Origin of the sequence: Stenotrophomonas sp. B2, from assembly GCF_014947095.1 — a bacterium.
In the GTDB taxonomy this organism is placed as follows: Bacteria; Pseudomonadota; Gammaproteobacteria; order Xanthomonadales; family Xanthomonadaceae; genus Stenotrophomonas; species Stenotrophomonas maltophilia_P.
The window spans coordinates 56,937-168,581 of the sequence record NZ_JADCQA010000009.1; the positions used below are offsets into that span (position 1 = coordinate 56,937).

Below are 111,645 nucleotides of genomic sequence, written 5' to 3' on the forward strand. Positions count from 1 at the left end.
GGCCGACGGTGAGCGCGGTTTCAACGAGCTGGCCGGCCGTCTGGTCGATGCCATCAACAAGAGCCCGAGCGACCTGGCTGCCGCAGCCAAGGAAGTGGGGCTGCCGCTGCAGACCCTGGGACCGATCACCCGCGCTACCGCCAGCGGCATCGCCAGCGACCCGGCCGTGCTGCGCGCCGCGTTCTCGGACGTGCTGGTGCAGGACGGGACCGCCAGCGATCCGATCGCGCTGGGCGGCGCCACCAACCACAGCGTCGTGATCCGCGTCGCGGCCCACACGCCGGAGCAGGCGCTGCCGCTGGAGAAGGCCCGCGAGCAGGTGATCGCCGCGATCCGTGCCGACCGCCAGCGCCTGGCCAGCGACAAGGCGGCCGAAGCGCTGCTGGCCAAGTTGAAGGGCGGTGCCACCCTGCAGTCGCTGGCTGCCAGCGAAAAGCTGCAGCTGAGCCCGATGCCGGGCCTGCCGCGTGGCCAGCCGGTGCCGACCCCGGAAATCAACAGCGCGATCTTCAGCGCGCCGGTACCCACCGCAGGCAAGCCGACCTACGGCAAGGTCGACGTCAACGGCCGTGCGCTGGTGTTCGCGGTGAACAAGGTCAATCCGGGCGACATCAAGGACGTGACCGCCGAGCAGCAGAAGCAGCTGAAGGAACAGCTGAGCCAGATCGACGGCATGGCCGCAGCCAAGGCCTACATCGACGCGATGCGCAAGAAGTTCGTGGTGCAGACCACCGAAGCGAATCTGTAAGCCCACGGCGGGCAGAACGTAAAGGCCCGGCATTGCCGGGCCTTTTTCGTGGGCGGGTGCCCGGTAGCAGGAGGATCGCGCGGTGCTGCTGTGCGCCGGTCAGTCTTCCAGGCGAAGCACCGCGCCCGGCTTGAGCACGCTGCTGCCACTCAGGCCATTCATCGACAGCAGCGCCTTGACCGGCATGCCGTAGCGACGGGCAATGGTCCAGGCCGACTCGCCGTTGCGCACCGTATGCCGACGGCTGCGCGGACGGTCGACGGCGGCGGCGACGGTGCGGGCAACCTGCGGCGCTGGCGAGGCAGCGGGGGCAGAGGTGGGCGAAACCGAGGCCGCCAGCGCCGTCGTGCTGTCCACCACGTCGGCGGTCGCTGCTGCGACAGGGGCCAGCACCCGGGTGGTGCCCGTGGGGCGGCCACCGGCGGCCAGGGCGGGATTCAGGCGGGCGATGCGTGCCGGGTCCAGTGAGCGCTGGGCGGCCCACTGCTGGACGCTGGTGCCGGCCGGCAGGGCATGATCCTTCAGCACCGGCACGGTGCGGTCCAGCGAGGCCATGACGCCCGGCTGTTCTTCCACGTCTTCCAGCACGCAGGCCAGGGCGTGAAGCTTCTCGACGTAGGCATAGGTGACCGGCGACAGGCCGGGCAGGGCTGAGGGCGTGGCGTTCTGCGCATTCATGCCCGCCTTGCGCAGCGCCTGCAGCACGCGATATTCGCCAGCGTTGTAGGCCATGGTGGCCAGCCGCCAGTCGCCGCCGAACATGCCGTGCAGGGTTTTCAGGTAGCGCACCGCAGCCTGGGTCGAATCCACCGCCGACAGGCGGCCGTCGTAGCCGTTGGCCATCGGCACGCGATGGTTGCGGGCGGTGGTGGCGATGAACTGCCACAACCCGGTCGGTCCGCTGCCATTGCGGGCATTGGGCCGGTAGCCGCTTTCCACGAAGGGAATCAGCGCGAATTCGGTCGGCAGGTTGGCCTTGCGCAGTTCTTCGACCACATAGCCGAACAGGACCAGTGCATCGTCATCCTGGTTGGCCAGGCGCGAAGGGGCGTGCGCGAACTGCTTCTGCCAGCGCGGGCTGGTGGCCTCGGCGTCGCAGGTGGGTTCAGCCAGGCCATCGCGGAAGCTGGAGAAGATCTCCTGGCCATTGCGCACCGATGCAGGTGGCAGCGAAGAGGCGTCCAGGGGCAACGCAGCAGCGGCGGTGAGATTCTGGCCGATGCCAGCGCCCAGCGACTGCGCGCCTGCGGTTCCAGCCAGCCCCAGAGCGATGCCCAGGGCCAGCGGCAGACTTCGGCGCATCATGCGCGGAAGCCGTCTTTCCAATGCCGGAGACCGGCCATGACATCGACATCGTCAACGACGTCGCGCCCCAGGTGCGCCGACACCGCCGCGCGGATCGGCGCGGTGTGCACACGCAGGAACGGATTGCAGTCCAGTTCGTTGGCCAGGGTTACCGGCAGGGTGGAACGGTCATCGCGGCGCATGGCCAAAGCCTCCTCTTGGCGCTGCCGCAGGGCAGCGTTGGCGGGGTCGACATGCCGCGCGAAGACGGCATTTGACACGGTGTACTCATGGGCACAACAAAGCAGCAGTCGTGCAGGCAAGGTACCCAGCGTGCGCATCGATGCCAGCAGCTGGGACGGCGTACCTTCGAACAGGCGTCCACAGCCCAGGCTGAACAACGAATCTCCGCTGAAAAGATGTTCAGCAGTGTGAAACGCGATGTGGCTGCGGGTATGCCCGGGCACGGATAGTACGTGGAACGTCCGGCCCAGTGCCTGAACGCGTTCACCTTCGCCGACGCGTTCGGTGGCGGTGGTGATGCGTTCCTCCACCGGTGCGACCACCCGCGCGCCGGGAAAACGGGCACGCAGGGCCGGCACGCCACCGATGTGGTCGTCGTGATGGTGGGTCAGCAGGATGGTATCCACGCGCAGGCCCTGTTCGGCCAGCGCGAGCACCGGCGCGGCATCACCGGGATCGACGACGATGGCAGCGCCTTCATCATCGATCAGCACCCAGATGTAATTGTCCGCAAATGCGGGCAGGGCAGTCAGTCGCATAGAATTGGACCATGCCCGCGCTGCAGAGCACCCGTCAAGCGAGCCTGGCCCCGTGGTTCGACAGCGAGCCGGCGGCGGCCCTGCGCGTGCTGGAGCGGCAACTGCTGTTGCCACAGCTGTCGGTGCTGCCCGCACAGCCCTGGATGTGGATCGCGCCGAGCGCTGCCTGGCTGGATGATGCGCAGCCGGGCGGGCGCGGCCTGCGCCTGTACCGCAATGGCGGCCGCTATGCCGGCGATGCGTGCTGCGGTCTGCCGCTGCCGCTGGCCACCGAAAGCGTCAATGCCATCGTGCTGCAGCACGTGACGGCCGCTGATGCCGACCAGCTGCTTGACGAGTGCGAGCGGGTGCTGATGCCCGGCGGCCATCTGTGGTTGAGCAGCCTTAATCCGTTCAGTCCGTTCCGCACCCACTGGCGCCAGCATGGCCTGACGGTGCGTACGCCGCAGCGGATCCGCCAGCTGCTGGGTCGTCACGGGCTGGACTGCGACGACATGCGCTACCTGGGCCCGCTCTGGCAGGGCGCCGGCAGTCGTGGCCGCGGGGGTTGGGCCCCGCTGCGCGCGGCCTGCCTGTTCCATGCCGAAAAACGTACGTTGGCCCTGCCCGGGCCGACACCGCTGCCGGTGCGCTGGCATGGCACCGTTGCTACCTGATTCTGGAGCTGTATTGAAAACCATCGAAATCCATACCGACGGATCCTGCCTCGGCAATCCCGGTCCCGGCGGCTGGGCCGCGTTGCTGCGCTACAAGGACCACGAGCGTGAACTGAGCGGCGGCGAAGCGCATACCACCAACAACCGGATGGAACTGATGGCGGCCATTTCCGGCCTGGAGGCGCTGACCGAGCCCTGCAACATCGTGCTGTTCACCGACTCCCAGTATGTGCGGCAGGGCCTGACCCAATGGATGCCGGGCTGGATCCGCAAGAACTGGAAGACCGCCGGCGGTGATCCGGTGAAGAACCGCGAGCTGTGGGAGCGGCTGCATGCGGCCACGCTGCGGCACCAGATCGACTGGCGCTGGGTGAAGGGGCATTCCGGCGATCCGGACAATGAACGCGTCGATACGCTGGCGCGCAATGCCGCCATCCAGATCCGCGATGCCAGCCCGGTAAACTGAGCCCATGCGTCAGATCATCCTCGATACCGAAACCACCGGCCTGGAGTGGAAGAAGGGCAACCGCATCGTCGAAATCGGCTGCGTGGAGCTGTTCAAGCGTCGCCCCACCGGCAACAACTATCACCAGTACATCAAGCCGGACTGTGAGTTCGAACAGGGCGCGCAGGAAGTCACCGGCCTGACCCTGGACTTCCTGGCCGACAAGCCCGAGTTCGCGCAGATCGCCGACGAGTTCCTGGCGTTCATCGACGGCGCCGAGCTGATCATCCACAACGCGGCATTCGACCTGGGCTTCCTCGACAACGAGTTGTCCCTGCTGGGGCCGCAGTACGGGAAGATCACCGATCGCTGCACCGTGATCGACACCCTGGCGATGGCGCGCGAGCGTTTCCCGGGCCAGCGCAACTCGCTGGATGCGCTGTGCAAGCGGCTGGGCGTGGACAATTCGCACCGTGCACTGCACGGCGGCCTGCTCGATGCGCAGATCCTGGGCGATGTCTACATCGCGCTGACGTCAGGGCAGGAAGAGATCGGCTTCGGTCTGGGCGAGGACGAGGCCGGCGCGGGTGGCGCGGTGCTGCAGGCGTTCGATGCTGCCAAGCTGCTGCCGCGTCCGCGCGTGGTCGCCACCGCATCGGAACGTGAAGCGCACGCCGCGCGACTGGAACGCCTGCGCAAGAAGGCCGGTCATGCGCTGTGGGACGGCCCGAAGGTGGAAGAGCCCGCCAGCGCGTAGACCCTCGGCGCAGAGCGCGCCTGCGGTCCGCTGGCTCAGTGGCAGCGGACCAGGATCACGCTGATGTTGTCGCGGCCGCCGCCATCAAGCGCGGCGGCGACGAGCGTATCCACGCATTCCTGTGCGCTGGCGTCGTCGAAGGCCAGCGTGCGGGCGATGCCACGATCATCGACTTCCTCGGTCAGGCCATCGCTGCACAGCAGCAGCTGCATGCCGGGACGAAGTTCGCCACGGGTGGTGGCCACGTTCAGGTGCGCCGGATCGGTCACGCCCAGCGCCTGGGTGACCACATTGCGGTGCGGATGCGCGCGCGCCTGCTCCGCGGTCAGGTTGCCCTGCGTGACCAGTTCCTGCACCACGCTGTGATCCTGGCTGAGCTGGGCCAGCTGGCCGTCGCGCCACAGGTAGGCCCGGCTGTCACCGACCCAGGCCACTTCGTAGCGATTGCCCTGCACGCGCGCGGCGACCACGGTGGTGCCCATCGGCAGCGTATCGTTGCGTCGCCGCGAAGCGCGGATGATCTCTTCGTCGGCCGTGCGGATGGCCTGCTCCAGCGACGCGCCGCGGCGGATCTCGCGGACGATGGCTTCGCGCGCCAGCGCGCTGGCGACCTCGCCGCAGGCGTGCCCGCCCATGCCATCGGCCACCAGCCACACGCCCAGCTCGCTGTCACCGTAATAGGTGTCCTCGTTGAGCTCGCGGCGCAGGCCGGGATGGGTGAGATGTCCGAATTCGATCATGGTGTGCGGGGCGGAGTAGCGCGGGGGAGAGGGCATCATCACGGCGTGACCGGCATCCGGCAAGGCATGGCGGCAGGAAAATTGCGCCGCAGGGCCCCGGAGACTTGTCGGCAGCCTCACTTCCTCGTATGATGCGCGTCCCCGGTTCGCCGGGGACCACCCGGAGAGGTGGCAGAGTGGTTGAATGTACCTGACTCGAAATCAGGCAGGCGTTTATAGCGCCTCGGGGGTTCGAATCCCCCCCTCTCCGCCAGATGAAGAAGAAGGCCGCCCCCCCGGGCGGCTTTTTTCGTTGTCCGGCTGGCCGCGCGCGTTGCGGGGCGGCAATGGATCTCCCCTCGGGGTGCTGCGGGTTAACATGTACGCATCACCTGCTGGAGCTCCCCCATGACTGCTGAAATCCTCGTTCCCGTGTCCTTTGGCGAACTGCTCGACAAGATTTCGATCCTGCAGATCAAGTCCGAGCGGATCAGCGACGAGGGCAAGCTGGCCAACGTGCGCAAGGAGCTGTCGGCGCTGGAGCAGACCTGGATGGCGCACCCGGCCGCGGTCAAGGACATCGCCAAGCTGCGCGGTGAACTCAAGGCCGTCAACGAGCAGTTGTGGGACATCGAGGACGACATCCGCCTGAAGGAGAAGGCGCAGGCGTTCGACCAGGGCTTCATCGACCTTGCACGCAGTGTGTATCTGCGCAACGACGAGCGTGCGCGCATCAAGAAGGCGATCAACCTGGCACTGGGCTCTGCCTACGTGGAAGAGAAGTCGTACCAGGATTACGCACAGCGCGGGTGAGGTGGATCCGCCGGGCGTGGCCCGGCGCTACCGATGATCCATCGACTCAGGTGAGGTGGTCGGTCACGTAACGTTCGAAGGCGGCGATGCCGTCCTCGACCGTGATCAGTTCCATCACATCATCGAACTCGATCTTGGTGCCCCACTTGAGGTCGGCGGCCTGCTTGCCGAGATACTTGCGTGCGGCGTCGTCATAGCGGTCCACGCAATAGCGGCGATCCGAATACGGGCCGCTGCGGTGCGGGTTGCTGGCCGCGTGCAGGCCCAGCACCTTCGCTCCCATGGCATTGGCGATATGCATCGGTCCCGAATCGGGTGTCATTACCAGATTGGCGCGTGCCAGCAGCGCAGGCAGCTGCTTGAGCGTGTCCTTGCCGACCAGGTCCAGTGCCGGCGTGTGCAGCTGGGCCTGGATCGCGTCGGCCATGCTGCGTTCCAGTTCACTGCGCCCACCGCACAGCACCACCTGCCAGCCGCGCTGCGTGGCATGGTTGGCGACGGCCGCGTAACGGTCGGCGTACCAGTTGCGGCGGACGTGGCTGGAGCAGGGCGAAATCATCAGTACCGGCCGGCCATCGTCCTGCCACTGCGCCGCAGCCCACTCGAAGGCGGACGGCGGCACGGCCAGGTCCCAGCTCACCTCTGTCTGGCGCAGGCCCAGCGGCTCGCAGAAGCTGCCGATCGCATCCAGCACGTGGATGCCGGGGCGGTCCGGAATGCGTTCGTTGATGAACAACCCATGCAGGTCCTTCGAGCGGCTGCGGTCGTATCCGATGCGGCGTTCGGCCGGGATGAACGCCGACAGCAGGTTCGCGCGGAAGGCCACCTGCATCTGCAGCAGCGCCTCGAAGCGCCCCGGTGGCAGCTGCTTGCGCAGCTCCTTGACGCCGGCCATGCCGCTCTTCTTGTCGTAGGCATGGAAGGTCACGCCCGGCAGACCCTCGAGCAGCTTCTGCCCGGCCTTGTCGATGATCCAGTGGATCGGCGTGTCCGGGCGTGCGGCCTGCAGCGTACGCACCAGGGGCACCACGTGGGTGACATCGCCAAGTGCGGACAGGCGCAGAAGGCACAAGGATGAGGACGCTGATGCCATGTGTTGTTAGACTCAAAGAAATGGTCGCATTCGACGCCAATGAAGCGCTGACGCCATGCCGCGAGGGTCGCGGCATCGGGGCCATTCTGTTCGACCGCGAGCGCCTGCGGCAAGCCGACATCGGCCTGTTCTCTCCCCAGCACTGGGGCAGCCGGGCCCGGCCGGTGGGCGAAGGGGGACGTGGCAGCGCCTGGTTCGTCGACGCGCCGTTCGGCCCCAGCGTGCTGCGCCACTATCTGCGCGGTGGCCTGGTGGCCAGGATCAGCCACGACCAGTACCTGTGGCGGGGCGCCGACCGGACCCGCAGTTTTGCCGAGTTCCGGCTGATGCGGGCCCTGCGCGCGCTGAAGCTGCCGGTTCCCCGGCCGGTGGCGGCTTTCTACATGCGGCAGGGCATGCGCTACCGGGCGGCGATCCTGATGGAACGGATCGAAGGGGTGCGTTCGCTGGCCGACCGCGCGCTGGTTGCCGGACGTGGCGCGCCGTGGGAAGAGACCGGTCGGCTGATCGCCCGCTTCCACCGTGCCGGCCTGGACCATGCCGACCTCAACGCGCACAACATCCTGTTCGACAGCAACGGCCATGGCTGGCTGATCGACTTCGATCGTGGCGTCATCCGCATTCCGGCCACCGCCTGGCGGGAGCGCAACCTCAAGCGCCTGCTGCGCTCGTTGATCAAGCTGCGCGGCGAGCGCAGCGTAGAGGACGTGCAGAAGGACTACGCGCGGCTGCGCCGCGCCTATGACATGGCCTGGAACCGGGGCACCTGATGGACTGGTCGTTGCGTTTCCTCGGCGTCGGCAATGCGTCGGCGGTCGAGTTGGGATCACCGATGTCGGTGATCGAGCGCGAAGGTCGGCCGTGGTTGACGATCGACTGTGGCGGGGAAGGCCTGACCGCCTTCAAGGCGCACTACGGCCACATGCCGCAGGCGCTGTTCATCACGCATGTCCACCTGGACCATGTGGCCGGTTTCGAGCGGCTGTTCGTGGATACCTACTTCAACGCGCAGCGGCGTGGGAAGGTGCGCCTGTATGTGCCGGCCACCGTGGTGCCGCTGCTGCACAGGCGCATCGGCGATTACCCCAATGTGCTGGCCGAGGGCGGTGCCAATTTCTGGGATGCGTTCCAGTTGGTCGTGGTCGGCGACGCGTTCTGGCATGAAGGCGTGCGCCTGGAAGTATTCCCGGCACGCCACCACTGGCCGGAGACCGCCTATGGGTTGCGCCTGCAGGGCGCGCTGACCTGGAGCGGTGATACCCGGCCGATCCCGGAGATGCTGGCGCGGTACGCCAGTGACAACGAGCTGATCGCCCACGACTGCGGCCTGCACGGCAATCCATCGCATACCGGGGTCGATGATCTGGAGCGCGAGTACAGCGCTGAGCTGCAGGCGCGGATGATGCTGTACCACTACGCCAGCGTGGCCGATGGTGCTGCGCTGGCCGCGCGCGGACACCGCGTGGCACAGCCGGGCCAGTGCGTGCCGCTGGCGACCCCGACCGCGCCGCACGTGCTGGCGCAGGATCCGCCGTGAATACCTCTGGCCAGCCTGCCGACGCGGCGCTGGCGGCCGAGCTGGAACATCTGGAACGCGCGCTGCACACCCCGCAGGTGCGCGGTGATCGCGCGCGGCTGTCGGAACTGCTGGATGAGGATTTCAGCGAGATCGGCAGCTCCGGCCAGTGCTATGGCCGTGCGGCTGCGCTGGCGGAGATTCCGCTGGAGCGGGCGCAGGTGCAGATCGAATCGGAGCAGTACGCGGTCTCGTTGCTGGCACCAGACCTGGCCCAGGTGCGTTATCGCAGCCGCTACCACCTGGATGGCCAGCCGCAACGCTGGGTGCTGCGCAGTTCGTTGTGGCGCAGGCATGGGCAGGGATGGCGGGTGGTATTCCATCAAGGGACGCCCGAAGCACGGTAGCGCCGGGCCACGCCCGGCGAGGGGGCCAACCAGGGTTGACCTCTTACCAGAGCGCGGCACTGCCAGAAAGGCGATGGCCCCGCCGGCTGACCTCGGCGCCCGCGTCGATCGATACCGTTGCTGCCTTCCGGCCCTGGCGGGGTTTTCGACCTAGCGTCGCGAGGGGCCGACGGGGCCACCATAGAGACGTTGGCCGCCCGGAGGCGGCCTGTTCACGGATCAGGGGAAGCAGCGCAGGGTGCGCCGGAGACCACAGCCGGACTGCACATCGGCTGGCCGATGGCAGGCGCGCATTCTAGCGCAGGCATGCGTATCGACGCCAGCGCCATGCGCTGAATCTGCTGTAACCCGCGGCGCGTATTCGCGGCCGGGCGGCGCGGGCGTTGCTAGAATCCCGGGCCAGGAGGAACGACCTCCCCCGCATCGGGAATCAATGACCAGGACGGCCTGGCCCTGCCAAGAGGAGGGCCGTTATGGCCTGGATCTATCTGTTGTTCGCTGGCCTGCTGGAAATCGTCTGGGCCGTGTCGATGAAGCAATCGGAAGGCTTCACCAGGCTCACTCCCACCCTGGTTACTCTCGCCGGCATGATCGCCAGTTTCTGGCTGCTGGCCGTGGCCATGCGCAGCTTGCCGCTGGGAACGGCTTACACGATCTGGACCGGCATCGGCGCGGTCGGTGCCTTCGTGGTCGGCATCGTGTTCCTGGGTGAACAGGTCAGCCCGATGCGGATCGGCGCGGCGGTGTTGATCGTGTCGGGGCTGGTGCTGATGAAGCTGTCCAGCAGTTGAGGCTGGGCGGAGTTTGCTGGACAACCGACTCTGGCTGCCAGACAAATAAAAAAGCCGCCCGATGGGCGGCTTTTTTATTCATCTGGCGGAGAGAGGGGGATTGTCGGGTGCATCCCTGCACCCGATCCCTGCGCGCGCTGCGGTTCGGGACCCGCCTTCGGCGGTCCGGATCTGCTCCTGCAGATCCGTCGAACCCCGGCGAGGCTTCTCACCCCGATGCTCTCCACCAGACAAATAAAAAAGCCGCCCGTTGGGCGGCTTTTTCATTCATCTGGCGGAGAGAGGGGGATTCGAACCCCCGAAGCGCGGTTTAGACGCTTACACACTTTCCAGGCGTGCTCCTTCAACCACTCGGACACCTCTCCGGATCCCTGCCATCGGCAAACGCCTCAGCAGGGGCGCAGATTCTAGCGGGCGGCGCGGCAGGACACAAGCACCCATTCAGGGCGCGTCGCAGGCGGAGGGGGATGGACAGGCGTGGCACAATGGAGCATCCGATGGAAGACGGTGGCCTGATGTCCTATCTCGTCCTTGCGCGCAAGTGGCGTCCGAAGCGTTTTGCAGAGCTGGTGGGCCAGGAACACGTGGTCCGTGCGCTCAGCAACGCGCTGGACAGTGGCCGGGTCCACCACGCGTTCCTGTTCACCGGTACCCGCGGTGTGGGCAAGACCACCATCGCGCGCATCTTCGCCAAGTCGCTGAACTGCGAGCAGGGCACCAGTGCCGATCCGTGCGGCCAGTGCCCGGCCTGCCTGGACATCGATGCCGGTCGTTACATCGACCTGCTGGAGATCGACGCCGCGTCCAACACCGGCGTGGATGACGTCCGCGAGGTGATCGAGAACGCGCAGTACATGCCCTCGCGCGGCAAGTACAAGGTCTACCTGATCGACGAAGTGCACATGCTCTCGAAGGCGGCGTTCAACGCGCTGCTGAAGACGCTGGAAGAGCCGCCGGAGCACGTCAAGTTCCTGCTGGCCACCACCGATCCGCAGAAGCTGCCGGTCACCGTGCTCAGCCGCTGCCTGCAGTTCAACCTCAAGCGCCTGGATGAGGACCAGATCCAGGGCCAGATGACCCGCATCCTGGCGGCCGAGGAAATCGAAGCCGACGGCAGTGCCATCGTGCAGCTGGCCAAGGCCGCCGACGGCAGTTTGCGCGACGGTCTGTCGCTGCTGGACCAGGCCATCGCCTACGCCGGTGGTGCGCTGCGCGACGATGTGGTGCGCACCATGCTGGGGACCGTCGATCGCACCCAGGTGGCAGCGATGCTCGATGCCCTCGCCGAAGGTGACGGGTCGCGCCTGTTGCAGGTGGTGGCGGCACTGGCGGAATTCTCGCCCGACTGGAGTGGCGTGCTGGAGGCCTTGGCCGAAGGCCTGCATCGCATCCAGGTGCAGCAGCTGGTACCGGGTGTTGCCGCCGCGGCTGAAGGCCTGGACGCGGCAGCGTTCGCCGGGCGGCTGCGTCCGGAGGTGGTGCAGCTCTGGTATCAGATGGCCCTGAACGGCCGTCGCGACCTGTCGCTGGCGCCGAGCCCGCGCGCGGGCTTTGAAATGGCCGTGCTGCGCATGCTGGCGTTCCGCCCGGCAGCGTCGGTGCCGCCGGTGCCGCGTTCGGTGGATGCCGCCGGCGGTGCCGCCGGGGGGGCGATGCCCGGTGGTGGGGCGGGTGCTGGCAGCCAGGAAACGGCCCCGGTGGCCGCCGCTGCCGCGATCCCGGCCCGCGTGCCTGCGCAGGCCGCCCCCCGCGAACCCGACCCGGAGCCAGAGCCGGCGCCCGAACCCGAACCTGATCCGGCGCCTGAGCCGAAGCCGGTTCCGGTCGAAGAACCGGTGTCGCCGCCGCCGGTCAAGGCCGACGGCATCCCGGTGCCGGTGGCCGTCGATGATCTTCCGCCGTGGGCCACGGATGAGGCCGAGGCCCGCGACCAGGCACTGGCTGCGGATGTCGCCACGCCGGACGCGGCCATGGTCGCGCCCTGGCATGAGCCGTCGCCTCCGGTCGCTGCATCAGCCGCGCCCGAGCGTCCGTTCCGTTCCGAGGGCATCGTCATCGCTCCACCTGCGCCCGTCGCGTCGGCGGAGACGGGCGCGCGGGCTGACATCGGCGAGCTGGCGACAGCGGAAGACTGGCTGGACCTGGTCGCCAACAGCGGCCTGAGCGGGCCTTCACGGCAGCTTGCGGCCAATGCCGCCTTCATCTCCTGCCGGCAGGGGACCTTGAAACTGGGGCTTTCGCCCGGATTTGAATACCTGCGCTCGGAACGCGCGCTGGCCGCTCTTGGCGAAATGCTGGAAAAGGCCTTGGGGCACGCGCTGAAGATCGTGGTCGAGACCGTGGAAACCGAACACGTTCCGGCCGAGACCCTGCACCAGCGCGCCGATCGCCAGCGCGGCGAGCGGCAACAGGTGGCAGAGGCTGTTTTCATGGACGATCCGGAAGTGCAGGTGCTGATCCAGCAACACGGCGCCCGGGTCGTTTCCGATTCCATCCGTTCTTTTGACGAGTAAGACACTATGCGCGGCAACATCGCCCAACTGATGCAGCAGGCCCAGAAGATGCAGGAGAACCTGCAGAAGGCCCAGGAAGAAATCGCCAGGATCGAAGTGACCGGCAGTGCCGGCGGTGGCATGGTCAGCGTGACGCTGACCGGTGCCAAGGAGTGCCGCAAGGTGCGCATCGACCCGTCTCTGGCCAGTGACCCGGAGATGCTGGAAGACCTGATCGCCGCGGCGTTCAACGATGCCTCCAACAAGATCGATGCCGAATCGAAGTCGAAGATGGGCTCGGCTACCGCCGGCATGCAGCTTCCGCCGGGCATGAAGCTGCCGTTCTGATCGTCAGCGCGGTGCCCGCGTTGACGGGTGCCGCGCACACCCATAAAGCCAGAAGCTGCCGTGTCCGCACCCCTGCTTGAACAATTGATCGATGCGCTGCGGGTGCTGCCTGGCGTGGGCCAGAAGACCGCGCAGCGCATGGCCTACCACCTGCTGGAACGCGAACGCGACGGCGGCCAGCGCCTGGCCGAGGTGTTGGCGCTGGCCGTAGAGCGCATCGGCCACTGCGCGCAGTGCCGCGATTTCAGTGAAACCGAACTGTGCCCGACCTGCGCCAACGGCAGCCGCGAGCGCAGCCAGCTGTGCGTGGTGGAATCGCCCGCCGACCGCCTTGCCATCGAGAATGCCACCGGCTTCCGGGGTGTCTACTTCGTGCTGCAGGGGCGTCTGTCGCCGCTCGACGGCATCGGTCCGCGCGACCTGGGCCTGGAGCAGCTGGAGCAGCGCCTTGGCGAAGGCGAAGTGCAGGAGCTGATCATCGCCACCAGCGCCACCGTCGAGGGAGAGGCCACCGCGCATTATCTGGCGCAGCTGGCGCGGGCCCGCCAGGTCCGGCCGAGCCGGTTGGCGCAGGGGCTGCCGCTGGGGGGCGAACTGGAATACGTGGATCGCGGCACGCTGTCGCACGCGTTCGGCACCCGCAGCGAATTCCGCGATTGACGGCCTGGCCCTTTGAAGGGCGGGGGTTGCCTACAATGCAGGCGACATTTCACCGAGGCCGACCATGAGCAACGAAACCCTTTTCAGCAGGATCATCCGTCGCGAGATTCCGGCCACCATCGTCTATGAAGACGAAGACGTGCTGGGCTTCAAGGACATCGCGCCGCAGGCGCCGGTGCACGTGCTGTTCATTCCGAAGAATGAAATCATTCCGACCCTGGACGACCTGCAGCCTTCGCAGGCGCACCTGATCGGCAAGCTGGCCCTGGCGGCGGCCGACTATGCGCGCCGCGAGGGCTTTGCCGAGCAGGGCTACCGCATCGTGATGAACTGCCGTGAGGATGCGGGGCAGACCGTGTTCCACATCCACATGCATCTGCTGGCCGGCGCGCCGCTGGGCCATTTCGGCGCGCCCGGGAAGTAAGCGCCCGCCGGCGCGATGCCGTGCAAGCAGAAGGCCGCCCGGTGGGCGGCCTTCTGCGTCATGCGTACCGGAGGGGGGTTACCACCAGCCCCAGCGGCCGTAGCCCCAGTACGGGCCATACGGGCCCGGGCCCCAGGGGCCATAGGGGTAGGGCACGACGTCGACCTGTCGCTGCTCCGGCCACAGGTAGATCACATCGGCCGACAGCTTCGGCAGGCGATAGTCGTACTCGCCGATGCGGGTGTTCTGGTAGCCATCGATCTTGCCGATGAAGGTCACGTCACGGCCGGGCTCAAACACCGCCGGATCGTAGAAGCCGGAGCGGCAGGCGATGAAGCGGCCGTCGCTGGCATCGGACGAGGTGGTGTTCGGGCGGCCGGAGGCGTTGAGCGGGCGCGAGATCATCTGGAAGCAGGTCTCGCCCTGGCCGGGCTTGGTTTCGATGATGCGGCCGCCCCAGCGCACGGGCGTGCCGACCTGCTGGGTGGCGACTGAATCGCGCGGGGAGACCATGCTGAACTGTCCCTGCAGCGGCTTTGGGGCCGTGGCGCAGGCCGACAGGGCCAGCGTGGCCACAGCGGTGAGAAGGAACTTGGTGTTCATGGGGAGGCTCCGGAAGTCGGGCGATGCCTGCGCAGGTCCCGCAATAATGAAGCGAGGTCGGTGCAAGTTCCAGCGTAGCGCGCGTCGGCGAAACGCTGGCTGAGTGCCAGCAGGGCCGGATCGGGCCGGCATGCATGGACGCGACGGGCCCAGAGCAGTGCCGGCTCGTGCGGTTCGCGGGCCAGGCCGAGCCGGGCGTAGCGCCGGCCCAGGCGGTGCCAGGCGCGCAGCAGCGGGTCGCGTTCGCGCTCGCCCCGGGCCAGCAGCCATGCCATCCACAGCACGGCTGCCAACGCGGCCATCACGAAGCCTGACAGCAACTGTCCCGGCTTGATGTCGTCCAGGCCCAGGGGCTTGAACAGCTGCTGCTGGCGGCGCGCATCGAAGGACAGCACCAGGTCGTTCCAGCCACGGCGCAGCCAGTCGCCCATCTGACCCAGCTGCAGCCAGCGCTGCTGCAGCGGATTGCCGGCGTCTGCCAGCAGGCGATCGTCGAGGGTATCCAGGATGCGTTCTGGGGCGACGGCCGCCGTTGGATCGACCCGCACCCAGCCCCGTTGCGGCAGCCAGACCTCGGCCCAGGCGTGGGCATCCATCCGCCGCACAACCCAGTAGTCGCCCACCCGGTTGCGCGTGCCGCCGGCGAAGCCGGTCACCACGCGGGCCGGAATGCCTGCGTTGCGCATCAGCACCACGAAGGCCGAGCTGAAGTGCTCGCAGAAGCCTGCCTTGTAGCCGAACAGGAATTCATCGATGGGGTCGCGGCCGGCCACGGGCGTGTCCAGCGTGTAGGAGAAATCGGTGGTGATCCACTGCAGGGCGCGACGTACCACGGCCTCATCGTTGCTGCCCGCCTCCTGCCGCCACTGCCGGGCGAGGGTGGCGGTGCGTGGATTGAAGCCGGCCGGCAACTGCAGCGCTGCGCGTCGCAGGTAGGGGGGGAGCGCGCTGTCGAAGTGCTGCGGCGGCGCCGAGTGCAGGCGCCACCGGCTCAGCGCCGACAGCGTGCGGTCGCTGAGCAGGCTCATGTCCGCATCCAGCGTGCTGCCTTCCGGCGCACGGGTGGGCAGATCCAGTGCCACCAGCTGGCGGCGGTCGGTCGGCTCGTAGTCGATCTGGTAGTCCCAGCCGCGCGCACCGGCATCGACGATCGCGGGTGGGCGCTGCGTGCGGGCACGGTCACGGGTCCAGCGTCGGCCATCGAAGTCGGTCAACACCGGTCCTCGCCAGTAGCGCTGGTCCGGATCGGGTACGGCGCCGAAGAACTGCACCCGCAGCGCAGGTGTGTCGTCGGCCATCAGGTCCAGCCACTGCCCCGGCTCCATGCTGTCGGACAGGCCCGGCGTACTGACCGCGCGTTCGGGTACGCCCCACAGCGGCGTGGACAGACGCGGAAACAGCCAGAACGACGCCAGCGCCAGTGGCAGGCCCAGCGCCAGCAGCCGGCCGACGCCCTTCAGCTGGCCGCGCAACGGCAAGGCGTCGGCGTGGCCCTCGCCCTGTGCCAGGCGCTGCAGGGCCAGCAGTGCACAAAGGCCGGCCAGCGCCGCCAGCAGCGTGGTCAGCGGGCCCTGGTCCAGCAGGAAGGCGGCGAATGGCGAGAACAGCGCAAAGCCCAGCAGGCTGCGTGCATCGCGCAGGCTGCGCAGCTCGCTGGACTTGATTGCAAGCATCGCGGCGAGCAGTGCGCAGCCGGTATCGCGTCCGGGACGGACCAGGCCCATCTGCCAGACGATGGCGGCCAGCATGCCCAGCACGAGCAGCAGGCGCACCGGCATCGGCAACACGCGTCGCCACGACAGCGCGGCCGTCAGCAGCGCAGCCAGCGCGATCACCGTGGCCAGCATCGGCGGCAACTGCAGCAGCAACGGCAGCAGCGCAAGCGCAGCGCTGGCCAGGGTCCAGGTGAGGGCGTTGCGGTCGAGCGTGGGCGCGGCGTCAGTCATGCGGCATCAGCGCCAGCGCGCGCAGGCAGAGATGGTGATGGCTGGCGCCCTGTCCCGGCCCCAGTGGCGGATGCGAGGGCAGCAGCAGGGTGTAGCGGCGACCTCCGCGTTCGGCCATGTCGATCCAGCGCGCCAGGCGTGCGATGCGCGCTTCGGTCGGCAGTGGCGCCAGCGTGTGCCAGTCCAGCACGACCTCGATGCCGACCGGCTTTTCGTACTCACGGACCAGCAGGCTGTCGCGGCGCGCGGAGTGCTTCCAGGCAATGCTGCGTGGCGCGTCTCCGGCGCGGTAGGGGCGCAGCTGGTGCAGCTCTTCGCCGCTGGCGTGGGCGCGGGTGTGCAATGGATCGTTGCCGCGCTCCGGCAGCGCGGGGGCCAACGCTTCGGCCAGGGGATACACCAGCAATGGCTGTTCCGGCCACACCCACGACCACGCACGGACCAGGCCCAACGGTTGCGTGGTGGACAGGCGGATGCGCGACAGCTCCCGCCAGCCGCGACGTTCGCTGGGGACGTCCAGCTCCACTTCGCCGCGCCCCTGTGCCGGCAGCGAGGTCCAGGCCTGGCTGTCGCCCAGTTGCAGGTGCAGCCCCTGTCGTGGCCGCGGATCACGCAGCGACAGGTCCACGCGCAGCCGCAGCGGCTGGCCGGCAGGCACCGGCTCGGCGGAGATCGCATCGATCTGCACGCCCGACAACTGCAGGTGCGCGGCAATGGCGCTGGCGATTGCCGCCGCCGCCAGCAGCAACGCCAGCAGCAACGCGGGGTTGTTGTTGTAGTTCAGCGCACCCAGCAGCATCGCCGACAGCAGCGTGGCGACGAACAGGCCGAAGCGCGTCGGCAGCACGTAGATGCGGTGGCGGTTCAACCGCTGCGGCAGCGCTTCCGGCGCGCGCGGGCGCGCCAGCAGCTGCAGCCGCGCCCAACGCGAGGCCACGCTCAGTCCACCGTGACGGTCTGCAGGATCGCGCGTGCCAGCGCAGGCCCGGAGCTGGACTCGGCTTCGGCCACCAGTCGATGCCCCGCCACCGCCACGAACAGCGTCTGCACGTCTTCGGGAATGACATGGCTGCGGCCGAGCAGCAGCGCATGCGCCCGGGCTGCACGCAGCAGCGCCAGGCCGGCACGAGGCGACAGCCCTACGCGCACGCCTGCATGCTGGCGGCTGCGTGTCAGCAGGGCCTGCACGTAGTCGACCAGCGCGTCGCTGGCGTGGATCTGGCCTACGGCCTCACGCAATGCCCGCACCTGCACTTCGTCCAGTTTCGGCATCGCACGTGCGATCAGGTCGCGGCGATCGGTGCCGCGCAGCAGCTCGCGCTCGGCCTGCGGGCTGGGATAGCCCATCGCCAGCCGCAGCAGGAAACGGTCCAGCTGCGAGTCGGGCAAGGGGAACGTGCCCGACAGGTCCACCGGATTCTGGGTGGCGATCACGAAGAAGGGGTCCGGCAGCGCATGCGTCTGTCCATCCAGTGTCACCTGCTGTTCGGCCATGGCCTCCAGCAGCGCGCTCTGCGTGCGTGGTGGCGCGCGGTTGATTTCATCGGCCAGCAGCACATGGGTGAACACCGGGCCGGGATGGAACTGGAACTGGCGGCTGCCTGCCTCATACACCGATACGCCAAGCACATCGGCCGGCAACAGGTCCGAGGTGAACTGCACGCGCTGGAAGCCCAGGCCCAGACTGCTGGCCAGCGCGTGGGCCAGCGTGGTCTTGCCGAGGCCGGGCAGGTCCTCGATCAGCAGATGTCCACCGGACAGCAGAGCGACGAAGGCGAGCCGCACTTCCGGAACCTTGCCCAGCACCAGCGCGTTGACCTGATCCTGGGCCTCCCGCAGGGACTGGCGCAGTTGATCGGTTAGCATGCTGGGACTGGGGGACGAAGCTGGCATGATCGTCTCTGATCTGGAATCTCCTCGATTATCCATAGAGCAATGCAGGGCGAACAGCGCGCACGGACGATTTTTCTCTGGTTATGGACGCTGGTCACAGCGGCCAAGCTGGTGGTGGCCGCGCGCCTGCCACTGTTCGTCGATGAAGCGTTCTACTGGCAGGAAGGCCAGCACCTGGCGGCGGCCTATTCCGATCTGCCGGGCCTGACCGCGTGGATGGCCCGGCTGGGCGTGGAGATCGGCGGTCATCACGTGCTGGCCCTGCGCCTGCCGTTCCTGGCGATCGGTGCGTTGCTGCCGTGGCTGGTTTCGCGCATCGCCACGCGCTGGTTCGGTGCCGTGGCCGGTTGGCAGGCAGGCAGCCTTACTCTGCTGATGCCACTGTCGGCCACGCTGGGGCTGCTGGCGGTGCCGGACGTGCCCATGGCGCTGGCGGCCGTGCTGTGCCTGCACGCGGGTGCGCGCCTGCTGCACAACGTGGACGCATCATCGGCGATGAAGCTGGCGTTGGGCCTGCTGATCGGTGCGCTCAGCCACTATCGCTTCATCGGCGTGATCGGCGTCGGCTTCATCGCGTTGCTGGCGTTGCCGCAGGGCCGGCGCATGCTGGCCGATCCGCGGGTCTGGGTCGCGCTGGCCATCGGTGTACTGGCCTGGTTGCCGTTGCTGGCGTGGAATGCGGACAACCACGATGCCGGGCTGAAGTTCCAGGTGGTCGAGCGCCATCCCTGGGCGTTCGAGTGGGGTGGGCTGTGGTTCCTGGTGATCCAGCCGATGCTGGTCACCCCCATCCTGTGCATCGCGATGTGGAAGGTGGCGCTGGCCGGCACGCGCAGCGGTGGTGGTGCGCGCGTGCAGTGGCGCTACTTCGGGCTGGTGGGCGGCGTATCGACGCTGGGCATCTTCCTGCTGGGGTTCTTCACCGATGTCGAGCGCATCAGTTTCCACTGGCCGCTGCCGGGCTACCTGGCGCTGCTGGTCGCGGTACCGGTGGTGCTCAATGGATGGCCGCGCTGGCTGCGCAGGACAGGGTGGTGGCTGGCAGGGCTGGGCATGGTGCTGGCGTTCGGCTACTACCTGATGGCATCCACGCCGGCACTGCGCGAGCAGATGGCCGGCAGCAAGTACTACCCGCGCAATTTCGCCGGCTGGGAGCCGTTGGCCGCGGCGGTCCGCGAGGAACTGCAGCAGATGCCGGAAGGCACGCGTGTCCTGGCCGGCAACTTCAAGGTGGGGGCCGAGCTGGGCTTCCAGCTGGGCGATGGCGATATCGAAGTGTTGCCGCACCCGCTCAACGACAAGCATGGCCGCACGGCGCAGCTGGCGCAGTGGAACCTGGTGCATGCCGGTGAGCGCACCGCGCCCATGCTGCTGGTGCTGTCACCCAGCGACCAGCGGTACCGCGAGCTGCTGGACCGCTATCACGCGGTCTGCGAACAGGTGGGGCCGCTGCCGGCACCACGGATTGTCAGCAGTGACCACGGCTTCCAGCGCTTCCTGCTGTTCCGCCTGCCGGCGCAGCGCGCGCCGGGGCCCTGCGTGACGCCGGCGATGGCGTGGCTGGATGCGCCGTCCAATGGCGAGAAGGTGTCCGGCACGCTGGCGATCCGGGGCTGGGCCTTCAAGGACGGCGTCGGCCTAGCGCGCGTGGAGGTGCTGGTCGATGGCCGTTCGATCGGCGATGCACGCTACGGTCGCGAGTTCGACCTGCGCCCGGCCTGGCCGGACAGCACCGATCCGCAGCATCCGGCCGTGGGCTTCGATGCCAGCCTCGATACCTCCGTGCTGGCACCGGGCAAGCACTGGCTGGGCCTGCGCCTGTACGGCCACGACGGCAGCGTGGAAGCATGGCAGGAGCAGCCGTTCGTGGTGGAGAAGCGCTGAAGGCGCTACCCCGGGGCTCAGGGCACCCGGAATCCGGCCCTGCGCAGCAGGCCGCACAGAGCGATCAGGGGCAGGCCGACCAGCGCAGTGGGATCGCGGCTGTCGATGGCTTCGAACAGGCTGATGCCCAGTCCTTCGCATTTGAAGCTGCCGGCACAGTCAAGGGGCTGCTCGGCAGCGACATAACGGGCGATTTCCGCGGCATCAAGATGACGGAAGCGCACTTCGGTCAGATCCAGCGCTGCGAAAGATTCTCCGTTCCGCGTGAGATTGAGGGCGGTGTGGAAGCGTACGGTGCGTCCGGCCATGGCCGCCAACTGCGCACAGGCGGCATCGACCGTGCCTGGCTTGCCCAGCGGCCGCCCCTCCAGATCGGCGACCTGGTCCGAGCCGATCACCCAGGCGCCCGGGTGGCGGGCGGCCACATCGGCCGCCTTGGCCGCGGCCAGGCGTACCGCCAGATCCAGCGGGGCTTCACCGCTCAACGGCGTTTCATCCACCTCCGGGCGCGCGCACTCGAACGGCAGGGCCAGCCGCTGCAGCAGTTCGCGGCGGTAACGGGAGGTGGAGGCCAGGACCAGGGGCATGCAACAATACCGGGGCAGGGTGCGGCAGTCTGGCCCGGGCTGACTGCCAGCGGCAAGCCTCATGTGGCGGGCATTTGACAGCCGCCGCCCGGATCCTTAGTATTCAGCGGCTTATGTCCGCGAACGTGCCCGAAACGCTGGATGCCTGGCGGATGGTTGTAGCGCGAAGGCGCTTCGACGGTCAGGTGTCCCTGGCTGAATTGACCCGCCTGCAGGGGTTGGTCGCAGATACCGACGGCGAGTGCGTGTACTCGCTTGAGTTCGGTCGCGACGACGTCTTGCGGGTATCCTATGTGGAACTGACCATCGACACCGCGCTGCCGCTGACCTGTCAGCGCAGCATGCAGCGATTCCTGTTGCCGGTGAAGGTGACCCAGAGGCTTGGCCTGATCCGCGACGAGGACGAGGAATCGTCCCTGCCGGAGGAATACGAGGCGTTGCTGGTGCCGGAAGATGGCCAGCTGCGTCCGCTGGACCTGGTCGAGGACGAGCTGGTGCTGGCGGTGCCGGTGGTGCCGCTGTCACCCGACGGTGAAGCAGTCGACAAGGACTGGGCACCGAGCGAAGAAGAAACGAAGAAGGCCAACCCGTTCGCGGCGTTGGCGGCGTTGAAGAAACAATAGCAGCCGGTTGTCGTCGGCGGCTGCGGCGAAAGCGAAAAGTGTGCTGGGCGCTGGCGTCCTGTGCGACGAAACGACGAAGCAAAACGAACCGAGTTTGGAGCAATCCCATGGCTGTCCAGAAATCCCGTGTTACCCCGTCCCGTCGCGGCCAGCGTCGTTCGCATGACGCCCTGAGCGCCAAGCAGCTGTCGACCGACCCGACCACCGGTGAAGTGCATCTGCGTCACCACATCACTGCCGACGGTTTCTACCGTGGCAAGAAGGTCATCCAGACCAAGACCTCGGCCGTCGAAGAAGATTGATGTGCCGGGAAGGCCGCTGCCCGACGGGCAGCGGCCTTTGCCTTCTTTCCCCGGGCGTGCCGGTGATCGGCGGCCCGCGCAACAGGAAACATGATGAGCAAGCGGATCTACTCGAGGATCGCGGGCACCGGCAGCTATTTGCCGGAAAAGGTCCTGACCAACGCCGACCTGGAAAAAATGGTCGAAACCTCGGACGAGTGGATCCAGACGCGCACCGGTATTCGTGAGCGGCACATTGCGGCCGAAGGCGAGACCACCAGCGATCTCGGCTACCAGGCTGCGCTGCGTGCGCTTGAAGCGGCGGGCATCGACGCTTCCCAGCTCGACATGATCGTGGTCGGCACGACCACGCCTGATCTGATTTTCCCGTCCACCGCGTGCCTCATCCAGGCCAAGCTCGGTGTGGCCGGTTGCCCCGCCTTCGACGTCAACGCGGCCTGCTCGGGCTTCGTGTTCGCGCTGAGCGTGGCCGACAAGTTCATCCGTTCCGGCGACTGCAGGCACGTGCTGGTGATCGGCGCGGAAACCCTGACCCGCATCGTCGACTGGAACGACCGCACCACCTGCGTGCTGTTCGGTGATGGTGCTGGCGCCGTCGTGCTCAAGGCCGACGAGGAAACTGGCATCCTCAGCACGCATCTGCACTCTGATGGCAGCAAGAAGGAACTGCTGTGGAATCCGGTTGGCGTTTCGGCCGGTTTCAAGGACGGCGCCAATGGCGGCGGCACCATCAACATGAAGGGCAACGACGTGTTCAAGTACGCCGTCAAGGCGCTGGACTCGGTCGTGGACGAGACCCTGGCTGCCAATGGCCTGGACAAGTCGGACCTGGACTGGCTGATCCCGCACCAGGCCAACCTGCGCATCATCGAAGCCACCGCCAAGCGGCTGGAAATGTCGATGGACCAGGTCGTGGTCACCGTCGACCAGCATGGCAACACCTCGTCCGGCTCGGTGCCGCTGGCGCTGGACGCTGCGGTCCGCTCGGGCCGCGTCGAGCGCGGTCAGCTGCTGCTGCTGGAAGCCTTTGGTGGCGGCTTCACGTGGGGTTCGGCCCTGTTGCGCTATTGATAGTGCAAGTTACGACAACGTGAAGTCTGTCGTTGCGGCCCTCCGGGGCCGTAACGCGTTTAAGGAGGTCCTGTCATGGTTGAGCCCATCGTCATCGACGGGCAGCGCGCCTGGCTGAAGCAGTACGGCAAGGGAAGCCGAGCCATGGCCCTGGGCCTGCTCAATTTCGTCGCCCGCCGGTTCCAGCTGGACGCGCTGCGCCCGCCGCCGCACCGGGGCGGAGACGCCGCACGCGAGGTCGAGGCCCGCCGCCTGGGCGAACTGCAGGCACAAGGGGTGAACGTGCCCGACGTGATCGGCAGCGGCCATGCCGCGCTGGTGATCGGGGACAACGGCAGCTCGTTCAACACCTGCCTGCGCGAGGCCGACGACGCCGGGCGGGACCGGCTGGTGATGGCCGCAATGCGGGCACTTGCCGAAGCACACAGCCGTGGCGCCTATTTCGGCCAGCCGCTGCCGCGCAACCTCACCTGGGATGGTGAGCGGGTCGGTTTCATCGACTTCGAGGAAGATCCGCTGGAAGTGATGGATCTGGCCGAAGCCCAGGCGCGCGACTGGCTGATGTTCGGCTATGGCGTGGCCAAGTACTACGCCGACCGGCCCGACTGCCTACAGGCGATGATGGCCGAGGCGATCGGCACCGTGCAGGCGCCGGTACGCGAGCACGTGCACGCTGTGAGCGGCCGCCTGCAGCGCCTGGCCCGGGTCTGCATGAAGCTCGGACGCTCGGCGCGCACGCTGGCCCATTCGATCTTCATCGCGCACGGCGCCACCACCATGGGGGTGCTGATGGTGGTCGGGCTGTGCATGGACTTCTTTGCCGATGGCGAACTGGACATTCTGCAGTTGTTCTGCTGATTGCATCCGCCGGGCATGGCCCGGCGCTACCGGAGCCGTTCACCGGGCATGGCTTGGCGCTGCCGCAACCGTTCGCCGGCCCGGCATTGCTGGCGCGCTCCATACGCCCTGCATACGCGCACGTACAGACGACACGGCGGATTCACCCTTATCATGGCCCGCTTCGATTGCAACAAGCGGATGACCGCGTGACCGTATCCACCCTCGCTTTTGTCTTCCCCGGCCAGGGCTCGCAGTCTGTGGGCATGGTGGCCGAGCTGGCCGAGCTGCACCCGCAGGTGCGTGAGGCCTTCACCGAGGCATCCGATGGTGCCGGCGTCGACCTGTGGGCGCTGTCCCAGGGTGGCCCGGAGGAAATGCTCAACCGTACCGAATACACGCAGCCGGCCCTGCTGGCGGCGAGCATCGGCGTGTGGCGCGCCTGGAACGCCGTGGGTGGTCCGCGCCCGTCGGTGCTGGCCGGCCACAGCCTGGGCGAGTACACGGCGCTGGTCGCCGCTGGCGCGCTGAGCCTGCATGACGGTGCGCACCTGGTGCGCCTGCGCGGCCAGCTGATGCAGGACGCGGCTCCGGCCGGCGTGGGCGCCATGGCCGCCGTGCTCGGCGCCGAAGACCAGCTGGTGCTGGACGTCTGCGCCGAAGCAGCGGGCAGCCAGGTGGTGGTACCGGCCAACTTCAACTCGCCCGGCCAGATCGTGATCGGTGGCGATGCGGCAGCAGTCGACCGCGCGCTGGCGTTGCTGGCCGAAAAGGGCGTGCGCAAGGCAGTGAAGCTGGCCGTCAGCGTGCCCTCGCATACCCCGTTGATGCGCGAGGCCGCCAACCGTCTGGCCGAAGTGATGGCCGGGCTGTCCTGGCAGGCTCCGCAGCTGCCGGTGGTACAGAACGTCGATGCCCAGGTGCACGACGGCGTGGATGCCATCCGCACCGCGCTGGTCCAGCAGCTGTACCAGCCGGTGCAGTGGACCGGTTGCGTGCAGGCCCTGGCCGCCCGTGGCATCACCCAGGTTGCCGAATGTGGCCCGGGCAAGGTGCTGACCGGCCTGGTCAAGCGCATCGACAAGGCCATCGACGGCCGTTCGCTGGCCACCCCGGGCGACTTTGAAAGCGCCCGCGAGGCATGGTCGGCCTGATCGCCCCTGTTCCTGCCGACCCTGCCAGTGGCCGCTGCACGCGGCGCGGGTGGGGCGGCTGCCCCCGTCTGAGGAAACCATCATGAGCAAGCCCCTGCAGGGTGAAATCGCACTGGTCACCGGCGCCAGCCGTGGCATCGGTGCCGCCATTGCCGATCTGCTGGCCGCCCAGGGCGCCACCGTCATCGGCACCGCCACCACCGAGTCCGGCGCTGCGGCGATCGGCGAGCGCCTGGCGGCCCACGGTGGTCACGGCCGCGCGCTGAACGTCACCGATGCCGCCGCACTGGACAGCGTGCTGGATGGCATCGCCAAGGAATTCGGCCCGATCTCGATCCTGGTCAACAACGCCGGCATCACCCGCGACAATCTGCTGATGCGCATGAAGGACGATGACTGGGCCTCGATCATCGACACCAACCTGACCAGCGTGTTCCGCACCAGCAAGGCGGTCATGCGCGGCATGATGAAGGCACGCAAGGGCCGCATCATCAACATCGCCTCGGTGGTGGGCGTGACCGGCAATGCCGGCCAGGCCAACTACGCGGCCGCCAAGGCCGGCATCATCGGCTTCAGCAAGTCGCTGGCCAAGGAGATCGGCTCGCGTGGCGTCACCGTCAACGTGGTCGCGCCGGGCTTCATCGACACCGACATGACCAAGGCACTGCCGGAAGAAGCGCGCACCGCGCTGATCAACGACATCGCCCTCGAACGCCTGGGTTCACCGGAAGACATCGCCCATGCGGTGGCCTTCCTGGCCAGCCCGGCTGCCGGCTACATCACCGGCGAAACCCTCCATGTGAACGGCGGCATGTACATGCCGTAAGCAAGGGGCGCACGGATTGCGCCGCAAGTGGTTGATCTGCGTGGATTTTTGCTGCAATGCAAGGGCGCGCCGGTTTCCACTACACTATCCCACGGCCATCGCCCTTGATGGCGACCACTTTTGAACCACAACTCCATCTGGAGCGAGATCCCATGAGCACCATCGAAGAACGCGTCAAGAAAATCGTCGTCGAACAGCTTGGCGTCAAGGAAGAAGAAGTCACCACCAGCGCATCGTTCGTCGATGACCTGGGCGCTGACTCGCTGGACACCGTCGAGCTGGTGATGGCGCTGGAAGAAGAATTCGAGTGCGAAATCCCGGACGAAGAAGCCGAGAAGATCAGCACCGTGCAGGCCGCCATCGACTACATCAAGGCCCACGTCAAGGCCTGATGTCAGACGGCAGTGCGCGTGCGGGCATCCGCCCGGCGCGCACCGCACCCCATGGGGCCGCTGTTGCGGCCCCGTGTGTTTGCGCATCACACCGAAGCAAACCGCGTTGCCCGAAAGCATCTTCGGGTCAGGAGAATCAGCAATGAAGCGTCGCGTCGTCGTAACCGGCCTGGGTATCGTCTCGCCGTTGGGCAATGATCTGGCCAGCAGCTGGGAAGGCATCACCCATGGTCGTTCGGGCATCGGTCCGCTGACCAACGTCGCCGATTCCTACCTGGAACGGTTCACCACCAAGATTGCAGGTGAGGTCAAGGGCTTCGACATCACCGCCGACAATGCACTGTTCGGCAAGTACCGGGTCAGCGGCAAGGATGCCAAGAAGATGGACCCGTTCATCCATTACGGCCTCGGTGCCTCGTTCATGGCCCTGCATGATTCGGGCCTGGAGATCACCGACGCCAATGCCGAGCGCATCGGCGCCATCGTCGGCGCCGGCATCGGCGGCCTGCTCGGCATCGAAGAGCAGACCATCGAATTCCACGAGGGCAAGAAGATCTCGCCCTTCTACGTGCCCAAGACCATCATCAACATGCTGCCGGGCCAGCTGAGCATCATCACCGGCCTGAAGGGCCCGTCGTTCTCGGCGGTTTCGGCATGCGCCACCTCGAACCACTCGATCGGCACCGCCATGCGCATGATCCAGTACGGCGATGCGGACGTGATGGTGGTGGGCGGCGCCGAGCGCGGCTCCTCGCCGACCGCCGTGGGCGGCTTCTGCGCGATGAAGGCCATGTCCACCCGCAACGACGCACCGGAACAGGCCTCGCGCCCCTGGGACAAGGACCGCGACGGCTTCGTGCTGGGCGACGGTGCCGGCATCCTGATCCTGGAAGAGTACGAGCACGCCAAGGCCCGTGGCGCGAAGATCTATTGCGAGCTGGCCGGCTTCGGCGCCAGCTCCGACGCGTACCACATGACCGCGCCGAGCGAGAACGGCGAAGGCGCTGCCCGCTGCATGACCATGGCGTTGAAGGACGCTGGCCTGAATCCGGAACAGGTGGGTTACCTCAACGCACATGGCACCTCCACGCCGCTGGGCGACCTGGGCGAAACCATGGCGATGAAGACGGCCTTCGGCGACCACGCCTACAAGATGATGGTCAGCTCCACCAAGTCGATGACCGGCCACCTGCTCGGCGCTGCCGGCGGTGTGGAGGCGATCTTCTCGGTGATGGCGCTGCAGGACAACGTCATCCCGCCGACCATCAACCTGCAGGAGCCGGGCGAAGGCTGTGATCTGGACTACGTCCCCAATGAAGCGCGCCAGGCCAAGGTCGACGTGGTGATGTCCAATGGCTTCGGCTTCGGCGGCACCAACGGCACGCTGATCTTCAAGCGCGTCTGACCGGGTTGTCGCGTCGGGCCGTGCTCGACCGGACGTGCTCCACGCACGAGGAAGCCGCCGCAAGGCGGCTTCCGTGTATCTGAATTCCCCTGCAGGCCACCATGACCCACGCCCCGCTGATCCACCCGCTGCCGCATCCGATCGATCTGCTGGCCCTGCAGCAGCAGGCGCCGGAACGTTTCCCGCTGCTGATGGAGTCCACCGCTTCCGGCACCGCGCAGGGCCGCTGGAGCCTGCTGTTGGCCGCACAGGGCGACACGCTGCGCCTGGATGCCGATGGTCGCGTGCGCGACCAGCAGGATACGGTGCAGCCCGGCAGTTTCCTGCAGGCGCTGGACCGCGCCTGGCAGCAGGCACGGCTGCCGCACGATGGCAGTCACAGCCTGCCGTTCCGCGGCGGCTGGGCCTTGATGCTCGACTACGAAGTGGCCAGCCAGATCGAACCGGTGCTGCCGGCGCGTGCGCGCGATGATGGCCGGCCGACGGCGCTGGCGCTGCGCTGCCCGGCGGCCGTGCTGCACGATCACCAGAACCACGCCAGCTTCGTCATCGCCGAAGCGGGCGAGCAGGCGCTGCTGGACTCGCTGGTGGCGCTGGCCGCGCAGGCGCTGCCGGAGGCGGGGCAGGGCTGGCAGCCGCCGCAGTCGGTCGGCGAAGACGCGCCGCAGCGCTTCACCGACGGCGTGCGCCGGGTGATCGACTACCTGCACGCCGGCGATGTGTTCCAGGTGAACCTGTCGCGGCGCTGGAGCGCGCAGTTCGCCACGCCGGTCAGCCCGCAGGCCCTGTACGCACAGCTGCGCCGCGCCAACCCCGCACCGTTTGCCGGCCTGTTCAGTGCGTTTGGGCGGCACGTGGTCAGCTCCTCGCCGGAGCGGCTGGTATCGGTGCATGCCGGCCACGCGCAGACCCGGCCGATCGCGGGCACGCGCCCGCGTTTCGAGGGTGACGATGATGCCGCGCGCATCCAGGAGCTGGTCGGGCACCCGAAGGAGCGCGCCGAGCACGTGATGCTGATCGACCTCGAACGCAACGATCTGGGCCGCATCTGCCTGCCCGGCACCGTGGTGGTCGATGAACTGATGACGGTGGAGAGCTACGCCCATGTGCACCACATCGTCAGCAACGTCAGCGGCCATCTGCGCCCGGAGGTCACCCCCGGCGAAGTGATCGCCGCAACGTTCCCCGGCGGCACCATCACCGGCTGCCCGAAGGTGCGCTGCATGCAGATCATCAGCGAGCTGGAGCAGGTGCCGCGCGGTGCCTATACCGGGGCGTTCGGCTGGCTGAACCGCGATGGCGACCTGGACCTGAACATCCTGATCCGTACCGCCGAGGTGGACGGCCACGAGGTCAGTTTCCGCACCGGCGCCGGCATCGTGGTCGATTCGGACCCGGACAAGGAGCTGGACGAGACCCGTGCCAAAGCGCGTGGCCTGCTGCGCGCCCTGGGCCAGCAAGGGTAGGCGATCGACCCCCGCCGGGCATGGCCCGGCGCTACCGATGCATCACCCTCCCGGTAGCGCCGGGCCATGCCCGGCGGATTGGGGATTGATTCGCCGGGCATGGCCCGGCGCTACCGCCCTCAATCGACGTGGAAGGCCAGGGTGGCGGCGACCGCCTGCTGCCACCCGGCATACAGCGTCTCGCGCCGTGCTGCCGGCATCTGCGGCTCGAAACGGCGGTCCAGTCCCCATTGCGCGGCGATCTGTTCGCGGCTTTCCCAGAATCCCACCGCCAGCCCGGCCAGGTAGGCCGCGCCCAGCGCCGTGGTCTCGGTCAGCCGTGGCCGCAGCAGCGGAACGCCCAGAATGTCGGCCTGGAAGCTGGCAAGGAAGTCGTTGCCGATCGCGCCGCCGTCGGCACGCAGCTCGCTCAGGCCGATACCTGCATCGGACTGCATGGCATCGAGTACATCGCGGGTCTGGTAAGCCATTGCTTCCAATGCTGCACGCACGAAGTGCGACCTGCTGGTGCCCCGGGTCAGGCCGAACATCGCTCCACGCACGTCGCTGCGCCAGTAAGGCGCACCCAGGCCCACGAACGCCGGCACCAGATAGACGCCAGCGCTGTCGCCGACCTTCGCGGCCAGCGCCTGGCTGTCGCTGGCCCGATCGATCATGCGCAGGCCGTCGCGCAGCCACTGCACCACCGAGCCGGCGATGAAGATCGACCCCTCCAGTGCGTACTCCACGCGCCCGTCCAGGCCCCAGGCGATGGTGGTCAGCAGGCCATTGTGCGAACGCACGGCCTGCGTTCCGGTGTGCATCAGCATGAAGCAGCCGGTGCCGTAGGTGTTCTTCACCATGCCCGGCTGGAAGCAGGCCTGGCCGAACAGCGCGGCCTGCTGGTCGCCAGCGATACCGGCGATCGGAATCGGGTGGTCGAAGAAGAACTGCGGCCGGGTGTGCGCGTACACCGCGCTGGAGTCACGCACCTGCGGCAGCATGGCGCGCGGAATGTCCAGCAGCGCGAGCAGCTCGTCGTCCCAGTCCAGGGTGTGGATGTTGAACAGCAGCGTGCGTGCGGCGTTGCTGTAGTCCGTCACGTGTGCCTGGCCGCCACTGAGATTCCAGACCAGCCAGCTGTCGATGGTGCCGAACAGCAGTTCGCCACGCTCCGCGCGCTGTTGTGCGCCTTCCACGTGATCGAGGATCCAGCGCACCTTGGTGGCCGAGAAGTAGGCATCGATCAGCAGGCCGGTGCGTTCACGGATCAGCGCTTCGTGCCCCTGCGAGCGCAACCGCTCGCAGATGGCCTGGCTTTGCCGGGACTGCCAGACGATGGCGTTGTGGATCGGCTGGCCCGTGGCGCGTTCCCAGACCACGGTGGTCTCGCGCTGGTTGGTGATGCCCAGTGCGGCGATGTGGCGCGGGTCGATCTGTTCGCGGCTGAGCAGCTCGGTCAGCGTGGCGTAGACGCTGGTGAGGATCTCGCGCGGGTCATGTTCCACCCAACCGGGCTGCGGGAAAATCTGGGCGAACTCACGTTGCGCGCTGCCGACGATGTCGCCGGCGTGATCGAACAGGATCGCGCGCGAACTGGTGGTGCCCTGATCGATGGCCAGCACGTAGCGGGGCGTCATGCGGCGTCTCCGGTAGCGATGGGGAAATCCTACTGCATCGGCAGCGACGGGCCATGCAGGGTGTCACCGCGATCGGCCGGGCATGGCCTGGTGCTGCTGTTCCTCCAACCAGTCCTGCAGGCGTGCCACCTGTGCGGTGTCCAGCCGCAGTCCCAGCTTGCTCCGCCGCCACAGTATGTCCTCGGCGGTATGCGCCCATTCGTGATCGCGCAGGAACACGACCTCATGGGCGTGCAGCCCACCGCCGAAGTGTTCGCCGAGATCGTCCATGCCCTGCACCCCGTGCAGCAGCTCGGTGCTGCGGCTGCCATAGGCCTCGGCCCAGCGCCGCGTAGTGTCCTCAGGCAACCACGGTGCGAGTCTCCGCAGGTGAGAGCGTGCCTGCACGGCATCGCCCCAGTCGCTGCCCGGCAGCGGCGTCCCGGCTGCCGTCCATGCCGGCCCCATCTGCGGCAGGTGGGGCCGCAGCAGATCCAGCGCTTCTTCGGCCAGAACGCGGTAGGTGGTCAGCTTCCCCCCCAGCACGTGCACGGCGGGCGCGCCCTGCACCTGCAACTGCAGGCGATAGTCGCGGCTGAGTCGTGCCGCGCGCGGATCCGGGTCGGCCAGCAGCGGGCGCACGCCGGCAAACTGCCAGACCACCTCCGTCGCCGTGATCGGCTGGCGCAGATAGCGGTTGGCCGCCTCGCACAGGTATGTCACTTCCGAAGGCAGCACGTGGCAGCGCGCCGGATCGCCCTGATAGTCGGTGTCGGTGGTACCCACCAGCAGGTGGTCGTGGGTGAAGGGCAGCAGGAATACGACCCGTCCGTCGGGCTGCTGCAGCAGGCAGGCGCTGTCATCGGGCCAGGGCCGGCGCAGCACGATGTGGCTGCCCTGCACCAGGCGCAGGGCCGGTGTGCCGCTGCGCGCCTGCATGCGTTGCAGCAGGCCTCCGGCCCAGGGACCGGCCGCGTTGGCCACGGCATGTGCATGCACCGTCTGCTGCTGTCCCGCTGCATCGACCAGTACCGCCCGCCAGTGGCCCTGCTCGCCGTGCAGTTCGACGCAGCGGGTGCGAACCTGTACACGCGCGCCGCGTTGCGCGGCATCCAGCGCGTTGAGCAATACCAGGCGTGCATCGTCCACCTGCGCGTCGGCATAGCTGAAGGCCTGGTGCAACGATGGCGACAGCCACGTGCCCAACGGGTCGTGTGGCAGGTGCAGTGCGCGCGAAGCCGGAAACGCTGCGCCGCGATGGCCGAGGTGGTCATACAGCCACAGGCCGAGCCGCAGCATCCAGCGTGGCCGCAGGTGGGGTTCCCAGGGCAGCACGAAGCGCAGCGGCCGGACCAGGCAGGGCGCCTGCCTGCGGAGTACATCGCGTTCGCCCAGCGCCTTGCGCACCAGGCCGAACTCGCCCTGTTCCAGGTAGCGCAGCCCGCCATGGACCAGCTTGCTGCTGGCGCTGGAGGTATGTGACGCAAGATCGTGCTGCTCGCAGAGCAGCACGCGCAGGCCGCGGCCTGCGGCGTCGCGTGCGATGCCGGCGCCGTTGATGCCACCTCCGATCACCAGCAGGTCGACATTGTCCATCCCGATCACCGGCCTTCCGTCCTTTGCAGAGTCAAGCCCTGCTCGACGTCCGGAAAAAAGCAGTCGAGCACGACCCGACTCTACACAGAACGCGGGTGACGAAAACGACGACGGGCCCCGAAGGGCCCGTCGCGTACAGACAGTGAAGCAGACGGTGCTTAGAAGCGGGCGCCGATACCCACGCCGACAGTCCACGGATCCAGCTTGGCTTCGCCGATCTTCTCGCCACCCACCTTGACGTCCGGGCGGGCGCGCATGTAGCGGGCATCAGCACGGGCGAACCAGGTGGAGTTGATGTTCATGTCGACGCCGACGGTGCCGATCACGCCCTTGGCATCCTTCAGGCGGATGTCGGAGCTGCTGCCGTCAGCCAGCGATTCGTTGCTGAAGGCCGACTGGAAGTAGCCCACGCCCACGAACGGGCGGAACACGTTGTCGGCCTGGCCGAAGTGGTACTGGCCGCTCAGCGCGACCGGCTGCTGCTCGACGCTGCCCAGGCGGGTGTTGCCCGGACCCTTGACGCGGTGATCGAACTTGTCGGCAGCGCCCCACAGCTCAACGGCCCAGTTGTCGTTGACGTAGTAGCTGAAGCTGACGGTCGGCGCCGGGCCGCCATCGAGCTTCTTGACGCCGGTGATCGGGTCATTCTTCGGCTGCAGCAGCGTGACGCCGCCAACCACGGCAAAATGCTTGCCCGAGGCGGTGTCGGTGGTGCTGCTGTCCTGGGCGAAAGCGGCCGGCGCGAAGGCGGCGGAGGTCAGCAGGGCGAGACTCAGGATACGGATGGAGCGCATGGGGGTATCTCCTAATGTTTCTTGTTTTTGGGCCCCCGGTTGCGGGGCGAGCACACCGTAGTCGCCTCAACATGAATCGAATCCGACGCGCGTTAAAAAATAGTTCGCTCTGTTCAGCGATGAGTTCGAAAAGCCTGTTTTCATGGGGTTTTTGCTCTGGAGGAATGTTCATGCAGTTGCACAAACCGTGAGCGCGCCAACGCTCTGCACCGGCCTGCCCGCGCAGGTGAACACGCGATCGCGCGTGTTGCTGCTTGGTTCGATGCCGGGTGCTGCGTCGCTGCACGCTGGCCAGTACTACGCGCATCCACGCAATCGTTTCTGGCCGCTCATGTCCGATATCTGCGGCTTTGACGCTGGTTTGCCCTATCCGCAACGCATGCGCGCCCTGAACGCCGCCGGTGTCGGGGTGTGGGATGTGATCGGCCGATGCGAGCGCCGGGGCAGCCTGGATGCGGACATCGTGCGTGGCACGGAAGTGGCCAACGCGCTGCCGGAACTGATCGCCCTGCTGCCTGAGCTGCAGCTGATCGGCTGCAATGGTGCTGCGTCGATGCAGGCTTTCCAGCGCTGGGTGCTGCCTGTCCTGGGGGAGCCACCGCGTGTGCTGGCGTTGCCCTCGACCAGCCCGGCCAATGCGGCCTGGTCGCTGCAGCGCCTGCGTCAGGCCTGGCAGCCGGTGGCCGATGCACTGGCGACATGAAGCGGACATCGTGCGGACAATACGCTACCCACTGGAGGTGCCTGCGCCCCATGGGCAACAGCGTGTCCCGGCTGCGTGCGTACTGAAAACACCTGTAACGGTTGGCGCTGGCCCCCGCTGGCCGCACAATAGACGTTTCCCTACACCAGATTGCCGGAGTTATCCCCATGGCCGAAATCAAGGAAGCACTTGTCCCCGATATCGGTGACTACAGCGATATCCCGGTAATCGAGGTGCTTGTCGCCGTTGGCGATACGGTCAGGAAGGACCAGGGCCTGGTGACGCTGGAAAGCGACAAGGCGACCATGGAAGTGCCGTCTTCGGTGGCCGGTGTGGTCAAGGAGATCAAGGTCAAGGTGGGTGACACCCTGTCCGAGGGCAAGGTCGTGGCGCTGATCGAAGTGGCGGCAGACGAGGCCGCAGCGCCGGCCGCTCCGGCCCCGGCCCCGGCCAAGGCCGCTGCCCCGGCGGCTGCCACCCAGAGCGCCCCGGCCCCGGCGGCTGCCGCGCCGGCCGCCCCGGCTGCCGGTGGCGGTGCGGTTGAAGCCCGGGTGCCGGACATCGGCGATTACACCGACATCCCGGTCATCGAGGTGCTGGTCGCCGTGGGCGACACCGTCAAGAAGGATCAGGGCCTGGTCACGCTGGAAAGCGACAAGGCGACCATGGAAGTGCCGTCCTCGGTGGCCGGTGTGGTCAAGGAACTGAAGGTCAAGGTGGGGGACACCCTGTCGCAGGGCAATGTGGTGGCCATCATCGAAGCCGAGGGTGCTGCTGCGCCGGCGCCGACCCGCGAAGCGGCTGCGGCGGCCCCGGCCGCTGCCGAGACCGCCACCAAGGTCGAGCCGGTCGCTGTGCCCGCCCAGCCGGACAAGCTGGCGGCTCGTGAGATCGCGTCGGCCGGCGCTCCGTCCAGCCCGCCCGTACAGTTCAACGCCGATGGCGTGCTGCCGGCCAAGGTGCCGTATGCCACCCCGGCGGTGCGCGTGTTCGCCCGCGAGCTGGGCGTGGACCTGCTGCAGATCAGCGGTACCGAGAAGGGCGGGCGCATCACCAAGGGTGACGTGCAGAAATTCGTCAAGGCCGCGCTCAGTGGTGGCGTTCCGGCCGCGGGCGGCACCGCTGCCGCCGCAGGCGGTGGGCTGAACCTGCTGCCGTGGCCGAAGGTCGATTTCAGCAAGTTCGGCGAGACCGAAGTGCAGCCGCTGTCGCGCATCAAGAAGATCTCCGGCGCGAACCTGGCCCGCAACTGGGCGATGATTCCGCACGTCACCCAGTTCGACCAGGCCGACATCACCGATCTGGAAGCACTGCGCGTGGCACTGAACAAGGAGAACGAGAAGGCCGGCATCAAGCTGACCATGCTCGCCTTCCTGATCAAGGCCAGCGCCGCAGCGCTGAAGAAGTTCCCGGAGTTCAACGCCTCGCTGGACGCCAGCGGCGAGAACCTGACCCTGAAGAAGTACTTCAACATCGGGTTCGCCGCCGATACGCCGAACGGCCTGGTCGTGCCGGTGATCCGCGACGTCGACAAGAAGGGCGTGGTGCAGATCGCGCAGGAAACCGGCGAGCTGGCCAAGAAGGCGCGCGACGGCAAGCTGGGCCCGGCCGACATGAGTGGCGGCTGCTTCTCGATCAGCTCGCTGGGCGGGATCGGTGGCACCGCGTTCACCCCGATCGTCAATGCCCCGGAAGTGGCCATCCTGGGCGTGTCCAAGTCCTCCATCCAGCCGGTCTGGAATGGCAAGGAATTCGCACCGAAGCTGCTGCTGCCGCTGTCGCTGAGCTACGACCACCGCGTCATCGATGGCGCCCTGGCCGCACGCTTCACCACGTACCTGTCGCAGGTACTGGCCGACATGCGTCGCGTGCTGCTGTAAGGCACCCGCTTCGCCCCCACCGTGTGGCCGTCGCCCCTGGCGCGGCCGCCTGACGAAACGCAGTGACAGCCCGCCGGCCACCCCGGCCGGGCATGAGGAAAACCACCATGGCCACGATTGAAGTCAAGGTTCCCGACATCGGCGATTACAGCGATGTGCCGGTGATCGAAGTGTTGGTCGCCGTCGGCGATACGGTGAAGAAGGACCAGGGCCTGGTGACCCTGGAATCGGACAAGGCCACGCTGGAAGTGCCGTCCTCGGCCGCCGGTGTGGTCAAGGAACTGAAGGTCAAGCTCGGCGATACGCTGTCCGAGGGGGCCGTGGTGGTCCTGCTGGACACCGAAGGAGCCGCCGAGGCCCCGGCCAAGGCAGCCGCACCTGCGCCTGCGGCCGCCGCCCCGGCCAGCAAGCCGCCGGTGACCCCGTCGCATCGTGCCCCGGCCGAACCGGCCGCACCGAAGCCGGCACTGGCCAGCGGCAAGCCGGCCGACATCGAATGCGAGATGGTCGTGCTGGGCTCCGGCCCGGGCGGCTACACCGCCGCGTTCCGCGCAGCCGATGTCGGCCTGGATACGGTACTGGTCGAGCGCTACGCCAGCCTCGGCGGCGTCTGCCTCAACGTCGGCTGCATTCCGTCCAAGGCACTGCTGCATGCTGCGGCGGTCATCGATGAAGTCGCCCATGCCGGCGATTTCGGCGTGGAGTTCGGCAAGCCGACGATTACGCTGGACAAGCTGCGCCAGTACAAGGAAAAGGTCGTCAACCAGCTGACCAAGGGTCTGGCTGGCATGGCCAAGCAGCGCAAGGTGCGCAACGTGCAGGGTGTCGGCCGGTTCCTGTCGGCCAACGAGCTGGAGATCACCGCCGCTGACGGCAGCACGCAGCTGCTGCGCTTCCAGAAGTGCATCATCGCCGCCGGTTCGCAGGCGGTGAAGCTGCCGAACTTCCCGTGGGACGACAAGCGTGTGATGGATTCCACCGACGCGCTGGAGCTGGCCGAAGTGCCGGGTTCGCTGCTGGTTGTCGGTGGCGGCATCATCGGCCTGGAAATGGCGACCGTGTACGGTGCGCTGGGCAGCAAGGTTACCGTGGTCGAATTCATGGACCAGCTGATGCCGGGCGCCGACAAGGACCTGGTCAAGCCGCTGGCCGACCGCCTGAAGAAGCAGGGCATCGACGTTCACCTGAAGACCAAGGCGTCGGGCGTCACCGCCGATGCCAAGGGCATCACCGTGACCTTCGAGGCGGCCGAGGAAGGGCAGTCGCCGGCGCTGGCGCAGGGGACCTTCGACCGCGTGCTGGTCGCCGTGGGTCGTTCGCCGAATGGCAAGAAGATCGATGCCGAGAAGGCTGGCGTGCAGGTCACCGAGCGTGGCTTCATCCCGGTTGACCGGCAGATGCGTACCAATGTGCCGCACATCTTCGCCATCGGTGACATCGTCGGCAATCCGATGCTGGCCCACAAGGCCACGCACGAGGGCAAGCTGGCGGCTGAAGTGGCGGCCGGCCACAAGAAGGAGTGGGTGGCCCGCGTGATCCCGTCGGTGGCCTACACCAATCCGGAGATCGCCTGGGTGGGCGTGACCGAGACCGAGGCCAAGGCCAAGGGCCTGAAGGTCGGCGTGGCCAAGTTCCCGTGGGCGGCCAGTGGCCGCGCGATCGGCATCGGTCGCACCGAGGGCTTCACCAAGCTGATCTTCGACGAAGAGACCCACCGCATCATCGGGGGCGCGATCGTCGGTGTGCATGCCGGTGACCTGCTGGCCGAGATCGGTCTGGCCATCGAGATGGGCGCGGAAGCCGAAGACATCGGCCACACCATCCATGCCCATCCGACGCTGAGTGAATCGGTGGCGATGGCTTCGGAAATCTACGACGGCACGATCACCGATCTGTACATGCCGAAGAAGAAGTAAGGCGCTTGCGCCGGGCCATGCCCGGTGAAACGGAAAGCCCGGCGAAAGCCGGGTTTTTTGTTGGTGGCTTCTGTGGCTTCGGTGACTGTGGTCGCGAGCTTCCGGGCCGCTGCGCGGGTGGCAGGCATTTGGACACATGTCCCCCGTCGTCCGCCTGCGGCGGTCGCCTCCTCCTTTACTGTGTCCAAATGCCTGCCACCCACGCAGCGGCTCGGCGTGCGGACGCTCCAGCAGAGCCAGTTCAACAGACGCGTGGAGGCCTGACACGCGGAGGGAGAGGGGGCTGCGTGCGAAGTAAAGGAGGAGGTGACGGCCGCAGGCCGGCGCCGGGGGACATTCGCATGCAGCCCCCTCTCCCTCCAGCGCTCGACGATCCCGCTTTACCCCGGCAGGACAAAGCAGCACAAAAAAACGCGGCCCCCGATGTTCCGGAGGCCGCGCCAGGAGAGAGTGCGATGGAAGGGGCAGGAATCAGAACACGAAGCTGACGCCGGCCACCGGGCCCTTGAATTCCTGCTTCAGACCGATGGTGCCGTCGCTGCCCTTCTTGTCCGCATCCAGCTTGAACCAGTCGTAGCCGGCGAACAGGCCGAAGTTCTTGGTCAGGCGGTAATCGACGATGGCATTGGCGCGGCTCAGGTCACCCTTGTAGTCGTCGAAGCTGCCCCAGCGGGTGTTGAGGTACTGACCCTGCAGGGTGATCATCCACTTCTCGGACGGGGTGAAGCTCAGGCGTGCACCGACCACCGGTGCCACACCGTCGGTCTTCTCGTCCAGGAACTGGCCTTCATACACGGTGCCCAGGTCCGCATAGCCCTTGGTGCTGACCTTGGCGTACTCCGCACCCAGCTGCAGGCCCAGATCGAAGGTGTCGGTGTCGACAACGGAGTAGTCGTAGACCAGGCTGGCCACCTGGTACTTCAGCTCGGCCTTGACGAAGCTGTCAGCCGGCACGTTGACGCCGCCGAAGGAGATGTCCTGGCCCAGCGTCTCGCGCCGGTCCTTGTCGTACTTGAAGTAGTTGAACAGGAAGCGCTGGCGGTCGCTGAGGCGGAACATGCCGTCTACCCGCGGTTCCCATTCCTTGCCGCCGAGCTTGAAATCTTCCGAGAAACCGACGTCCTGGCCGGCGACAGTGGTGTTGCCGCGCAGCGTGTTGTCCGAATCGATGTTCATCGCACCCAGGCGCAGGGCGAAACGGTCATCGCCTTCGGCGGCATGGGCGGCGCTGGCGAACGATGCGCCGGCGGCAAGCAGGGAGAGGGCGAGCAGGGTGGGGACGGAGCGCATCGAAGAGTCCTTGCAGTGGTTCATCAGAATGAAGCCCACTGTGCAGGACGCACTCGTCCACCATGCGTGAACGTATGGTCGATGGCGTGTGCACGGTTCAGCGCTGTCACGACCATGAAAAAGGATGGCCCCGGAGCCGGGCTTCGGGGCCATCGAGGACCTGCGGGGCGAAGCGTCGACGAGGTTGCTGCAGGCAGGTCGGAAGGTCGGACCGGCAAGGTCGCGGAAAGTTCCCAGGCGTGCGACCAAAGTTCAATACGCTGCACCGCAGCATCATGTGGACGTCATTGTCCCTTGGGCGGCACGCAAAAATGTAACCGTTACCGCAACTTGCGCCCTTCCGGGATGAACAGGCAGCGGTTGTCTCGCAAATTGTCCCATTGCTATAATTTGGCGGCTCGATGAGGCCCCCCTGCTGTAGCCGCCTCAGCCCTCCACTTGCAACCACGCGGGACGTCCTGTGCTGAACTCCGTTGAAGCGGGTCGGCGACTGATGCTGCGCGCCGCGGTCTACCCGCTGGCCGCAGTGGCTGTCCTGGCCCTGGCCTTCCTGCTGGTAGGGCCGAAGTACGCGCTCGGTGCCCTGGCATCCGGCGTGGCGATCTCGGCCGGTGGCTGGGTCGCGGCACGGATGGCGCTGGGCGGGGGTGCCCTGGCTGCGGGGTCGGCAATGGCACGGCTGATCATTGCGATCGTGGCGAAGTGGGTAGTCGTTTTCGGCGTCCTGCTGGTGGGGTTCCTGGTCTTCAAGCTGCCTGCATTGGCGCTGTTGGCCGGTATCGCCGTCGGCTTGATGTTCCAGGTCCTGGCGATGGCCAGGCGTTGACAGAATTCAATTAACTAAGGTTCCGGACACATGGCGGGCGAGGCTCTAACCCCTACCAGCTACATCCAGCATCACCTGCAGAACCTGACCGCACCGGTCGGCAACGGCGACGGGATGTTCTGGCATATCCACGTCGATACCTTCCTCACCGCGGTCCTGATGGGCCTGGTGATCGTGGTCGCCTTCTGGCTGGGCACCCGCAAGGCCACGGCTGGCGTGCCGGGCAAGTGGCAGGCCTTCGTGGAGATCTGCCTGGAGTTCGTCGACCGCCAGGCCAAGGACACCTACCACGGCAAGAGCAAGCTGGTCACGCCGATCGCCATCACGATCTTCTTCTGGATCCTGATGATGAACCTCATCAAGATGATCCCGGCCGACTTCATCGCCAAGCCGCTGGAGCTGGCGGGCATCCATTACTGGAAGCCGGTGCCGACCGCCGACGTCAATGCCACCCTGGGCATGGCCATCAGCGTGTTCTTCCTGATGCTGTTCTTCGCGCTGAAGTCCAAGGGACTGGGCGGCTTCATCAAGGAGTTCCTGACGGCTCCGTTCGGCAAGTGGATGATGCCGTTCAACCTGATCCTCAACATCGTCGAGTGGCTGAGCAAGCCGATCTCCCTGGCGATGCGACTGTTCGGCAACATGTTCGGCGGCGAAATCGTGTTCCTGCTGATCTGGGTGCTGGGTGGTGCCGGTTTCTTCGGCGCCATTGCCGGTGGTGCGTTCGGCCTCGGCTGGATGCTGTTCCACCTGCTGGTGATCCCGCTGCAGGCCTTCATCTTCATGATGCTGTCGATCGTGTACCTGAGCCTGTCGGAAGACGCTCACTGAGTTTCAAGCTTCAACGCGTTTCAACCTTCATCCGTTTCATCACCCTTAGCAACTTAAGTTCCTGGAGATAACCATGTACTTCGCCGTCCTGACCAACTTCGCGCAGATTCAGAGCTCCACCGCCCTCGCCGTCGGCATCATGATCGGCCTGGCCGCGCTGGGCGCCGGTCTGGGTCTGGCCATCATGGCTGGTAAGTTCCTGGAGTCGGCCGCCCGCCAGCCGGAACTGATCCCGGTCCTGCAGGTCCGCATGTTCATCACCGCCGGCCTGATCGACGCCGCGTTCATCATCTCGGTCGCCGTCGGCCTGCTGCTGGCCTTCGCCAACCCGCTGTCGGCCGCCTTCGCCGGTGCCGTCACCAAGGCTCTGGCCGGCTGATACAGCGGTTTGAGACGACCGGGTGCTGATGCACCCGGTTTCGGATGAAGGCCGGATGCGCCGCCCCGGCGGCGCGTCCACCCCGAAACCAGCGATCGAGCTAACCATGAATATCAATTTCACCCTTCTTGCGCAGGCGCTCGCCTTCGCTGGTCTGATCTGGATCATCGCGACCAAGATCTGGCCGCCGCTGATGAACGCGATCGAAGAGCGCCAGCAGAAGATTGCTGAAGGCCTCGCTGCTGCCGACCGCAGCCAGAAAGATCTGGCCCAGGCGCAGGAGAAGGTCAACGAAGCGCTGAAGGAAGCCCGCACCAAGGCCAACGAGATCATCGACCAGGCCCACGCGCGCGCCAACCAGATCGTCGACGCAGCCCGTACCGAAGCGATCACCGAAGCCACCCGTCAGAAGGAACTGGCCCAGGCTGAGATCGACGCCGCCGCCAACCGTGCCCGTGAAGATCTGCGCAAGCAGGTGTCCGCGCTGGCCGTTACCGGTGCCGAAAAGCTGCTCAAGCGCGAAATCGACGCCAACGCCCACAAGGCGCTGCTCGACGAGCTGGCCTCGGAGATCTAAGGATGAGCCAGGCCCTCACGCTTGCCCGCCCGTACGCCCGCGCCGCGTTCGCGACCGCGCGCGACGAAGGCGCGTTCGCGCCGTGGTCGGACGCCCTGGCGTTCTCCGCCCACGTCGCCGCCGACCCGCGCGTGGCGGCCCTGCTCGCCAACCCGGAGCTCGGTCGTGACGACGCTGTCGCCCTGCTGGCGCCGGCGACCCACGGCGAAAGCTTCTCGCGCTTCCTGGCCATCCTGGCCGAATCGCATCGTCTGCCGCTGCTGCCGGAGATCTCCGGCATGTTCGACGCCCTGCGCGCCGAAGCCGAGCACGTGGTCAAGGCCACCGTGACCTCGGCCGCCGAACTGTCGGCCGGCGAGCTGGACGCGATCAAGGTCGCGCTGCGCAAGCGCTTCAACCGCGAGGTCGATGTGACCACCGCGGTCGATGCCTCGCTGATCGGCGGCGCCGTGATCGACGCCGGCGACGTGGTCATCGATGGTTCGCTGAAGGGCAAGCTGGCCCGCCTGCAGACCGCGCTCGCTAACTGAATTCATTTAACGTCCGGCCCCGCTGCCGGCACTAGGACTTGACGATGGCAACCACGCTCAACCCCTCCGAAATCAGCGAACTGATCAAGAACCGCATCGAGAAGGTCAAGCTGGCCGCGGAATCGCGCAACGAAGGCACCGTGACCAGCGTGTCCGACGGCATCGTGCGCATCTTCGGTCTGGCCGACGTGATGCAGGGCGAAATGATCGAACTGCCGAACAACACCTTCGCCCTGGCCCTGAACCTGGAGCGCGACTCGGTCGGCGCCGTGGTCCTGGGTGACTACGAGCACCTGCGCGAAGGCGACGTCGCCAAGACCACCGGCCGCATCCTGGAAGTGCCGGTCGGTCCGGAACTGCTGGGCCGCGTCGTCAACGCGCTCGGCGAGCCGATCGACGGCAAGGGCCCGCTGGGCACCGACGTGACCGCTCCGGTGGAGCGTGTTGCTCCGGGCGTGATCTGGCGCAAGTCGGTCGACCAGCCGGTGCAGACCGGTTACAAGTCGGTCGACTCGATGATCCCGATCGGCCGTGGCCAGCGCGAGCTGATCATCGGTGACCGCCAGACCGGCAAGACCGCCATGGCGATCGACGCGGTGATCAACCAGAAGGGCACCGGCATCAAGTGCGTGTACGTTGCGATCGGCCAGAAGGCATCGACCATCGCCAACATCGTGCGCAAGCTGGAAGAGAACGGCGCCCTGGCCCACACCATCGTCGTGGCGGCCACCGCGTCCGAATCGGCTGCGATGCAGTACATCAGCGCCTACTCGGGCTGCACCATGGGCGAGTACTTCATGGACCGCGGCGAAGACGCGCTGATCGTGTACGACGATCTGTCCAAGCAGGCCGTTGCCTACCGCCAGATCTCGCTGCTGCTGAAGCGCCCGCCGGGCCGTGAAGCCTACCCGGGCGACGTGTTCTACCTGCACTCGCGCCTGCTGGAACGCGCTGCCCGCGTGTCCGAGGAGTACGTCGAGAAGTTCACCGAAGGCAAGGTCACCGGCAAGACCGGTTCGCTGACCGCGCTGCCGATCATCGAAACCCAGGCCGGCGACGTGTCCGCCTTCGTTCCGACCAACGTGATCTCGATCACCGACGGCCAGATCTTCCTGGAAACCGACCTGTTCAACGCCGGCATCCGCCCGGCCGTGAACGCCGGTATCTCGGTGTCGCGCGTCGGTGGTTCGGCGCAGACCAAGATCATCAAGAAGCTGTCGGGCGGCATCCGCATCTCGCTGGCCCAGTACCGTGAGCTGGCTGCGTTCGCGCAGTTCGCTTCGGATCTGGACGAAGCCACCCGCAAGCAGCTGGAACGTGGCCAGCGCGTCACCGAGCTGATGAAGCAGAAGCAGTACGCGCCGATGTCGATCGCCAACCAGGCGCTGTCGATCTACGCCGTCAACGAGGGTTACCTCGACGACGTGCCGGTCAACAAGCTGCTGGCGTTCGAAGAGGGCCTGCACGCCCACTTCGCCAACACCCAGGGCGAGCTGATCAACAAGGTCAACGCCACCGGTGGCTGGGACAACGATATCGAAGGTGCCTTCAAGAAGGGCATCGCCGACTTCAAGACCACCGGCAGCTGGTAACAGCGCATGGGGAACGGGGCCTGGCCCCGTTCCACCGTTGAACAACGCGGGGCATCAGCCCCGCGCCACGGGAAACAAGAGATGGCAAGCGGACGCGAAATCAAAACCAAGATCAAGAGCGTGCAGAACACCCGCAAGGTGACGCGCGCCCTGGAGATGGTCTCGGCCTCCAAGATCCGCAAGGCGCAGGATCGGATGAAGACCTCGCGTCCGTACGCGCAGGCGATGAAGCAGGTGATCGGCCACCTGGCGCAGGCCAGCACCGATTACCAGCATCCGTTCCTGGTCGAGCGCGAGCAGGTCAAGCGGGTCGGTTTCATCGTGATCTCCTCCGATCGCGGCCTGGCCGGCGGCCTGAACAACAACCTGTTCCGCAAGATGCTGGGCGAAGCCAAGGCATGGCAGGACAAGGGTGCGGAAGTGGATCTGGTGACCATCGGCCAGAAGGCATCGACCTTCTTCCGCCGCGTCAAGGTCAACATGGTCGGCAGCGTGACCCACATCGGCGACGTGCCGAAGCTGGAATCGCTGATCGGTGTGATCAAGGTCATGCTCGACGCCTTCACTGAAGGCAAGGTCGACCGCGTGTACCTGGTCTACAACCGCTTCGTGAACACCATGACGCAGAAGGCCAGCTTCGATCAGCTGCTGCCGCTGCCGGCGGCCGAGAAGCAGGTCGCGCACCACGACTGGGATTACCTGTACGAACCCGATGCCGCGACCGTGCTCGAGCACGTGATGACGCGTTACATCGAGTCGCTGGTTTACCAGGCATTGCTGGAAAACGTCGCCTCCGAACATGCCGCACGCATGGTCGCGATGAAGGCGGCGAGCGACAACGCCAACAAGCTGATCGGTACGCTGCAGCTCGTCTACAACAAGGCGCGCCAGGCAGCGATCACCCAGGAAATCTCCGAAATCGTCGGCGGCGCGGCAGCAGTCTGACCGCGTTCGTTCAAAGCACACATTTAGAGGATGCAGCAATGAGTCAGGGCAAGATCGTTCAGATCATCGGCGCGGTCGTCGACGTCGAATTCCCGCGTGAGTCGGTGCCGAAGGTGTACGACGCACTGAAGGTCGACAACACCGAAATCACCCTTGAAGTCCAGCAGCAGCTGGGCGACGGCGTGGTGCGTACCATCGCCCTCGGTTCCACCGATGGCCTGAAGCGCAACCTGGTCGCCACCAACACCGGTCGTGGCATCTCGGTGCCGGTCGGCGCCGGCACCCTGGGCCGCATCATGGACGTGCTGGGCCGTCCGATCGACGAAGCCGGCCCGGTCGCTGCCAGCGACAACTGGGAAATCCACCGTGCGGCACCGTCGTACGAAGACCAGTCCCCGGCCACCGAGCTGCTGGAAACCGGCATCAAGGTCATCGACCTGATGTGCCCGTTCGCCAAGGGCGGCAAGGTCGGCCTGTTCGGCGGCGCCGGCGTCGGCAAGACCGTCAACATGATGGAACTGATCAACAACATCGCCAAGGCGCACAGCGGTCTGTCCGTGTTCGCCGGCGTGGGTGAGCGTACCCGTGAGGGCAACGACTTCTACCACGAAATGAAGGACTCCAACGTCCTCGACAAGGTGGCGATGGTGTACGGCCAGATGAACGAGCCGCCGGGCAACCGCCTGCGCGTCGCGCTGACCGGCCTGACCATGGCCGAGTACTTCCGCGACGAGAAGGACGAGAACGGCAAGGGCAAGGACGTGCTGCTGTTCGTCGACAACATCTACCGCTACACCCTGGCCGGTACCGAAGTGTCGGCACTGCTGGGTCGTATGCCGTCCGCCGTGGGTTACCAGCCGACCCTGGCCGAGGAAATGGGCGTCCTGCAGGAGCGCATCACCTCGACCAAGAACGGTTCGATCACCTCGATCCAGGCCGTCTACGTTCCCGCGGACGACCTGACCGACCCGTCGCCGGCGACCACCTTCGCCCACCTGGACTCGACCGTGACCCTGTCGCGTTCGATCGCCTCGCTGGGTATCTACCCGGCCGTCGATCCGCTGGACTCCACCAGCCGCCAGATGGACCCGCTGGTCATCGGCCACGAGCACTACGACACCGCCCAGCGCGTCCAGCAGACCCTGCAGAAGTACAAGGAACTGAAGGACATCATCGCCATCCTGGGCATGGACGAATTGTCCGAAGAAGACAAGCAGGCCGTGTCGCGCGCCCGCAAGATCGAGCGCTTCTTCAGCCAGCCGTTCCACGTGGCCGAAGTGTTCACCGGTTCGCCGGGCAAGTACGTGCCGCTGAAGGACACCATCCGTGGCTTCAAGGCCATCGTCGATGGCGAGTACGACCACCTGCCGGAGCAGGCGTTCTACATGGTCGGCGGCATCGAAGAAGCGGTCGAGAAGGCCAAGAAGATGGCCGAGAAGGCCTGATCCGGGAGGGGCGGGAGCGATCCTGCCCGACCTGACGCCGGCGCCGGGCAGCCGCCCGGGCCGATGGACCTCCACGGTGGCATCGCGCCACCGCGAACAGCGAAGAGATTTGCATGAGCACGATCCGTTGCGACATCGTCAGCGCCGAGCAGGAAATCTTCCGTGGCGAAGCGACCCTGGTCGTGGCCACCGGTGAGCTGGGCGAACTGGGCATCGCGCCCAAGCACGCACCGCTGATCACCCGCCTGAAGCCGGGCAAGGTGGTGGTGACCACGCCGAACGGCGAGCAGCTGGATTTCGCCATTTCCGGCGGCATCCTGGAGGTTCAGCCGCAGGTGGTGACCGTGCTGGCCGACACCGCGATCCGCGCGCAGGACATCGACGAAGCCTCGGTCCGCAAGGCCAAGGAAGAAGCCGAGCGCATCCTGGCCAACCGTGGTGAAGCCATGGAAGTGGCCGAAGCCCAGCAGAAGCTGGCCGAAGCCGTGGTCCAGTTGCAGGCGCTGGAGCGCCTGCGCAAGAACCTCAAGCACTGAGGCTCGCCACACCCACAGGAACGTCGGCCTCGTGCCGGCGTTTTTGTTTGTGCGCCATCACCGCCGGTCAGCGGTAGACCACGTGGCGCATCAGCAGGAACGACACCGCCGCCAGTCCGCCCTCGACCAGCGGCTTGGCCAGCCACGCGTAGCGCAGGCCCAGAGCCTGGTCGACCAGGCTGACCAGCAGCGTGCTGGCCGCCGTCAGCAGCAGCCACAGCGCGCAGAAGCGCGCAAAGCGCTTCCAGCCCAGCTTGTGCGTGCCCGGCTCGGCGAACGTGTAGCGACCGTTGAGCCAGAAGCCCAGCAGCATCCCCGCCAGCCGGCCCGTGACGTTGGCCGGTGCAACCGGCAACCCCAGTGCGGTGGCCGCCACGAAGACCACCCAGTCGACCAGCAGCTGCACGAGCCCGATGACGAGGTAGGTGCTTCCCTGGCGGATGAGGCTCATCGGCATGCTGAAGAAGGAGGGGCATCCATGTTAACGGGCCACGCTCTAGAATCGGTGTCATCGAACCACGGATTCCCCCCATGACCCAACCCCTGCACGTGATCATCCTGGCCGCAGGTGCCGGCAAGCGCATGAAGTCGGTGCTGCCGAAGGTGCTGCAGCCGATCGCCGGGCAGCCGATGCTCGCGCATGTCATCGCTGCCGCCCGCGAGCTCGACCCCGCTGCGATCCACGTGGTGTACGGCCATGGTGGCGAGGCAGTGCGGCGCCACTTCGCCGACCAGACCGACCTGCAATGGGCCGAGCAGGCACAGCAGCTCGGGACCGGCCACGCGGTCGCGCAGGCGATGCCGCAGGTGCCCGACGCCGCGCAGGTGCTGGTGCTGTACGGCGATGTGCCGTTGATCCGCGCGCAGACGCTGCGCGACCTGCTGGCGCAGCCGGGCCGGCTGGCCGTGCTTGTGGCCGATGTCGATGACCCGACCGGTTATGGCCGCGTGCTGCGCGACGCCGAGGGCCGGGTCGGCGCCATCGTCGAACAGAAGGACGCCAGCGATGACCAGCTGCGCGTGCGCACGATCAATACCGGCATCATCACCGCCGAATCGACCGCGCTGCGCCGGTGGCTCTCGCAGCTGTCCAACAGCAACGCGCAGGGCGAGTACTACCTGACCGACGTGTTCGCCTTTGCAGCCCGTGAATTCACCCCGGCCGAGATGGCACTGGTGGCCGACGTGCAGGAAGCAGAAGGGGCGAACGATCCCTGGCAGCTGGCGCAGCTCGAGCGCGCGTGGCAGCGCCGCGCAGTACGTGCGCTGTGCGCGCAGGGCGCGCGCGTGCTGGACCCGTCGCGGCTGGATATCCGCGGCAGCGTGACGGTCGGCAGCGATGTGCTCATCGATGTCGATGTCATTCTCGAGGGCAAGGTGGTGCTGGGAGATGGCGTGACCATCGGCCCGTTCAATCGGCTCAAGGACGTGACGCTCGGCCCGGGCACCGAAGTGCGCGCGCACTGCGACCTGGAAGGGGTGGTCACCGAAGGTGCCGCATCGGTCGGTCCGTTCGCCCGGCTGCGCCCGGGCACGGTGCTCGCCGATGGCGTCCACGTAGGCAACTTCGTGGAGACCAAGAAAGTGACCCTCGGCGTGGGCAGCAAGGCCAACCACCTGACCTATCTGGGCGATGCGGTGATCGGCAGCAAGGTGAACATCGGCGCCGGCACCATCACCTGCAACTACGACGGCGTCAACAAGTCGACCACGACCATCGGCGACAATGCCTTCATCGGTTCCAACAGCTCGCTGGTGGCGCCGGTGCTGATCGGCGAGGGCGCCACCATCGCCGCCGGTTCGGTCATCACGCGCACCGCGCCGGACGGCAAGCTGACGCTGGCACGCGCACGGCAGGAAACCATCGATGGCTGGAAGCGGCCGGTCAAGAAATCCTGAGCCACGGGTTCCGCATGCCGACGAGCTCGGCGTGCTGCCGGCGATCGAACAGCGTGCCGGCGAACTGCTGAAGGGCCACGAAGCCTATCCGGTGTTCGCCGGCCACGGCCTGGATCTGCAGGCGCTGCGGGACGGCCTCCGGCGCGGCCAGCTGTGGGTGGTGGATGACGCCGACGGCGGCGGCATCGCCGGTTACCTGCTGGCAGGCGGGCTGTGCGGCGAATTCCATGTGCTGCAGATGGATGTGGACCCGACGCATGCGCGTCGTGGCCATGGTCGTGCTTTGCTGCGGCACGCGTTGGCATTGGCCAGGACCCAGGGCTATCGCTCTGCGGTGCTGACCACGCTGGCAGACGTGCCGTGGAATGCGCCGTTCTATGCCGGCGAGGGATTCGTGGGGCTTGCGCAGGAGGAATGGGGTGACGGGCTGCAGGCCGTGATGGCGGAGGAAGCCGCATTGGGGTTTCCGATGCATCTACGGGTGGCGATGCGGCGTGTCCTGTCTTCGATGGATGGCTGAAGGTCGTTCCGGGGTGCCTTCGCCAATGATGTCGGGCAGCGCCGGGTCATGCCCGGCGGGCGGAGCGGCCGCTTCCGCTTCCCGGAGCGTCACCTCACCCCGCCGGCAGCAGGATCGAAACACACAACCCACCCTCACTGCGGTTCTGCAGCGACACCCGTCCACCGTGCGCCTCCACGATCTCCCGGGTCAGCGCCAGTCCCAGCCCGGTGCCGTTGCGCTTGGTCGAATAGAACGGCATCAACGCATTCTGCAGTACCTGCTCGTTCATGCCTTTGCCGCGATCAAGCACATCCAGACGCAGCCACTGGGGCAGGCGGGTCAACTGCACCTGCACGTCATCGTTGGGCGGATCGGCTTCCGCGCAGGCTTCGTGCGCGTTCTTCAGCAGGTTCAGCAGTGCCTGCCCGAACTGCGCGATATCGATGCGGCTGCTCATCTCCTCGTCCGGCTCCTGCTCCATGCCGAACGGAATCTGCTGGCGCAGGCTGGACAGGAACGGGGCCCAGTGCACGGTCTGCAGCTGGGGCTGTGGCAGCTTGGCGAAGCGTGCGTATCCGCGGATGAACCCCTCCAGATGGCGGGCGCGATCTTCGATGGTGGTGAAGATCTCCGGCAGGCGGTCGAACCGCTCACGCTTGACCAGTTCCCCTCCGGAATGCGCCAGCGAGGCAATCGGTGCCAGCGAATTGTTCAGCTCGTGGCTGATCACCCGGATCACCTTCTTCCAGGTCTGGACCTCCTGCCTGCGCAGCTCGGCGGTGAGCAGACGCACCAGCAGCAGATCATGGAGCCGTCCATTGAGATGGAATGCGCGCCGCGAGAGATGGTAGACCTGCTCGTCATCCTCGTCGCCGTCCTCGCCTTCGGCCTGCACCGCGAACAGGCTGTCGCCGCCGCGGGCGATGGCGTCGCGCAGTTCCACCGGCACCTGCTCCAGCACCTCCTCCAGGCGCTGGCCCTCCAGCTTCCAGCCACCATGCAGCAGCTTGCGCGCAGCCAGATTGGAGAACACCACACGGGCGATGCCATCACCGCCTGATGCGATCAGCAGCATCGCCACGGGCGTGTTCTGCACCATCGTGTCCAGCAGCAGTTCGCGTTGCACCAGACCCTGGCGCTGCTCGCGCAGCACGTCGCCCAGCTCGCGATGTGCCTTCACCAGGTCACCCAGTTCGTCGTTGCCTTCCCAGTGAACGCCGAAGTTGTACTCGCCATCGCGGTAGCTGCTGGTGGTGCCGGACAACGCACGCATCAGCGAGCGGACCGGTGCGGTGGCGCGGCGCAGCGCCCACCACATCAGGGCAAGCAGGATCACCGTGGATACGATGGCCACCGCCCAGCCGTGGTCGAGCCAGTAGGCCAGCAGCCAGGGCAGCGCGGCAGCCAGCGCCAGCACCGGCAGCAGGCGCAGGAACAGGCGGAAGGTGAACGAGCGTCGCTTCATTCGCGCGGAATGCCGTGGCGGTCCATGCGCCGGTACAGTGCCTGGCGGCTGAGACCGAGTTCGGCGGCCGCCTGCGCGATGACCCCATGATTGCGCGCCAGTACCTCCTCGATGCGCGTGCGGTCCGGATCGTTGCCGGCGCTCGGCGCCGGGCGTGGCGCAGCCGGAGCGCGTGGCAGGTTGAGATCGGTCACTTCGATGCGGTTGCCGGTGGCCAGCAGCTCGGCGCGCTGGATCACGTTGCGCAGTTCGCGCACGTTGCCCGGCCACGGGTGCCGTTGCAACGCGGCAGCGGCGGCGCTGGACAACGGCTTGCCGCCCGCCAGGAAGCGTTCGGCCAGCGGCAGGATGTCGCCGGGCCGCTCGGCCAGCGGCGGCAGCACCAGCTCCACGGTGTTGAGGCGGTAGTACAGGTCCTCGCGGAACGTGCCGTCGCGGATCATCGCCGGCAGGTCGGCATTGGTGGCGCTGACCACGCGTACCTTGACCTGGCGTTCGCGGTTGGAGCCCAGCCGTTCGAAGCGACCGGTCTCCAGCACGCGCAGCAGCTTCATCTGCCCGCCCAGCGACAGGTTGCCGATCTCATCCAGGAACAGGGTGCCTCCATCGGCCGCTTCGAACTTGCCTTCGCGCGCCTTGTTGGCACCGGTGTAGGCACCTGCTTCGGCGCCGAACAGCTCGGCTTCGATCAGCTCGGACGGCAGCGCACCACAGTTGACCGTGACGAACGGTCCCTTTGCCACCAGAGAATTGGCCTGAATGATCTGCGCGATCTTCTCCTTGCCGGCGCCATTGGGTCCGGTGATCAGGACCGGCAGTTCGGAGCGTGCGACCTGGCAGGCCAGGGCGATCACGCGTTCACTGGCGGGATCGGCGAAGACGGCACCACTGAGGTCGTACTTCTGTTCCAGCGCGGTGCGCTGACGCTGCTCGCGTTCGCGTCGACGGTCCAGTTCGCGACGTGCTTCGGACAGTTCCAGCAGGTTGTTGACCGTGGTCAGCAGCTTGCGGTCGTCCCAGGGCTTGGCCAGGTAATCGGCCGCGCCGGCCTTGACCAGGTCCACCGCGCTGCTCAGATGGGTCCAGGCGGTCAGCAGGATCACCGGCAGGTCGGGGTGGCGTGCGCGGATCTGCGCGAACAGGGCTTCGCCTTCCTCGCCGGAGGTGGTGTCCTCGCTGAAGTTCATGTCCTGGATCACCAGGTCCACCGGCTGCGATTCGAGCAGGGCCAGGCCTTCGGCCGGGCTCTGTGCCTGCAGCGTGTCGATGTCGTGCAGGGAGAACAGCACGTCCAGCGCGGTGCCCACGCTGGCGTTGTCGTCGATGATGAGGATCGCGGGCATGGACCGGTTCTGGAAAAAGGGATGGGCAGCGCCGGAGAGAGCTGTAGGTTCCAGGGCGCCGGCAGGAGCCGGCGCCACCCATCAAGCATAGCTAAAAGCTGCCGCCCTGCAGCCGGTGCCGGATCACCGTCGTGGCGGCGGCGGAGCCGGCGGCGGTGGTGGTGCGGTGGGCGGTGACAGCAGGGGCCGCCAGCCAGCCAGGGACACCGGCACGGTCAGCGTCTTTCCATCGCGCTGCAGCAGCAGCCGTACGCTGGATGCGTCGGTGGCCTGCATCGCGGCTGTCAGCTGGTCGACCTGCTGCACGGCGGTATCGTCCACGCGCAGGATGCGGTCGCCACGGCGCACGCCGAAGCGCGCCTCCGGATGCGCCGCATCGACCCGCACGTGGCCGCCCGAGGACGCCAGCGCCACATGGGCGCCGTCGTCCTGCCAGCTCATGGTCTGCTGGTTGCTGCTGCCGGCAAGGGCCGGCAGCGGCAGCATCAGCATCATCGCCAGGAAAGGTGCGCGCATGTCAGGCCCCCCGCGTGGCGACGGCCGGAGGCACGGCGGCCGCGCGGCGCGCAGGGCCGAACACGGCGATCTGGCCCAGTGCCCACAGCAGCACCGCACCCAGCGGCAGGTACAGCAGCGGCATGCGAGGCAGCTCGTACATGTTCATCAACCACAGATTGATGGCGTAGGCCGCCAGCATGCCCAGCACGATGCCCAGCGAGGCCAGCAGGAAGTTCTCGGTCTGGAAGTAGCGCAGCACCTGGCCGCGGGTGGCACCGAGGGCACGGCGGATGCCGATCTGCTTGCTGCGCTGCTGCACCCAGAAGCTGGCCAGGCCGACGATGCCCAGCGCCGTCACCACCAGCAGGGCGATGCATACGGTGACCAGCAGCCCGACCATCGCCCGGTCGTTCTTGAAGTAGTCGTTGCGCTGGTCCTCATAGCTGAGCTTCTCGCGCACCAGGCGGTTGGGATCGTTGCGTTCAAGAGCCGCCAGGGCACCCTTCAGCACTTCATCGCGGCGTTCGGGCGTGGTGCGCAGCATGTACGGGCCGCCGCTGGCGAAGTCGGTGCGCACCGGCAGGATCATCGACAGGGTGGTGTTGTTGTTCCAGTCCGTCGGCGGCGCGAGGTGGGCAACCACGCCCACCACGTGCAGCGCCTGCCGACCCATGTAGAAGGTCTTGCCCAGCGGGTTCTGGCCCGGGAACATCTTCTCGGCCACGGCCTGGTTGAGGATCACCGCCGACGCCTTGTCCGGTGTGGTGCTGGCCGATTTGCGTGCGTCCTCGAAGTCGATGTACTCGCCGGGCAGGAAGTCACGGCCGGCCACCAGCTGCAGGCCCAGGGTGGACAACGCACCTTCGTTGAACATGTACAGCGTCGCCGAGGTCGTCGGCCGTTCCTGGTCGCGCTCGCGCGAGATGCTGGTATTGGACGAGCTGGGGCGGAACGGCAGCTGGTTGACCTTGGTCACGCTGGTCGCACCGGGAACGGCGCGCAGCGCGGCCAGGTCTTCCTGGGTACGCGCCATGGCATTGGTCTGGGTGCCGATGCCGCTGGTACGGACGATCACCAGTTCGTTCTCGGCCAGGCCGCTGGGCTGGGTGATCTTCTCCACGCGCTGGCTGACCAGGAACAACGCGTTGCAGACGATGGCGCAGGTCAGCGCGATTTCCAGCACGATCAGGGCAGCGGCGGTCTTGTGCCGGCGCAGCGTGCTGAGGATGGGGCGGATATCCATGGCAGTGTCCTTGTGCTTACTGCGACTTGAGCTGGATGGCGGGGGTGACCTGCATGGCACGCCAGGCCGGAAGGAATCCGGCGGCCAGGCTGGCCAGCAGGGTCAGGCCGAGTGCGAGCAGCAGCATGCTGCCGTCCAGATGGGCCAGCTGGGCGTACTCCACCGGCTGCCTGCGCACTGCGGCCAGACCGATCAGGGCCAGGCCGATGCCGAGCACACCGCCGACCACGCCGATGGCACCGGCTTCGACCAGGCACTGCAGGAAGATCTGCCCACGGCTGGCACCCAGCGCACGCCGCACGCCGATCTCACCGCTGCGGCGCAGGAACTTGGCCAGCAGCAGACCGACCGTATTGACCAGGCACACGCCCAGGAAGCCCAGCGCCAGCCACATCTGCAGGCGCACGTCGCTGGGCACCGCACCGTTGAAGTCCAGCCACTCCATGACGCTGCGCACACGCACGTTGGCGGGACGCTCGAAGCGGCCTGCAGCGCGCTGCTGGTCGGAGTAGTTCACCAGATAGCGGCGGTAGTCATCGACCTTGCCCGGCTCCAGCTCGACCCAGTACTGGATCCAGGTGCACGCCGCACTGAGCGAGTGGCTGTCGCCGCCCGGGCCGCCGTCGCGGAAGCAGTTCATGTTGCCGTTGTTGCCGAAATCCAGATCCATGGCAGTGGAGAACGGCACCAGCAGGTCCTCGTCCTTGCCGTAGGAACCGGTGGTCAGGTCGAAGAACTGCGGTTCGGGATTCCATTCCTTCATCACGCCGATCACGCGCAGCGACTGGCTGTTCACGCGGATCTCCCGGCCCACGCTGTTGGCGCCCTGGAACAGCTTTTCATTGATGGCCTTGGACAGCACCACCACGCGGCTGTGCGCATCGTCGTCGCTGGCAGACCAGGCGCGGCCGTACTGCATCGGCACGTTGAACATCGGGAAGAAGTCCGCCGAGGTCCAGCGCGTATCCACCGAGAACGGCTTGAGGGTGCTGCCCTCCGGCTCGACGATGGCACTGCCGCCACTCATCATCGCCTGGTGCACGGCGCGCTTCTCGCGCAGCAGGGCTTCGGCGTCGAACCGCGTCATCTGGCCTTCCGGCTCCTCGTCCGTCAGGTAGCCGGAGCGCGGCCGCGGATCGAGCTGCGCGTAGAACAGGCGGTCGCTCTTCTCCGGAATCGGATCGCCGGACAGGACATGGAACACGGTCAGGGTGGTCATCGAGGCACCGATGCCCAGTGCGATGGCCACCACCATCAGCGCGGTCAGTACCTTGTTGCGGCGGAAGCTGCGTACCGCCAGTCGAGCGTAGTAGGCGAACATGGGCATGCCCTCACTCGTTGACGGCGACGATGCGGCGCGGGGTGGCCAGCACCGGCTCGCGCACCAGGTCGGTGACCTGGCCATCGACGATGTGCACGTTGCGCTGCGCACGCGCGGCCAGTTCCGGATCATGGGTGACCATGACGATGGTGGTGCCGGCCGCGTTGATTTCCTCCAGCAGCTCCATCACGCCACGTGCCATCTGCGTATCCAGGTTGCCGGTCGGTTCGTCGGCCAGCAGCAGGCGCGGGCTGCCGGCGAGGGCACGGGCAATCGCCGCGCGCTGCTGCTGGCCGCCGGACAGTTCGTTCGGGTAGTGCTTCATGCGTGAGCCCAGGCCGACCTGGGTCAGCGCCTTCTCGATGCGCTCACGGCGCTCGCCGGCACTCATCTTGCGGTAGCGAAGCGGCACGTCGACGTTGTCGAACAGGTTCAGGTCCGGAATCAGGTTGAAGCCCTGGAAGATGAAGCCGATCTTCTGGTTGCGCAGGCGGCTGCGCGCATCGTCACCGAGCTGGCTGACATCCTCGCCATCAAGCAGGTAGGTGCCGCTGGTGAAGGTTTCCAGCAGGCCGGCGATGTTGAGGAAGGTGGTCTTGCCGGAGCCGGAGGGACCGGTGACGGCGACGAACTCGCCCTCCTTGACCTGCAGTTCCAGCGAGCGCAGTGCATGGGTTTCCACCTGTTCAGTGCGGAAGACCTTGGCGACCGAACGCATTTCGAGCATGTACATGGGGTGTCCTCTCTCCAGGATGTATCAGTTGACGGAGACGCGTTCGGCGTCCTTGAACAGGTCGCTGCCGGAGACCACGATACGGTCGCCCGGCTGCACACCCGACTTGATTTCCACTTCGCCCAGGCTGCTGACGCCCAGTTCCACCGGACGGCGCACCGCCGTGCGGCCATCCATCACGTAGGCCACGCCGTTGCCCTGTTCGACGAACGGGCCGCGCTCGACCTTCAGCACGTTCTTGCGGGTATCCAGCAGCACCCGGACCGACATGCGCTGGCTCTGGCGCAGGCCTTCGGGCTGCTTGTCGGCGAAGCGCACGCGGGCATTGACCTCGCCGTTCACCACTTCCGGCGACACCGCGCTGATCTCGCCCGGGAACGGCTGGCCGTTGCCGCCGGTGAGCTGTGCGGGCATGCCGATGGCCAGATCACGAGCGAAGCTTTCCGGAACCTTGATCTCGACTTCGAACTTGGACAGGTCCACCACGCCCAGCACCGGCGCATTGGCCGCCAGGTTGGTGGACTGGGTGGCCTGTACCTGGCCCACCTGGCCATCGAACGGCGCGCGCAGGGTCAGCGCATCGACCTGGCGCTGCACTTCGGCCACCACCGCCTTCTGGCGATCGGCCAGCAACCGCTTGTTGCGTGCATCCAGGTCGGCGCCCTGGCTCTGCAGGCGGGCATCGGTGGTGGCGTTGGCAAGGCTGATGTCGGCCTTCTTCAGGCTGTCCTGGGCCTTGGCCAGGTCGATCTGCGGCACCGCACCGCCGTCGAAGCCGCGCTGGTAGCGTTGCAGGTCGCGATCGGCAGCCTGGCGCTCGATGGTGGCCTGATCGGTTTCCTTGCGCGACTTGGCGCGGGCCAGCGTTGCGTCCAGCGCGGCGCGGCTGGCCTCGGCTTCCAGGCCAGCCAGGGTGGCCTGTTCCTGGGCCAGCTTGCTGCGCAGTTCCGGGCTGTCGATGATCGCCAGCTCCTGTCCCTTCTTGACCACGTCGCCGGCCACGACCTTCAGGTCCACGGTACCGGCGGAGATCGCATACAGCACCGGGCTGTTGGCGGCGATCACACGGCCGTCGGCAGCGATGTCACGCACCAGGTCGCCACGTTGCACTTCGGCGATGCGCACCCGGCTGCTGTCGAACGAGCGGCTGGCGTTTGCCCAGGCGTACACGGCCCAGCCGATGCCGGCGAGCAGGGCGATGCTGCCCAGTGCCGGCCAACGGTAGCGATGCCAGGCGGCGGCGGTCGGGCGGGCCGGGGTGGAGGAAACGATCTGGTCCTGGGCGGAAGTGTCGCGGATCATCGGGTTCGTGCCTGACGGTGGTGATCCATACCAAGCACGTTGCGTGCCAACTTTATTTCCTTTTCTATCAATGATTTGCAATTCGAGTGGCGGTGTCCGGGTGTCCGCGGACACCTGTGCGGACACATTCATTAAGCGGACAGGAGGGGGAAACCGGACACGCACGCTAGAATGCCGCGACCGTCTTCAAGGAAATGCGTGACATGTGTGGAATCGTGGGAGCGATCGCTGATCGCGACGTGGTGCCGGTGCTGATCGAAGGTCTGAAGCGACTGGAGTACCGCGGCTACGATTCTTCAGGCATCGCGGTGATCGACGCGACCGATCGCCCTGACGTGCACCGCGTCCGCCGTACCGGCCGGGTTGCCGAGATGGCCGCGGCCGCCGCCGCCGAGGGGTTCAATGCGCAGTTGGGTATCGGCCATACGCGTTGGGCCACCCATGGCGGCGTCACCGAGGCCAATGCGCATCCGCACATCAGCCAGGGCGTGGCCCTGGTCCACAACGGCATCATCGAGAACCATGAAGAACAGCGCGAGCGGCTGCGCGCGCTGGGCTACACCTTCGAGTCGCAGACCGACACCGAAGTGATCGCCCACCTGATCCATCATCATCTGCAGAGCGGTGACGATCTGCTGGTGGCGCTGCAGCGCACCGTGAAGGAACTCACCGGCGCCTATGCACTGGCCGTGGTCAGCCGTGCCGAGCCGGAGCGCTTCGTCTGCGCACGCATGGGCTGCCCGCTGCTGGTCGGCCTGGGCGAGGGCGAGAATTTCGTTGCCTCCGATGTCTCGGCGGTGATCTCGGCCACCCGCAAGGTGATCTTCCTGGAGGAGGGCGACACCGCCGAGGTGCGCCGCGAGGGTGTGCGCATCTTCGACGAGCACGATCATCCGGTACAGCGCGAGGTGCACCTGTCCGACGTGTCGCTGGCCTCGCTGGAACTTGGCCCTTACCGCCATTTCATGCAGAAGGAAATCCACGAGCAGCCGCGCGCGCTGGGTGACACCATCGAGGCGGCGATCGACGCCGGTGGCTTCCCGGCCGAGCTGTTCGGCAGGAATGCCGAGGCGGTGCTGGCGGGCATCGAAGGCGTGCAGATCCTGGCGTGCGGCACCAGCTACTACGCCGGCCTGACCGCGCGCTACTGGATCGAGTCCATCGCCGGCCTGCCGTGCAGCGTGGAGATCGCCAGCGAGTACCGCTACCGCGCGGCGTATGCGAACCCGAAGCACCTGGTGGTGACGATCTCCCAGTCCGGCGAAACGCTGGACACGATGGAGGCGCTGAAGTACGCCAAGTCGCTCGGCCACCAGCACACGCTGTCGATCTGCAACGTGCCGGAAAGCGCGATTCCACGCGCCAGTGAACTGGTCTGCTATACCCGTGCCGGGGCCGAGATCGGCGTGGCTTCGACCAAGGCGTTCACTACCCAGCTGGCCGCGCTGTTCCAGCTGACCGTGGTGCTGGGCAAGCTGCATGGGCGCGTCGATGCCGCACAGGAAGCCGACTATCTGGAGCAGCTGCGCTTCCTGCCGGGCAGCGTGCAGCACGCGTTGAACCTGGAGCCGCAGATCGCGGCCTGGGCCGAGCGCTTCGCGCGCAAATCCAACGCGCTGTTCCTGGGCCGTGGACTGCACTATCCGATCGCACTGGAAGGTTCGCTCAAGCTCAAGGAGATCTCCTATATCCATGCCGAGGCGTATCCGGCGGGCGAGCTCAAGCACGGTCCGCTGGCGCTGGTGGACGAGGACATGCCGGTGGTGGTGATCGCCCCCAACGACAGCCTGCTGGAGAAGGTGAAGTCCAACATGCAGGAAGTCCGCGCGCGGGGAGGCGAGCTGTTCGTGTTCGCCGACCAGGACAGCAACTTCTCCGAAAGCGAAGGCGTGCATGTGATCCGTACGCCGCGCCACGCGGGCGTGCTCAGTCCGGTGGTGCATACCATTCCGGTGCAGCTGCTGGCCTACCACACCGCACTGGCGCGTGGCACCGACGTGGACAAGCCACGCAACCTGGCCAAGAGCGTGACGGTGGAGTAACTGCCGTCGGCTGCATGGGATGCTGCAGGTGAAGGGGGCCACGTGGCCCCCTTTCGTTTGCGCCGCTCACAGCGCCAAGTGGGACACCCGCAGGGTGTTCTGTCCGCGTTCGGCAGCAGGCCATCAATCTTTAACGCGCGGCACCGCGCGTGTTCAGCGGCGGTTTCAGCCGCAGTGCCATTCTCTGGATCGTCGGCAGGTTCCCACGACGTACTGTCCTATCGATGCCGGTAGTGACCGAGGATCGCAGTCGTAGAATCGAGCCGACCGAGATACGGGTTGCGTTGCCGGACCCGCCTCGTTCGCGTTGCAGCACCTCGCCTTGCCGATGCATTCCCCATGGGCAGACCGGTGCGCCAGACGTGCGCTGAAAGGTCTGTTCCCGGGGAGGGGGCGAATCGGAAGAGCACACTTTTTTGACTTCAGTGACCTGCAACAGGAAACAAGAATGAACGTCCGCGAACTCCTGCAATCCAAGAAAGAAGCTGTCATCACCATCGATGCGGAAGACACCATCGGTGCCGCCGCCCACAAGATGAGCGCGAACAGGATCGCTGCCCTGGTGGTGATGAAGGATGATGCGCCGGTCGGCATCATCTCCGAGAAAGACATCGTGCGTACCCTGGCTGACGATGGCCCGCAGGCCGGCCGCCGGGTGATTTCCACCCTGCCGTCCACGGGACTGGAAGGCATCGCACCGGAGGCCACCCTGAAGCAGGCCATGTCGTTGATGACGTACTCGCGGCGCCGTCATCTGATGGTCACCGATGGCACGCGCCTGGTCGGCATCCTAAGTCTGGGCGACATCGTGAAGAATCTGCTGGGCGAGCTGGAGCTGGAAAAGGCCGTGCTGCAGGACATCTATATGGCCGCGCATTGACGCCGGCGCAGTAGAAGGAAAGAAGCCGGGCACTGCCCGGCTTCTTCGTTCACGGCATCGGTGGAATCAGAACGTCACCTTCACCGAATCGGCGCTGTAGCGCGCCGGGCCGTGATAGACCACCTCGATGTTGTTGCCATCCGGGTCAAGCACGAACGCGCCGTAGTAGCCCGGATGATAGGGGCGCTCGCCCGGTGCGCCGTTGTCGGTGCCGCCAGCGGCGATGGCGGCAGCATGAAACGCATCGACGGTCTCCGCATCGCGCGCCTGGAATGCCAGGTGGTGGCGTCCGGTCAGCTGGCCGGCAGCGGCTTCGCTGCCGGCGGTGGAAATGAACAGCTCGTCAGCCCAGAAATAGTCCGGCCCTTCGCCGGCAACCGGAATGCCGATCGTGTCGAACACCGCCTGGTAGAAGCGGCGGCTGGCCGGCAGGTCGCGCACCACCAGCTGCAGGTGATCGATCAATCGACCGCGGTGCAGTTCCATAGTTTCCATGCGTACCTCTACAGAAAAGGGGACAGTGTGGATAGCGCCGGGCCGCGCCCGGCGAGCGCGCAGCGCGGCCTGCTTCCCGTGCGATGAATATCGGAGCAAGGCCGCCGGGCATGGCCTGGCGCCAGCGCAATTGTGCCCCTTTCCGGATCAGGCGTTGGCGATGATTTCCACCCAGTAGCCGTCAGGGTCCTTGATGAAGGCGATGTTCTTCATGCGACCGTCGGTCAGGCGCTTCTGGAACGGCACGCCCAGATCCTCGAAGCGTTGGCAGGCAGCTTCCAGCTCGGGCACCGAGACGCAGATGTGGCCGAAGCCGCGCGGATCGCTGTTGCCGTCGTGGTAGACCGGGCCATCCTGGGCTTCAGTGCCGTGGTTGTGGGTCAGCTCCAGCACGCCCGGCAGGCCGGCCATCCACAGGCGGCGCTCGGCATCGTCTTCCGGCACCACGGCGCCGGACGGCACGTAGGCCAGGAAATACAGGCTGAACTGCGCTTCGGCGAAGTCACGCTTGTCGATCAGCCGGTAGCCCAGCACGCGGGTGTAGAAGTCCAGCGAGGCGGTGATGTCCTTCACCCGCAGCATGGTGTGGTTGAACACGAAGCCGGTGGTTTCGGCCGGGGTCTGGGCGGCGACGCCGGGGACCTGTTGGAGGGAAGAAAGGCTCATGATTCGCGTCCTGTCAGCAATGGGGGGAAATGACCCGCGGAGAGTGGCTGGAAGTTGCATCTGAAACCGGCAGTTGCCGGAACCCGCACTTCGCTTGCATCCTCGTTGTCGATCTGGGATCGTCGGGTCATGTTGCAGCGCAGGATAATCGGTGTGCGTCCGCAATGGGATGAGCGCTTCCGCAACGCCGGGTGAAATGCCTGCAACCAGAGCAGTACGGCGCGGCAGTGGGACGCAGGGGAATCCGGCAGGGATGGCGAGACGCCCGCGCATTGTCGCGGGCGGTTGACAGCCCGTTGCCTGCCGCGCTAATGATGGTATGTATATACAAATAACCGAGGGTCTTCAGGGGTCCCATGCCTTACCGCCGATGGCTGCCGCTGCTGCTGATGGCCGTGCTCCTCTTCGAAGGTGTCTTCGGAGCGTGGGCGGGGACGCGCATGGCGCTGCCTGGCGGGGACGCTGCAGGCTCCGCGGGCCGGGCGATTGCGGGCTGCCAGGCAACACCGCGCAGCGCGGCACCGGCGTCGGGCCACACCCGCCATGATCAGGCGCCGGTGGCCGCCGGCGACGTGCACAAGGATCACTGCAGCTGTGTCGATGCGGCCGGCTGCGACTGCCGCTGCCTGTTGAGTCTCTACCCTCCGATGCCATCGCTGCTGCTGCCCAGCGCCCATCCGCGCATCGCGCTGGACATTGCGCTGCCGGCACTGATCCTGCCTGCCAGCAAACTTTCCCGCGTATTCCGACCTCCCATCGCCTGAGCGGCTGTCCCCGCGTCGACATGACGCCGTCGTGTCCCTTTGCCCGAATCGTGGCGGGGGCACCCAGAGACAGTATTCCTGCGGGAGCGCGCAGCTGTCAGGCGTCGGCCCGGTGAGCGTGGTCGATGCCGAGGCCATCGAACGTTCCGGCGCCACCTCGGTGGAAACCCTGCTGCAGCGCCTGCCGGCCTCGGCAGGGTTCGCGGGCAGCCAGAGCAATGCGTACTGGGCCGAGAACGGCTACGGCACCACCCAGGTCAATCTGCGCGGTCTCGGCATCAACCGGACCCTGGTCCTGCTCAACGGCCGGCGCATCGTCAATGGCGGCACCGGCGCCAACAGTTCGGTCGACCTCAATGTCATTCCGGTCTCGCTGATCGAGCGCGTGGAGGTGCTCAAGGACGGTGCCTCGGCAATCTATGGCGCTGATGCGGTGGCTGGCGTGGTCAACATCATCACCAAGCAGGGATTCGAGGGTGCCGAAGCGGTGGTGCGCTATGGCCAGACCAGCCAGGGCGACGGCGAGGAAACCTCGGTCGATGTCAGCTGGGGCGTCAGCAGCGAACGCGGCTCGCTGATGGCTGCGGTCAGCTACTTCGACAGCGGCGCGGTCAACATGGCCTCGCGCGCGCCCTGCGGCCTGATCGAATCCGATGGCCGGCTGGTCTGCTCCGGCAGTTCGTCCACCATCGGTGGTCGTGCACTGCTGGCAGATGGCCGACGGGTCAACTTCAACCAGGTGCCCGGAGGCGACGGCGATTTCTACGAGCCCTATTCGGCGGCCAAGCACAACTACAACGGCAATCCCACGCTCAACGCGGTCAACCCGATCGAGCGGCTCAGCCTGAGCGTGTTCGGCGACAGCCAACTGAATGACAGCACACGTGCGTTCATCGAAGCGATGTACACCAACCGCCAGTCCAGGCAGCTGGCGACCTCGGGTGGGCTGGGTGTCTACCGGCCGATCAACATCGCCGCCGACCATCCGACCAATCCCACCGGGCAGGATCTGCTGCTGCAGCGCCGGCGCCTGGAAGAGGCCGGTCCCCGCCACTTCTTCCAGGAGACCGACACCTACCGGGTGGTGGCGGGCCTGAAAGGCCAGTTCGGCACCAGCTGGGACTGGTCGGTGGCCTTCAACTGGGGGCGCAACACCGGCGTGGATGGTTCGGACAACGTCGCCAACCTCGATCGCGTCGACCAGACGCTGGACCGGTCCCTGTGCAGTACCGCGCCCGGCGCAGCGATTCCCTGCGGCGACTATCTCGGCTACGGGGACCTGAGCCGTGACGTGCTGGATTACATCCTGTACACCTCGCGCGATACCGGCGGAAACGAGCAGAAGAGCTTCACCGCCAATCTCAGCGGGCAGATCTTCGAGCTGCCGGCAGGCTGGGTGGGATTCGCCGCGGGCGTGGAGGTGCGCAGGGAGCGCGGTTGGCGTGATCCGGATCCGTTGACCGTGCTCGGCATCGGCAACACCAACCAGCAGGATCCGATCGCCGGGCGATACACGGCCAAGGAAGCGTACATGGAGCTGGCGGTGCCGCTGCTGCAGGACGCGGTCATCGCAGATTCGCTGTACCTCAACCTGGCCGGCCGCGTGTCCGACTACGACCTGTTCGGGCGCGACTTCAACTACAAGGCCGGGCTGGACTGGCAGGTCAGCCCTTCGCTGAAGCTGCGCAGCACCTATGCTACGGCATTCCGCATTCCCAACATCCCCGAACTGTTCGGTGGCGTGTCCGAGGGCAACCTCACCACCACCGACCCCTGCAGTGGCTGGAGCGGACTGCCGGCCAGCTCGATCGTGCGTGCGAACTGCCAGGCCGATGGCGTGCCGGCTGGTTACGTGCAGCCGGGCAACACCATCCTGACCACGTCCGGCGGCAATGCGGATCTCGAGCCGGAAGATGCGACCTCCTTCACCGCCGGGGTGGTGTGGACACCCACGTTCGCACCCGGGCTGACGCTCACCCTGGACTACTACCGCATCCGCATCGAGAACGCGATCCAGCGCATCGCCGGTTCCACCAAGCTGGCCATCTGCTACAACACTCCCTCGCTGGCGCATCCGTTCTGCGACGCCAGCAACTTCACCCGGGACCCGCGCACCGGCGAAGTGAACTACCTGTCGTCGCAGCCGGTGAACACGGCCGATGAACAGGTCAGTGGCTACGACCTGGGCGCACTCTACGAGTTCAAGCCGTGGGGCATGGACGCCAGCATCAGTGCCGACATCTCCTACCTTCAGCGTTATGACGTGCGCCCGTATGCCGGAGCAGAGGTGATCACGTATGCCGGCAGGATCACCGGCGGCCGTGGCAGCTATGCCAAGTGGCGTGGACTGATGTCGATGAACGCGTCCCGTGGGCAATGGTCCGGTACCTGGACCACCCAGTACATCGGCCGGGCCGACGACATCAATGCCGCGCGTGGCGACATCGGTGATCATGCGCCATCGGTGTTCCATCACAATCTCCAGCTCAGGTACGCGGTCAGCAAGGCGCTGGATGTGGCGCTGGGCGTGGACAACGTCTTTGATCGCTCGGCGCCGTTCATCCAGAGCTATACCGACGCCAACACAGACACCATGACCTACGACCTGCTCGGTCGTCGCTGGTATGCACGCATCGGCTACCGCTGGTGATCGCACGCGCCCCCGTCGCCTGCGGCGGGGGTGCTCCGCAAGGGAGAGAAGGTAGATGAAACCCGCATTCTGGGCGCGCCGCGCCCACAAATGGATCGGACTGGTGATCGGTGTGCAGGCGCTGCTGTGGATGCTCAGCGGGGTCTACATGACCGTGGTGCCGCTGCAGGTGATCCATGGCGACCACCTGGCGCATGTCCGTGGCGAACCGCTGGCGCCGGCGCATGATCGGGTCGGTGTCGATGTGCTGGCCGCGCGTTATCCCGGCCTGCAGTCGTTCCGCCTCAAGCGGCTGCTGGAGCGTGAGGTCTACGACGTCCAGCGCGGACCGGAACGCTTCCTGGTCGATGCCCGCAGTGGAGAGCGCCTGCCGCGGCTGGACCGGGATGGCGCCATCGCGCTGGCCACAGCGCTGTACCAGGGCGCAGGCGAGGTCGCGCGGGTGGAATGGGTGACCCGTGCGCCGTCGGAAGTGAAGACGCGACCGGTGCCGATGTGGGCCGTCCATTTCGCTGACCGCGGAAGCACCACGCTGTACCTGTCACCGGACAGCGGTGAACTGCTGGCGCGCCGGCACAGCCTGTGGCGCTGGTTCGATTTCCTGTGGATGTTCCACATCATGGACTACGAGCAGCGCACCGACGTCAACAATGGCCTGCTGCGCGTCGCATCGGTGATCGGACTGGCATTCGGTCTCAGTGGCGTGTGGCTGCTGTTCTACAGCTTCGGCCAGAGGAGGCGCGCATGACGCCGTGGCTGCGCCGGTTGCACAGGTGGATCGGGGTGCTGGTCGGACTGCAGTTCCTGGTTTGGCTCGGCAGTGGACTGGGCATGAGCCTGCTTGACCCGGACCGGATCGCTGGCACTTCGCAGCGGGCTGCGCCCGCGGCGCCCCCGGCATGGCCGGCAGACAGCGTCTCACCGGCCGACGCACTGCGAGCCGCACGATGGCCGGCCGCGACCCTGGACAGCGGCTGGCTGCTGCAGACGCCGGTGTATCGACTGCAGTCAGCGGAAGGCACCGAAGTGATCGATGCGCGTGATGGCAGGCGCATCACCATCGATCCGGTGATCGCGCTGCGCGTCGCGCAGGCCGCCTACCGTGGCCAGGGCGTGCCCGCAGTGCCGGTGCATCTGGCGCACAGTCTGGAGACGCGCAGCCATCCCGATCCGGTCTGGCGGGTGGACTTCGGTGATGCGCAGGACACCACCGTCTACGTGTCCGCCGACAGTGGACAGGTGCTCGAGCATCGCACCGCAACGTGGCGGCTGTTCGATGTGTTCTGGATGCTGCATATCATGGACTACGCGGCGCGGGCCAACTTCAACAATCCGCTGGTGGTGGGGATGGGGCTGGGGGGGCTGTGGATGGCCTTGACCGGCGCGTGGCTGCTGCTGGCAAGCGTCCGCCTGCATGAGTTCGTTCCACATCGATGGCGCAGCCGCCGGCAGTTGGCAGTGTTCGCCCCGGGAGGCACGCACCTGCGCACCGTGGCCGCGGCGCAGGGGGACAGTGTCTACCTGGCGCTGGCCCGCGAAGGCGTGAACCTGCCTTCCAACTGCGGCGGCGGGCAGAGCTGTGGACTGTGCGAAGTCCGGGTCCGTGGACAGGCTGGAACCCCTTCCGCCGCAGATCGGGCGCACCTGGCCGGATCGCGCCTGAAGGTCGGCTGCCGGCTCGCCTGCAACCTGCAGGTGGAGGCGGATATGGAGATCGAGGTAGCCGGCGGTGCCAGCCTGTGGACCGAGCATGAGGCAACGGTCGAGCGGATCGAAGCGGTGACCCCGTTCCTGCGCGAGATCCACCTGCGTCCGGACCACGCCGCCGACGCACTCTATCAACCCGGCTGCTACCTGCAGCTGCATGTGCCCGAATACGAGCTGCCCCGTTCCGCGCTCTGGCATCCGGACGAACACCGGCAGGACTGGGCACCGTTGGCCCTGCCGGAAACCCTGCACAACAAGGCGGCGGTGCGTCGTTCGTACTCGCTGGCGATGCCGGTTGCCGCCGAAGCGGGGCGCCTGGTGTTGCTGGCCCGGTTCAGCCCCGGCTGGCAGCAGGGCAAGCGGCATCCGCCGGGCAAAGGGTCCAGCTATCTGTACGCGTTGCGCCCCGGCGATCGCGTCCGCTACAGCGGACCGTTCGGTGATTTCGCGCTCAGCGGCGTGTCCCGGGAAAAGATCTTCATCGGAGCCGGCGCCGGCATGGCACCGCTGCGGGCGATGATCGAACATCGGCTTTCCGAGGGAGGGCAGGAGCGCATCCACTACTGGTACGGTGCCCGCAGCGATCGCGATTGCCCCTACATGGCGCAGATGCAGGCCCTGCAGGCAGCGCACGCGAACTTCAGCTGGCATCCCGTCTGGTCCGGGCAGGGAACTGGCCGGCGCGTGCATGACGCCATCCATGAGGATCTGCTGCAGCGGCATCCGGATCTTTCCGGCTGCGAGTTCTACCTGTGCGGGCCACCACCGATGCTGGCCGCGACCCGGCAGCTGCTGCAGCGGCTGGGGGTGACGGAAGAGCGGATCGCATACGACGATTTCAAGATCTGAAGTGGAGGCGCCGTGGCCGTGCAGGGCGGCCGCGGCGCCCGTTGCAGCGGTGCGGGCGGAGTAGAATGCGCAGCTGTACTCACCGAAGTGGCGTTCCATGTCCCAGCGCGCCTGGGTGGCTGCGGCCATCCGCAAGATCGAAGCCGATTTCAACCGGTCCGCCGATACCCACCTGATCCCGATGGCGCTGCCCGGGTTCGAAGGCATCGATGTCTACCTGAAGGATGAATCCAGCCACCCCACCGGCAGCCTCAAGCACCGCTTGGCGCGTTCGCTGTTCCTGTACGCGCTGGCCAACGGCTGGCTGCGCGAAGGGCGGCCGGTGATCGAGGCGTCGAGCGGCTCGACCGCGGTGTCCGAAGCGTATTTCGCACGCCTGCTGGGGTTGCCCTTCATCGCGGTGATTCCGGCCACGACCTCTCCGGAAAAGATCGCTGCCATCGAATTCCATGGTGGCCGCTGCCACCTGGTCGAGCGCGCCTGTGATCTCAACTGCGAATCGGAACGGCTGGCGCGCGAAACCGGCGGTCACTTCATGGACCAGTTCACCTACGCCGAACGGGCCACCGACTGGCGCGCCAACAACAACATCGCCGAGTCCATCTTCAAGCAGATGGCCGAAGAGCCCAGCCCGGTACCCGAGTGGATCGTGTGCAGCCCAGGCACCGGCGGCACTGCGGCCACGCTGGGCCGCTATGTCAGCTACCGTCGGCACGACACCCGCATCCTCTGCGCGGATCCGGAGATCTCGGTGTTCTTCGAGGGCTACCAGGCGGCGGTGGCGGGCGAGCAGCAGTGGCGTGACCTGACCTGCAGCGGTGGCTCCCGTGTGGAAGGCATCGGCCGACCGCGGGTGGAGCCGAGCTTCATTCCAACCAGCGTCGATGCGATGGTGAAGGTGCCGGATGCATTGAGCCTGGCAGCCATGCGCCACGTCAGCCGGCAGCTCGGTCGGCGCGTGGGAGGCTCCACCGGCACCAACTTCATCGGTGTGCTGCAGGCGGCGCAGTGGATGCGCGACGCCGGCCGCCACGGCAGCATCGTCAGCATCCTGTGCGACAGTGGCGAGCGCTACGCGCAGAGCTATTACGACCCGGCGTGGTACGCACGACAGGGCATCGATGTGGACGGTGCCGATGCGCAGCTGGCCGCGGCCGTGGCGGGTCAGGGCCTGCCTGCGCTGCCGTGCTGCAGCCTGGAAGCGCTGTAAGCCTGCGGTGCCTCCGCCGGGCCACGCCCGGCGAGCGCAGCGGCGCATCAGAGCCCGTCGATCCCGGTAGCGCCGGGCCACGCCCGGCGAGCGCAGCGGCGTATCAGAGCCCGTCGATCCCGGTAGCGCCGGGCCACGCCCGGCGAGCGCAGCGGCGCATCCCGATCAGTATCCCGCCGCAGTGAACGCGTCGAGCACCACATCGCGCAGCGCATCAGGCAGCGCCTCGATGTCCATCGCGCGATCATCCAGGTGCAGCCGTGGGTCCAGGCTGCTGATGCGGTCCTGGGCCAGCGCCTGCAGCCACAGCAGCACGCAGATCACGAACTCACGCTCGTGCCCCGGGTGCAGGTGGCGGGCACCGCGTTCGATCACCTCGAACGGGTACCACTCCTGCTCATCGTTGAGGATGCCGCCCTGCTGCATGAGCACCTGCAGCTCCTGCAGATGGCGCCGGGCATCATCGCCGGGATCGCACAATGTGGCGATCCAGGACAACTCCTCCGCGCTGGCAGACAGCGCCAGCGACCGGACCGGCAACGCGGTCGCAACCTGAGCCAGACCTTCCATGTGGGGCCTCTATCGGCATGTTCCGCTGCGGACTCCCCCGCACCCAGAGCTTCCGCGCGACCCCGTAAGGCCGACGTGAATGATCGGCGCGCCCCCCTTGTCTGCGGCTCCGGCCAGCGCCATATCGACTGGGCTGCCCGCTCCTCGGGCCCGTAACTGGAGATCTGCCGTGACCGCTGCCAACCCCCTGCTCGATTTCTCCGGCCTGCCGCGCTTCGAGGCGATCCGCCCCGAGCACGTGGCGCCGGCGCTGGACGTGCTGCTGGCCGAGGCCGAGGCCGCCGTCAACGCAGCCGAACAGGTGCAGCCGGTCCGCTGGGATACCTTCGTGGTCCCGCTGGACGATGCCACCGAGCGGCTGTGGCGCGCCTGGGGCCTGGTCGGCCACCTGCAGGGCGTGGTCAACACGCCGGAACTGCGCGAGGCCTACAACAGCAACCTGCCGCGGGTGACCCGCTTCGCCAGTGCGCTGGGCCAGAACCTGGCGCTGTACCGCCAGTACCAGGCATTGGCCACCGGCCCGGAGGCGGGGTCGTTCGATGAGGCCCGGCGCAAGGTGCTGGACAATACGCTGCGCGACTTCCGCCTGGGGGGCGCGGAGCTGGCGCCGGACGCCCAGCAGCGGTTCGCCGCGATCAAGGAAGAACTGTCGGCGCTGTCCGCGAAGTTCTCGCAGAACGTGCTGGATGCCACCGATGCGTGGTCGTTGATCGTGGAAGACGAAGCACGCCTGGCCGGCGTGCCGGACGACGTGAAGGCTGCCGCGCGTGCGGCAGCGGCGAACGATGGCAGGGACGGTTGGAAGTTGACGCTGCAGATGCCGTGTTACCTGCCGGTACAGACCTGGGCCGAAGATCGTGACCTGCGCGAGATCCTGTACCGGGCCAGCGCGCAGCGCGCTTCCGAATTCGGCGATGACGCGTTGGACAACAGCGGCAACATCGACCGCATCCTGGCCCTGCGGGCCGAACTGGCCGCACTGCTCGGCTTTGATTCCTACGCCGACTACTCGGTGGCCACCAAGATGGCGCAGGACCCGGCCGAAGTGCTGGGCTTCCTGCGTGACCTGGCGTCGCGCGCCAAGCCGTTCGCGGCCAGAGACCGTGCCGAACTGGAGCAGTTCGCGCGTGACCACCTGGGCATCGACAGCCTGCAGGCCTGGGACCTGGCGTTCGCGGCCGACCGCCTGAAGCAGGCGCGCTACAGCTATTCCGAGCAGGAGGTGAAACAGTACTTCACCGAGCCGAAGGTGCTGGGTGGATTGTTCTCGGTGATCGAGCAGCTGTATGGACTGCGCGTGCAGGAGGACAGCGCGCCGGTCTGGCACGAGGACGTACGCTTCTTCCGCCTGGTCGATGCGCAGGACGCGCTGGTAGGCCAGTTCTATCTGGATCTGTACGCCCGTGAGGGCAAGCGCGGCGGTGCGTGGATGGACGATTGCCGCAACCGGCGCGAGCGTGCCGATGGCAGCGCGCAGACGCCGCTGGTGTACCTGGTGTGCAACTTCGGTCGCGGCGCCAACGGCAGGCCTGCTACGTTCAGCCACAATGAAGTGACCACGCTGTTCCATGAAATGGGCCATGGCCTGCACCAGCTGCTGACCCGGATTGGTGAGCTGGGCGTGGCCGGCATCAATGGCGTGGAATGGGATGCGGTGGAGCTCCCCAGCCAGTTCATGGAGAACTTCTGCTGGGAATGGGACCACCTGCAGCGCATGACTGCGCACGTGGAGACGGGTGAACCGCTGCCACGTGCGCTGTATGAGCGCATGCTGGCCGCGCGCAATTTCCACAGCGGCATGGCGACTGTCCGCCAGCTGGAGTTCGGTCTGTTCGACATGCTTCTGCACAGCCAGTTCGAGCCCACGCAGGACAGCGTGCTGGCACTGCTGGAGCGCGTGCGCGGCGAAGTGGCGGTGAATCATCCGCCAGCCTGGAACCGCTTCCCGCATCAGTTCAGCCACATCTTCGCCGGTGGCTATGCGGCCGGCTACTACAGTTACAAATGGGCCGAGGTGCTCAGTGCCGATGCCTATGCGGCGTTCGAGGAAGCACCGCAGGCATTGGCCGCGACCGGTGCACGTTTCCGCGACGAGATCCTCTCGCGCGGGGGCAGCCGTCCAGCGGCCGAGAACTTCAAGGCCTTCCGTGGCCGTGCGCCGCAGATCGATGCGCTGCTGCGCCATTCGGGCATGGCCTGATCCCACGTCGGCTGTGAGGGGTGCCCCCCATGGCGGGCACCCCTCGACGGGCATCGGTCACTCGGCGTAGATCATCCTGCGGGTCATGCCGCCGTCGACGATGAAATCCTGGCCGGTGGTGAATCCGGACAGCGGCGACAACAGGTACACCGCCAGCGCGCCGATGTCTTCCGGGCGGCCGACGCGGCCGACCGGATGCTGTGCGTGGTCGATGGCCGAATACTCGGGCGCATGGCGCCGGGAGGGCGCCTGCCACTCGCTGGTGCCGATCCAGCCCGGACTGATGCTGTTCACCCGTACCGCCGGTCCGGCGCTGACTGCCAGCGCGTGGGTGAATGCCACCAGTCCGCCCTTGGCCGCGGCATAGGCTTCGCTATGGGCTTCGGACTGCCGGGCGCGGGTCGAGGCGATGTTGATGATGGCGCCGGCGCCACCGGATGACAGTGCCGGCAGGGCATGCCGGCTGCACAGGAAAGCGCCATGCAGCGATGACAGGCGGCGCTGCCATTCGTCCCACGCCATGTCCTGCAGCGGCGTACCGTGCGCACCGGCGATGCCGGCATTGTTGACCAGGCCATCGATGCCGCCAAACCGCTGCACCGCCGTGGCGATGAACGCGCGCACGCTGGCTTCGTCGGTGATGTCCAGGGGCTGGAACGCCGCATCGTCATCGCGCTGCCATTCGGCCAGGCAGGCGTGGCCGGCTTCCGTATCCAGATCGCCGATCAGCACGCGGCCGCCGGCACCGAGCACGGCCTGGGCGATGCCGCGGCCGATGCCATTGGCGCCACCGGTGACCAGCACCACCTTGCCCGCCAGCGGCGCGGCAGGCCAGGCAGCGATCGGCGGAGCCGCGCTCATGACAGGTCTTCGCCACGCAGGCGGCGATGCCAGCCGTCCACGCCGATGCGGTCCAGCGTCTGGATGTTGCGCTCGACGATCACGTCCGGATCGGGGAAGGCGTCCACCGCGCGTGCCACGCTGTCCTCGCGCAGCAGGTGCAGCGTGGGATAGGGCGCGCGGTTGGTGTAATTGCTGGCGTCGTTGGCGGCCACGCCTTCGAACTGGTAGTCCGGATGGAAGCTGGCCACCTGCAGGATGCCCCGCAGATCGAGCGCCTCGATCGCCGCGTCGGCGTTGTCGAGGAAGTCGTTGTAGTCCAGGAAATCCGTCAGCACCTGCGGGTGCACGATCAGGGTGGTGTCGATCTGCTCGGCCGGCGTGTCCCGCAGCAGCACCAGTTCCTCGGCCAGCTGTTCGACCAGTGCTTCGGGGGTGGTGGCATCACTGAGCACGAAGCGGACCTGGTCCTTCACATATACGGCCTTGGCGAACGGACACAGGTTCAGGCCGATGACGATGCGCTCCAGCCACAGGCGGGTGGCGGCGATCGGGTCGTCGGTGGGCAGGGCGATATCGGTCATGGCGGGCACATCGGCGGGCGAGGTCGCCATTGTAGGCAGTGTGCCGCCGCTGCGCTGTTCACTGTGCAGGAACTGGACAGTCGCCATGCTGCAAATCCCCGCCGATTCAAGCCTTTGCAGGCCACCGGCAGATGGCCGATTGCCTGCTGCGGGCGGTAGGCGTGGAATGGACGCACGACACAGGAGGACACCCATGACTGCATCTACTCCGTGGCTGCCGGACGCCCTTTGGGCCGGCGCCCTCTTCGACGGCCGGTGGCAGGCGGCCGCGCAACGGCAGCCGGTGATCGAGCCGGCCACCGGTAACACGCTCGGTCAGATCGGCCTGGCCGACCCGGCGCAGGTGGCGCGCTCGGCGGCGGCCGCTGCGCAGGCGCAGCAGGCGTGGGCGGCGGCTCCGTACGAACAGCGCGCTGAAGTGCTGCGCAAAGCGGCACGCCTGGCCGAAGAACACATCGACACCCTGGTCGAATGGCTGGTACGCGAAAGCGGCTCCACCCGCCTGAAGGCAGGTTTTGAGGCCAAGGTGACCATCAAGGCACTGCACGAGGCTGCGGCGCTGCCGTCGCGCAGCACCGGCGAGATTCTGCCTTCCGAGCCGGGCCGACTGAATCTGGCGCGGCGCCGACCGCTGGGTGTGGTAGGGGTTATCTCGCCTTTCAACTTTCCGCTGTATCTGGCCATGCGCGCGGTGGCGCCGGCCATCGCGCTGGGCAACGCGGTGGTACTCAAACCTGACCCGCGCACAGCGGTGTGCGGCGGGGCGGTGATCGCACGCCTGTTCGAGCAGGCCGGCCTGCCGGCAGGCGTTCTGCACATGCTGCCCGGTGATGGCGCGGCCGGCGCTGCGCTGACCAGCGATCCGCACGTGGCGATGATCCAGTTCACCGGCTCCACCGCCGCCGGGCGCAAGGTCGGAGAGGCGGCGGGCAAGCATCTGAAGAAGGTCTCGTTGGAGCTGGGCGGCAAGAACTCGTTGATCATCCTCGATGATGCCGACCTCGACCTGGCGGTGGCCAACACCGCGTGGGGGGTCTACCTGCATCAGGGCCAGATCTGCATGGCGACCGGCCGCGTGCTGGTGCAGCGGAAGATCCACTCCGCGTTCCTGCAGAAGCTGGTGGCCAAGGCCAATTCATTGAAGGTGGGCGATCCGGCGCGCGAAGACGTGGCGATCGGTCCGCTGATCAATGCCGGCCAGCGCGACCACGCCACGCGCGTGGTCGAGCAGGCAGTGCAGGCCGGTGCCTCGCTGGAGGCCGGAGGTACCCATCGCGATCTGTTCTTCGCGCCGACCGTGCTTGGCAACGTCTCTGCTGACAATCCGGCGTTCAACGAAGAAATCTTCGCGCCGGTGGCGGTGGTGGTGCCGTTCGACGATGACGACGATGCCGTGCGCCTGGCCAACGACAGCGAGTACGGCCTTTCGATGGCCATCGTTTCCAGCAATGTCGGCCGCGCACTGAAGCTCGGTGAGCGCCTGCGCACCGGGCTGCTGCACATAAACGATCAGACCGTGAACGACGAGGTGATCAATCCCTTTGGCGGCGTCGGAGCATCCGGCAATGGCACCAGTATCGGCGGCCCCGCCAACTGGGAGGAGTTCACGCAGTGGCAGTGGTTGACCGTCAAGGGCGAGGCGCCCGCTTATCCGATCTGATCGAAGGAGCCATCACGATGAACGACAACACGGCAACACGCGAGATCACCGCTGCAGTGGTCCGCGGCAAGGAACAACCCTTCGTCATCGAGCAGGCCCGGCTGCGTGGCCCGCGGGAGGATGAGGTCCTGGTGAAGGTGGTAGCCACCGGCCTGTGCCACACCGACCTGATCGTGCGCGATCAGTACTACCCGGTGCCGCTGCCCGCGGTGCTGGGTCACGAAGGCGCCGGCGTCGTGGAGGCGGTCGGCCCCAACGTAAGGGAACTGAAAGCAGGTGATCACGTGGTGCTGACCTATGGCGCCTGCGGCCACTGCAATCCGTGCCGGGGCGGTCATGGCGCCTACTGCAGGGATTTCTTCGCGCTGAACTTTGGTGGCGATGATGGCCACGGCCATACCGCCATCACCGATGCGCAGGGTCAGCCGTTGCACGACCATTTCTTCGCGCAGTCTTCGTTTGCCACCTATGCGCTGGCGCGCGAGATCAATGCGATCAAAGTGCCCGACGATGCGCCTCTGGAACTGCTGGGCCCGCTGGGCTGCGGCATCCAGACCGGTGCCGGCGCGGTACTCAATTCGCTGAAGGTACGCTCGGGCAGCAGTTTTGCCAGCTACGGTGCCGGCGCAGTCGGTCTGAGTGCGGTGATGGCGGCCAAGGTCGCCGGTGCCACGACCATCATCGCCATCGATGTGGTGCCGTCGCGGCTGGCACTCGCGCTGGAGCTGGGCGCCACCCACGTGGTCAACAGCCGCGAGACCGATGTGGTCGAGGCCGTGCGCGCCATCACCGGCGGTGGCGCTGATTTCGCGCTGGAATCGACCGGTCGCCCGGAGGTGCTCTCTGCGGGTATCGAGGCGTTGGGGGGCTTGGGCATGATGGGCGTGGTCGGTGCACCAAAGCTGGGCACCACCGCCAGTTTCGACGTGAACAACCTGCTGCTGGGTGGCCGCAGCATCCGTGGCATCGTGGAAGGCGACAGTGTGCCGCAGGTGTTCATTCCGCAGCTGGTCACGCTGTTCCAGCAGGGCCGCTTCCCGTTCGACAGGCTGGTGAAGTTCTACCCGCTGGAGCAGATCAACCAGGCGGCCGAGGACAGCACCCGGGGCATCACCCTGAAGCCGATCCTGCGCATCGCGGCGTGATCTGAGGGCAGGGCTGCAGGGCTTCGCCCTGCACCTGCCGGATGGGCGGCAACCGCAGGCCAATACCTCATCGGAGCGTAACGTGGCGTTGCCGCTGGCGGGTGTACGCTGCGCCCATGATCGCAACCTCCGTCGGGCAACAGCAGCTGGTAGCGGCACGCGCGGCCTTTGCAGAGGGCGACGCGCGTTCATTGAGCGTGTTGCCGCAGCCCTTGCAGCAGTCGTGGATGCGCTCGCGCGCGGCTGGCCTGCAGCCCGGGCAGGAACCGGTCTACCTGCCGCTGCAGAGCGATGGCCGGCATCTGCCACAGCGCGACGACCGTCGCCTGGCACGCTGCGTGCAACCGGAGCTGGAACAGCTGTGGGCCGCTTTCGGCGGACGTGGCTGGACGATGTTCTGCGCCAACCGCGAGGGCATGGTGATCGCGCAGCAGGCGCATGGCCTGGAAGACTCGCCCCTGCTGCGGCCGATCCAGGTCGGGCGGCGGCTGGGCGAAAGCGAGATCGGCACCACCGCGCCGGCGGTCAGCCTGGCCGACGACCTGCCAGCGCTGGTGCGCGGCAATGAACATTACCTGCAGCGTTTCGCTCCGGTGTTCTGCCTCAGTGAACCCCTGCACGATCTCGACGGGCGGGTATGCGGAGTGATCGATATCACCGGGCTGGGTGAGCGCGATCCTTCGCTGCTGCAGGGCTATTTCCGGCAGGCCGCACTGGCCAGCGAGAATCGCCTGTTCCACACGCTTGCCGATGTGCACCTGCTGGCGCTGCAGCATGATCCGCGCTGGCTGGCGTCACCCTTGCAGGGGCTGCTGGCGGTGCAGGAGGATGGCCAGCTGCGCGCCGCCAACCGTGTGGCCCGGCGTCTGTTGGGCCTGCCGCGGCGCGGGCCACTGCCGTTGCTGGATATTGCAGCGGTGTTTGCCGGCGCCAGTGCCGCACAGCGGCGGCGCCTGCTGCAGCCGGGGGCGCCGCATCGGGTCCGGTTGGGCGAGGGCAGTGCGGTCTACCTGCAGCATCTGCAGGCGCCGCGCAAGGTCGCTGGCAACAGCGTGCGACGGTCTTCACCGGCGACGATGGCGGCGCCGGCGCTGCGCGATCAGCAGCGTGAAGCGGCGCGCCGGGCGGCGCAGGCGGCGGACGGCAATCTCAGTCTGGCCGCACGTCAGCTGGGCATCTCGCGCACCACGCTGTACAAGCTGCTGCGTGATTGATCGAGCGCGGTGCCGGGCCACGCCCGGCGGAGCAGTCAGTCGCGGAAATTGTTGAACTGCAGCGGCAGCTCGAACTTGCCGGCCTTCAGTACTGCGATCGCGTCCTGCAGATCGTCGCGCTTCTTGCCCTGCACGCGCAGCTTGTCGCCATTGATCTGGCTTTCCACCTTCAGCTTGGCGTCCTTCAGTGCGGCGGCGATCTTCTTGGCCACCTTCTGCTCGATGCCCTGCTTGACGGTGATCTTCTGCCGCGCCTGCGCCAGATTGGTCTCGATGTCGCCGAACTCCAGGCTCAGCACGTCGATGCCGCGCGCTGCCAGACGCGCACGCAGGATGTCGTTCATCTGCTTGAGCTGGAACTCGGTCGGCGCGAACTGGTTGATGACATCGCCATCACGCTCGAACTTGGCGTCCACGCCCTTGAAATCGAAGCGGGTGCTCAGTTCGCGGTTGGCCTGGTCGATGGCGTTGGTCAGCTCGTGGGTGTCGACTTCGGAGACGACGTCGAAGGAAGGCATGGGCGATGCTCCACGGAATTCAGTGCGGACATTCTATCGCGCCGGCCAGCCTGCCCGCTTTCCGTGGCGCTGGGCATCGCTGCAACGGCATCCCGCCGCCGGCTCGGCGATAATGGGCCATGAACGTGCAACGCTCCCCCTCGCGCGCGGTGGCCTGGATGGTCGCCGCGGTCGCCTGCTTCTCCCTGATGGACGCCGGCATGAAGCAGCTGGCGGCCAGCTATCCCACCCTGCAGGTGACCTTCCTGCGCGGCGCGGCGTCGTTGCCGTTCGTGCTGGTCTGGGTGCTGGTCAGCGCGGGCCCGCGTTCGCTGGTGCCACGTCGCTGGGGCCTGCATCTGCTGCGTGGCGCGCTGGGCATGGCGATGATCGGCTGCTTCGTGTTCGCGTTGCGCGATCTGCCACTGTCCACCGCCTACACCATCTACTTCGTCGCGCCGCTGCTGATCGCGGCCCTGTCGGTGCCGCTGCTGGGCGAACGGGTCGGACCGCGTCGCTGGGTGGCCATCGGCATCGGCCTGGTCGGCGTGCTGGTGGTGCTGCGGCCCGGCGTGGATGGGTTCATCTCGGTGCCGGGCCTGATGGTGCTGGCCGCGGCCACCGCCTACGCCGTTGCCGCGATCACGGTCAGCCTGCTGACCCGTACCGACACCTCGCAGTCGATGGTGGTCTGGTTCCTGGTCATCATGGCGATCGGCGCGGGCCTGCTGGCGATTCCCGGCTGGAGGCCGCTGCTGCTGGCGCACGCGCCGCTGATCGCGGGCATGGGGCTGGCCGGTGCGCTGGGTCAGATCGCCCTGACCAAGGCCTTCCAGCTGGGCGAGGCATCCATGATCGCGCCCCTGGAGTACAGCGGCCTGGTCTGGGTGATCGGATGGGATCTGGCTTTCTGGGGGCAGTTGCCGGACGGCTACACCTGGGTGGGGGCGGCGATCATCGTGGCGTCGGGCCTGTACCTGCTGCACCGCGAGCGGGTGAACCGCCAGCAGCCGCCGAAGCCGCTGGATCATCCCTGAACCGGTTTGGCAGGGGAGCGGGGTCAGAGCCCCTGCGGGGATCCGACCCCGGGGTCAGAGCCCACAGGGGCTCTGACCCCGGAACCCGGCCGGAGTAGGCGTCTTAGAACCAAAAGGAATAACATTCTGGCCCATGGCGCGGGCGCGCGACCGCCGGCGCTGGTAGGCTGCACGCCCCCTTCTGTCGCCTGCCGGTGAGCCGCTCCCGTGATCGAGTTCCAGCGCCTGCACAAATCCTATGCCGTTGCCGGCCGCGCGGTCAGCGCGCTGCAACCGCTGGACCTGACCATCGAGGCCGGCGAGGTCTTCGGCATCATCGGTCATTCCGGTGCCGGCAAATCGACGCTGATCCGCATGATCAACCGCCTGGAAGAGCCTTCCGGTGGCCGATTGCTGATCGGAGGCGAGGACATCACCACGCTGGATGCCGACGGCCTGCGCTCGCTGCGCCGGCGAATCGGCATGATCTTCCAGCACTTCAACCTGCTGTCCTCGCGCACGGTGGCGGGCAACGTCGCCTTCCCGCTGGAGCTGGCCGGTACACCGAAGGCGGAGATCGACAGCCGGGTGGCCGAACTGCTGCAGACCGTCGGCCTGCAGGCACACGCACAGAAGTACCCGGCGCAGCTGTCCGGAGGCCAGAAGCAGCGCGTGGGCATCGCCCGTGCCCTGGCCACCCGCCCGCAGATCCTGCTGTGCGACGAGGCCACCAGTGCTCTCGACCCGCAGACCACCGCGTCGGTGCTGGCGCTGCTGTCGAAGATCAACCGCGAGCTGGGCCTGACCATCGTGCTGATCACCCACGAGATGGATGTGATCCGCCGCGTCTGCGACCGGGTGGCGGTGCTCGATGCCGGCCAGCTGGTGGAGACCGGTCCGGTCACCCAGGTGTTCCTGCATCCGCAGCATCCCACCACCCGCCGTTTCGTCAGCGAATCGGAGCATGTGGACGAAGGAACGCTGCACCGTGATTTCGACGCCGTGAGTGGGCGCATCGTGCGCTTGACCTTCCTCGGTGGCGATACCTACGAACCCCTGCTGGGCAGCATCGCGCGCCAGACCGGGGTCGATTACAACATCCTGTCCGGGCGTATCGACCGGATCAAGGACACACCGTATGGCCAACTGGTCGTGGCCCTGGTCGGTGGCGATCACGCCGCCGCGCAGGCCGCGTTCGTGGCCGCTGGCGTGCATGTCGAGGAACTGCGTCGATGATCATTGCTGCTGCAGACGGATTCTTCCGCCACCTGGACGCCGGCAAGTGGGCCGATATCGGCCAGGCCACCATCGACACCCTGCTGATGCTGGCCGGTTCGCTGCCCTTGACCCTGGCCATCGGGCTGCCGCTGGGCGTGCTGCTGTACCTGTTCGGTGCGCCGCAGATGAAGCGTCGTCCGTTCGCCTATGGCGTGCTGGCGCTGGTGGTCAACCTGCTGCGTTCGGTGCCCTTCATCATCCTGATGATCGTGCTGATTCCGGTGACGCTGTTCATGATGGGGACGTCGCTGGGTGTTCGCGGTGCGATCGTGCCCCTGGTGATCGGCGCCGCACCGTTCTATGCGCGGCTTGTGGAAACCGCGCTGCGCGAAGTGGACCGTGGGGTGATCGAGGCGACCCAGGCGATGGGCGCAACCACCTGGCAGCTGGTCACCCGTGTGCTGCTGCCGGAAGCGCGGCCGGGCCTGATCGCAGGTGCCACGGTCACGACCGTTGCGCTGATCGGCTTCACCGCCATGGGCGGTGCGATCGGCTCGGGCGGCCTGGGCGATCTGGCGTTCCGTGATGGCTACCAGCGTTCGCACACCGACGTCGCCCTGGTGACCGTGGTGCTGCTGCTGGTGCTGGTGCAGCTGCTGCAGATGCTAGGCGACCGTCTGGTCGCACATTACACCCGCAGGTAACCGGCACGTCCGCCGGGCATGGCCCGGCGCTACCCTGCCACGCGGACGTTCCAGTAGCGCCGGGCCATGCCCGGCGGCGTCGGCTCACCGCGCGTTGGGGCCGTCATAGCCCCGTTTGCCGACCTGGTCCGGGCGCTGCGGCACCCGCTTGAGCTTGTCGGTATTCACTCCGTACTCGTCGCGCAGGCGCTCGGCCAGCTCCTTGTACAGCGTCTTGTCCATGTCAGGCCGACGGGCAAAGATCCACGCCATCTCGCGGCCCGGATAGCCGATCAGTGCCCAGGAGTAATCCGGCGCCACTTCCAGAACGCGCGAATGGGTCGGCACCACGCGGTAGAACCAGGTCCGCCAGCCATGGTTGCCGCTGTCCGGGTCGACGCTGGCACGGGCGCGGATCTCCTGTTGCGGTTCGCTGAAGCCGTTGCGGTAGCGGTAGGTGATGGCAACCTTGTGATCGTCGCGCAGCGCGTACTCGTTGACGCTGGCAACGTGACCGCGCTCGACGAAGTTCGGTACGCGGCCGATCACGTACCAGGTGCCCATGAAACGTTGCAGGTCGATCGGCGCGTTCGGATCGGGGGCGCGGGCCGCCGCGGCACGCGGCGACGGCGGATCGCTGGCAGCCAGCGCCGGGCCCGCCAGGGACAGGGCCAGCAGCACGGCGCAGAGCGGGCGGATCGAAGTCATGCGGGAGCGGGCTCCAGTGGGCTTGCACGCGCATGGTCGACTGTGTGCACGCGGTCCGTCAATGGTGTCGCAGCGTATGAGAAGGCCCTTGCCCAAGCTGTGTTGCATTGTCCACCGGAGAAACCCGCATGAGCGCACGCCTCACACGCCGCCCCTCGACTGAACGCGTCAGCGAACGCGCCGATCCGCGCCTGCTGCGGGGTGTACAGCATCTGGCACTGGCCGGCGTCGCACTGGTCCTGGTGTGGCCGGCCGCCCGTGGCAGCAGTGCCTGGCTGGGTTGGCTGCCCCTGTGGCTGATCGGCATGCCGCTGGTGGCCTGGTGGGCGTTGCTGCGCTGCCCATTGCCGTCGCTGCGGCGGCGGTCGTCGCGTCGTACCGGTGGACAGGCGCGCCGCCGGAGGGCAGCCGGCGCGCGCGGCCGACGCGGCGCGACGGCGGCGGCCTGACCTTCGACACGGGGGCGGTGTCCGGATCCGTGCTAGCGTTCCACGGCTTATGACTGCCTGGAGCTGCAATGTCACGACTCGCTTCCGCCTGCCTGCTGGCTGGCATGATGACCGCTGCCTCGGTGGGGACCGCCGTGGCTGCTGAAGATACCGACCGTTATGCCTGGCTGGAGGACGTCACCGGCGACAAGCCGCTGTCCTGGGTCAAGGAACAGAACGCCAAGGCCGAGGCGCGCCTGGCGCAGACTCCGGCCTTCAGGCAGATGGAGGCCAGCATCCGTGAGGTGCTCGATTCGGATGCCAAGATTCCCGGCGTGCAGAAGATCGGCGACTACTACTACAACTTCTGGAAGGACAAGCAGCACGAACGTGGCCTGTGGCGGCGCACCACCCTGGCCGAGTACCGCAAGGCCTCGCCGCAGTGGGAAACCGTGCTTGACCTGGACGCACTGAACAAGGCCGAGGGCGAGAACTGGGTCTGGCACGGCGCCGACTGCCTGCGCCCGGACTACAGCCGCTGCCTGATCGCGCTGTCACGCGGCGGCGCGGATGCCGATGTCACCCGCGAGTTCGATCTGTCGACGAAGCGCTGGATCGAGGATGGCTTCTTCCGTCCCGAGTCGAAGGGCGGCCTGAACTGGATCGATCGCGATACCGTGTTCGTCTACACCGATTTCGGTGCCGGCACCATGACCACCTCCGGCTACCCGCGCGTGGCCAAGCTGTGGAAGCGTGGGACGCCGATGTCGTCGGCCAGCGTGGTGTACGAAGGCAAGCCGGAGGACATGTACATCGCGGCGATGCACGATGACACCCCGGGCTTCGAGCGCAACCTGGTCAGCCGCACGCTGGCGTTCTACAACAATGAGGTCTACCTGCGCGGCGACGATGGCACGCTGACCAAGATCGATGCGCCGAACTCCGCCGAGAAGGGCCTGCACAAGCAGTGGCTGACCCTGGAGCTGCGCGACGCCTGGACCGTGGGCGGCAAGACCTACGCGTCCGGCTCGCTGCTGGCGACCCGGCTCGATGACTTCCTGGCCGGCAAGCGTGACTTCGAGGTCCTGTTCACCCCGACCGCGACCACCTCGCTGGCCGGTGCGACCTGGACCAAGAACCACCTCGTCCTGAACGTGCTGGACGATGTGAAGAATCGCCTGTCCGTGCTGACCCCGGGCGCCAATGGCTGGCAGAAGAGCGCGTTTGTCGGCGCGCCGGCATTCGGCACTCTGGCCGTGGGCGCAGTGGACAGCGACGACAGCGATGCGGTCTGGCTGACCGCCACCGACTATCTGACGCCGACCACCCTGGCTTTGGCCGAGATCGGCAAGGCACCGGAAACGCTGAAGACCATGCCGGCCTTCTTCAATGCCGAGGGCAAGGTGATCGAGCAGCACTTCGCCACCAGCAAGGATGGCACCCGTGTGCCGTACTTCGTGGTGCATGCCAAGGACATGAAGCTGGACGGCTCCAATCCGACCCTGCTGTACGGCTACGGCGGTTTCGAGATTTCGCTGACACCCAGCTATTCCGGTGGCATGGGCCGCGCCTGGCTGGAGAAGGGCGGTGTGTACGTGGTCGCCAACATCCGTGGTGGCGGTGAGTACGGCCCACGCTGGCACCAGGCGGCGCTGAAGCAGAATCGTCACAAGGCCTACGAGGACATGGCCGCGGTGGCACAGGATCTGGTCAAGCGCAGGATCACCAGTGCCAGGCACCTGGGCGTGCAGGGCGGCAGCAACGGCGGCCTGCTGACCGGCAACATGCTGACGCAGTACCCGGAACTGTTCGGTGCGGTGGTGGTGCAGGTTCCGCTGCTGGACATGAAGCGCTACAGCCACCTGCTGGCCGGCGCGTCGTGGATGGCCGAGTACGGCAACCCCGATACCAGCGACTGGGAGTTCATCAAGACCTTCTCGCCGTACCACCTGTTCGACGCGAAGAAGAACTACCCGCCGGTGCTGTTCACCACCTCCACCCGCGATGACCGCGTGCACCCGGCCCATGCCCGCAAGATGGCGGCGAAGATGATCGATGCCGGCAAGGATGTGACCTACTACGAGAACATCGAAGGTGGTCATGGCGGCGCAGCCAACAACGCGCAGGCCGCGCACATGGCGGCCCTGGCCTACAGCTTCCTGTGGGAGCGCCTGGGCGGTAAATGACGAAATGAAAAACGCCGCCCCCGGGCGGCGTTTTTCATGGGCGGCGCTGCGCGCTCGCCGGGCATGGCCCGGCGCTACCGGAGATGTTGCAGCCCGCGCGCGATGCGCTCCACCGCTTCCTGCAGCCGCGGGATTTCCTGGGTATAGGCCAGGCGCACATGCTGGTTGGCGCGGTGGAAGCCAAAATCCAGGCCCGGGGTGAAGGCCACATGCTCGGTTTCGAGGAAGTGTGCGCAGAACGCCTGGGCATCATCGGTGAACGCACTGACATCGGCATACAGATAAAACGCGCCCTGCGGCTCCACCTCGATGCGGAAGCCCAGCTCGCGCAGCGCCGGCAACAGGAAATCGCGACGCTGGCGGAAGGCCTCCCGTCGCTGTTCGAAGATCGCCATCGATTCATCGGTGAAACAGGCCAGGGCTGCATGCTGGGCGATGCTCGACGCACTGATGTACAGGTTCTGCGCCAGCTTCTCCAGTTCGGGCACCGCTGCGGGCGGCGCCACCAGCCAGCCCAGGCGCCAGCCGGTCATGCCGAAGTACTTCGAGAAACTGTTCAGCACGAACGCGCTGTCATCGACCTGCAATACGCTGGCGGCGTCCACGCCGTAGGTCAGGCCGTGATAGATCTCGTCCACCACCAGGTGCCCGCCGCGTGCGTGCAGTGCGCGTGACAGCGCCGCAAGTTCATCGGCCGACAGCACCGTGCCGGTGGGGTTGGCCGGCGAGGCGACGAGTGCGCCGACGCTGTCCGTATTCCAGTGCTGTTGCACCAGCGAGGGTGTGAGCTGGTAGGCGGTCTGTGGACCGACCGGGACCAGCTGTGCGGCACCTTCCACCAGGCGCAGGAAATGCCGGTTGCAGGGATAGCCGGGATCGGCCAGCAGCCAGTGCCGGCCCGGGTCGACCAGCAGGCTGCTGGCCAGCAGCAGCGCGCCGGAGCCGCCAGGAGTGACCAGGATGCGTTCCGGATCCACATCCAGCCGGTAACGGCTGCGATAGAAACCGCTGATCGCCTGACGCAGCGCAGGCAGGCCGCGTGCGGCGGTGTAGCGCGTGTGCCCGGCGGCCAGGGCCGCCTGGCCGGCACGCACCACCGGCCCGGCCGTGGTGAAGTCCGGTTCGCCGATCTCCAGGTGGATGACATCGTGGCCGGCCTGTTCCAGCGCCTGCGCGCGGGCCAGCAGGGACATCACGTGGAAAGGAGCGATTTCATGGCTGCGCCGGCTGTAGACCGGCGGGTGGGGCAGGGTACTCATGCGCCCATGGTACGCCGACCGCTGCCAGCGGACCCGCACCGTGACGACCTGCAGGGTTGTGGTGCCGACGGGATTGGGGTCAGATCGCTGTTCGGGGAAAGGGAACCGATCCCGTCGAAGACCATTGCATTGAAGCGCCTGGAGCCTTATCTCATGAAGTCCACCCTCTGCCTGTTGCTCGCCAGCCTGATGACCAGCACCGCTACCGCCGCCCCCCTGCCTGTTCCGCCGGACGCCGCCCGGCATCCGCACGAGGTCAAGGCCCCGTTCGGCGCGACCCGCAACGACGACTATTACTGGCTGCGTGACGACAAGCGCGCGAACAAGGACATGCTGGCCTACCTGCAGGCCGAGAACGCCTATGCCGACCAGGTGCTGGCGCCATTGAAGCCGCTGGAAGACGCGCTGTACAAGGAAATCGTCGGCCGCATCAAGCAGGATGATTCCAGCGTGCCGGCGCGCGAGCGCGGCTACTGGTACTACAGCCGCTTCGAGACCGGGCAGGACTACCCGATCCACGCACGCCGCAAGGGCAGCATGGATGCCGCCGAAGAAGTGCTGCTGGACGTCAACGCAATGGCCGCCGGCAAGGGCTACTTCAATGTCGGCTCGATGGAAGTCAGCCAGGACAACCAGCTGCTGGCCTGGGCCGACGATGACGTGGGCCGTCGCCAGTACACGATCCGCTTCAAGGACCTGCGGACCGGGCAGGTGCTGCCCGACGTGATCACCGGCAGTTCCGGCGATCTGGTCTGGGCCGACGACAACCGCACCGTGCTGTACGTCGAGAACGATCCGGAAACGCTGCTGACCGTGCGCGTGAAAAAGCACGTGCTGGGCACCCCGGCCAGCGCCGACACCGTCGTCTACGAAGAGAAGGACGACAGCTTCTACATGGGCATCGGCCGCACCCGCGACGACCGCTTCATCACCATCGGCGTGCACAGTACCGTGTCGTCGGAAGAGCGCTACGCGCCGGCCGGCGACCCGACCACGTTCACCGTGCTGGCGCCACGCCAGCGCGACGTCGAGTACGACGCCGACCACTACGATGGCCGCTGGGTGATACGTACCAACGACAGTGCAAAGAACTTCAAACTGGTCACCGCACCGACCGATGCCACCTCGCGTGCGCAGTGGAAGGACTGGATCGCGCATGACGATGCGGTGTTCATCGAAGGATTCGAGCTGTTTGATGGCTTCACCGCCATTGCCGAGCGTTCCGAAGGCCTGGAGCGCATCCGCCTGCTGTTCAAGGATGGCCGCAGCGACTACGTGAAGGCCGATGAGCCGGCGTACTCGATGGGCCTGGGCGATAACACCGAGGCCGATACGCCATGGCTGCGCTACGTCTACACCTCGATGACCACCCCGACCACCGTGTTCGAGCTGAACACCGCCACCGGCGAGCGCCGCCAGCTGAAGGTGCAGCCGGTGATCGGCTATGACGCATCGAAGTACGAAACCGAACGCGTCTGGATCACCGCGCGCGATGGCGTGAAGGTGCCGGTGTCGCTGGTCTACCGCAAGGGCTACCAGAAGGACGGCAAGGGCGCGCTGTTCCAGTACGCCTACGGCAGCTACGGCATGTCGATGGACCCGTACTTCAACCAGACGGCAGTGAGCCTGCTCGATCGCGGCGTGGTGTATGCCATCGCCCACATCCGCGGTGGCCAGGAGATGGGCCGCGACTGGTACGAGAACGGCAAGCTGCTGCACAAGCAGAACACCTTCAACGACTTCATCGACGTTACCCGTGGACTGGTGGCGCAGGGCTGGGCGGCGAAGGATCGCGTGGCCGCGTCCGGTGGCAGTGCCGGTGGCCTGCTGATGGGGGCGGTGGCCAACCAGGCGCCGCAGGACTACCGGGTGATGGTGGCGCAGGTGCCGTTCGTGGACGTGGTCACCACCATGCTGGATCCGACCATCCCGCTGACCACCAACGAGTACGACGAGTGGGGCAACCCGGAGCAGAAGCAGTACTACGACTACATGCTCTCGTACTCGCCCTACGACAATGTCAGAAAGCAGGATTATCCGGCGCTGTTCGTCGGTACCGGCCTGTGGGATTCGCAGGTGCAGTACTGGGAACCGGCCAAGTGGGTGGCCAGGCTGCGCGACGACAACACTGGCCATTACCCGATCCTGTTCCGCACCAACATGGAGGCCGGCCATGGCGGCAAGTCGGGTCGCTTCCAGCGTTACCGCGAGCTGTCCGAATCGTATGCCTTCGTGCTGCAGCAGCTGGGTATCGCAGCACCGTGATCGCGGCGGGGTGCCGGGCGTTGCCGGGCACCCCGAACCGTTATCCTTGCGGTCATGAGCCTGCCTGAACCGCCTGCCGCCCAGGACGCAGCCCCGACCCGCCGGCCGGTGCGTTTCCGCTGGGCATGGTGGCTGCTCGCCTATGTCAGTCTCGGCACCGGCATTGTCGGCATCTTCGTGCCGGGGCTGCCGACAACCGTATTCATCCTGATCTCGGCATGGGCCGCCTCGCGCGGCTCCGAGCGGCTGCATGCCTGGCTGCTGCAGCATCCGCGCTTCGGGCCGGCCATCAGCAACTGGCAGGCGCATGGCGCGGTCAGCCGCTACGGCAAATGGATGGCCACGATCACCATGGCGGTCTGCGCCGGGATCATGCTGTGGTGCGTGCCGATCGCCTGGGTGAAGTGGTTCTCCATCGGCAGCATGACCGTGGTGGCGATCTGGCTGTGGACGCGGCCGCTGCCGCCGCAGGACTGACCCTTCCGCCGGGCATGGCCCGGCGCTGCCATGGAGGGCCGTACCCTCCACCAACCGCTCAGCCGGCAGTGGCTATACTCGGGGCATGAAGATTCCCCATCGAAACGCCATCCTGATTCCGCTGGCAGCGGCCTCGCTGCTGTTCCTGCCCGCCTGCGGCAACAAGGGCCCGCTGGTGCTGCCGCAGAAGCCGGTGCCGGTGGAAGAGACCGTCGAGCCGGCCACCGATGCCGACGGCGAAGCCACCCCGCCTGCCACCCAGGACACGGGTGACGGCAGTCCGTCGGTGACCCCGGACCCGGTGAAGAAGGTGGACGACGGGAATGAGTAAGACCGGTTCCACCGCGCTGCGTTTCAGCAAGATGCACGGCGCGGGTAACGATTTCGTAGTGATCGACCTGCGCGAAGGCACCGCGCCGCCCACGCCACAGCTGGCCGCGCGCCTGGCCGACCGCCACACCGGCGTGGGCTGCGACCAGATCCTGACCATCGAGGCCCCGCGCGTCGAAGGCTCGGTCGCCTCGTACCGGATCTGGAACGCCGATGGCTCCAATTCCGAGCAGTGCGGCAACGGCGCGCGCTGCATCGCGGCCTGGCTGGTGCGCGAGGGCAGTGCCCAGGGCGATGCATTCGTCATCGACAGCCCACTGGCCAGCCATACGGTGCAGGTGCTGGGCCAGGGCCAGTATGCGGTGACCATGGGCGTACCCGCATTCGAACCTGCCAGCGTGCCGCTGGTCGGCTTTGCCCACCCGCGCGAGGAGTACCTGCTGCCGCTGCAGGGCGAGAGCGTGCGGTTTGCTGCGGTGTCGATGGGCAATCCGCATGCCGTGATCGAGGTGGGCCTGATTGATGCGGCGCCGGTCGAGCGCGTCGGCGCGCTGCTGCAGCAGCATGCCTCGTTCCCGAAGTCGGTGAACGTGGGGTTCACCCAGGTCATCGCGCCGGACCACGCGCGGTTGCGCGTGTTCGAGCGGGGCGTCGGCGAGACCCTCGCCTGCGGCAGCGGCGCCTGTGCAGCCGCAGTCACCCTCATGCAGCGCGGTCGCCTGCAGCGCGATGCACGCATCAGCCTGCCCGGCGGCGAACTGCGCATCCAGTGGCCGGGCGAGGGGCAGCCCGTGGTGATGGCCGGCCCCACCGCATTCGTCTTCGAAGGGGAGTGGATCGCATGACTGAGACCGTCGACAAGCTCGGGGCCCATGAAGTCGCTGCCTGGTTGCGGCGCCATCCGGCCTTCCTCAAGCAGTTTCCGGACCTGGCGCTGACCCTGGTGGTGCCGCGCGATGACGGCCCGACCGCATCGCTGGCCAGCTACCAGCTGGAGCTGCTGCGGGAAAAGAACCGCGAGCTGGCGCGACGGTTGGCGGATCTGGGCGCGACCGCCCAGGTCAACGAACGGCTGGCGGTGCGCACCCACCAGCTGACGCTGGCACTGATGAAGCAGGGCAGTGCCGCCGATACCCTGCGTGCGATGGCCGCCTCGCTGCAGGAGGATTTTGCGGGTGATCTGGTGCGGCTGGTCGTGCACGTGCCGGTGGCCGGGCTGGAACAGACCGAATGGCTGCAGGTCATCGCGGCCGACGATCCACGCCTGGGCCCCTTCCGTGATTGCCTGAAGGACGGCGAGCCGATCTGCGGCCGCCTGCAGCCGGAAAAGAACGCGGTGCTGTATGGCGCGCGCAGTGAGGAGGTGCAGACCACCGCCCTGCTGCCGCTGCCGGGTGTCGGCCTGATCGCGGTCGGCAGCCATGACCCGAACCGCTTCTACCCGGGCATGGGCACGCTGTTCCTGCGCATGATGGGCGAGGCCCTGGCCACCGGCCTCAAGCGCTTCCAGGACTGAGCGGAGCGCGGCGGCGATGAGCGCGGTCATGGCGTTCCTGCAGCACCTGCAGGTGGAACGGCGGATGTCGGCGCATACGCTGGACGCCTACCGTCGCGACCTGGATGCGCTGGCGGCATGGGCCGAGCCGCGGGGCGTGCCGGTGGAGGCGCTGGATGCTGATGCCGTGCGACAGTTCGTCGCCGATGAACATCGCCGGGGCCTGTCGGCCAAGAGCCTGCAGCGGCGGCTGTCTGCCTGCCGCAGCTTTTATGCGTGGCTGCTCAGGCATGGCCGCATCGAGGTCAGTCCAGCGGCCACCCTGAAGGCACCGCGAGCGCCGCGCAGGCTGCCGCAGGTGCTCGACGCCGATGAAGCAGTGCAACTGGTCGAACTGGAACCGGAAGGCGAGCTGGGGCGACGCGACCGCGCGCTGCTGGAGCTGTTCTATTCCTCCGGCCTGCGCCTGAGCGAGGTCTGCGCATTGACCTGGCGTGACCTGGATTTTGCCAGCGGACTGGTCAACGTGATGGGCAAAGGCAACCGCCAGCGTCGGGTACCGTTCGGCAGGCCGGCGCGCGAGGCACTGCTCGCCTGGCGCAGCGAAAGCGGCGGCGCCCCGGCCACCCCGGTGTTTCCGGGCCGCAACGGGCCGATCAGCCAGCGCGCGGTACAGATCCGCATCCGCCAGCTGGCGCAGCGGCAAGGGCTGTTCAAGCACGTGCATCCGCACATGCTGCGGCACAGCTTCGCCAGCCACATCCTCGAGTCGTCCGGCGACCTGCGCGGCGTGCAGGAACTGCTGGGGCACGCCGACATCGCCACCACGCAGATCTACACCCATCTGGATTTCCAGCACCTGGCCAAGGTCTACGACGCTGCGCATCCGCGCGCCAAGCGCCGCCGGTAGCGCCAATCCACGCCCGGCGGCAGTGGTAGCGCCAAGTCATGCCCTGATGCGGTGGTAGCGCCGGGCCATGCCCGGCGGATGCAGCGGCCGCTGGCGCCCGAGCCCTGAACGGCAGCCATCCACGCAGGCTTGATCGGCCCCGGCGCTGTCCCCATGTCCCGGGAACAGCTATCGGAGGCCGCATGGACCCCAGTCAGAACCCCAACGTTTTCCACGCCACCACCATCGTCTGCGTGCGTCGCGGCGAGCATGTGGCCATTGCCGGCGACGGCCAGGTCACGCTCGGCCACACCGTGATGAAGGGCAATGCGCGCAAGGTGCGCCGGCTGGGTCGCGATGGCCAGGTGCTGGCCGGTTTCGCCGGCGCGGCCGCCGATGCCTTCACCCTGTTCGAGCTGTTCGAGGCCAAGCTGGAAAAGCACGGCCAGCTGCAGCGTGCCGCCGTCGAGCTGGCCAAGGACTGGCGCACCGAGCGTCGCCTGGGCAAGCTGGAAGCACTGTTGGCCGTGGCCGACAAGGAAACCTCGCTGATCATCAGCGGTACCGGCGACGTGATCGAGCCGGAAGACGGCATCATCGCCATCGGTTCCGGCGGTTCCTACGCGCTGTCGGCGGCCCGCGCGCTGATGGCGCACACGGCGCTGGATGCGCGCACCATCGCCAGTGAAGCGATCAACATCGCGGGCGACATCTGCATCTACACCAACCGCAACGTGGTGGTCGAGGAGCTGTGACGCTCCCTGATCCGCCGGGCATGGCCCGGCGCTACCGGCCGGGCCGTCTGGTTCCGGTGTCATCGACAACGCATTCGTGAGCCCATCCATGTCGAAGATCGAAGTTTCCTCCGCCACCATGACGCCGCGCGAGATCGTGCAGGAGCTGGACCGGCACATCGTTGGCCAGCATGACGCCAAGCGCGCCGTGGCCATCGCCCTGCGCAACCGCTGGCGCCGCATGCAGCTGCCGGCCGAGCTGCGCAACGAGGTCATGCCGAAGAACATCCTGATGATCGGCCCGACCGGCGTCGGCAAGACCGAGATCGCGCGTCGCCTGGCCACGCTGGCCAATGCGCCGTTCGTGAAGGTCGAAGCGACCCGTTTCACCGAGGTCGGCTACGTCGGCAAGGACGTCGAACAGATCATCCGCGATCTGGCCGATACCGCGGTCAAGCTGTACCGCGAGCAGGCCAAGGTGCGCGTGCGCACCCAGGCCGAAGAACGTGCCGAAGACCGCATTCTCGATGCGCTGCTGCCACGCCGCAGCGGCGGCATCGGTTTCGACCCGGAAGTGGCGCGCAACGAGCCGTCGGCACAGGACAACGAAACCCGCATCAAGTTCCGCAAGATGCTGCGCAATGGTGAGCTGGACGAGCGCGAGATTGAACTGGATCTGGCCGCCAACGTCAGCATGGACATCATGACGCCGCCGGGCATGGAGGAGATGGGCCAGCAGCTGAAGTCCATGTTCGCCAATCTCGGCGGTGGTGCCAAGGCGCACAAGCGCACCTTGACCATCAAGGCGGCACGCCCGCTGCTGCTGGAGGAAGAAGCCGGCAAGCTGGTCAACGAGGACGATATCCGCACTGCGGCGATCGAAGCCTGCGAGCAGCATGGCATCGTCTTCATCGACGAGATCGACAAGGTTGCCAAGCGCGGTGACAACGTGGGTGGTGGCGACGTCTCGCGTGAAGGCGTGCAGCGCGATCTGCTGCCGCTGGTGGAAGGCTCGAACGTGTCGACCAAGTACGGCACGATCAAGACCGACCATATCCTGTTCATCGCTTCCGGTGCCTTCCATCTGGCCAAGCCGAGCGATCTGATTCCGGAGCTGCAGGGTCGTTTCCCGATCCGCGTGGAACTGGGCGCGCTGAGCAAGGGTGATTTCGTGCGCATCCTGACCGAGCCGAAGGCGGCGCTGACCAAGCAGTACGAAGCGCTGCTGGCCACCGAAGGCGTCAAGGTCAGCTTCACTGCCGACGCCATCGACCGCCTGGCCGAGATCGCCTTCCAGGTGAACGAGCGCCAGGAGAACATCGGTGCCCGCCGCCTGCATACGGTACTGGAGCGCCTGCTGGATTCGCTCAGCTACGAAGCGCCTGACCGCGATGGCGAGACCCTGGCCATCGACAGCGCTTACGTCGATGCGCATCTGGGTGAACTGGTGCAGGATCCGGACCTGAGCCGCTACATCCTGTAACGCAGAAGGCCGCCGAAAGGCGGCCTTCTTGTTTGAGGGATCCGACCCCTGTGCGCTCAGGCCTCCGGCAACGGCGCAGGTACGGTGCCCGGCTCGAACACGCCTTCCTTCACGTAGGCGGCCAGCGTCATGTCCAGCGCGAGCATGCCGTCGCGCTGGAGATCCATCAGATCCGGCTCGACCATCGCGCCATGCAGCACCCCCAGCACGGTCGCGTGCAGCATGCGCGCGGCGATCTTCGGGTCGGCGCCTTCGCGCAGCTGGCCCAGCGCCTGCGCGCGTCGCAGCGCACGCTCCATCCGGTCCAGCGCGTCGCGGAAACCGGCCTGCTGGAGTTCGGTCAGCACCTTGGTGTCGGCCGAAGCATCGCTGCGCAGCATGATCTCCATGGTCTTGCGCAGGCGCTCGTCTTCGGACAGCTCGATGAAGGAATGGATCATCACCGCGCGCAGATCATGCACCGGCGTATCGCGCTGCTCGGTGGAGGTGCGCTCCAGTTCCTGCATGAAAGGCAGGTGCACCCGTTCGATGATCGCGGCCAGCACCTCGCCCTTGTTCTTGAAGTGCCAGTACACGGCGCCGCGGGTATAGCCGGCGCGGGCACCGATCATCTCCAGCGTGGTACGGGCCACGCCATGTTCATGGAAGCAGGCTTCGGCGGCGTCAAGGATGCCTTCCCGGGTTGCCTGGGTGTCCTCTTTGGTCTTGCGGGCCATGGGTACGAGTACGGGTGAAACGTGGCTGAATTGTACCTGTTTACAAACAAACAAGCATGTATGTATATTTCACCTCCATCGTTCCCGTCGTGTGCGTGGCTGTCCTGTTCCGGCACCCATGCCTGCCCGGGTGGGCGTTGTACGTGAGGCCTCAACCCGTTCCCGGGAAGTGCCCGCCGTATCAGCGCCTGCTGAGATTCTTCCTTCCAAGAGCCTTCCCCATGTTGCTGAGCCGAATCCGACCCTTTGCGCTGTCGCTGGCCATCGCCACGACCGTGGCCGCCTGTGGCGGCGAACCCCAGGCCCCCGAACAGGGGCCCGGCCAGGTCAGCGTGGTCACGCTGAAGTCCGAGACCGTGGGCCTGACCCGCGAGTTGCCGGGCCGGACCAATGCCTTCCTGGTGGCCGAAGTCCGTCCGCAGGTCAGCGGCATCGTGGCCAAGCGCCTGTTTACCGAGGGCGGCATGGTCAAGGCCGGCGAGCCGTTGTACCAGCTGGATGACGCCAGCTACCGCGCCCAGGCCAACAGTGCCCGCGCACAGCTGGCCCGCGCCGAAGCCACGGCCAACGCCGCGCGCCTGAGTGCCAAGCGCATCACCGAGCTGGCCAAGGTCGATGCGGTCAGCCAGCAGGATCTGGAAAACGCCGTAGCCGCGCAGAAGCAGGCCGAGGCCGACGTCGGCGCCGCCCGGGCTTCGCTGGATTCGGCCAACGTCACGCTGGGCTACGCCCGCATCACCGCGCCCATCAGCGGCCGCATCGGCAAGTCCAGCGTCACCCAGGGTGCGTTGGTGAACGCCGGCCAGGCCGACGCCCTGGCCACAGTGCAGCAGCTGGATCCGATCTATGTCGACCTCACCCAGTCCTCGGCCGAGCTGCTGCAGCTGCGCCGCGAGCTGGCCGCCGGCCGCCTGCAGGACAACCAGCAGACGCCGGTCAGCATCCTGCTGGAAGACGGCAGCGCTTTCGAGCACAAGGGCACGCTGGAGTTCTCCGAAGTCAGCGTCGATCCAGCCACCGGCAGCTTCGGCCTGCGGGTCAAGGTGGAAAACCCCGATGGCCTGCTGATGCCGGGCATGTACGTGCGCGCAGTGATCGGTGGCGGCGTGCGCAGCGACGCGGTGCTGGTGCCGATGCAGGGCATCGCACGCGATGCCAAGGGTGACACCACGGCGATGGTGGTCGGCAAGGACAGCAAGGTCGAAGTCCGCCCGGTCAAGGTCAGCCGCACCATCGGCGACAAGTGGCTGGTCGAGGATGGCCTGAAGCCCGGCGACAAGGTCATCGTCGAAGGCCTGCAGAAGATCGGACCCGGCATGCCGGTCAACGCCACCGAAAAGGGCGCCGCACCGGCCAAGCCGGCCGCTGCCCCGCCTGCGGCTCCGGCCGGCGACGCGAAGTAAGCGGAGAATTCCATGGCACGCTTTTTCATCGATCGACCCATCTTCGCGTGGGTCATCGCCATCATCATCATGCTCGCCGGCGGCCTGGCCCTGTTCAAGCTGCCGGTCTCGATGTATCCCAACGTCGCTCCGCCGGCGGTGGAAATCAGCGCCACCTACCCGGGTGCCTCGGCCAAAGTGGTCGAAGACTCGGTGACGCAGATCATCGAGCAGAACATGAAGGGCCTTGATGGCCTGATCTACTTCTCCTCCAACAGCTCGGCCAACGGCCAGGCGACCATCACCCTGACCTTCGAGAGCGGTACCAATCCGGACATCGCGCAGGTGCAGGTGCAGAACAAGCTGCAGCTGGCCATGCCGCTGCTGCCGCAGGAAGTGCAGCGGCAGGGCATCAACGTGGCCAAGTCCAGCTCGGGCTTCCTGAACGTGATCGCCTTCGTCTCCGAAGACGGCAGCATGGATGCCAACGACATCGCCGATTACGTCGGCTCCAATGTCGTCGATCGCCTGAGCCGAGTCCCGGGCGTGGGCAACATCCAGGTCTTCGGCGGCAAGTACGCCATGCGCATCTGGCTGGACCCGAACAAGCTGCATACCTATGGCCTGTCGGTGCCGGAAGTGACCGCAGCGATCCAGGCACAGAACGCACAGGTGGCGATCGGCCAGCTGGGCGGCGCGCCCTCGGTCAAGGGCCAGCAGCTCAACGCCACGATCAATGCGCAGTCGCGCCTGCAGACGCCGGAGCAGTTCCGCAACATCGTCGTGCGCGGTGCGCAGGACGGTGCCGAACTGCGCCTGGGTGATGTCGCCCGCGTCGAGCTGGGCGCGGAATCCTACGACTTCGTCACCCGCTACAACGGCCAGCCGGCCAGCGGCCTGGCCGTCACCCTGGCCACCGGCGCCAATGCGCTCGACACCGCCGCCGGCGTGGATGCTGCGCTGGACGACCTGAAGAACTTCTTCCCGGCCGGCCTGAAGGCCGAGATTCCGTACGACACCACGCCGTTCGTACGCGTGTCGATCAAGGGCGTCGTGCAGACCCTGATCGAAGCGATCGTGCTGGTGTTCGTGGTGATGTACCTGTTCCTGCAGAACTTCCGCGCCACCCTGATCCCGACCATCGCCGTGCCGGTGGTGCTGCTGGGCACGTTCGGCGTACTGGCGATGCTCGGCTTCTCGGTGAACATGCTGACCATGTTCGCGATGGTGCTGGCGATCGGCCTGCTGGTGGACGACGCCATCGTGGTGGTGGAGAACGTCGAGCGCATCATGTCCGAGGAGGGCCTGTCGCCGCTGGAGGCCACCCGCAAGTCGATGGGCCAGATCACCGGTGCACTGGTCGGCATCGGCCTGGTGCTGTCGGCCGTCTTCGTGCCGATGGCCTTCATGAGTGGCTCCACCGGCGTGATCTACCGGCAGTTCTCGGCCACGATCGTTTCGGCGATGGCGCTGTCGGTGCTGGTCGCGATCGTACTGACCCCGGCGCTGTGCGCCACGCTGCTCAAGCCGCTGAAGAAGGGCGAGCATCATGTCGCCCACCGCGGCCTGGCCGGTCGCTTCTTCAACGGCTTCAACCGGGGTTTCGACCGCACCAGCGAAAGCTACCAGCGTGGTGTACGCGGCATCCTGAACCGTCCGTGGCGTTTCATGGGCATCGTCGCCGCGCTGTTCGTACTGATGGCGGTTCTGTTCGTGCGCCTGCCCAGCTCGTTCCTGCCCAATGAAGACCAGGGCGTGCTGATGGCGCTGGTGCAGGCCCCGGTCGGCGCCACCCAGGAACGTACCCTGGAATCGATCGCGGCACTGGAGAATCACTTCCTGGAGAACGAGAAGGCGGCGGTCGAGTCGGTGTTCTCGGTGCAGGGCTTCAGCTTCGCCGGCATGGGCCAGAACGCGGGCATGGCCTTCGTCAAGCTGAAGGACTGGAGCGAGCGTGACGCCGACAACGGCGTGATGCCGATCACCGGCCGCGCCATGGCTGCGCTGGGTGGGATCAAGGACGCCTTCATCTTCGCCTTCCCGCCGCCGGCGATCCCGGAGCTGGGTACCGCTTCGGGCTACACCTTCTTCCTGAAGGACAACAGCGGCCAGGGCCACGATGCGCTGGTGGCCGCGCGTGACCAGCTGCTCGGCCTGGCGGCCGGCAGCAAGAAGCTGGCCAACGTCCGCCCGAACGGCCAGGAAGACACGCCGCAGTTCCGCATCGACATTGATGTGGCCAAGGCAACGTCGCTGGGGCTGTCGATCGCCCAGGTCAATACCACCCTGGCCACCGCATGGGGCAGCGCGTACATCGATGATTTCGTCGACCGTGGCCGCGTCAAGCGTGTGTTCGTGCAGGCCGACCAGCCGTTCCGCATGGTGCCGGAGGACTTCGATCTCTGGTCGGTGAAGAACGACAAGGGCGAGATGGTTCCGTTCAGCGCCTTCGCCAGCAAGCACTGGGACTACGGCTCGCCGCGCCTGGAGCGCTACAACGGCGTGTCGGCAATGGAAATCCAGGGCGAACCGGCCCCGGGAGTCGCCTCCGGTGACGCCATGGCCGAGATCGAGCAGCTGGCCAAGCAGCTGCCGGCGGGCTTCGGCATCGAGTGGACCGCGATGTCCTATCAGGAACGCCAGGCCGGCTCGCAGACCCCGCTGCTGTACACGCTGTCGCTGATGATCGTGTTCCTGTGCCTGGCCGCGATGTACGAAAGCTGGAGTGTTCCGACCGCCGTGCTGCTGGCCGCCCCGCTGGGTATCCTCGGCGCGGTGCTGGCCAACACCTTCAAGGGCCTGGAGCGCGACATCTACTTCCAGGTGGCAATGCTGACCACGGTGGGCCTGACCAGCAAGAACGCGATCCTGATCGTCGAGTTCGCCAAGGAAAACCTGGAGAAGGGGGCCGGCCTGATCGAATCGATCATGCATGCCGTGCGCGATCGCCTGCGTCCCATCGTGATGACCTCGCTTGCATTCGGCATGGGCGTGGTGCCGCTGGCGATCTCCACCGGTGCCGGTTCCGGCGCCAAGCAGGCCATCGGCATCGGCGTGCTGGGCGGCATGATCGTCGGCACCGCGCTGGGCGTGTTCTTCGTGCCGCTGTTCTTCGTGGTGGTGCAGCGCGTGTTCAAACGCAGGACCGCCGAGTGATGGAATCCGGCAGCGCCGGGCCATGCCCGGCGGATGCCTTACCACGTAGCTGCCGGGAACGGCCCGGCGCTACCACCGTGACCCCCAAGGTGTCGCCATGAAATTCTCTTCTCTTGCTGTATCCCTGGCCGCCGTGCTCACGGTCGCCGGCTGCTCCACCCTCGCGCCGAAGGACACGGCCGTTGCCCCGGCGATTCCTGCGCAGTGGCCGGCAGAGGCCACGCAGGGCCAGGTTGCCGATGTGGCCACGCTGGGCTGGCGTGACTTCTTCACCGATCCACGCCTGCAGCAGGTGATCGGCCAGGCGCTGGACAACAACCGCGACCTGCGTGTGGCCGTGCTCAATGTCGAGCGCGCACGCGGCCGGTACCGGGTGCAGCGCGCCGACCGGGTGCCGGGTGTGGCCATCACCGGGCAGATGGAGCGCACAGGTACGGATGGGGGAGTCACCGAGCAGTTCACTGCCGGCGTCGGCGTGGCCGAATTCGAGCTGGACCTGTTCGGCCGCGTGCGCAACCTCAGCGAAGCAGCCCTGCAGCAGTACTTCGCCATCGCCGCCAACCGCCGTAATGCACAGCTGAGCCTGGTGGCCGAGACGGCAACGGCGTGGCTGACCTACGGCGCCGACAGCCAGCAGCTGAAGATCGCCGAAGCGACGCTGAAGACCTATGAGGATTCGCTGCGCCTGGCAGAAGCACGCCATGAACGTGGCGGCAGTTCAGCACTTGAACTGACCCAGACCCGCACCCTGGTCGAAACCGCGCGCACCGATGCCGCACGCCTGCGCGGCCAGCTCGCGCAGGACCGCAATGCCCTGGCGCTGCTGGCCGGTGGCCAGGTCGACCCGGCTCTGCTGCCGGATGGCATCGAGCCGCAGTTGCTGGCACTGGCCCCACCACCGGCCGGCCTGCCCAGCGACGTGCTGCTGCTGCGCCCGGACATCATGGCGGCCGAACACCAGTTGCTGGCTGCCAACGCCAACATCGGCGCTGCCCGCGCAGCGTTCTTCCCGAGCATTTCGCTGACAGGCAGCATCGGCAGCGGATCGAACGAACTGTCGAACCTCTTCGACAGCGGCACGCGCGTGTGGAGCTTCCTGCCGAAGATCACCCTGCCGATCTTCCAGGGCGGCCGTCTGCGTGCCAATCTCGACATCGCCAATGCAGATCGTGATATCGCATTGGCGCAGTACGAGAAGGCGATCCAGAACGGCTTCCGCGAAGCGGCGGATGCGCTGGCGATGAATGTCAGCCTGGATGAGCAGGTCAGCGCGCAGCAGCGTCTGGTCGACGCGGCCGAGCAGGCCAACCGGCTGTCGCAGGCGCGGTATGACGCCGGCCTGGACAGCTTCGTCAGCCTGCTCGACGCGCGTCGTACGGCCTACAGCGCGCAGCAGACGCGGCTGCAGGCGCAACTGGCCCAGCAGGCCAACCGCATCACCCTGTACAAGGTGCTGGGCGGCGGCTGGCACGAACGCAGCTGACGGGACGCGCCGGGCATGGCCCGACGTGGATTCCGGTAGCGCCGGGTCATACCCGGCGGCTTTTCGGTCAGACGTTCGCAAAGTCTGACGCAGGCCGCGCTGCGCGCTCGCCGGGCATGGCCCGGCGCTACCTGGAGGTGGATTGCGGTAGCGCCGGGTCATACCCGGCGGCTTGTCGGTCAGACATTCGCATAGTCTGACGCAGGCCACACCTGTCGGTGAGATCCCGGTAGCGCCGGGTCATACCCGGCGGCTCTTCGGCCAGACATTCGCAAGGCTCGGTACTGCCGCAGGGACCAGCGGCACCAGGCGAATGGATACTCGTCCAGCTGAACCGCCAGCCCCGCACGAACGGGATTGCCAAGGATGTACAGCGCATGGCGCCTGATTGCATCTTCAGTGCGCACCGCATGATCGAAGTAGCTCGGCTGCCATAGCGGCGTCTGCACGCCAAATTGCTGCCCCAACAGCCTGCTGCTGCGTGATTTCAGCGTTCCCATCAGGCGCGCAAGTGTTCCATCACGGAGTTGCACCAGCCAATGCAGATGATCGGGCATGACGACCCATGCGAATGAATGGCTGAGTCCCATGTGTTCGACGTAGCGAAGCGAATCCACAAGGCATGCAGCACAACGGGGATCCGCAAAAACACGCCGACGTTGCCGCACGACGGTCGTGAGCACATAGTAGCCTTCGATGCGCGAATCGCGGCCGCGCGTTAGGTGACGACTGGACATGCGGCCAGTCTGTGCCGGAGGGATGCATGCGTTTATCAGCGATTGCCAATGAATCACGTGGGGAACCGCCGTGTTGCAGCTTCACCTTGAGGAGCCGCGCTGCGCGCTCGCCGGGCATGGCCCGGCGCTACCTGTAGGTGGATTGCGGTAGCGCTAGGTCATATCCGGCGGCGCTTCGATCAGGCCTTCGCAGGGCCTGACGCAGGCCGCGCTACGCGCTCGCCGGGCATGGTCCGACGTGGATTACGGTAGCGCCGGGTCATACCCGGCGGCGCTTCCATCAGGTGTTCGCAGGTCGTCAGGGCTACACCGCTTCGTCATCACGGCGCACCGTGTGGCAGGCCCGCACACGGGCCAGGGCGTCGCCGGCTTCGCGTGCCATCCGCTCATACTCGGCGCGGATCTCTTCCAGCCGCTGCTCGTCCAGTTCCTCCAGATCCAGCAGCTCGTTGTTGGCCTCCGCGGTGGCGCGGATCAGCTCGTCCAGCTTGATCTGCATCGCCGCGGTATCGGCGTTCTGCGTGTGCTGGATCAGAAAGACCATCAGGAAGGTGATGATGGTGGTGCCGGTGTTGATGACCAGCTGCCAGGTGTCGTTGAAGCCGAACACCGGGCCGGAGATGCCCCACACCACCACGATGGCTACTGCGACCAGAAAGGTCCACGGAGAGCCGGTGGCGGCCGCGGCCTTCTTGGCGATGGTATTGAACAGGTTTCTTGCTTTCATCGTCGTCGTCCCGCTGGGATGACGTGATGATCGGCGCGTGGCCGTGCAGCCTGCGTGCAGCAGGCCTGCTCAGGCGCGCAGCCGCGGTGCGTCCTGCAGGCGCACGCGGCTGGCCTGGTAGACGTGCTGCCAGCAGCGGTCAACGAACTCGCGGGCCTGTGCTTCGCTCAGCCGCGGCATGATCTGCAGCGCATACTGGGTCTGGAACATCTCGTCACGCTGCGCGTTGCTGGCGCGCGGCTGGGTGATCAGCGAATCGCAGGCGAACTTGATCCAGGGCACGTAGGAGCCGAACGAATTGTGAGGCAGCGCACCGTCGGCATGCTGGCGGCGCCAGTGGTCGAGTTCCGCATCGACGTCGATGACCGGGGGAATGGCGGGGACTTCAGTGTGCATGTCGATCCAATCGGTTGAGGTGGACGTGGAGTGGGGGGAATCGCAGTGTTGCCTGATCACCGGTGGAAGCGGTGTCATCGCAATGTGGAAACAGCGTTGCGATTGCCGATCAGTTGGGCGTGCTCGACCACGCCGAGGTCTTCAGCGATGTCCGCCATCGCGTTGCACAGGCGGACGTGGTCGCGTGGATGGTCGCGCACCAGTTCCAGCTGCATGCTCTGATAAGCGGTCCAGAACAGGGCGCCGCGCCGATGCAATCGATATTGGCCCCGCAGGCGGGCGTGGATTCCGTCAAGGATCAGATTGGGCGTGGGGCTTGCAGCGTGCGCGCACATGGCTGGCTCCGCCGGGGTAGGGGGCCCCGGTAACCCCACCGTAGGCGTGCCGGAGCGATGGGGTGTTACCGCAGCGTGTGCATGTGTGCCGACGGAGTGCGCAGCGCGTCACATCGAACGCCGCAGACGCTGACTGCACAAGGGCCTGCCGCGGATGAAGCGTTCATTAAACGCGCGCCGCGTTCAGTCCACGGCACTCATTCGCCGATGTCTTCGTTCCAGATCTCGGGATATTGCGCAATGAAGCCCCCGAGCAGGTCGACGCATTCCTGGCTGTCGAGGTCGATCACAGTGACGCCGTTTTCGCGCAGCCAGTCGATGCCGCCCTGGAACGTGCGGGACTCGCCGACCACCACGGTGCCGATGTTGAACTGGCGCACCAGTCCCGAGCAGTACCAGCACGGGGCCAGGGTGGTCACCATGATCGTGTCGCGGTAGCGACGCTGGCGCCCGGCCTTGCGGAAGGCGTCGGTCTCGCCGTGCACGGAGGGATCGCCTTCCTGCACCCGGCGGTTGTGGCCGCAGCCGAGCAGGCGACCGTCGTTGTGGTACAGCGCCGCGCCGATCGGCACGCCGCCCTCGGCCAAGCCCTGGCGGGCTTCGGCGATGGCGGTCTGCAGCAGGGCCTGGTAATCAGGTGTGGTGATCATGCGGGGCTCCGGAAGGTCATGGGCTGCCATGATAAGGCGCCGTTCCCCCGCAGCGGCCCTGGCGGTGCGATAATCGGGACATGAGCGAATCCCCCTACAAATCCGGTACCACCCATTTCGGGTTCCGCGACGTCGCCGCCAAGGACAAGCAGAAGCTGGTCGGGCAGGTGTTCACCTCGGTCGCGCGCAACTACGACCTGATGAACGACCTGATGAGCCTGGGCGTGCACCGGGCGTGGAAGCGTTACTACGTGGCGACCGCGCAGGTGAAGCCCGGTGACCGCGTGCTTGACCTCGCGGGGGGCACTGGCGACATTGCCGCCCTGCTGAAGGAGCGCGTCGGCGCCGAAGGTTCGGTGGTTCTGGGCGACATCAATGCCGGCATGCTGTCGGTGGGCCGTGATCGCCTCACCAACCGCGGCCTGGTGCTGGGCCTGGACTACGTCCAGTGCAATGCCGAGGCCCTGCCGTTCCCGGACAACAGCTTCGACCTGGTCACCATCGCCTTCGGCCTGCGCAACGTGACCGACAAGGATGCCGGCCTGCGCGAGATGTACCGCGTGCTCAAGGTCGGCGGCCAGGCGCGTGTGCTGGAGTTCTCCGAGGTCACCGCCGACTGGTTCAAGCCGATCTACGACTTCCACTCGTTCAAGATCCTGCCGAAGCTGGGCAAGCTGTTCGCCAATGATTCGGACAGCTACCAGTACCTGGCCGAGAGCATCCGCAAGCATCCGCCGCAAGACGAGCTGAAGGCCATGATGGGCGAGGCCGGTTTCGAGCGCTGCCACTACAAGAACCTGACCGGCGGCATCGTGTCGATCCACTCCGGCTACAAGCTGTAAGGCATCCAGGGCCGCCGGGCTTGGCCCGGCATCCGTCGGTAGCGCCGGGCCATGCCCGGCGGCGCTTCGATCAGACGCTCGCAAGGTCCGACGCAGGCCGCGCTGCGCGCTCGCCGGGCATGGCCCGGCGCTACCTGGCAACGCCGGCCGCCCTGCCTTACCCCGCACCGCGCAACGCCTGCGGGGCCGGAGGGAGGTACCATTGGGGTTTGCTCCCCGTAACGGTCCCGATTCATGCGCAATCCGCTGATGCTCCTTCCGTTGGCCGTGGCCCTGGCCGCTGGCTGCTCCCAGGAGGCGGCCGCGCCCGCCGCCGCCCCGACTGCCGAAAAGGCCCCCGCCGCTCCCGTGAACGCCGAGAACCGCAGCCACGACGAAAGCTCGTACGCCGAGCCGGACAAGGTCGTCATCAAGGACATCGCGCTGGACCTGAAGCTGGACTTCGACCAGAAGCAGATCGGCGGTACCGCGACCTACACCCTGGAGTGGAAGCAGAAGGACGCCACGCAGCTGGTGCTCGACACCCGCGAGCTGACCGTGTCCAAGGTCGAAGCCGTTGCCGCTGACGGCGCACGCAGCCCGCTGAAGTTCGAGCTGGCGGCGGCCGACAAGGTGTTCGGCAGCAAGCTGACCATCGAGGCCCCGCAGCAGCCGTCCAAGGTCGAGGTGACCTACCACACCGCGCCGACCGCCTCGGGCCTGCAGTGGCTGGCGCCGTCGATGACCGAAGGCAAGAAGCTCCCCTTCATGTTCAGCCAGTCGCAGGCCATCCATGCCCGTTCCTGGGTGCCGCTGCAGGACACCCCGAGCGTGCGCTTCACCTACAGCGCGCACGTGGTCTCGCGCCCGGACGTCATGGTGCTGATGAGCGCCGACAACGACCCCAAGGCCGCGCGTGATGGTGACTACACCTTCAAGATGCCGCAGCCGATCCCGTCCTACCTGCTGGCGATCGCCGCCGGCGACCTGGTGTTCGAGCCGATCTCCGGCCGCTCCGGCGTCTGGGCCGAACCGACCATGGTCGGCAAGGCGGCCAAGGAATTCGAGGACACCGAGAAGATGATCGGTGCCGCCGAGAAGCTGTACGGCGAGTACCGCTGGGGCCGTTACGACATGCTGGTGCTGCCGCCGTCGTTCCCGTTCGGCGGCATGGAGAACCCGCGCCTGACCTTCGCCACCCCGACCGTGATCGTCGGCGACAAATCGCTGGTCTCGCTGGTCGCCCACGAACTGGCGCACAGCTGGTCGGGCAACCTGGTGACCAACGCGAGCTGGAAGGACATCTGGCTCAACGAGGGCTTCACCACCTACGTCCAGGGCCGCATCACCGAAGCGCTGTACGGCAAGGAGATGGCCGAAATGGAGCGGCAGATCGACCAGACCGATCTGCTGGCGGAAGTGAAGGACATGAGCCCCGCCGACCAGGCGCTGGCGCTGCCGCCGCTGAACGAGCGTGACCCCGATGAAGCCCTGAGCCAGGTGGCCTACGTCAAGGGTTCCTGGTTCCTGGAGTTCCTGGAACAGCGTTTCGGCCGCGAGACCTTCGATCCGTTCCTGCGCGGCTGGTTCGATGACCACGCCTTCCAGAGCGCGAATACCGACCAGTTCGTCGAGTACCTGAAGAAGAACCTGCTGCCGAAGAACCCGTCGGCAGTGACGGAAGCCGAACTGAAGGCATGGCTGGACGAGCCGGGCATCCCGGCGTTCGCGGCCAAGGCGCAGTCGCGCAACTTCAGCAGCGTCGATACCGCGCGCATCGCCTTCACCAGCGCAGGCACCGTGCCCAGCAGCCAGGTCATCGCTGACTGGAGCACCCAGGAGTGGGTGCGCTTCATCGACGGCCTGGGCACGACCCAGCCGCTGGACACGCTGGCCACGCTGGACAAGGCCTTCCACTTCACGGGCACGCCGAATGGCGAGATCGCCATGCGCTGGTATCCGCTGGCCATCCGCAGCGGCTACGAGCCGGCCAATGAGGCCGCGGCGGCATTCATCGAGCGTGTCGGCCGTCGCAAGCTGATCCTGCCGATCTACGCCGAACTGGTGAAAACGCCGAAGGGGCTGGAGCTGGCCAAGCAGGCCTTCGAGAAGGCCAAGCCGGGCTACCATCCGATCACCACTGCCTCGGTCCAGGACATGCTGGCCAAGGCCGAAGCCAAGTAAGAACAAGCGCCGGGCCCTGCCCGGCGCTTTTTTTGTAGAGTCGAGCCATGCGCGACTTTGCAAGCATGCGAAAAACACGAAGGACCTCTGCCATGAAACGACTGATCCTGCTCACCGCCTGCACCCTGGCCCTGGCCGCCTGCAGCAATCCCGAAGAAGAGCGCAAGGCGCAGGAAGCCGCCGCGGCCGCCGTTCAGGCGCAGAAGGAAGCCAAGGCCGAGGACGTGGCCAGGCAGTACGACATGGCCGTCGCCGCGCAGGACTGGGAGCGCGCGCGACTGCATGGCGCCGCGCTGCTGGATGAGTACAAGGACACGGCCGCCGCCGAGCGCATCGCCGCAGGCTTCGAAGAGGTCAAGGCCAAGGGCGATGCCGCGCGCGACCTGCGCCGCATGCAGGCGCTGTGGCAGTACAACCAGATACCGGTCGGCAACAAGGGCAACCAGGTGTCGGCGCAGATCTACAGCAAGGAACGGGTGGACGTGGATGGCAGCGGCGCCAAGCCGGTGCAGCTGGTGTTCCGCGATCACCCGGAGTGGAAGCGGCACGCCTACCTGGTGCTGCAGGCCGGCGATTTCCGCTGCCCGCAGTGTACGGTGAAGGTGACCGTGGACGACGGCAAGCCGGTGTCGATGGCCGCCTGGCGGCCGCAGACCGATGAGGCGATTGCGCTGTTCATCACCGATCAGAAGGCGCTGTGGAAGCTTGCGCGCAAGGGCAAGTCGATCAGCATCGAGTTCCCGGTCAAGGCCGGCGGCACCCGCACGGCGGTGTTCGAAACCGGTGGCGTCGACGCCAGCCGCATGCCGCAGTGGTGGCAGTGATCGTTGCGGCGGGCAGCGCCGTGCACGCGTTGTCCGCGATCCGGCACTGGGTGTTCGACATGGACGGCACGCTGACTGTGGCCGTGCATGATTTCGCCGCGATCCGCCGCGCACTGGAGATCGCCGCCGAGGAAGACATCCTCGACCATATCGCGGCGCTGCCTGACGCATCGGCGCAGGCCAAGCGTGAGTGGTTGCTGGACCACGAGCGCGGGCTGGCCGAGGAGGCGTTGCCGGCACCGGGCGCGGTGAAGCTGCTGCGCGCGCTGGCGGCGGCTGGCTGCCGGCTGGGCATCCTGACCCGCAACGACCATGCGCTGGCGAAGCTGACGCTGGAGGCGATCGGGGTCGGGGAACTGTTCGACGATGCCGACATCATCGGCCGCGAAGAAGCGGTGCCCAAGCCCTCGCCGGATGGCCTGCAGCAGCACCTGCGGCGTTGGGGCATTGCCGCCGCGCAGGCGGTGATGGTGGGTGACCACGCCTATGATCTGGACTGCGGCCGTGCCGCCGGCACCCACACCGTGCTGGTCAACCTGCCTGACAACCCGTGGCCGGGCCGCGCGGATTGGCACTTCGCCGATTGCCGCGCCCTGTTGGCAGCGTGGCAGGGCGCATGACCGTGTAGAGCCGAGCCCACGCTCGGCTGCTCTGCGGTCAGATCGCGCTGGCGCGCGCAGGCCGAGCATGGGCTCGGCTCTACAGACAGCAGGCAACGTGTCGGTCGGAAGTTCCGGTGGTGCCGGCCGCTGGCCGGCAGTGTCGACCCAGGTCGACACCCACCGAGCAGATGCGCGGGCAGTTCGGTTTACGCGCCCAGCGCGTAACCGAACTGCTGCTTGAACTGCTCGTTGAACTCATCGAAGGTGAAGCGCTGGTTCTGGGTGCCCGGGTGCTCGACCTTCAGTGCGCCCATCAGGTTGCCCATGCGGCCGATGGTCAGCCAGTCGTAGCCTTTCTGGATGCCGTAGATCAGGCCGGCGCGGAAGGCATCGCCGCAGCCCGTCGGATCGACCACACGGCGCTCGTGCGCCGGCGGGATGTCGTAGCTCTTGTCCGGCGTGTGGATGACCGCGCCCTTCGGGCCGCGGGTGGTGATGTAGGCCTGCACGCGGCTGACGATTTCCTTCTCGTCCCAGCCGGTGCGTTCCTGCAGCAGGTTCGACTCGTAGTCGTTGACCACCACGTAGTCGGCCTGCTCGATGAACTGGCGCAGCTCCGGTCCGTTGAACAGCGGCATGGCCTGGCCCGGGTCGAAGATGAACGGGATGCCGTCCTCGTGGAACTCCAGCGCGTTCTGGATCATGCCTTCGCGGCCGTCCGGGCCGACCAGGCCCAGGGTCACGCCCGGCACGCCACGCACGTGGTTCTCGTAGGAACGCATCATCGCGCCCGGGTGGAAGGCGGTGATCTGGTTGTTGTCGTGGTCGGTGGTGATGAACGCCTGCGGGGTGAACAGCTCATCGATCACGCGCACGCGCGACAGGTCGATGCCCAGGCCATCGAAGTACTCGCGGTACGGGCCGAAGTCCGAGCCGACCGTGCCCATCGGGATCGGGTGGCCCCCCAGCAGATGCAGGTTGTAGGCGATGTTGCCGGCGCAGCCGCCGAACTCGCGGCGCATCCGCGGGACCAGGAACGACACGTTCAGGATGTGCACCTTGTCCGGCAGGATGTGATTCTTGAACTGGTCCGGAAACACCATGATGGTGTCGAAGGCAAGAGAACCACAGATCAGAGCGGACATCGATGTAAGCCTATGCGGTGAATTTTGGGGTGGGCCTGCCCGCTTCGACGGGCAAGCAAACGGCGCCCTTGGGCGCCCGACGGCGCAAAGGTTACCCGCTGGTGCCGCTCAGGGCCAGAAGCGGGTGATGCCGGATCAGGCCCAAAGCCTGTGAAGACGCGGGTTCAGCTGGATTTTTCCTTGCTCGGCGGCAGGCGGGTTGCTAGGCTTGTCGGCCTCGATTTCTGCCCATTTTTTCGCCATCCCGCGGCGGGCACGACACCCCTCAGGACTCCTTCCTCAGATGTTCAAGAAACTCCGTGGCATGTTCTCCAACGACCTGTCCATCGACCTGGGCACGGCCAACACCCTCATCTACGTGCGCGGGCAGGGGATCGTGCTGAATGAGCCTTCGGTCGTGGCCGTGCGCCAGGACCGTGCCATCGGTGGCACCCGCTCGGTGGCAGCCGTCGGTGCCGAGGCCAAGCAGATGCTGGGCCGTACCCCGGGCCACATCACCACCATCCGCCCGATGAAGGATGGCGTCATCGCCGACTTCACCTATACCGAGGCGATGCTCAAGCACTTCATCAAGAAGGTGCACAAGTCCCGCGTGCTGCGCCCGAGTCCGCGCGTGCTGGTCTGTGTGCCGGCCGGCTCGACCCAGGTCGAGCGCCGTGCGATCAAGGAATCGGCCGAGGAAGCCGGTGCCCGTGACGTGTACCTGATCGAAGAGCCGATGGCCGCTGCGATCGGCGCCGGCATGCCGGTCACCGAAGCCCGTGGCTCGATGGTCATCGATATCGGCGGTGGCACCACCGAAGTGGCGGTCATCTCCCTCAACGGCATCGTCTATTCGGCCTCCGTCCGCATCGGTGGCGACCGCTTCGACGAGTCGATCACCAACTACGTGCGCCGCAACCACGGCATGCTGATCGGTGAAGCCACGGCCGAGCGCATCAAGGTGGAGCTGGGCTGTGCCTACCCGCAGGCAGAGGTGCAGGAGCTGGAGATTTCCGGCCGCAACCTCGCCGAGGGCGTGCCGAAGATGATCAAGATCAGCTCCAACGAAGTGCTCGAAGCCCTGCACGAACCCCTGTCGGGCATCGTCAGCGCGGTCAAGCTGGCCCTGGAGCAGACGCCGCCGGAACTGTGCGCCGACGTCGCCGAGCGCGGCATCGTGCTGACCGGTGGTGGCGCCCTGCTGCGTGACCTGGATCGCCTGATCTCCGAGGAGACCGGCCTGCACGTGCAGGTGGCCGACGATCCGCTGACCTGCGTGGCCCGCGGCGGTGGTCGTGCGCTGGAGCTGGTCGACATGCACGGCAACGAGTTCTTTGCGCCGGAATAAGCCGTCCCGGCCGTTCCTGCCCGCAGCGCCCCTCCGGGGTGCGGCCCGTCGCGTTGGCGGGCCGGCACCGGCGGGGCGTCCGCGTGTTTCCCCTCCGCCTTCTGCCAGTTGAATCGTTGCCGTGCCGCCCTACGCCGGTCCTCCCGTTGCTTCCCGATCCGGTGATGCCGCCAGCCCGCTGCGGCTGCTGGCCTATCTCGCGCTGGCCATCACCCTGATCGTCCTCGACGACCAGGCCGGCTGGCTGGCGCGCCTGCGTGAACAGGCCAACACCCTGGTGCAGCCGGTCTGGGCCCTGGCAGGCCTGCCGGGCAAGCTGGGCAGCCAGGTCAAGGACAACGCGGCCAGCCACAGCCAGCTGGTCAGCGAGAACCGCGAGCTGCGCAACCAGCTGCTGCTGGCCAACGCCCGCCTGACCCGTCTGCAGACCGCTGCACTGGACAATGCCCAGCTGCGCGAACTGCTGAACGTGGCCGAGCGCAGCGGACTGGACGTGCAGTTGGCGCCGATCCTCGATATCGACCTGGACCCGGTGAAACAGCGTCTGGTACTCGACGCAGGCAGCCGCGAGGGAGTGCATGTCGGCCAGGCGGTGATCGACGCCGGTGGGCTGATGGGCCAGGTGATCAGCGTTACCGGCGGCACCTCTACCGTGCTGCTGCTGACCGACCCCGACCATGCCGTGCCGGTGACCGTGGCCCGCAACGGTGTCCGCCTGATCGTCTACGGTCGCGGCGATACCCTGGAACTGCGCGACATCCCGCTCAGTGCCGGGGTGGAAGTGGGCGATGAGATCGTCACCTCCGGTCTCGGTGGCCGTTTCCCGGCCGGTTTCCCGGTCGGCACCATCACCGCGCTGCGCCCGGATGACACCCATGCCTTCCTGGTCGGTGAGCTGAAGCCGGCCGCACAGCTCGACCGCGGCCGCGATGTGCTGCTGCTGCGCCCGGGCGCAGCGATCCGCATCCCGCCGGAAGTACGCCTGCAGCTGGAGGACACCGCGCCGGGCGGGCCAGCCAATGCGGCTACCGTGCCGGTCCCGGCAATTCCGGCAGCAGCACCGTCAGCAGCACCGGCAGACACCCGCGCAGGGCAGCCGTCGGCGCCGGCCGTCACTCCGGCGTCTTCGACCGCCCCGGATCCGCAGCCGGCAGCCGGACCGGCCGCCGCCGCAGAGGTCCAGCGATGAGCCGCCTGCGCGACAATCCCTGGGTGCTGCCGGCCAGTCTGGTGGTGGCCCTGCTGCTGGGCCTGCTGCCGTTGCCGGCCCTGCTGCAGCCGCTGCGCCCGTACTGGCTGGCGCTGGTGCTGGCGTACTGGGTGATCGAAACGCCCGAGCGCGTTGGTCTCGGCATCGCATTCGCCAGTGGCGTGGTCGCCGACCTGCTGTATGGCGGGGTGCTGGGTGAACAAGCGCTGCGCCTGGTGATGCTGGCCTTCATCCTGCAGCGCTTCCGCGCCCGCATCCGCTTCTTCCCGATGTCCCAGCAGATGCTCGCCATTGGTGGCCTGCTGTTCAACGACCGTATCGTCAGCGCGCTGGTGCACATCGTGGTGGATGAGCCGACGCTGCCGTGGTCGTACTGGTGGGCGCCGCTGCTGGGCATGGGCCTGTGGCCGCTGGTATTCGTGCTGCTGGACGCGGTGCGTTTCGGCAAGCGCGGGCGTTGAGCCATGATTCCGCGCCGCCAGGTCAAGAACCCGCACGCCGAAGCCGAGCAGTTCCGCCGTCGTGCGGCGCTGGGTTTCCTGGGGGTGCTGGTCTGCCTGCTTGGGCTGGGGGGCTGGTACTTCAAGCTGCAGGTGCTGGACCACGACATCTACGCCACCCGTTCGGAAGCCAACCGCATCAAGCCGCGGCCGGTGGTGCCGGGGCGCGGCATGATCTACGACCGCAACGGCCGCCTGCTGGCCGAGAACGTGCCGGCTTTCCGCCTGGACGTGACCCCGGACAAGGTCAAGGACATGGATGCCACGCTGGAAGGACTGGCAAAGATCATCGAGATCAGTCCGGAAGAGCTGGAGGCGTTCAACAAGTCGCGCAAGGCGCGCCGGAAGTTCCTGCCGGTCACCCTCAAGCTGCGCATGACCGACGATGAGATGGCACGCTTCGCTGTCGATCGCTGGCGTTTCCCGGGTGTCGAGCTGGAGCCCTACCTGACCCGTCGTTATCCGTACGGCGATCTGTTCGCGCATATCATCGGCTACGTCGGTCGTGTCGATGACAAGGATCTGGAGATCCTTGGCGAGGGCAATGCCGCGTTGACCCACATCGGCAAGTCGGGCCTGGAGCGCTATTACGAGCAGCAGCTGCGCGGCAAGGTCGGCTACGAGCAGGTGGAGACCAACGTGCAGGGCCGTGCGATCCGCACCATCGGCCGCGTTGCCGCGCAGTCCGGTGTCGACCTGCGCCTGTCGATCGACGCCGACCTGCAGCGGGCGATGGTTGCCGCCTTCGGCGACCAGGAAGGCTCGGCGGTCGCGATGGACCCGCGCACGGGCGAGGTCCTGGCGATGGTCAGCCTGCCGTCGTACGACCCGAACCTGTTCGTCAACGGCATCTCCCACGCCGACTTCAAAGCGTTGAACGACAATCCGTCGCGCCCGCAGTTCAACCGCCTCGTACTGGGCGGTGTGGCCCCCGGCTCGACGCTCAAGCCGCTGATCGCACTGGCCGGTCTGGACGCCGGTGTGCGCCGCCCGGAAGACAAGATCCTGTCCACCGGCATGTTCTACCTGCCCGGCACCAGCCGCGGCTGGGGCGATGCCAACCGTGGCGGCCATGGCTGGACCGACCTGCGCAAGTCGATCTCAAATTCGGTCAATACCTATTACTACCGGCTGGCGCTGGACCTGGGCATCGAGCGTTTCGACCATTACATGGACTATTACGGTTTCGGCCAGCCGACCGGCATCGACCTGACCGGCGAGATCGGCGGCATCCTGCCGTCACCGGCGTACAAGCGGAAGACCCGCAAGGAAGCGTGGTACCCCGGCGATACGGTCAACATCAGCATCGGCCAGGGCGACTGGAAGGTCACCCCGCTGCAGCTGGCGCGGGGCGTCAGCGGTCTGGCCAGCGGGCAGCTGCGCACGCCGCACCTGGTCATCCAGCAGCGCGAAGGGTTCGACAGCGAGTGGACCGGGGTGCCGGCACGCGACAGCAAGCCGGTCAGCCCCAATCCGAACAACGTGCAGGCCGTGCGCGAAGGCATGATGGCGACCATGCAGCCTGGCGGCAGCGGCTGGCGGGTGGCGGTCGGGGCGCCGTACGTGATGGCCGGCAAGACCGGCACCGCGCAGGTGGTCAGCCGCCGTGGCACGGCAGCGGTGAATCCAAAGAGC

108 protein-coding genes, 2 tRNA genes and 1 other RNA gene (2 of these 111 running past the window's edge) are annotated in these 111,645 nt (G+C 66.8%); 73 read left to right on the top strand and 38 right to left on the bottom strand.

All coding sequences use genetic code 11. The features are described 5' to 3' along the window. Positions 1-748, top strand: partial view of a peptidyl-prolyl cis-trans isomerase gene (locus IMX13_RS12145; protein ID WP_193396442.1) — the 3' portion only. The gene continues 1,208 nt to the left of window position 1, outside the view; only the last 748 of its 1,956 coding nucleotides appear in the window; the start codon falls outside the window, past its left edge; its stop codon occupies positions 746-748. Between the two features lie 99 nt (positions 749-847). Here IMX13_RS12145 and IMX13_RS12150 read toward each other — a convergent pair whose 3' ends face one another. Both IMX13_RS12150 and gloB read right to left on the bottom strand, forming a co-directional pair. After that, the gene (locus IMX13_RS12150) at positions 848-2,053 is read right to left on the bottom strand and encodes a lytic transglycosylase domain-containing protein (protein WP_111187163.1); all 1,206 of its coding nucleotides are present in this window, start codon (positions 2,051-2,053) and stop codon (positions 848-850) included. Then, entirely contained in the window at positions 2,050-2,814 is a 765-nt protein-coding gene (gene gloB, locus IMX13_RS12155; protein ID WP_053519052.1) for a hydroxyacylglutathione hydrolase, read from the bottom strand. The genes IMX13_RS12150 and gloB overlap by 4 nt, the downstream gene beginning before the upstream one ends. An 11-nt stretch (positions 2,815-2,825) precedes the next feature. Between gloB and IMX13_RS12160 the strand changes: the two genes are divergently transcribed. From IMX13_RS12160 to dnaQ, 3 genes are read left to right on the top strand one after another with little or no spacing between them, the layout of a single operon-like run. Further along, positions 2,826-3,470 carry a methyltransferase domain-containing protein gene (locus IMX13_RS12160; RefSeq protein WP_164152163.1) on the top strand — a complete coding sequence of 215 codons (645 nt, stop codon included), beginning with the start codon at positions 2,826-2,828 and terminating at the stop codon, positions 3,468-3,470. Positions 3,471-3,483: 13 nt separating this feature from the next. Beyond that, the gene (gene rnhA, locus IMX13_RS12165; protein ID WP_053519056.1) at positions 3,484-3,936 is read left to right on the top strand and encodes a ribonuclease HI; all 453 of its coding nucleotides are present in this window, start codon (positions 3,484-3,486) and stop codon (positions 3,934-3,936) included. A 4-nt stretch (positions 3,937-3,940) separates the two neighbouring features. Next, on the top strand, positions 3,941-4,672 hold the full coding sequence (gene dnaQ, locus IMX13_RS12170; protein ID WP_053519058.1) for a DNA polymerase III subunit epsilon: 732 nt from the start codon (positions 3,941-3,943) through the stop codon (positions 4,670-4,672). Between the two features lie 35 nt (positions 4,673-4,707). On the opposite strand, the gene IMX13_RS12175 is transcribed toward dnaQ, so the two are convergent. After that, positions 4,708-5,412: a protein phosphatase 2C domain-containing protein gene (locus IMX13_RS12175; RefSeq protein ID WP_053519060.1), complete on the bottom strand. Its 705-nt coding sequence runs from the start codon at positions 5,410-5,412 to the stop codon at positions 4,708-4,710. A 162-nt stretch (positions 5,413-5,574) separates the two neighbouring features. Between IMX13_RS12175 and IMX13_RS12180 the strand changes: the two genes are divergently transcribed. Next, positions 5,575-5,665: transfer RNA gene (locus IMX13_RS12180), tRNA-Ser, on the top strand. A 134-nt stretch (positions 5,666-5,799) separates the two neighbouring features. Continuing rightward, the gene (locus tag IMX13_RS12185) at positions 5,800-6,204 is read left to right on the top strand and encodes a DUF6165 family protein (protein ID WP_053519062.1); all 405 of its coding nucleotides are present in this window, start codon (positions 5,800-5,802) and stop codon (positions 6,202-6,204) included. A gap of 46 nt (positions 6,205-6,250) precedes the next feature. On the opposite strand, the gene IMX13_RS12190 is transcribed toward IMX13_RS12185, so the two are convergent. Next, positions 6,251-7,297, bottom strand: a complete 1,047-nt coding sequence (locus IMX13_RS12190; protein WP_065182464.1) for a glycosyltransferase family 9 protein — start codon at positions 7,295-7,297, stop codon at positions 6,251-6,253. A 20-nt stretch (positions 7,298-7,317) separates the two neighbouring features. Here IMX13_RS12190 and IMX13_RS12195 point away from each other — a divergent pair, with 20 nt between their 5' ends. Genes IMX13_RS12195 through IMX13_RS12205 form a run of 3 tightly spaced genes read left to right on the top strand, consistent with a single transcriptional unit; the run spans position 7,318 to position 9,220 of the window. After that, a complete protein-coding gene (locus IMX13_RS12195) occupies positions 7,318-8,067 on the top strand; it encodes a 3-deoxy-D-manno-octulosonic acid kinase (protein WP_053519066.1) in 750 nt (249 codons plus the stop codon). Next, complete coding sequence (locus IMX13_RS12200; RefSeq protein WP_065175949.1) at positions 8,067-8,834, top strand: MBL fold metallo-hydrolase; 768 nt, start codon at positions 8,067-8,069, stop codon at positions 8,832-8,834. Before IMX13_RS12195 ends, IMX13_RS12200 begins: the two co-directional genes overlap by 1 nt. Beyond that, positions 8,831-9,220 (top strand): nuclear transport factor 2 family protein, encoded by a 390-nt coding sequence (locus tag IMX13_RS12205; protein ID WP_053519070.1) that lies wholly within the window; start codon positions 8,831-8,833, stop codon positions 9,218-9,220. Before IMX13_RS12200 ends, IMX13_RS12205 begins: the two co-directional genes overlap by 4 nt. Before the next feature lie 76 nt (positions 9,221-9,296). Here IMX13_RS12205 and ffs read toward each other — a convergent pair. Continuing rightward, positions 9,297-9,393, bottom strand: an RNA gene (gene ffs, locus IMX13_RS12210) — signal recognition particle sRNA small type. Between the two features lie 300 nt (positions 9,394-9,693). Between ffs and sugE the strand changes: the two genes are divergently transcribed. After that, positions 9,694-10,011: a quaternary ammonium compound efflux SMR transporter SugE gene (sugE, locus tag IMX13_RS12215; RefSeq protein WP_053519073.1), complete on the top strand. Its 318-nt coding sequence runs from the start codon at positions 9,694-9,696 to the stop codon at positions 10,009-10,011. A 272-nt stretch (positions 10,012-10,283) separates the two neighbouring features. On the opposite strand, the gene IMX13_RS12220 is transcribed toward sugE, so the two are convergent. Next, a tRNA-Ser gene (locus IMX13_RS12220) sits at positions 10,284-10,376 on the bottom strand. Between the two features lie 132 nt (positions 10,377-10,508). On the opposite strand from IMX13_RS12220, the gene dnaX reads away from it, so the two are divergent. From dnaX to IMX13_RS12240, 4 genes are all read left to right on the top strand, one after another. After that, complete coding sequence (dnaX, locus tag IMX13_RS12225; protein WP_053519075.1) at positions 10,509-12,524, top strand: DNA polymerase III subunit gamma/tau; 2,016 nt, start codon at positions 10,509-10,511, stop codon at positions 12,522-12,524. Positions 12,525-12,530: 6 nt separating this feature from the next. Further along, entirely contained in the window at positions 12,531-12,851 is a 321-nt protein-coding gene (locus tag IMX13_RS12230) for a YbaB/EbfC family nucleoid-associated protein (protein ID WP_010483846.1), read from the top strand. A gap of 60 nt (positions 12,852-12,911) precedes the next feature. Then, positions 12,912-13,511 carry a recombination mediator RecR gene (gene recR / locus IMX13_RS12235; RefSeq protein ID WP_053519077.1) on the top strand — a complete coding sequence of 200 codons (600 nt, stop codon included), beginning with the start codon at positions 12,912-12,914 and terminating at the stop codon, positions 13,509-13,511. A 64-nt stretch (positions 13,512-13,575) separates the two neighbouring features. After that, positions 13,576-13,935 carry a histidine triad nucleotide-binding protein gene (locus IMX13_RS12240; protein ID WP_053519079.1) on the top strand — a complete coding sequence of 120 codons (360 nt, stop codon included), beginning with the start codon at positions 13,576-13,578 and terminating at the stop codon, positions 13,933-13,935. A gap of 78 nt (positions 13,936-14,013) precedes the next feature. Here IMX13_RS12240 and IMX13_RS12245 read toward each other — a convergent pair whose 3' ends face one another. From IMX13_RS12245 to IMX13_RS12260, 4 genes are read right to left on the bottom strand one after another with little or no spacing between them, the layout of a single operon-like run. Next, complete coding sequence (locus tag IMX13_RS12245) at positions 14,014-14,538, bottom strand: Slp family lipoprotein (protein WP_053519081.1); 525 nt, start codon at positions 14,536-14,538, stop codon at positions 14,014-14,016. Continuing rightward, positions 14,535-16,484 carry a DUF3488 and transglutaminase-like domain-containing protein gene (locus IMX13_RS12250; protein WP_193396443.1) on the bottom strand — a complete coding sequence of 650 codons (1,950 nt, stop codon included), beginning with the start codon at positions 16,482-16,484 and terminating at the stop codon, positions 14,535-14,537. The genes IMX13_RS12245 and IMX13_RS12250 overlap by 4 nt, the downstream gene beginning before the upstream one ends. Continuing rightward, a complete protein-coding gene (locus tag IMX13_RS12255) occupies positions 16,477-17,421 on the bottom strand; it encodes a DUF58 domain-containing protein (protein ID WP_053519085.1) in 945 nt (314 codons plus the stop codon). The genes IMX13_RS12250 and IMX13_RS12255 overlap by 8 nt, the downstream gene beginning before the upstream one ends. 2 nt (positions 17,422-17,423) lie before the next feature. Beyond that, on the bottom strand, positions 17,424-18,377 hold the full coding sequence (locus IMX13_RS12260) for an AAA family ATPase (protein ID WP_111187157.1): 954 nt from the start codon (positions 18,375-18,377) through the stop codon (positions 17,424-17,426). A gap of 42 nt (positions 18,378-18,419) precedes the next feature. Between IMX13_RS12260 and IMX13_RS12265 the strand changes: the two genes are divergently transcribed. Beyond that, positions 18,420-20,261 (top strand): glycosyltransferase family 39 protein, encoded by a 1,842-nt coding sequence (locus IMX13_RS12265; protein WP_065175955.1) that lies wholly within the window; start codon positions 18,420-18,422, stop codon positions 20,259-20,261. 17 nt (positions 20,262-20,278) lie between these two features. On the opposite strand, the gene IMX13_RS12270 is transcribed toward IMX13_RS12265, so the two are convergent. Further along, on the bottom strand, positions 20,279-20,848 hold the full coding sequence (locus IMX13_RS12270) for a Maf family nucleotide pyrophosphatase (protein ID WP_193396444.1): 570 nt from the start codon (positions 20,846-20,848) through the stop codon (positions 20,279-20,281). A gap of 113 nt (positions 20,849-20,961) precedes the next feature. On the opposite strand from IMX13_RS12270, the gene IMX13_RS12275 reads away from it, so the two are divergent. From IMX13_RS12275 to IMX13_RS12315, 9 genes are all read left to right on the top strand, one after another. Continuing rightward, entirely contained in the window at positions 20,962-21,471 is a 510-nt protein-coding gene (locus IMX13_RS12275) for a YceD family protein (RefSeq protein ID WP_049404889.1), read from the top strand. 107 nt (positions 21,472-21,578) lie between these two features. Beyond that, positions 21,579-21,773, top strand: a complete 195-nt coding sequence (gene rpmF, locus IMX13_RS12280) for a 50S ribosomal protein L32 (protein ID WP_005408308.1) — start codon at positions 21,579-21,581, stop codon at positions 21,771-21,773. A 93-nt stretch (positions 21,774-21,866) separates the two neighbouring features. After that, positions 21,867-22,844: a beta-ketoacyl-ACP synthase III gene (locus IMX13_RS12285; protein ID WP_053519093.1), complete on the top strand. Its 978-nt coding sequence runs from the start codon at positions 21,867-21,869 to the stop codon at positions 22,842-22,844. Between the two features lie 75 nt (positions 22,845-22,919). Next, on the top strand, positions 22,920-23,702 hold the full coding sequence (locus tag IMX13_RS12290; RefSeq protein WP_065182460.1) for a serine/threonine protein phosphatase: 783 nt from the start codon (positions 22,920-22,922) through the stop codon (positions 23,700-23,702). A 188-nt stretch (positions 23,703-23,890) separates the two neighbouring features. Next, on the top strand, positions 23,891-24,835 hold the full coding sequence (gene fabD, locus IMX13_RS12295) for an ACP S-malonyltransferase (RefSeq protein ID WP_053519097.1): 945 nt from the start codon (positions 23,891-23,893) through the stop codon (positions 24,833-24,835). Positions 24,836-24,917: 82 nt separating this feature from the next. Then, positions 24,918-25,661: a 3-oxoacyl-ACP reductase FabG gene (gene fabG, locus IMX13_RS12300; protein WP_053519099.1), complete on the top strand. Its 744-nt coding sequence runs from the start codon at positions 24,918-24,920 to the stop codon at positions 25,659-25,661. 152 nt (positions 25,662-25,813) lie between these two features. After that, positions 25,814-26,053 (top strand): acyl carrier protein, encoded by a 240-nt coding sequence (gene acpP, locus IMX13_RS12305; RefSeq protein ID WP_053519101.1) that lies wholly within the window; start codon positions 25,814-25,816, stop codon positions 26,051-26,053. A 142-nt stretch (positions 26,054-26,195) separates the two neighbouring features. After that, positions 26,196-27,458: a beta-ketoacyl-ACP synthase II gene (gene fabF, locus IMX13_RS12310; protein ID WP_053519103.1), complete on the top strand. Its 1,263-nt coding sequence runs from the start codon at positions 26,196-26,198 to the stop codon at positions 27,456-27,458. Positions 27,459-27,559: 101 nt separating this feature from the next. After that, positions 27,560-28,924: an aminodeoxychorismate synthase component I gene (locus IMX13_RS12315; RefSeq protein ID WP_193396445.1), complete on the top strand. Its 1,365-nt coding sequence runs from the start codon at positions 27,560-27,562 to the stop codon at positions 28,922-28,924. A gap of 119 nt (positions 28,925-29,043) precedes the next feature. Here IMX13_RS12315 and glpK read toward each other — a convergent pair whose 3' ends face one another. From glpK to IMX13_RS12330, 3 genes are all read right to left on the bottom strand, one after another. Continuing rightward, positions 29,044-30,543: a glycerol kinase GlpK gene (glpK, locus tag IMX13_RS12320; RefSeq protein WP_065181792.1), complete on the bottom strand. Its 1,500-nt coding sequence runs from the start codon at positions 30,541-30,543 to the stop codon at positions 29,044-29,046. A 63-nt stretch (positions 30,544-30,606) separates the two neighbouring features. Further along, complete coding sequence (glpD, locus tag IMX13_RS12325) at positions 30,607-32,118, bottom strand: glycerol-3-phosphate dehydrogenase (protein WP_128990605.1); 1,512 nt, start codon at positions 32,116-32,118, stop codon at positions 30,607-30,609. 158 nt (positions 32,119-32,276) lie between these two features. After that, the gene (locus IMX13_RS12330; RefSeq protein WP_053520322.1) at positions 32,277-32,912 is read right to left on the bottom strand and encodes an OmpW family outer membrane protein; all 636 of its coding nucleotides are present in this window, start codon (positions 32,910-32,912) and stop codon (positions 32,277-32,279) included. A gap of 187 nt (positions 32,913-33,099) precedes the next feature. Here IMX13_RS12330 and IMX13_RS12335 point away from each other — a divergent pair, with 187 nt between their 5' ends. From IMX13_RS12335 to lpdA, 3 genes are all read left to right on the top strand, one after another. Next, positions 33,100-33,615, top strand: a complete 516-nt coding sequence (locus IMX13_RS12335) for a DNA-deoxyinosine glycosylase (protein WP_262101438.1) — start codon at positions 33,100-33,102, stop codon at positions 33,613-33,615. Positions 33,616-33,782: 167 nt separating this feature from the next. After that, positions 33,783-35,495 (top strand): dihydrolipoyllysine-residue acetyltransferase, encoded by a 1,713-nt coding sequence (gene aceF, locus IMX13_RS12340; RefSeq protein ID WP_193396447.1) that lies wholly within the window; start codon positions 33,783-33,785, stop codon positions 35,493-35,495. Between the two features lie 107 nt (positions 35,496-35,602). Continuing rightward, on the top strand, positions 35,603-37,411 hold the full coding sequence (lpdA, locus tag IMX13_RS12345; protein ID WP_065175199.1) for a dihydrolipoyl dehydrogenase: 1,809 nt from the start codon (positions 35,603-35,605) through the stop codon (positions 37,409-37,411). Positions 37,412-37,882: 471 nt separating this feature from the next. On the opposite strand, the gene IMX13_RS12350 is transcribed toward lpdA, so the two are convergent. After that, positions 37,883-38,701, bottom strand: coding sequence for a hypothetical protein (locus tag IMX13_RS12350; protein ID WP_053518741.1), 819 nt, complete (start codon positions 38,699-38,701; stop codon positions 37,883-37,885). 460 nt (positions 38,702-39,161) lie between these two features. Here IMX13_RS12350 and IMX13_RS12355 point away from each other — a divergent pair, with 460 nt between their 5' ends. The 9 genes from IMX13_RS12355 (at position 39,162) to IMX13_RS12395 (ending at position 46,362) form a co-directional block, all read left to right on the top strand. Further along, the gene (locus IMX13_RS12355; RefSeq protein WP_180876808.1) at positions 39,162-39,527 is read left to right on the top strand and encodes a hypothetical protein; all 366 of its coding nucleotides are present in this window, start codon (positions 39,162-39,164) and stop codon (positions 39,525-39,527) included. A gap of 30 nt (positions 39,528-39,557) precedes the next feature. Continuing rightward, positions 39,558-40,358, top strand: coding sequence for a F0F1 ATP synthase subunit A (atpB, locus tag IMX13_RS12360; RefSeq protein ID WP_053518739.1), 801 nt, complete (start codon positions 39,558-39,560; stop codon positions 40,356-40,358). 73 nt (positions 40,359-40,431) lie between these two features. After that, positions 40,432-40,737 (top strand): F0F1 ATP synthase subunit C, encoded by a 306-nt coding sequence (gene atpE / locus IMX13_RS12365; RefSeq protein ID WP_005411133.1) that lies wholly within the window; start codon positions 40,432-40,434, stop codon positions 40,735-40,737. 106 nt (positions 40,738-40,843) lie between these two features. Continuing rightward, positions 40,844-41,314 (top strand): F0F1 ATP synthase subunit B, encoded by a 471-nt coding sequence (locus IMX13_RS12370; RefSeq protein ID WP_053518738.1) that lies wholly within the window; start codon positions 40,844-40,846, stop codon positions 41,312-41,314. A 2-nt stretch (positions 41,315-41,316) separates the two neighbouring features. After that, complete coding sequence (locus IMX13_RS12375; RefSeq protein WP_053518737.1) at positions 41,317-41,844, top strand: F0F1 ATP synthase subunit delta; 528 nt, start codon at positions 41,317-41,319, stop codon at positions 41,842-41,844. Positions 41,845-41,888: 44 nt separating this feature from the next. Continuing rightward, on the top strand, positions 41,889-43,436 hold the full coding sequence (atpA, locus tag IMX13_RS12380; RefSeq protein ID WP_053518735.1) for a F0F1 ATP synthase subunit alpha: 1,548 nt from the start codon (positions 41,889-41,891) through the stop codon (positions 43,434-43,436). Positions 43,437-43,517: 81 nt separating this feature from the next. Further along, positions 43,518-44,381, top strand: a complete 864-nt coding sequence (gene atpG, locus IMX13_RS12385) for a F0F1 ATP synthase subunit gamma (RefSeq protein WP_053518734.1) — start codon at positions 43,518-43,520, stop codon at positions 44,379-44,381. A gap of 38 nt (positions 44,382-44,419) precedes the next feature. Continuing rightward, the gene (atpD, locus tag IMX13_RS12390; RefSeq protein ID WP_049429233.1) at positions 44,420-45,826 is read left to right on the top strand and encodes a F0F1 ATP synthase subunit beta; all 1,407 of its coding nucleotides are present in this window, start codon (positions 44,420-44,422) and stop codon (positions 45,824-45,826) included. Positions 45,827-45,939: 113 nt separating this feature from the next. Further along, the gene (locus IMX13_RS12395; RefSeq protein WP_005419509.1) at positions 45,940-46,362 is read left to right on the top strand and encodes a F0F1 ATP synthase subunit epsilon; all 423 of its coding nucleotides are present in this window, start codon (positions 45,940-45,942) and stop codon (positions 46,360-46,362) included. Positions 46,363-46,429: 67 nt separating this feature from the next. Here IMX13_RS12395 and IMX13_RS12400 read toward each other — a convergent pair whose 3' ends face one another. Next, positions 46,430-46,813: a GtrA family protein gene (locus tag IMX13_RS12400; RefSeq protein ID WP_053518733.1), complete on the bottom strand. Its 384-nt coding sequence runs from the start codon at positions 46,811-46,813 to the stop codon at positions 46,430-46,432. Positions 46,814-46,893: 80 nt separating this feature from the next. Between IMX13_RS12400 and glmU the strand changes: the two genes are divergently transcribed. Both glmU and IMX13_RS12410 read left to right on the top strand, forming a co-directional pair. After that, complete coding sequence (gene glmU, locus IMX13_RS12405; RefSeq protein WP_065175197.1) at positions 46,894-48,261, top strand: bifunctional UDP-N-acetylglucosamine diphosphorylase/glucosamine-1-phosphate N-acetyltransferase GlmU; 1,368 nt, start codon at positions 46,894-46,896, stop codon at positions 48,259-48,261. Further along, positions 48,230-48,781 (top strand): GNAT family N-acetyltransferase, encoded by a 552-nt coding sequence (locus IMX13_RS12410; protein WP_193396448.1) that lies wholly within the window; start codon positions 48,230-48,232, stop codon positions 48,779-48,781. Before glmU ends, IMX13_RS12410 begins: the two co-directional genes overlap by 32 nt. A gap of 94 nt (positions 48,782-48,875) precedes the next feature. On the opposite strand, the gene IMX13_RS12415 is transcribed toward IMX13_RS12410, so the two are convergent. The 7 genes from IMX13_RS12415 to IMX13_RS12445 all read right to left on the bottom strand — a co-directional run bounded on the left by IMX13_RS12415 (position 48,876) and on the right by IMX13_RS12445 (position 56,668). Then, positions 48,876-50,228 (bottom strand): ATP-binding protein, encoded by a 1,353-nt coding sequence (locus tag IMX13_RS12415; protein WP_193396449.1) that lies wholly within the window; start codon positions 50,226-50,228, stop codon positions 48,876-48,878. After that, on the bottom strand, positions 50,225-51,571 hold the full coding sequence (locus tag IMX13_RS12420; protein WP_074899853.1) for a sigma-54 dependent transcriptional regulator: 1,347 nt from the start codon (positions 51,569-51,571) through the stop codon (positions 50,225-50,227). The genes IMX13_RS12415 and IMX13_RS12420 overlap by 4 nt, the downstream gene beginning before the upstream one ends. Before the next feature lie 123 nt (positions 51,572-51,694). Further along, positions 51,695-52,087 (bottom strand): PDZ domain-containing protein, encoded by a 393-nt coding sequence (locus IMX13_RS12425; protein ID WP_180876814.1) that lies wholly within the window; start codon positions 52,085-52,087, stop codon positions 51,695-51,697. A gap of 1 nt (position 52,088) precedes the next feature. Next, positions 52,089-53,312 (bottom strand): FtsX-like permease family protein, encoded by a 1,224-nt coding sequence (locus IMX13_RS12430; RefSeq protein WP_053518725.1) that lies wholly within the window; start codon positions 53,310-53,312, stop codon positions 52,089-52,091. 16 nt (positions 53,313-53,328) lie between these two features. Next, complete coding sequence (locus IMX13_RS12435) at positions 53,329-54,633, bottom strand: ABC transporter permease (RefSeq protein WP_053518747.1); 1,305 nt, start codon at positions 54,631-54,633, stop codon at positions 53,329-53,331. 10 nt (positions 54,634-54,643) lie between these two features. Next, positions 54,644-55,366, bottom strand: a complete 723-nt coding sequence (locus IMX13_RS12440) for an ABC transporter ATP-binding protein (protein ID WP_053518723.1) — start codon at positions 55,364-55,366, stop codon at positions 54,644-54,646. 24 nt (positions 55,367-55,390) lie between these two features. After that, positions 55,391-56,668: an efflux RND transporter periplasmic adaptor subunit gene (locus IMX13_RS12445; RefSeq protein ID WP_053518722.1), complete on the bottom strand. Its 1,278-nt coding sequence runs from the start codon at positions 56,666-56,668 to the stop codon at positions 55,391-55,393. 203 nt (positions 56,669-56,871) lie between these two features. On the opposite strand from IMX13_RS12445, the gene glmS reads away from it, so the two are divergent. Both glmS and IMX13_RS12455 read left to right on the top strand, forming a co-directional pair. Then, positions 56,872-58,710, top strand: coding sequence for a glutamine--fructose-6-phosphate transaminase (isomerizing) (glmS, locus tag IMX13_RS12450; RefSeq protein ID WP_065181785.1), 1,839 nt, complete (start codon positions 56,872-56,874; stop codon positions 58,708-58,710). Between the two features lie 448 nt (positions 58,711-59,158). Continuing rightward, positions 59,159-59,590, top strand: a complete 432-nt coding sequence (locus tag IMX13_RS12455) for a CBS domain-containing protein (RefSeq protein WP_053518718.1) — start codon at positions 59,159-59,161, stop codon at positions 59,588-59,590. Positions 59,591-59,656: 66 nt separating this feature from the next. Here the strand turns inward: IMX13_RS12455 and IMX13_RS12460 are convergent, their stop codons facing one another. Both IMX13_RS12460 and gloA read right to left on the bottom strand, forming a co-directional pair. Beyond that, the gene (locus IMX13_RS12460) at positions 59,657-60,085 is read right to left on the bottom strand and encodes a VOC family protein (RefSeq protein WP_193396450.1); all 429 of its coding nucleotides are present in this window, start codon (positions 60,083-60,085) and stop codon (positions 59,657-59,659) included. Between the two features lie 147 nt (positions 60,086-60,232). Further along, positions 60,233-60,751: a lactoylglutathione lyase gene (gloA, locus tag IMX13_RS12465; protein ID WP_193396451.1), complete on the bottom strand. Its 519-nt coding sequence runs from the start codon at positions 60,749-60,751 to the stop codon at positions 60,233-60,235. A 356-nt stretch (positions 60,752-61,107) separates the two neighbouring features. On the opposite strand from gloA, the gene IMX13_RS12470 reads away from it, so the two are divergent. The 5 genes from IMX13_RS12470 to IMX13_RS12490 all read left to right on the top strand — a co-directional run bounded on the left by IMX13_RS12470 (position 61,108) and on the right by IMX13_RS12490 (position 67,931). Further along, on the top strand, positions 61,108-61,515 hold the full coding sequence (locus IMX13_RS12470) for a CopL family metal-binding regulatory protein (protein WP_053518715.1): 408 nt from the start codon (positions 61,108-61,110) through the stop codon (positions 61,513-61,515). Between the two features lie 112 nt (positions 61,516-61,627). Continuing rightward, positions 61,628-64,165: a TonB-dependent receptor gene (locus IMX13_RS12475; protein WP_319637188.1), complete on the top strand. Its 2,538-nt coding sequence runs from the start codon at positions 61,628-61,630 to the stop codon at positions 64,163-64,165. A 55-nt stretch (positions 64,166-64,220) separates the two neighbouring features. Continuing rightward, positions 64,221-64,913 carry a PepSY domain-containing protein gene (locus IMX13_RS19045; protein WP_111186213.1) on the top strand — a complete coding sequence of 231 codons (693 nt, stop codon included), beginning with the start codon at positions 64,221-64,223 and terminating at the stop codon, positions 64,911-64,913. Beyond that, positions 64,910-66,721, top strand: coding sequence for a 2Fe-2S iron-sulfur cluster-binding protein (locus IMX13_RS19050; RefSeq protein ID WP_343238036.1), 1,812 nt, complete (start codon positions 64,910-64,912; stop codon positions 66,719-66,721). Before IMX13_RS19045 ends, IMX13_RS19050 begins: the two co-directional genes overlap by 4 nt. Positions 66,722-66,818: 97 nt before the next feature. Continuing rightward, positions 66,819-67,931, top strand: a complete 1,113-nt coding sequence (locus IMX13_RS12490) for a PLP-dependent cysteine synthase family protein (protein WP_164150644.1) — start codon at positions 66,819-66,821, stop codon at positions 67,929-67,931. Between the two features lie 165 nt (positions 67,932-68,096). Here the strand turns inward: IMX13_RS12490 and IMX13_RS12495 are convergent, their stop codons facing one another. Continuing rightward, the gene (locus IMX13_RS12495; protein WP_053519825.1) at positions 68,097-68,501 is read right to left on the bottom strand and encodes a hypothetical protein; all 405 of its coding nucleotides are present in this window, start codon (positions 68,499-68,501) and stop codon (positions 68,097-68,099) included. 169 nt (positions 68,502-68,670) lie between these two features. Between IMX13_RS12495 and IMX13_RS12500 the strand changes: the two genes are divergently transcribed. Next, the gene (locus IMX13_RS12500) at positions 68,671-70,701 is read left to right on the top strand and encodes a M3 family metallopeptidase (RefSeq protein ID WP_193396453.1); all 2,031 of its coding nucleotides are present in this window, start codon (positions 68,671-68,673) and stop codon (positions 70,699-70,701) included. Between the two features lie 57 nt (positions 70,702-70,758). Here IMX13_RS12500 and IMX13_RS12505 read toward each other — a convergent pair whose 3' ends face one another. Continuing rightward, positions 70,759-71,562: an SDR family oxidoreductase gene (locus IMX13_RS12505; RefSeq protein ID WP_193396454.1), complete on the bottom strand. Its 804-nt coding sequence runs from the start codon at positions 71,560-71,562 to the stop codon at positions 70,759-70,761. After that, entirely contained in the window at positions 71,559-72,125 is a 567-nt protein-coding gene (locus IMX13_RS12510) for a DUF1415 domain-containing protein (RefSeq protein WP_193396481.1), read from the bottom strand. Before IMX13_RS12510 ends, IMX13_RS12505 begins: the two co-directional genes overlap by 4 nt. Positions 72,126-72,318: 193 nt before the next feature. On the opposite strand from IMX13_RS12510, the gene IMX13_RS12515 reads away from it, so the two are divergent. From IMX13_RS12515 to IMX13_RS12525, 3 genes are all read left to right on the top strand, one after another. Then, entirely contained in the window at positions 72,319-73,785 is a 1,467-nt protein-coding gene (locus IMX13_RS12515; protein ID WP_193396455.1) for a benzaldehyde dehydrogenase, read from the top strand. Between the two features lie 17 nt (positions 73,786-73,802). After that, positions 73,803-74,930: an NAD(P)-dependent alcohol dehydrogenase gene (locus IMX13_RS12520; protein ID WP_193396456.1), complete on the top strand. Its 1,128-nt coding sequence runs from the start codon at positions 73,803-73,805 to the stop codon at positions 74,928-74,930. A 116-nt stretch (positions 74,931-75,046) separates the two neighbouring features. Further along, positions 75,047-76,144, top strand: a complete 1,098-nt coding sequence (locus tag IMX13_RS12525; RefSeq protein WP_065181776.1) for a helix-turn-helix domain-containing protein — start codon at positions 75,047-75,049, stop codon at positions 76,142-76,144. A gap of 35 nt (positions 76,145-76,179) precedes the next feature. Here the strand turns inward: IMX13_RS12525 and IMX13_RS12530 are convergent, their stop codons facing one another. After that, on the bottom strand, positions 76,180-76,662 hold the full coding sequence (locus IMX13_RS12530) for a YajQ family cyclic di-GMP-binding protein (protein WP_053519819.1): 483 nt from the start codon (positions 76,660-76,662) through the stop codon (positions 76,180-76,182). A 119-nt stretch (positions 76,663-76,781) separates the two neighbouring features. Between IMX13_RS12530 and IMX13_RS12535 the strand changes: the two genes are divergently transcribed. From IMX13_RS12535 to IMX13_RS12545, 3 genes are all read left to right on the top strand, one after another. Further along, complete coding sequence (locus IMX13_RS12535) at positions 76,782-77,678, top strand: DMT family transporter (protein ID WP_065175182.1); 897 nt, start codon at positions 76,782-76,784, stop codon at positions 77,676-77,678. Between the two features lie 207 nt (positions 77,679-77,885). After that, a complete protein-coding gene (locus IMX13_RS12540) occupies positions 77,886-78,893 on the top strand; it encodes a methionine ABC transporter ATP-binding protein (protein WP_053519817.1) in 1,008 nt (335 codons plus the stop codon). Next, entirely contained in the window at positions 78,890-79,579 is a 690-nt protein-coding gene (locus IMX13_RS12545) for a methionine ABC transporter permease (protein WP_053519816.1), read from the top strand. The genes IMX13_RS12540 and IMX13_RS12545 overlap by 4 nt, the downstream gene beginning before the upstream one ends. Positions 79,580-79,663: 84 nt before the next feature. Here the strand turns inward: IMX13_RS12545 and IMX13_RS12550 are convergent, their stop codons facing one another. Next, the gene (locus tag IMX13_RS12550) at positions 79,664-80,266 is read right to left on the bottom strand and encodes a lipocalin family protein (RefSeq protein ID WP_193396457.1); all 603 of its coding nucleotides are present in this window, start codon (positions 80,264-80,266) and stop codon (positions 79,664-79,666) included. A 128-nt stretch (positions 80,267-80,394) separates the two neighbouring features. Between IMX13_RS12550 and IMX13_RS12555 the strand changes: the two genes are divergently transcribed. Together IMX13_RS12555 and IMX13_RS12560 are read left to right on the top strand one after the other, a co-directional pair. Beyond that, a complete protein-coding gene (locus IMX13_RS12555) occupies positions 80,395-80,715 on the top strand; it encodes a hypothetical protein (RefSeq protein WP_053519814.1) in 321 nt (106 codons plus the stop codon). A 68-nt stretch (positions 80,716-80,783) separates the two neighbouring features. Then, complete coding sequence (locus IMX13_RS12560) at positions 80,784-82,880, top strand: prolyl oligopeptidase family serine peptidase (protein WP_053519813.1); 2,097 nt, start codon at positions 80,784-80,786, stop codon at positions 82,878-82,880. 74 nt (positions 82,881-82,954) lie between these two features. On the opposite strand, the gene IMX13_RS12565 is transcribed toward IMX13_RS12560, so the two are convergent. Then, the gene (locus IMX13_RS12565; RefSeq protein ID WP_193396458.1) at positions 82,955-84,139 is read right to left on the bottom strand and encodes a pyridoxal phosphate-dependent aminotransferase; all 1,185 of its coding nucleotides are present in this window, start codon (positions 84,137-84,139) and stop codon (positions 82,955-82,957) included. Between the two features lie 153 nt (positions 84,140-84,292). Here IMX13_RS12565 and IMX13_RS12570 point away from each other — a divergent pair, with 153 nt between their 5' ends. The 8 genes from IMX13_RS12570 (at position 84,293) to hslU (ending at position 91,812) form a co-directional block, all read left to right on the top strand. After that, a complete protein-coding gene (locus IMX13_RS12570) occupies positions 84,293-86,404 on the top strand; it encodes a S9 family peptidase (RefSeq protein WP_193396459.1) in 2,112 nt (703 codons plus the stop codon). Positions 86,405-86,458: 54 nt separating this feature from the next. Then, complete coding sequence (locus IMX13_RS12575) at positions 86,459-86,881, top strand: YbaN family protein (RefSeq protein ID WP_053520181.1); 423 nt, start codon at positions 86,459-86,461, stop codon at positions 86,879-86,881. Between the two features lie 85 nt (positions 86,882-86,966). Beyond that, on the top strand, positions 86,967-87,212 hold the full coding sequence (locus IMX13_RS12580) for a lipoprotein (protein ID WP_193396460.1): 246 nt from the start codon (positions 86,967-86,969) through the stop codon (positions 87,210-87,212). After that, on the top strand, positions 87,205-88,056 hold the full coding sequence (gene dapF, locus IMX13_RS12585) for a diaminopimelate epimerase (protein ID WP_193396461.1): 852 nt from the start codon (positions 87,205-87,207) through the stop codon (positions 88,054-88,056). Before IMX13_RS12580 ends, dapF begins: the two co-directional genes overlap by 8 nt. Beyond that, on the top strand, positions 88,053-88,727 hold the full coding sequence (locus tag IMX13_RS12590; RefSeq protein ID WP_193396462.1) for a DUF484 family protein: 675 nt from the start codon (positions 88,053-88,055) through the stop codon (positions 88,725-88,727). The genes dapF and IMX13_RS12590 overlap by 4 nt, the downstream gene beginning before the upstream one ends. Before the next feature lie 16 nt (positions 88,728-88,743). Continuing rightward, positions 88,744-89,616 (top strand): tyrosine recombinase XerC, encoded by an 873-nt coding sequence (xerC, locus tag IMX13_RS12595; RefSeq protein WP_193396463.1) that lies wholly within the window; start codon positions 88,744-88,746, stop codon positions 89,614-89,616. A gap of 182 nt (positions 89,617-89,798) precedes the next feature. Further along, on the top strand, positions 89,799-90,350 hold the full coding sequence (gene hslV, locus IMX13_RS12600) for an ATP-dependent protease subunit HslV (protein ID WP_053520176.1): 552 nt from the start codon (positions 89,799-89,801) through the stop codon (positions 90,348-90,350). An 88-nt stretch (positions 90,351-90,438) separates the two neighbouring features. Further along, positions 90,439-91,812, top strand: a complete 1,374-nt coding sequence (gene hslU, locus IMX13_RS12605) for an ATP-dependent protease ATPase subunit HslU (protein WP_053520175.1) — start codon at positions 90,439-90,441, stop codon at positions 91,810-91,812. A gap of 56 nt (positions 91,813-91,868) precedes the next feature. Here hslU and IMX13_RS12610 read toward each other — a convergent pair whose 3' ends face one another. Beyond that, positions 91,869-92,528, bottom strand: a complete 660-nt coding sequence (locus IMX13_RS12610) for a TetR family transcriptional regulator (RefSeq protein ID WP_065175175.1) — start codon at positions 92,526-92,528, stop codon at positions 91,869-91,871. Between the two features lie 221 nt (positions 92,529-92,749). Between IMX13_RS12610 and smeD the strand changes: the two genes are divergently transcribed. From smeD to smeF, 3 genes are all read left to right on the top strand, one after another. Beyond that, a complete protein-coding gene (gene smeD / locus IMX13_RS12615) occupies positions 92,750-93,931 on the top strand; it encodes a multidrug efflux RND transporter periplasmic adaptor subunit SmeD (protein WP_065175174.1) in 1,182 nt (393 codons plus the stop codon). A gap of 12 nt (positions 93,932-93,943) precedes the next feature. Further along, the gene (smeE, locus tag IMX13_RS12620) at positions 93,944-97,066 is read left to right on the top strand and encodes a multidrug efflux RND transporter permease subunit SmeE (RefSeq protein ID WP_053520172.1); all 3,123 of its coding nucleotides are present in this window, start codon (positions 93,944-93,946) and stop codon (positions 97,064-97,066) included. A gap of 97 nt (positions 97,067-97,163) precedes the next feature. Then, positions 97,164-98,549, top strand: a complete 1,386-nt coding sequence (smeF, locus tag IMX13_RS12625; RefSeq protein ID WP_193396464.1) for a multidrug efflux RND transporter outer membrane subunit SmeF — start codon at positions 97,164-97,166, stop codon at positions 98,547-98,549. 179 nt (positions 98,550-98,728) lie between these two features. On the opposite strand, the gene IMX13_RS12630 is transcribed toward smeF, so the two are convergent. From IMX13_RS12630 to IMX13_RS12650, 5 genes are all read right to left on the bottom strand, one after another. Next, positions 98,729-99,286: a transposase gene (locus tag IMX13_RS12630; RefSeq protein ID WP_193396465.1), complete on the bottom strand. Its 558-nt coding sequence runs from the start codon at positions 99,284-99,286 to the stop codon at positions 98,729-98,731. Positions 99,287-99,590: 304 nt separating this feature from the next. Next, positions 99,591-100,013, bottom strand: coding sequence for a low affinity iron permease family protein (locus IMX13_RS12635; RefSeq protein WP_111186203.1), 423 nt, complete (start codon positions 100,011-100,013; stop codon positions 99,591-99,593). 69 nt (positions 100,014-100,082) lie between these two features. Continuing rightward, the gene (locus IMX13_RS12640; protein WP_111186202.1) at positions 100,083-100,409 is read right to left on the bottom strand and encodes a hypothetical protein; all 327 of its coding nucleotides are present in this window, start codon (positions 100,407-100,409) and stop codon (positions 100,083-100,085) included. Positions 100,410-100,483: 74 nt separating this feature from the next. Next, a complete protein-coding gene (locus IMX13_RS12645) occupies positions 100,484-100,744 on the bottom strand; it encodes a hypothetical protein (RefSeq protein WP_193396466.1) in 261 nt (86 codons plus the stop codon). Between the two features lie 197 nt (positions 100,745-100,941). Continuing rightward, positions 100,942-101,394 carry a nucleoside deaminase gene (locus tag IMX13_RS12650; protein WP_074899822.1) on the bottom strand — a complete coding sequence of 151 codons (453 nt, stop codon included), beginning with the start codon at positions 101,392-101,394 and terminating at the stop codon, positions 100,942-100,944. 80 nt (positions 101,395-101,474) lie between these two features. On the opposite strand from IMX13_RS12650, the gene ubiE reads away from it, so the two are divergent. The 4 genes from ubiE to IMX13_RS12670 all read left to right on the top strand — a co-directional run bounded on the left by ubiE (position 101,475) and on the right by IMX13_RS12670 (position 105,843). Continuing rightward, complete coding sequence (gene ubiE, locus IMX13_RS12655) at positions 101,475-102,236, top strand: bifunctional demethylmenaquinone methyltransferase/2-methoxy-6-polyprenyl-1,4-benzoquinol methylase UbiE (protein WP_053520441.1); 762 nt, start codon at positions 101,475-101,477, stop codon at positions 102,234-102,236. 234 nt (positions 102,237-102,470) lie between these two features. Continuing rightward, on the top strand, positions 102,471-104,399 hold the full coding sequence (locus tag IMX13_RS12660) for a M1 family metallopeptidase (RefSeq protein ID WP_193396467.1): 1,929 nt from the start codon (positions 102,471-102,473) through the stop codon (positions 104,397-104,399). A 92-nt stretch (positions 104,400-104,491) separates the two neighbouring features. Continuing rightward, the gene (locus tag IMX13_RS12665) at positions 104,492-105,223 is read left to right on the top strand and encodes a hypothetical protein (RefSeq protein WP_193396468.1); all 732 of its coding nucleotides are present in this window, start codon (positions 104,492-104,494) and stop codon (positions 105,221-105,223) included. After that, positions 105,223-105,843 carry an HAD family hydrolase gene (locus IMX13_RS12670; RefSeq protein ID WP_193396482.1) on the top strand — a complete coding sequence of 207 codons (621 nt, stop codon included), beginning with the start codon at positions 105,223-105,225 and terminating at the stop codon, positions 105,841-105,843. Before IMX13_RS12665 ends, IMX13_RS12670 begins: the two co-directional genes overlap by 1 nt. Positions 105,844-106,031: 188 nt before the next feature. On the opposite strand, the gene IMX13_RS12675 is transcribed toward IMX13_RS12670, so the two are convergent. Next, a complete protein-coding gene (locus IMX13_RS12675) occupies positions 106,032-106,970 on the bottom strand; it encodes a carbohydrate kinase family protein (protein WP_053519641.1) in 939 nt (312 codons plus the stop codon). A gap of 283 nt (positions 106,971-107,253) precedes the next feature. Between IMX13_RS12675 and IMX13_RS12680 the strand changes: the two genes are divergently transcribed. The 4 genes from IMX13_RS12680 to mrdA all read left to right on the top strand — a co-directional run. Further along, the gene (locus IMX13_RS12680; protein ID WP_005411077.1) at positions 107,254-108,300 is read left to right on the top strand and encodes a rod shape-determining protein; all 1,047 of its coding nucleotides are present in this window, start codon (positions 107,254-107,256) and stop codon (positions 108,298-108,300) included. Between the two features lie 121 nt (positions 108,301-108,421). Beyond that, positions 108,422-109,489 (top strand): rod shape-determining protein MreC, encoded by a 1,068-nt coding sequence (gene mreC, locus IMX13_RS12685; protein ID WP_193396469.1) that lies wholly within the window; start codon positions 108,422-108,424, stop codon positions 109,487-109,489. Next, positions 109,486-109,971, top strand: coding sequence for a rod shape-determining protein MreD (gene mreD / locus IMX13_RS12690; RefSeq protein ID WP_053519639.1), 486 nt, complete (start codon positions 109,486-109,488; stop codon positions 109,969-109,971). The genes mreC and mreD overlap by 4 nt, the downstream gene beginning before the upstream one ends. A 3-nt stretch (positions 109,972-109,974) precedes the next feature. Further along, positions 109,975-111,645: the 5' portion of a penicillin-binding protein 2 gene (gene mrdA / locus IMX13_RS12695; protein ID WP_193396470.1), read on the top strand. Its footprint extends 408 nt past the window's final position; only the first 1,671 of its 2,079 coding nucleotides appear in the window; it begins with the start codon at positions 109,975-109,977; its stop codon lies beyond the right edge, outside the window.

Bases quoted from the DNA above. Each gene is read 5' to 3' on its own strand.
- IMX13_RS12150 (WP_111187163.1), bottom strand. From the start codon at position 2,053: ATGATGCGCCGAAGTCTGCCGCTGGCCCTGGGCATCGCTCTGGGGCTG.
- gloB (WP_053519052.1), bottom strand. From the start codon at position 2,814: ATGCGACTGACTGCCCTGCCCGCATTTGCGGACAATTACATCTGGGTG.
- IMX13_RS12160 (WP_164152163.1), top strand. From the start codon at position 2,826: ATGCCCGCGCTGCAGAGCACCCGTCAAGCGAGCCTGGCCCCGTGGTTC.
- dnaQ (WP_053519058.1), top strand. From the start codon at position 3,941: ATGCGTCAGATCATCCTCGATACCGAAACCACCGGCCTGGAGTGGAAG.
- IMX13_RS12175 (WP_053519060.1), bottom strand. From the start codon at position 5,412: ATGATCGAATTCGGACATCTCACCCATCCCGGCCTGCGCCGCGAGCTC.
- IMX13_RS12185 (WP_053519062.1), top strand. From the start codon at position 5,800: ATGACTGCTGAAATCCTCGTTCCCGTGTCCTTTGGCGAACTGCTCGAC.
- IMX13_RS12190 (WP_065182464.1), bottom strand. From the start codon at position 7,297: ATGGCATCAGCGTCCTCATCCTTGTGCCTTCTGCGCCTGTCCGCACTT.
- IMX13_RS12195 (WP_053519066.1), top strand. From the start codon at position 7,318: ATGGTCGCATTCGACGCCAATGAAGCGCTGACGCCATGCCGCGAGGGT.
- IMX13_RS12200 (WP_065175949.1), top strand. From the start codon at position 8,067: ATGGACTGGTCGTTGCGTTTCCTCGGCGTCGGCAATGCGTCGGCGGTC.
- sugE (WP_053519073.1), top strand. From the start codon at position 9,694: ATGGCCTGGATCTATCTGTTGTTCGCTGGCCTGCTGGAAATCGTCTGG.
- dnaX (WP_053519075.1), top strand. From the start codon at position 10,509: ATGGAAGACGGTGGCCTGATGTCCTATCTCGTCCTTGCGCGCAAGTGG.
- IMX13_RS12230 (WP_010483846.1), top strand. From the start codon at position 12,531: ATGCGCGGCAACATCGCCCAACTGATGCAGCAGGCCCAGAAGATGCAG.
- IMX13_RS12240 (WP_053519079.1), top strand. From the start codon at position 13,576: ATGAGCAACGAAACCCTTTTCAGCAGGATCATCCGTCGCGAGATTCCG.
- IMX13_RS12245 (WP_053519081.1), bottom strand. From the start codon at position 14,538: ATGAACACCAAGTTCCTTCTCACCGCTGTGGCCACGCTGGCCCTGTCG.
- IMX13_RS12250 (WP_193396443.1), bottom strand. From the start codon at position 16,484: ATGACTGACGCCGCGCCCACGCTCGACCGCAACGCCCTCACCTGGACC.
- IMX13_RS12260 (WP_111187157.1), bottom strand. From the start codon at position 18,377: ATGCCAGCTTCGTCCCCCAGTCCCAGCATGCTAACCGATCAACTGCGC.
- IMX13_RS12265 (WP_065175955.1), top strand. From the start codon at position 18,420: ATGCAGGGCGAACAGCGCGCACGGACGATTTTTCTCTGGTTATGGACG.
- IMX13_RS12270 (WP_193396444.1), bottom strand. From the start codon at position 20,848: ATGCCCCTGGTCCTGGCCTCCACCTCCCGTTACCGCCGCGAACTGCTG.
- IMX13_RS12275 (WP_049404889.1), top strand. From the start codon at position 20,962: ATGTCCGCGAACGTGCCCGAAACGCTGGATGCCTGGCGGATGGTTGTA.
- rpmF (WP_005408308.1), top strand. From the start codon at position 21,579: ATGGCTGTCCAGAAATCCCGTGTTACCCCGTCCCGTCGCGGCCAGCGT.
- IMX13_RS12285 (WP_053519093.1), top strand. From the start codon at position 21,867: ATGAGCAAGCGGATCTACTCGAGGATCGCGGGCACCGGCAGCTATTTG.
- IMX13_RS12290 (WP_065182460.1), top strand. From the start codon at position 22,920: ATGGTTGAGCCCATCGTCATCGACGGGCAGCGCGCCTGGCTGAAGCAG.
- fabG (WP_053519099.1), top strand. From the start codon at position 24,918: ATGAGCAAGCCCCTGCAGGGTGAAATCGCACTGGTCACCGGCGCCAGC.
- acpP (WP_053519101.1), top strand. From the start codon at position 25,814: ATGAGCACCATCGAAGAACGCGTCAAGAAAATCGTCGTCGAACAGCTT.
- fabF (WP_053519103.1), top strand. From the start codon at position 26,196: ATGAAGCGTCGCGTCGTCGTAACCGGCCTGGGTATCGTCTCGCCGTTG.
- IMX13_RS12315 (WP_193396445.1), top strand. From the start codon at position 27,560: ATGACCCACGCCCCGCTGATCCACCCGCTGCCGCATCCGATCGATCTG.
- glpK (WP_065181792.1), bottom strand. From the start codon at position 30,543: ATGACGCCCCGCTACGTGCTGGCCATCGATCAGGGCACCACCAGTTCG.
- glpD (WP_128990605.1), bottom strand. From the start codon at position 32,118: ATGGACAATGTCGACCTGCTGGTGATCGGAGGTGGCATCAACGGCGCC.
- IMX13_RS12330 (WP_053520322.1), bottom strand. From the start codon at position 32,912: ATGCGCTCCATCCGTATCCTGAGTCTCGCCCTGCTGACCTCCGCCGCC.
- aceF (WP_193396447.1), top strand. From the start codon at position 33,783: ATGGCCGAAATCAAGGAAGCACTTGTCCCCGATATCGGTGACTACAGC.
- lpdA (WP_065175199.1), top strand. From the start codon at position 35,603: ATGGCCACGATTGAAGTCAAGGTTCCCGACATCGGCGATTACAGCGAT.
- IMX13_RS12350 (WP_053518741.1), bottom strand. From the start codon at position 38,701: ATGCGCTCCGTCCCCACCCTGCTCGCCCTCTCCCTGCTTGCCGCCGGC.
- atpB (WP_053518739.1), top strand. From the start codon at position 39,558: ATGGCGGGCGAGGCTCTAACCCCTACCAGCTACATCCAGCATCACCTG.
- atpE (WP_005411133.1), top strand. From the start codon at position 40,432: ATGTACTTCGCCGTCCTGACCAACTTCGCGCAGATTCAGAGCTCCACC.
- IMX13_RS12370 (WP_053518738.1), top strand. From the start codon at position 40,844: ATGAATATCAATTTCACCCTTCTTGCGCAGGCGCTCGCCTTCGCTGGT.
- IMX13_RS12375 (WP_053518737.1), top strand. From the start codon at position 41,317: ATGAGCCAGGCCCTCACGCTTGCCCGCCCGTACGCCCGCGCCGCGTTC.
- atpA (WP_053518735.1), top strand. From the start codon at position 41,889: ATGGCAACCACGCTCAACCCCTCCGAAATCAGCGAACTGATCAAGAAC.
- atpG (WP_053518734.1), top strand. From the start codon at position 43,518: ATGGCAAGCGGACGCGAAATCAAAACCAAGATCAAGAGCGTGCAGAAC.
- atpD (WP_049429233.1), top strand. From the start codon at position 44,420: ATGAGTCAGGGCAAGATCGTTCAGATCATCGGCGCGGTCGTCGACGTC.
- IMX13_RS12395 (WP_005419509.1), top strand. From the start codon at position 45,940: ATGAGCACGATCCGTTGCGACATCGTCAGCGCCGAGCAGGAAATCTTC.
- IMX13_RS12400 (WP_053518733.1), bottom strand. From the start codon at position 46,813: ATGAGCCTCATCCGCCAGGGAAGCACCTACCTCGTCATCGGGCTCGTG.
- glmU (WP_065175197.1), top strand. From the start codon at position 46,894: ATGACCCAACCCCTGCACGTGATCATCCTGGCCGCAGGTGCCGGCAAG.
- IMX13_RS12410 (WP_193396448.1), top strand. From the start codon at position 48,230: ATGGCTGGAAGCGGCCGGTCAAGAAATCCTGAGCCACGGGTTCCGCAT.
- IMX13_RS12415 (WP_193396449.1), bottom strand. From the start codon at position 50,228: ATGAAGCGACGCTCGTTCACCTTCCGCCTGTTCCTGCGCCTGCTGCCG.
- IMX13_RS12420 (WP_074899853.1), bottom strand. From the start codon at position 51,571: ATGCCCGCGATCCTCATCATCGACGACAACGCCAGCGTGGGCACCGCG.
- IMX13_RS12425 (WP_180876814.1), bottom strand. From the start codon at position 52,087: ATGCGCGCACCTTTCCTGGCGATGATGCTGATGCTGCCGCTGCCGGCC.
- IMX13_RS12430 (WP_053518725.1), bottom strand. From the start codon at position 53,312: ATGGATATCCGCCCCATCCTCAGCACGCTGCGCCGGCACAAGACCGCC.
- IMX13_RS12435 (WP_053518747.1), bottom strand. From the start codon at position 54,633: ATGTTCGCCTACTACGCTCGACTGGCGGTACGCAGCTTCCGCCGCAAC.
- IMX13_RS12440 (WP_053518723.1), bottom strand. From the start codon at position 55,366: ATGTACATGCTCGAAATGCGTTCGGTCGCCAAGGTCTTCCGCACTGAA.
- IMX13_RS12445 (WP_053518722.1), bottom strand. From the start codon at position 56,668: ATGATCCGCGACACTTCCGCCCAGGACCAGATCGTTTCCTCCACCCCG.
- glmS (WP_065181785.1), top strand. From the start codon at position 56,872: ATGTGTGGAATCGTGGGAGCGATCGCTGATCGCGACGTGGTGCCGGTG.
- IMX13_RS12455 (WP_053518718.1), top strand. From the start codon at position 59,159: ATGAACGTCCGCGAACTCCTGCAATCCAAGAAAGAAGCTGTCATCACC.
- IMX13_RS12460 (WP_193396450.1), bottom strand. From the start codon at position 60,085: ATGGAAACTATGGAACTGCACCGCGGTCGATTGATCGATCACCTGCAG.
- gloA (WP_193396451.1), bottom strand. From the start codon at position 60,751: ATGAGCCTTTCTTCCCTCCAACAGGTCCCCGGCGTCGCCGCCCAGACC.
- IMX13_RS12470 (WP_053518715.1), top strand. From the start codon at position 61,108: ATGCCTTACCGCCGATGGCTGCCGCTGCTGCTGATGGCCGTGCTCCTC.
- IMX13_RS19045 (WP_111186213.1), top strand. From the start codon at position 64,221: ATGAAACCCGCATTCTGGGCGCGCCGCGCCCACAAATGGATCGGACTG.
- IMX13_RS19050 (WP_343238036.1), top strand. From the start codon at position 64,910: ATGACGCCGTGGCTGCGCCGGTTGCACAGGTGGATCGGGGTGCTGGTC.
- IMX13_RS12490 (WP_164150644.1), top strand. From the start codon at position 66,819: ATGTCCCAGCGCGCCTGGGTGGCTGCGGCCATCCGCAAGATCGAAGCC.
- IMX13_RS12495 (WP_053519825.1), bottom strand. From the start codon at position 68,501: ATGGAAGGTCTGGCTCAGGTTGCGACCGCGTTGCCGGTCCGGTCGCTG.
- IMX13_RS12505 (WP_193396454.1), bottom strand. From the start codon at position 71,562: ATGAGCGCGGCTCCGCCGATCGCTGCCTGGCCTGCCGCGCCGCTGGCG.
- IMX13_RS12510 (WP_193396481.1), bottom strand. From the start codon at position 72,125: ATGACCGATATCGCCCTGCCCACCGACGACCCGATCGCCGCCACCCGC.
- IMX13_RS12515 (WP_193396455.1), top strand. From the start codon at position 72,319: ATGACTGCATCTACTCCGTGGCTGCCGGACGCCCTTTGGGCCGGCGCC.
- IMX13_RS12520 (WP_193396456.1), top strand. From the start codon at position 73,803: ATGAACGACAACACGGCAACACGCGAGATCACCGCTGCAGTGGTCCGC.
- IMX13_RS12525 (WP_065181776.1), top strand. From the start codon at position 75,047: ATGATCGCAACCTCCGTCGGGCAACAGCAGCTGGTAGCGGCACGCGCG.
- IMX13_RS12530 (WP_053519819.1), bottom strand. From the start codon at position 76,662: ATGCCTTCCTTCGACGTCGTCTCCGAAGTCGACACCCACGAGCTGACC.
- IMX13_RS12535 (WP_065175182.1), top strand. From the start codon at position 76,782: ATGAACGTGCAACGCTCCCCCTCGCGCGCGGTGGCCTGGATGGTCGCC.
- IMX13_RS12545 (WP_053519816.1), top strand. From the start codon at position 78,890: ATGATCATTGCTGCTGCAGACGGATTCTTCCGCCACCTGGACGCCGGC.
- IMX13_RS12550 (WP_193396457.1), bottom strand. From the start codon at position 80,266: ATGACTTCGATCCGCCCGCTCTGCGCCGTGCTGCTGGCCCTGTCCCTG.
- IMX13_RS12555 (WP_053519814.1), top strand. From the start codon at position 80,395: ATGAGCGCACGCCTCACACGCCGCCCCTCGACTGAACGCGTCAGCGAA.
- IMX13_RS12560 (WP_053519813.1), top strand. From the start codon at position 80,784: ATGTCACGACTCGCTTCCGCCTGCCTGCTGGCTGGCATGATGACCGCT.
- IMX13_RS12565 (WP_193396458.1), bottom strand. From the start codon at position 84,139: ATGAGTACCCTGCCCCACCCGCCGGTCTACAGCCGGCGCAGCCATGAA.
- IMX13_RS12570 (WP_193396459.1), top strand. From the start codon at position 84,293: ATGAAGTCCACCCTCTGCCTGTTGCTCGCCAGCCTGATGACCAGCACC.
- IMX13_RS12575 (WP_053520181.1), top strand. From the start codon at position 86,459: ATGAGCCTGCCTGAACCGCCTGCCGCCCAGGACGCAGCCCCGACCCGC.
- IMX13_RS12580 (WP_193396460.1), top strand. From the start codon at position 86,967: ATGAAGATTCCCCATCGAAACGCCATCCTGATTCCGCTGGCAGCGGCC.
- dapF (WP_193396461.1), top strand. From the start codon at position 87,205: ATGAGTAAGACCGGTTCCACCGCGCTGCGTTTCAGCAAGATGCACGGC.
- IMX13_RS12590 (WP_193396462.1), top strand. From the start codon at position 88,053: ATGACTGAGACCGTCGACAAGCTCGGGGCCCATGAAGTCGCTGCCTGG.
- xerC (WP_193396463.1), top strand. From the start codon at position 88,744: ATGAGCGCGGTCATGGCGTTCCTGCAGCACCTGCAGGTGGAACGGCGG.
- hslV (WP_053520176.1), top strand. From the start codon at position 89,799: ATGGACCCCAGTCAGAACCCCAACGTTTTCCACGCCACCACCATCGTC.
- hslU (WP_053520175.1), top strand. From the start codon at position 90,439: ATGTCGAAGATCGAAGTTTCCTCCGCCACCATGACGCCGCGCGAGATC.
- IMX13_RS12610 (WP_065175175.1), bottom strand. From the start codon at position 92,528: ATGGCCCGCAAGACCAAAGAGGACACCCAGGCAACCCGGGAAGGCATC.
- smeD (WP_065175174.1), top strand. From the start codon at position 92,750: ATGTTGCTGAGCCGAATCCGACCCTTTGCGCTGTCGCTGGCCATCGCC.
- smeE (WP_053520172.1), top strand. From the start codon at position 93,944: ATGGCACGCTTTTTCATCGATCGACCCATCTTCGCGTGGGTCATCGCC.
- smeF (WP_193396464.1), top strand. From the start codon at position 97,164: ATGAAATTCTCTTCTCTTGCTGTATCCCTGGCCGCCGTGCTCACGGTC.
- IMX13_RS12630 (WP_193396465.1), bottom strand. From the start codon at position 99,286: ATGTCCAGTCGTCACCTAACGCGCGGCCGCGATTCGCGCATCGAAGGC.
- IMX13_RS12635 (WP_111186203.1), bottom strand. From the start codon at position 100,013: ATGAAAGCAAGAAACCTGTTCAATACCATCGCCAAGAAGGCCGCGGCC.
- IMX13_RS12640 (WP_111186202.1), bottom strand. From the start codon at position 100,409: ATGCACACTGAAGTCCCCGCCATTCCCCCGGTCATCGACGTCGATGCG.
- IMX13_RS12645 (WP_193396466.1), bottom strand. From the start codon at position 100,744: ATGTGCGCGCACGCTGCAAGCCCCACGCCCAATCTGATCCTTGACGGA.
- IMX13_RS12650 (WP_074899822.1), bottom strand. From the start codon at position 101,394: ATGATCACCACACCTGATTACCAGGCCCTGCTGCAGACCGCCATCGCC.
- ubiE (WP_053520441.1), top strand. From the start codon at position 101,475: ATGAGCGAATCCCCCTACAAATCCGGTACCACCCATTTCGGGTTCCGC.
- IMX13_RS12660 (WP_193396467.1), top strand. From the start codon at position 102,471: ATGCGCAATCCGCTGATGCTCCTTCCGTTGGCCGTGGCCCTGGCCGCT.
- IMX13_RS12665 (WP_193396468.1), top strand. From the start codon at position 104,492: ATGAAACGACTGATCCTGCTCACCGCCTGCACCCTGGCCCTGGCCGCC.
- IMX13_RS12675 (WP_053519641.1), bottom strand. From the start codon at position 106,970: ATGTCCGCTCTGATCTGTGGTTCTCTTGCCTTCGACACCATCATGGTG.
- IMX13_RS12680 (WP_005411077.1), top strand. From the start codon at position 107,254: ATGTTCAAGAAACTCCGTGGCATGTTCTCCAACGACCTGTCCATCGAC.
- mreD (WP_053519639.1), top strand. From the start codon at position 109,486: ATGAGCCGCCTGCGCGACAATCCCTGGGTGCTGCCGGCCAGTCTGGTG.